We start from the raw sequence: 109342 nt of genomic DNA, 5'->3' as shown, positions 1-109342 counted from the left end.
AGGTTGAGCATCTCGACACCGAGCGCCTCGGCGTCGGTCCAGTGCTCCCGGCCCACGCCCTCCTTCGGAAGCGTCAGTCCGGCCATCGTGAGGACGGTGAGCCGGTCGTCACGGGTGTCGGAGTACGGGTCGGCGTCGGCTTCGGGGATGAGCAGCGACATGCGTTCGCGCAGCTCGTCGAGGAAGTCGGCCACCACGACGGCGTGTTCGTGGTGCTCACTGGAGTCGCGGCGCAGCGCGTCGATCACCTGGCCGGGGTCGGCGTCGTAGCGTCCCCCGACCCGGCGCACGGCGCGGAGCAGCACGATGCGTGTCTGTGGCATCCGCGCCACCTCGTACGGCAGCACACCGGTGAGCACGTCCAGCACGAGACGTCGCCGGGTCGCGCCCGCCAGCGCGCGTTCCCTTCGCCACGCCCGCTCGGGGTCGTCCTCGTCCATGAAGTGTTCGAGCTGTGGCTCGGCCACGACACGGTACGGGTTGAGGATGCCCGGCTGGGCGTTGAGCAGGTTGATCGGCCGCGCGTACGGCCGGATCTCCGGCAGCTCGCACAACGCCGACAACGGCCCCGACGGGTCGAGGATCGTCCAGTGGGCTCCCGCCCGCAGCGTCTTGTAGACGATGCCGCCACCGAGGAACGACTTGCCGCCACCGAGGCCCGCCACCATCGCCGTCAGGCCGGAGCCGTCTCGGACTTCCTGCGCCATCCACGGGTCCCACGCGACGGGCCTGCGGGTGGCCGTGCAGGTCTCGCCGAGCAGGATGCCGCGCCGGTCGCCCACCTCGGCCGTCGCGGTGGGCACGGCCGAGGCGGCCCACACCACCGAACCCCGGCGCAGATACGCGCCGGACGACAGCGGCTCACCCGGGATGAACTCCCGCGCCAGCGCGTACTGCGCCTCCGGATGCTCGATCGCGATCTTGGGTTTGTAGAGGTCGAGCAACTGCTGCGCGAGTCGCAGCGCGTCCCGCTCCGTGGGACCGGACACCGCGAGCCGCCACCACGACCGCACGCGCGTGGCCAGTGCCGTGAACCCCGACGTCATCTCGTCGTCGATCTCCAGCACCCGCGACGCCTGCCGGGCCAACGACTGCGGCGGCTCCAGGTCGTGCTCGTCGGTGTAGTGCTTGACCTGGGAGCGCACCTTGTTCATCTGCCGTTGCAGCTCGCCCGCGACCTCTTCCGGCCTACGCACGTAGATGCGCGCCGACCACTCCACCGCCGACGGCAGCCGGTCGGCGTGCTGCACCCACGGGTCGTCGACCTCGGGGATCGAAAGGCCGTGCATCTGGCCCACGGTGAGGACGGCGACGTGCCGCGCGACGCCCGCGTTGGAGCCGGTGCGGCCCCGCACCGTGACGGTGGGCGCGTACGGCTCGCAGTGGAAGTCCGCGGCGTCGGTGAAGCTCGCGAGGTCCTCCGGCTCCCACGCCGCCCCCGGCACGGCGGGCAGGTTCCTCGGCGCGGGCAGCCCCAGCGAGCACGAACGGTGCATCAACCAGGACATCTCCTCGGCCTGCACCGGACGCCCCTCGAGGCCCGGCGCGCCGATGACCTGGTCGAGGTGCTCCACCTCGGAGTCCAACGCGGCCAGCTCGGCGTCCACGGCCTCGGGCAGGATCTTGCGCAGCAACGGCGCGGCACGTTCCACCGCGCGGTCGACCACCCGACGGGTCTGGACCTGGACCCCCAGGTAGACCTCCTTCTCCGCCATCGACCGCCCCATCAACTGCTGCTGCTCGCCGACCAGGTAGTCGTCGAACGACAGGGCATCCGGCACGTCGGAGGGGCGGCCGTGGGCGTTGTGGACGTGCGCCTCGGCCCACATCCTGATGGGATACGGCCGGGTGGTGACACGAAGGTGCAGCCAGCGGCCCTGGAGCTCCGCGTACTGGCCGGCGATCGCGGCGATCAGGTCCCGTCGCTGCGAGTCCGACCGGAACGACCACCGCTGGGGCGCCAGCCGGTACCACGCGTACACCTCGTGCCCGGTGCGAAGCAGGTGCCCGTCGATCGAACGAGCGGCGATCGACGGTGTGTAGCTGGGAATGGACTGCTCGCCGGGCAGCCGCCTGCCCCGGCGGCCGCTTCCGGCCCTCTGCGCTGCTGCCGGGTACTGGGCTTTCCGGCTACTGCCGCGACCGAACAACGACTACCTCCCGACCGCCGCCGGGCGACGGCGCGCTCGTGCTGGGCTGTCTGGCGGGTACGGAGCGGGCGGCGGTGCCGCACCACGCCGGGCCCCGCCACGGCGCTTGGCTCGCGGTCTCGGCCGCTCGCGGTTCACTCTGAGCTTGCTCGCGCTCGCGGCACCGCCCGTCGGGGTCCGGCGTTCGCGGGGCGCGTGGAGTTCGCGCCACCACATCGTGAACACCGCGCCCAGCGGACGCTCGTGGCTGATCTTCGAGGTGATGATGCGGGTGAGGGCGATGGTGATGACCAGCGCCCACGCCGTGGAGAAGAAGTCGAAGCCGATACCGACCTGCCGCTCGACACCGAGCACGACGAGGAAAACCGGGATCCCCACGCCCCACGCGACGTAGCGCGCCCGCCACGGGAAGGTGGCCTTCGGCGGACCGAGCCAGACGGCGTCGACGCGGTAGATCTCGTCGTCAGTTCGAATGCGCACCGCGCGTGCCCTACGTCAGCTCGTGAACAGACTGGCCAGCCACTGGCCGACGTCGACGCCCAGCCCGCTGACCGCGAGGCCGACGATCGCCAGAGCGATGACCACACCCGCCAACCTGCGCATCACACCCGCGTTGTCGCCCTTGCCGCCACCGAGCCACAACAGCAGCAGCGCGACGGCGAGCAGCACGAGCGGGATGATGTTGTCCAGGATCCAGCCCTGGACGTTGTCCGTGTCGAGCTCGGCCTGCGCGAGTGTCGCAAGCGTCATCGTGGTCATCGCATGCTCCCGAGTGGCCGGGGTGTGTGGCGCGGCGCACGGGTGTGCGCAGCACCGGTTGTCCAGCACGTGCCGTGTTCACCCAACATCATGGCGTGATGATTGGTAGGGGTCAAAGGTCCACCCCTGTGCCGTGGCCCGTCCACTCGGCCTCCCTGCGTGATCCCACACACCGGGACGCGAGCGTCCCCCAGTCCACGGGCTCCGACGGCGTGGTTCACGCTCGACCCGTGCGGGTGTCCCCTCACGTGACAGCGTTCACTCGTACGCACCGACGCCCCCTCACAGTGTGTGCCAGAACTCCCTCGGTCAGTGACCGCTAAGACAGTGAACCATGCCCAGAGGAATCGGGGAACGGAGACCGGACAGTGGTCCTGACCTGTACCGGCGCAGGGCCTGCGAGTCGTCCGGACGAGGGACGGCACGGAGCGGCCCTGCCGGACAGCGGCCCCTGACCGGTGACGTGCCGTGACACCTCGCCCGCGGCGGGGTCCACAGCCGCACGACACCTGCTGTCGCGGCGCCTAGCGGTTCGCGAACAGCTCCCGTGGGATGCCGCCGGCCTTCAGCACCGTCCGCGCGAAGGGTTTGGCGAGCTCGGCGATGCGGCGCGCCGAGTCCTCACCGATCCGCCGGTACGGCGCGGAGGCGACCTCGTCGGTGCGCTCCTCCAGCCGCGTGCGCAGCGCCTCCCCCCGCGGTGTCAGCGCGCCGTCGGCGTCGAGGATCTCCCGTTCGCACAGCTGCTTCTCCGCGCTCACCCACTCCTCGTCGCTCCACCCGCGCAGCCGCTTGGCGACGTCGGCGCGGAAACCCTTCCCGGTGGCGGTGTGCGTGACGAGGGCTTCGAGGCCGGACAGTCCTTCGGCGACCAGGACGCCGATGTGCCCGTCCCCCCGGTGCTCCCGCAGCAGGCTCGCGCCGTGCCACAGCGTCGCCACGGGGCCGTCGGGCCATGGGAGATCGGCGTGGGCGGCGAACAGCGGGCGCCCCTCGGGTGTGCACGCCTCCGCGGCCTCGCGCACGAGCTCGGCGAGTTCGGCCAGCTCGGGGGCGTCCACCGCGTCGCCGAGGAGCCGGCGCAGGGCGGCCTCGGCGCCCGCGAAGCGCAGCTTCACGATCTCGGTGGGCTCCACGAGACTCCACGCCTTCGGGATGCAGCGCGCCACGAGACGGGGATTGAAGTTGTAGAACGTCGCGGCCACCACGCCCGCGCCCACGGGGCCCAGCGGCGCGGCCCGGCCCGCGAAGTAAGGCATGCGGCCGGACTCCAGACCCGCGTCGATGAAGGCCTGCTCCACCTCGGGTGCGAAGTAGACGAAGCTGTGCAGCGGCTCGAGCGCCCTGTGACAGCGCAGGGCGACTTCGGAGGCAACGGCGCGGTCCATGCGACTCACCCTAGTGTTCGAGCAGCCGCCTCGGGAAGGTCCGAACGCGCCGGTGCTGTCTTCGGGACCGGCAAGGCCACATGCTTTTCCGAATCGGGTGACCGGCCGGTCAGGCGCCGCTACCGTTCCGGAATGACCGACGACGCCGAACTTCCCGCCCACCGCCCACGCATGTCGGCCGACCGGATCGAGCGCATCCGTCGCTGGCACGAGAGGGCCTACCTCGGTGACTCCGCACGCGAGACGCAGCGGGTCACCTACTTCGGCCGCGACATCGTGGTCCCACCCGACGTCATGCCCCTCACTCCGGTGTCGGAACTGTTGGGCGGTGCCGTTCTCGACGAGGTCCGCGACACCGACCGCGTGCTCGACATGGGCACCGGCAGCGGCGTGAACGCAGTCCTCGCCGCGTCCACAGCCGAGGCGGTGCTGGCCGTGGACGTCAACCCGAAGGCGCTGGAGGCCGCGCGGGACAACGCGCGACGCAACGACGTCGCCGATCGGATCGAGATCCGTCACAGCGACGTCTTCAGCCACGTCCACGGCCGGTTCGACCTCATCGTGTTCGATCCGCCGTTTCGCTGGTTCCGGCCTCGCACGCTGTTCGAGACGGCGATCACCGACGAGAACTACGGAGCCATGACGAGATTCTTCCGGCAAGCGCGCGAACACCTGACCGACGACGGCCGCATGCTGGTCTTCTTCGGGACTTCGGGTGATCTGGACCACCTGACGTTCCTCACCGACGAGGCGGGCTTCGACCGCACCGTCGTCGCCGAGCGAAGCCTGACCAAGGACGGCTGGACGGTCGACTACGTCACCTTCCGCATGACACCGTGACGGTGCCGGCCGCGCCACGCGATCACGGGCCTCCACTCGAACCTTGCCGACGCCGGGGTGAGGGCTCGTCAGTCCCAGTAGTTGAAGAGCGCTTCGCCGAGGCAGGTGGGACGCCAGTACCTGACGTCCTCCGCCAGGACATCGGGCCAGGCCGCGGCATCGAACTGGGCGTCCAGTTCGGACCGGGTGAGCACCCGGAACCCCGGCAGCTCCGCCAGGACCGCCGACAGCTCGGGCCGATCGACGAACGTCAGTGGGCCTGATTCCGTGTGACGGTCGACGGCTCGCGGCTCCGCGACGGCCAGTATCGCCGAGTCACGCGTACACACCACGGCGACCGTGCGGTCGGGATAGGCGATGAGCCCCTGGTGGAAGTTCGGGGCCACGCCGGTGGCGAGGTGGAACCCGACGATCTCTCCACCGGTGCGACGGGCGACGGCGTAACAGGCACGTCGGAAGTCACGGACGTCCGGCATCCCGGGAGGCTATCCGGTTCTTCCGCGTCGCCGTTCGGGCGTTCGGAAACACCGCCCACCTCGAAACGGGGGTGGACGAGTTGGCATGTAAGCCGGATTCTGTCCACGCCCGCCTCGCGGCGGGCGATGGGCGACCATCCATCTGGGCCTGCCGTCGCCGACAGGCTCGAGCGACCTACCCGCAGGCATCGGACGGGCCGCCCTCGATCGCCTGCGCAGGAGCCTCGCGGCTCCCTCTTGGCCTTGCTCCGGGTGGGGTTTACCGAGCCGCCCCGGTCACCCGAGGCGCTGGTGGTCTCTTACACCACCGTTTCACCCTTACCCGACCGTTAAGGCCGGGCGGTCTGTTTTCTGTGGCACTGTCCCGCGGGTCACCCCGGGTTGCCGTTAGCAACCACCCTGCCCTGTGGAGTCCGGACTTTCCTCGACCGAGGGCATCACCCTCGACCGCGGCCGCCCTGCCAACTCGTCCACTCGGAAAAGGGTACTCCTGGAGCTCAGGTGAGATGGCAGGTGTCGTTGACCAGCCGTACCGACGCGTTGCCGTCCGGGTAGTGGTCGACGACGGACAACGACGCGAGGTCGAGGTGAAGGCGGTACAGCAGCGACGGGCCGACGTCGAGCGCGGCGCGGAGCAGCGACTTGATCGGCGTGACGTGACTGACGATCACCACCGTGGCACCGCCGTGGCGGGCCAGTACGTCGGTACACGCCCTGCGTACCCTGCGGTGCACCTCGTCGAAGCTCTCGCCGCCCGGCGGGCGCACGGACGCGTTGCGCAGCCACCTGCGGTGCAACTCCGGGTCTCGTTCCGCGGCCTCGCCGAACGTGAGGCCCTCCCACTCACCGAAGTCGGTCTCCCGCAGGTCGCGGTGGGTCTCCACGCGCACGCCGAGTGCGTCGGCCACCTTCTGCGCCGTCTGGGTCGCCCGGACCAGCGGTGACGACACCACGTGCACCGACTCGCCGAGGTCGTCCATCGCGGCGATGCGTTTGGCCGCCGCTTCGGCCTGCCGCGCACCGAGTTCGGTGAGGCTGACGTCACCGGCCCCCGAGTAGCGCCGGTCCACGGACATCGGCGTCTGGCCGTGGCGCAGCAGCAGCAGGCGGGTGGGCGCGCCTCGGGCTCCCGTCCAGCGCGTCGGCGACCGCTGCTCGGCGGACTCCTGGCGGTCCTCCCTCACCGGCTCGGCGGCCGGGGTGTCGGCGCGGGACCCGGAGCGTCCCTCGGCCTGGGCGGCCTGAGCGTCCATGGCCTCGTTGGCCAGCCGGTCGGCGTGCGCGTTCTTCGCCCTCGGTATCCAGGTGTAGGTGACGCGGTCGAACCGCTGCGCGAGCTCACGCACCCGCAGTGCCAGCGGCTGCAACATCGCGTTCTTGATCTTCCATCGGCCGCTCATCTGCTCCACGACGAGCTTCGAGTCCAGCCGTGTCTCCACTGTGGACGCACCGAGTTCCGCCGCGGCCTCAAGACCCGCGATCAGTCCGTTGTACTCGGCGACGTTGTTGGTGGTGACGCCGAGACCGGCCTGCCGTTCGGCGAGCACGTCCCCGGTGTCGGGATCGCGCACCACCGCGCCGTAGCCCGCCGGGCCGGGGTTGCCCCTCGACCCTCCGTCCGCCTCGACGACGACCCGCGGGATCACAGGCCCGACTCCAGCGTGCGCACCAGGATCGCGCCGCAGTTGTCGCACTGCACGACCTCGTCGTCGGGCGCCGCCTTGATCTCGGCGATGGCACTGCGGTCCAGTTCGAGCTGGCAGGCGCCGCACCGGCGGGCCTTCAACAGCGCGGCACCGATGCCCTTGTGGGCACGCACCCGCTCGTACAGGGCGACGAGGTTCTCCGGCAGCTTCGACAGCAGGCCCTCGCGGTCGGCCTCGCGCCGGGCCTGCGTGGTGTCGAGGTCGGCGAGCGCCTCGTCACGCCGTTTCCGCACGTCGACGAGCTCCTGCTCCGTCTTGTCCACCTCGGCCGCGGTGCGCTGGACGTCGGCGTCGACCGCCTCCTTGCGCTCCATGAGTTCGAGCTGGTCGTCCTCCAGCGCCGCCTGCCTGCGCGCGAGCGTCTCCAACTCGTGTTCCAGATCGGTGAGCTGCTTCGCGGACACCGAGCCCGACTCCATGAGCTTGCGGTCCCGGTCGGCCCGCGCCCGCACCGACTCGACCTCGCGCTCCTGCTTGCTCACCTCCCGTTCGAGATCGGAAGCGGCCGTCTGCACGGCCACCAGTGCGTCACGCCGCTCGCGCAGGCGCTTCTCCACGTCGGAGATCTCGGCCAGTTCGGGCAGGGTGCGGCGGCGATGAGCGACACGGGTCAGCTCGGCGTCGACCTTCGCCAGGTCGAGCAACTGACGCTGCACGGCGGGTTCTGCCTTCACTGCTGTACTCCGTTCGTCCTTGGTGCGGAATTCGCCCGGCGGACTCGCACCGCCCACGTCTGCGATCCTCCCACAGGGCGACGGCGAGGCCCTGGGACGCGCCGTGAGCGTCCGGACCCGCCGCGGTTGTGCGATCATCAAGGCGACGTACACGACGAGGAACCGGATGAGCACCCTGCAGACCCTCGACCGCGGCCTGCGCGCGCTGGACATCGTCTCGCGGAGCCCGGCGGGCATCTCCGTGGCCGAGCTGGCCGCCGAGCTGGGCGTGCACCGGGCCATCTGCTACCGGATCGTGGCCACGCTGGAGGCGCACTCGCTCGTGGCCCGCACGGACTCGGGCCGACTGCGGCTCGGGGTGGGTGCCGCCGTGCTCTCCTCGCGTTTCGAACCCCAGTTCCTGCACGGTGCCCGTCCGGTGCTGGCCGAGCTCGCCGACCGGACCCGTGCCACGGCGTTCGTCTCGGTGGCCGAGGGCGACGAGTGCGTGGTGCTGATGGTGGCCGAGCCGACCGACACGGTGCTGCGGGTGGGCTACCGGGTGGGCAGCAGGCACCCGCTGCACCGGGGTGCGTCCGGCATCGCCATCCTCGCGCTCCGCCCGCCGAGCGCCCGTGACTCCGAGGCGGTGCGGCAGGCCCGCCGCGACGGCTACAGCGTCACGAGAGGGCAGCTCGAACGCGGCGCCGTGGGCGTGTCGGCGGGCGTCCGGACCGCCGGCCACGCGCCGGAACGCAGTGTCGGCGTCGTCGCCATCGACGGGATGGACACCGACAAGGCCGCCGAGGCGGTACTCGACGCGGCCAGGCGTCTCGCCCAGCTCGTCACGTCCTGAACCCGTAGCGGCACTCCGGGCGATCAGGGCTGCCGGCCGGAACCCACGCGACGCCGTGCCCTTCCCCTGCCCTTCCCCTGCCCTTTCCCTGCCCTCCCCCCTGCCGTCGTGCCGCGCCGTGCGTATCGAGCGGGTCTCGACTCTTGACCGCCGCCGTGACCCTGCTTACTCTCTCCTCGTTCTCGCTAGACGAACAGTTCTGTTCGATATCAGTGAATTCCCAGTACAGAGGCGTATGGAGGGATGGCAGGCATGGCGATGGGTGGAGAATCGGGCGTCGAGACCGCACCCCGGTGCCCAGTCACCGGCGCGGACCAGTCACGGCTCGACCCCACGGGCTGTCCCGTCTCCCCGAACGCGGCCGCCTTCGACCCGTTCGCGGACCCGTACCAGCAGGACCCGCCGGGCTCGCTGAAGTGGTCACGCGACGGCGAACCGGTCTTCTACAGCCCCGTGCTCGGCTACTGGGTCGTCACGCGCTACGAGGACGTCAAGGCGGTCTTCCGGGACAACCGGACGTTCTCCCCCTCCATCGCGCTGGAGAAGATCACCCCGTTCTCCGACGAGGCCAACGCCGTGCTCGCCCGGCACGACTACGCGATGGGCCGCACGCTCGTCAACGAGGACGAGCCCGCGCACATGGAGCGCAGGCGGGTGCTGATGGAGCCGTTCACACCACAGCACCTCACGCAGCACGAACCCATGGTGCGCGCGCTGGTGCGTGAGCGCGTCGACGCGTTCGTCGACCGAGGCGAGGCGGACCTCGTCGACGAGCTGCTGTACGAGATCCCGCTCACCGTGGCACTGCACTTCCTCGGCGTGCCCGAGGAGGACATGGAGACCCTGCGTCGGTACTCGGTGGCACACACGCTGAACACGTGGGGCCGCCCGAAGCCGGAACAGCAGGTGGCCGTGGCGGAGTCCGTGGGCAAGTTCTGGCAGTACGCGGGCCAGGTGCTCGACAAGATGCGGCAGGACCCGTCGGGGCCGGGCTGGATGCAGTACGGCATCCGGTTGCAGCCGCAGATGCCGGACGTCATCACCGACTCCTACCTGCACTCGATGATGATGGCCGGCATCGTGGCCGCTCACGAGACCACGGCGATGGCCGCCTCCAACGCCTTCCGGGTGTTGCTGGAGAACCGGACGGTGTGGGAGGAGATCTGCGCCGACCAGAGCCTCATCCCCAACGCCGTCGAGGAGTGCCTGCGGTTCTCCGGTTCCGTGGTCGCGTGGCGGCGCATCGCCACGACCGACACCGAAATCGGCGGCGTACGCATCCCCGAGGGCGCCAAGCTGTTGATCGTCAACTCGTCGGCCAACCACGACGAGCGGCACTTCGACGACCCGGACTCCATCGACGTGCGCCGCGACAACGCCAGTGACCACCTGACCTTCGGTTACGGCTCCCACCAGTGTCTCGGCAAGAACCTCGCGAGGATGGAGATCCAGATCTTCCTGGAGGAACTCACCACGCGGCTGCCGCACCTGGAGCTCGTGCCCGGACAGGAGTTCACCTACCTGCCCAACACGTCGTTCCGGGGGCCCGAGCACGTGCTCGTGCGGTGGGATCCCACGCGCAACCCGGAGTACCGCGACCCCTCGCTGCTGCGACGACGGTTGAAGGTGCGGATCGGCGAGCCGTCGCGCAAGACGGTGGCCCGCACGATGACGGTGAAGCGGATCGAGCACGAGACCGAGGACATCGTGCGGATCACGCTCGCCGACGCCCACGGCCGCCCGCTGCCGAAGTGGTCGCCCGGGTCGCATGTGGATCTGGAGCTCGGGGAGTTCTCCCGCCAGTACTCGCTGTGCGGTGACGCGGACGACCGGCTCGGCTACGAGATCGCCGTGCTCCACGACCCGGACGGCCGGGGCGGTTCGCGCTACGTGCACGAGCGGCTGTCGGTGGGCGACACCGTGCGGGTACGCGGTCCGCGCAACCACTTCAAGCTCGTCCCCGACGCCCAGCGGTACGTTCTCGTCGCGGGCGGCATCGGCATCACCCCCATCCTCGCCATGGCCGACCACCTGAAGCGCGAGGGACGCGACTACGAGCTGCACTACTGCGCGCGGTCGCGCCGGGAGATGGCCCTGCTCGACCGCGTGGAACGCGATCACGGTGACCGGCTGGTGTCGCACTGCTCCGACGAGGGCACCCGCCTCGACGTCCCGGCGCTGTTCGCCGAACCCGTCGAGGGCACCCGGATCTACGCGTGCGGGCCGCAGCGGCTGCTCGACGCGCTCGCCGACGCGACGGCGCACTGGCCGCAGGACTCGCTGCGGGTCGAGCACTTCACCAGCGACCTGGGTGAACTCGACCCCAGCAAGGAGCACGCCTTCGACGTACGGCTGGCCGACTCGGGCATCACCGTGCGCGTCGGCGCCGACCAGACCGTGCTCGCCGCCCTGCGGGCCGCGGGCATCGACGTGCCCAGCGACTGCGAGGAAGGGCTGTGCGGCACGTGCGAGGTGGCCGTCGGCGACGGCGAGATCGACCACCGCGACAAGGTGCTCACCGCTGCCGAACGCGCGTGCCACAACAAGATGATGACCTGCTGCTCGCGAGCGTGCGGCGACTCTCTGACGCTCGCGCTCTGAGGAGGCCTCGCCCCTCTCCCCGATCTTCCGGAAGCCGCGACGGGGCGGCTTCCGGCCCTCACCGAAAGGAACCCCCATGGCATCAGCCGTCGACGCGGTGTCCGAGGGCGCCGGGAAGGACGAACGCGCCGCTCCAGCCGGTTTCAAGCGGGTGCTCACCGGAAGTATGGCCGGCTCCATCCTGGAGTGGTACGACTTCGCCATCTACGGTGTTCTGGCCGCCACCGTGCTCGGGCCGCTGTTCTTTCCCGGCGACGACGGCATCACCAAGCTGTTGCTCGCGCTCGCCACCCAGGGGCTCGGGTTCGTCGCCCGCCCGCTGGGCGGCATCGTCTTCGGCCACCTCGGTGACCGGTTCGGTCGCAAACCCATGCTGGTCGTGACGTTCCTGCTGTTGGGAGCGGCCACCGCCGCCATCGGCGTGCTCCCGACCTACCACGACATCGGTATCACCGCGACGGTGCTGCTCGTGCTGCTGCGGTTGGTGCAGGGCTTCGCGCTCGGTGGCGAGTTCGGCGGCGCCGTGCTGCTCGTCAGCGAGTACGGCCAACCCAAACGGCGTGGTTTCTGGGCTTCGTGGCCGCAGGCGGGCGCTCCGGCGGGCACCGTGCTGGCCACCGCGATGATCACCGTGCTCTCACTGACCACGAGCGACGCCGCGTTCGAGTCGTGGGGTTGGCGGGTGGCGTTCCTGTTCGCCCTGCCGCTGCTGATCATCGGCTTCTGGATCCGGCGCGGTGTCGAGGAGTCGCCGGTGTTCCGCGAGGCGCAGTCCCACGCCCTGGCTCCGGGCTCGGGACGGAAGAAGTCGAGCATCCTGCTCGCGCTCTCCCGCCCCCGGCAGGTGCTGCACGGGCTCGGCATGCGCCTCGGCGAGAACATCGCGTTCTACATCTACACGACGTTCGTCATCGCCTACGCGACCTCGTACTTCGGGTTCGACCGCGGTGACGTGACACTCGCGGTGACGTTCGCGTCGGTCTTCCAGTTCGTCGGCATGATCGGCGGAGGCGCGTGGTCGGACCGGGTCGGCCGGAAGACGGCGATGCTCGTGCCCACGGGCGTGCTCATCGCGTGGGCACCGATCTTCTTCTGGCTGGTGCACTTCGACAGCGTTCCGCTGTTGTGGGTCGGGGTGTGCGTGGGCGCGTTCTTCCACGGCATGCTCGCGGGTCCCGAGGCCGCGTGGATCACGGAGCTCTTCCCGACGCGCTACCGCTACGCGGGTTCGTCGCTGGTGTTCCAGGGCTCGTCGATCATCGCGGGAGCGCCCGCTCCGTTCATCGCCGTGTGGCTCATCGAGAACTTCGGCGTCGGCATGGTGATCGGCTACCTCGTGGTGACCATGGCGATCACGTTCGTGGCCGTGGCCACGAGCCGGGAGACGAAGGGCGTCGACCTGAGCGCGGTGGAGTGACACCGGGAAACGCACCAGAGCCCGCTCTTTCCGGATCAGGGAAGGCGGGCCCTGGTGCGTTTCGCGGTCAGCGACCGGGGTGGTTCGCCGGAACGATCCGGTTGCGGACCTCGCCGAAGGAGATCCGGCCGCCCGAGGCGCCCGGTGCCGTGGCGGTGAGGGCCACCTCGTCGCCGTCCTGCAGGAACGTGCGTTCCTCGCCGCCCACCCGGACCGGCTCCTTACCGCCCCAGGTCAGTTCGATGAACGCGCCGCGCTGGTCGCGTTCGGGCCCGGAGATCGTGCCCGACGCATACAGGTCACCGGTGCGCGTCGAAGCGCCGTTGACGGTGAGGTGCGCCAGCATCTGCGCGGGCGACCAGTACATCTCACGGTACGGCGGACGGCTCACGACCTCGCCGTTCCACTCCACCGCCAGCTCGATGTCCAGGCCCCACGGCGCGTTCTCGCGCAGGTACGGCAGCGGCGTCGGGTCCTGTGGCGGCGTGGCGACCCTGGCCTTCTGGAGCGCGAGCAGCGGCACCACCCACGGGGAGACCGACGTCGCGAAGCTCTTGCCGAGGAACGGCCCGAGCGGCACGTACTCCCACGACTGGATGTCGCGGGCCGACCAGTCGTTCACCAGCACCGCGCCGAACACCCGCTCGGCGAACTCCTCGATCGGGACAGGACTGCCCAGCTCGGAGCCGGTGCCCACGACGAACCCCAGCTCGGCCTCGATGTCGAGCCGCCTGCTCTCGCCGAACGTGGGCGCGGCCTCGTCGGGCGCCTTTCGCTGACCGCACGGGCGCACGACGTCGGTGCCCGACACCACCACCGTGCCGCCGCGACCGTGGTAGCCCACCGGCAGGTGCTTCCAGTTCGGCATGAGCGGCTCCGAGTCCGGCCGGAACAACCTGCCGAGGTTGGAGGCGTGGTGCTCGGAGGCGTAGAAGTCGACGTAGTCGCCGACCTCGAAGGGCAGGTGCAGCGTCACGTCCGCGACGGCGTGCACCGCCGCGTCCGGTACGTCGCCCGACACCAACTCGGTGACGCGCTCGCGCACCTCCACCCACCGCGCGTGTCCCTGGGCCATGAACGCGTTCAGCGCGGGCCGCGCGAACACCTCGTCATCGAGCGCCACGGCGAGATCCACCACGTGGTCGCCGACACGCACGCCGACCCTGCGCTCACCACCCGGCGTCGAGAACACGCCGTACGGCAGGTTGTCGAGCCCGAACAGCGAGTCGTCGGGGATGTCGATGGTCGTCATACTGTCCTTTCGTTCTCGGTCAGCGAGGGCGGCAGCAGGCCGAGGCCGATCAGGTCGTGGAGGGGGTCGGTGATGCTGCACGTCCCGAACGACCGGAACCGGGTTCGGGCGGCCTCCACTTCCGCGTCGTCGAGCGCGCGGACACGCTCGGCGACGGCCTCGCCGTCGGTGTCGGCCAGCACACCGGCCAGCTCTCCCGCGTCCGCGCCCTGCGCCGCCACGTGCGTGGCCAGCAGCAGGTTGAGGAACCCGTGCTGCTCGAAACCGGTGTCCGGGTCGGTGTTGCGGATCGCGTGGTGCAGACCCGCCGTCGCCTTGAACGGCACCCCGGCCGCCACCACGGCACTCACCGCCTCTGCCAGCTCGGTGACGTCCGGGTACAGCTCGGCCCTGACCCCGCCGGTGCGGAACTTCGCGAGGTAACGCGTGGCCGCCAGCGCCGTGATCAGTCCCGCCCGACGGGCGTCCCTCGGGACCTCCACGAACACCTCGACGGACTCCCCGACGGCCGCGCCGTCCAGCGAGGTCAGCAACTCGGTGGCCGCCATGCTCTCCGGGACCGCGACCTCCAGTGCCCGCAACCTCACCGGCAGGTCGGCGACACCGGCGAGGACGTCACGCACGCGGGCGGGCCCTTCGGGCAGCGTCACCACGAGTTCCACCGGGTCGCCGCCGACAGGCAGCAGCGGAGTGAGCTCGTCCAGCACCGACGCGGCCACCACCAGGGGGCCCACCAGTTCGCCGTAGGGCGCCGACGTGTGCCGCACGTGGGCCGGAACGGCCTCGGGCAGCGGGGCGAGCCCCGGGGGGAACATCGCAGCGTCGTCGCACAGCAGCCGCGCGAAGCGCGGGATCGGTGAGCGTTCCGTCCCCGCCGCCGACACGGCCGCCGTCACTTCGGCCCCCGTCCCGCCCACGTCCAGGCGTAGTTCGGGTCCTCGCACGCCAGGCCGCCCTCACCCAACTCCAGCGGGCGGAAGGTGTCGACCATGACGGCGAGTTCGTCGAAGAACTCCACGCCGATGCTGCGCTCGTACGCGCCCGGCTGCGGCCCGTGCGCGTATCCACCGGGGTGCACCGAGATCGAGCCCTGGCCGATGCCCGAGCCCTTGCGCGCCTCGTAGTCGCCACCGCAGTAGAACATGACCTCGTCGGAGTCCACGTTGGAGTGGTAGTACGGCACGGGAATGGACTGGGGGTGGTAGTCCACCTTGCGCGGCACGAAGTTGCACACCACGAAGTTGTGGCCCTCGAACACCTGGTGCACGGGCGGCGGCTGGTGCACCCGGCCGGTGATGGGCTCGAAGTCGTGGATGCTGAAGGTGTACGGGTAGAGGCAGCCGTCCCACCCGACCACGTCGAACGGGTGGTTCGGGTACACCAGGACCGTTCCCACGAGGCCGCGCGAGGTCCGGTGCTTCACCAGCACCTCGACGTCGGTGCCCTCGGCCTGCAGCGGTTCCGACGGCCCGTGCAGGTCGCGCTCGCAGTACGGGGCGTGCTCCAGGAACTGCCCGTAGCGCGACAGGTACCGCTTCGGCGGGGTGATGTGACTGTTGGACTCGATGGCGTAGGCCCGGAGCGGCTCGTCGCCCTGGGGAAGCCAGCGGTGCGTCGTGGCCATCGGCAGCACCACGTAGTCACCCTGCTTGGCGTGCAGCGCGCCGAAGACGGTCTCCACCACCGCCTCGCCCGACTCGACGTAGACCACCTCGTCGCCCGTGGCGTTGCGGTAGAGCGGCGAGTCGGCACCGGCCACCACATAGGACAGGCGCACGTCGGCGTTGCCCAGCACCAGCCTGCGGCCGGTGACGACGTCGGTGTTCTTCCACTCCGCGTCAGCGAAGAGGTCGTGGAGCCTGAGGTGCCGTGGCCGCAACGGATGGTTGGGCGTGGTGGTCTGGTCGGGCAGCTCCCACACGCGGGAGTCGACGATGGCAGACGGCAGGTGGCGGTGGTAGAGCAGCGAGGAGTCGGACGAGAAGCCTTCCTCCCCCATCAGCTCCTCGTAGTAGAGACCGCCGCTCTCCGTACGGTGCTGGGTATGCCGCTTCGGCGGGACATCGCCCACCCGGCGGTAGTACGCCATGGCTTGCCTCCTTGGAAGTCGACGCGCGGGCCACACCGTTTTCCGCTGACCCGCTTCGCCAAATAGTAAATGTCTTAACTAACTCGAAGCCAGCGTGACGCACACCACACACTACCCGTGGAGGGTCAGTTGCGGCCCCGGACGTCGAACTGGTGGCGATTGGTGATCAGCTTGTTGAGCAGCATGACCAGGATGCGCTGTTCCGTCTCGGTCAGCACGCTGGCCCACTCGTACTCACGTTCGTTGTGCACGCGGAAGACCTTCACCATCTCCGCGTGCCCCTGTTCGGTGAGCGACAGCCGAACCGAGCGGCCGTCGCGCGCGTCGGGACTGCGATCGAGCAGACCGTCCGCCACCAGCGTCTTCACCAGGTTCGACACGGCCGCCCTGCTCATCCCCGTCAACACGGCGGCTCGCTTCGGCTCCAACGGCCCCGCCAGCCACGTGACGAACAGCAGCCGGAACGCCGACCACGACAGGCCGTGCGGGCGGTGCACCGCCGCCTCCAGGTCGTAGGTGACGATGTTGGAGGCGCGGTTGAGCGTCAGCAGCACCTCGGTGGCCAACTGGTGCCGGAAGCCGTACTCGGTGGCGAGCCGCTCGTTGGCGAGTTCGACGAACGACCAGAAGTCGAGCTCACCCTCGGGCGGCGGCCCGCCCGCCTCCCGGCCCCGGTCATCGGTCATGTCCCACACTGTAGAGAGCCGGGAGCCCCGGGAAACCACCGAGACCCAAAACTAGTACACGGCTTGACTAGTTTCCGGCGCGCAGCGTCCACGGATCCGTGCACAGCGTCGAGACCCGGACCTCGACGTCACCGACCCGCCGGATCACCTCGGCGGCCTGCTCGCACCACGGCCACTCGCTGGCCCAGTGGGTCAGCCCGACGAGAGCGGGACCGCCCTGTTCGAGGTGCTCGCCCGCAGGGTGGTGTCGCAGATCGGCCGTGACGTAGGCGTCCACCCCGGCCGCCGTGGCCGCGGCGAGATAACTGTCCCCCGCACCTCCGGACACCGCGACGGTCCGCACGAGCCGTTCCGGATCCCCGGCCCCCAGCACCCCGGGCCGAGTCGCCGGCAGTGCCTCACCGACACGGCGCACGAACTCCGCGAACGGCACCGCCTCCGGCAGCTCGCCGACACGTCCGATACCCGTGGAGCCGGAATCGTCCCCATGGGGAGCGAGCGGTCGCGACACCCGCACGCCGATGCGTTCGGCGAGCGCGTCCGACACCCCCGGAACCGCCGAGTCGGCGTTGGTGTGAGCACAGAACAGCGCCACGTGCGACCGCACCATCCGGTGCACGAGCCGACCTTTGGCCGTGTCGGTGCCCACGCCGTGCACGCCGCGCAGCAGCAGCGGGTGGTGCGCCACGACCAACTGGGCACCCCACTCGACGGCCTCCTCCACGGTCGCCGTCACCGGGTCCACGCACACCAGGACGCGTTCCACCGGTTCGGCCGGATCACCGCACACCAGTCCCACGGCATCCCACGACTCGGCGAGTTCCCGGGGGTAGGCCGCGTCGAGAGCGGCGATCACGTCGGACACTGTCGAAGCCATGCCGTGATCCTCCCAAACGCGCTCAGCACCGCACGCCGCGCGCCCTCGACATGGTGTACAGGTGGTGGACCAGCGTGATCAGCACGTGCTTGGCCGAGTCCCGCCTGCGCGCGTCGCACTCCACGACCGGTACCGCGTCGCTGATGGACAGCGCCTCGCGCAGCTCACCGAGGTCGTGCAGCGACCCCGGGAAGTTGTTGCGAGCCACGACGAACGGCATGCCGTACTGCTCCAGGCGGTCGATGGCGTACCAGGAGTCCTCGATACGGCGCGTGTCCACGAGCACGACAGCGCCCAGGGTGCCGGTGAACAGGCGGTCCCACAGATACCAGAACCTTCGCTGTCCCGGCGCACCGAACAGGTACAGGACCACCTCGTCGGTGAGCGAGACCCTGCCGAAGTCGAACGCCACCGTGGTGCGCAGTTTCCCGGCCAGCCCGGCGGTGCTGTCGATACCTCGGCCCGCCTCGGTCATCGTCTCCTCCGTGGACAGGGGCCTGATCTCGCTGACCGAGCGCACCAGCGTGGTCTTGCCCGCCCCGAAGCCCCCGACGATGACGATCTTCACGCCGTCCGTCGCTGTGCTGCGCAGGGGTGTTCGGCCTTCGGGCCGGGTGGGGGCCACCTCACGTTCAGAGATTGCGGAGTCCGACAAGGACCTTCTCCAGGAATGCGGGGTCGGGAAGTTCGTCGACGGCACGGGGAGCGGTGGGGTGACGCGCCGCCACCGCGCCCGTGTCCAGCAGGTCGGTGAGCAGGATCTTCACGACACTGACCGGTAGCCCCAGCTCGGCGGCCACCTCGACCACCGCCGTGGGGCTGGCGCACAACAGCAGGATGCGCGCGTGCTCGGACTGCATACCGGGCTCGGGCTCGCACTCGCTCACGATGAGCGTGACGAGGTCGAGCTCGACCTCGCCGGCCCTGCTCCGGCCACAGGTGATCGTGTAGAGGCGGTCGGGCCGGTCGGGGGCGGCGTCGGTGTCCTCGGCGTCGGCGGTCATGCCGGCTGAGAAGTGCGACGGCGGTACCTGGGCGGGGCGGTGAGGAACGCGCCGATCTGCTCCACGAGCTCGTTCATCTTGTGTCCCACGAGCCCGACGTCGGCGTTCTCTCTCGCCACCATCGCCAGGTGCGCCCCCTCGCCCGCCTCCACCACGAACAACAGGCCCCCGTGGAACTCGGTCATCGACTGCCGTACTCCTCCCGACCCGTCACCGAACTCGGCGGACGCACTCTGCGCCAGCGCCTGCACCCCGGCGGCGATCGCGGCCAACTGGTCGGCCTGGTCGACACCGAGGTTCCGCGTGTGACACAGCTTCAACCCGTCGCGTGAGAGCACCAGGGCATGGCGGGCTCCCGGTGTCTGCTCCAGCAGGCTCTGCAAGAACCATTCGAGGCTCTGATCGGTGGTGCTCATGGTCCATATCCCTCAGTCGGCTGTGGTCGGTGGCGTGTTCGGCCGTACCGCGGCGCGGAACGCGCTGAACCGGGCGCCCGCGTCGGCGCGCGGCTTGGTCTCCGTACGGTGGCGTGTCCTCGGTGGCGGGGACACCGTGAGCGTCTGACCTCGGCGGCGCTTGGGCAGCCGGGTGGCCCGCGAGGCCGGCTGCACCTCCCGGTCGTCCACCGGGCGGCGGTTGCGCAGCGTGGGCACGTCCTCGGGGCACGGTGTGGTGATCAGGGTCGCCGGGATCCGCACCACGACGCTCACACCGCCCCGGGGAGATCGCCGGAACCGGACCCGCAGTTGGTGCTTCCGCGCCAGGCGACCGACGACCGCCAGCCCGAGCCGGGTTCCGGAGAGGGCGACGAGGTCGAGGGGTTCCGTGGCCGACACGGCCTGCTCGGCGCGTTCGAGCGCGTGCGGTTTCATGCCGAGTCCGGCGTCCTCCACGATCACCACGACCCCGGACGTCAGTTGCTCGACGTGCACGTGCACGTCCTCCGACGGCTTGGAGAACTTCGCCGCGTTGTCCATCAACTCGGCGAGCAGGTGCATGACGTCCTCGGCCGCGTAGCCGACGACGGCCGCCGTGCACGTCGAGTGCAACCGGACCCGCTGATAGGCGCTGATCCTGCCCATCGCCCCGCGCAGGACGCTCTCCATGACGATCGGCTTGGTCCAGCGCCTGCCCGTGCGGGCACCGGTCAGCACCGCGATGCTGTCGGCGAGCCTGCCCGCCTGGGACGTGCAGTGGTCGAGCTTGAGCAGGTCTCCCAGCACGTCCTCGTTGTGCCGGTACTCCATCTCGCGGAGGTCGGCCAGCATGCTGGTGGCCATGGCCTGCACTCGACCCGCCGCGTTGGCGCACGCGGCCATGGCCGCCTCGCGCTGCCGTTCACTGGCGTCGAGTTCTTTCGTGAACAACCGCACAATGCGGCCTGCTATTTCGTTCGAGTGATTCGGAATTTCAGCCTTTACGGTGTCAATGGACACCCCTTCGCGTAATCGGCGCGCGAGCAGGGGAAGGATTTCGTCAACCAGTAGGGTGAGCTCGGTTTCCATCGATTCGGTATGGCGGTGCACGTCCTGTAGTTGCGCGCAGTGCACTGCCGCCACGAACGTTGCCGCACACAGCAACGCCAGCGCCACACCGCCCACGAGGAAGATCGGAAGTCGTTGTGACGCAACGGTTTCAAGGGACGCCCACACCCAGAGGCCACCGGTCACGAAGACCGATGCGGCCAGCGCGAGCAGAGCCCGGCCGTTCGGTGAGTCCGGAGTGAGGGCGCGGAGCGCATGCGACGGGGAAATGGGAGCCCCCAAGTGTTCTAGGTGTGCTTGGCGTGCATTGACAAGAAGTCGACGACGGGAGGACACAATTTCCCGAATGCCGACGAGACCGGCAGCTTAGTCGAGCCGTTCACCATCTGCCACCGGACGCACTCCGTCCGGCTCCGATATTCCCCCAACGTGACCTTTCGATACCATTTCGACCCACCGAACGGGACGTCCGGAGCCGCGAGGGACACTGGGCACATGGCCGACCACAGCACCGGCTCCCCCGACGCGGGAGCGAGCTCGCCGACCAGCATCGTGTTCGTCTGCTCCGGCAACATCTGTCGCTCGCCGATGGCCGAGATCGTGTTCCGGCACCGCCTTGCCGAGCACGGCCTGTCCGACGCCGTGACCGTCCGTAGCGCGGGAACGGGCGGCTGGCATGTCGGCGAACCGGCCGACCCCCGTGCCAGGGCGATCCTGCGGGCCCGGGGCTACCCCGTCGACCACGTCGCGTGCCAGGTCGGCCCCGAGCACCTGGACGCCGATCTGCTGCTGGCCGCGGACAAGAGCCACCTGCGCGAGCTGCGCGTCCTGGTCGACGACCTCGACCGGGTGCGGCTGCTGCGCAGCTTCGATCCCACCGCGCCCGTCGACGCCGAGGTCCCCGATCCGTACTACGGAGGCGACGAGGGGTTCGCTGAGGTGCTGGGCATGATCGAACGAGCCGTGGACGGGCTCGTCGAGTGGGTACGCGAGCGGTGAACGGCCCCCGGCAGGCAGCCGAACGGCACACCGGCGTGCGGGCCACCGGCGACCGGCCGCTCTCGGGCGACAGTGCCGTCGTGAGCCTCGCGGACGGCCGTGACGTCGTCGTCAAGCGCGGGTCCGGGCCCGATGCCACGGTGGCGGAGGCCGCGGGGCTGCGGTGGCTCGGCGAGTCCGGCGACGTGCCGATCCCCACGGTGCACGGCGTGGACGACGACTGGCTGGTCATCGACCACGTTCCCGAGGGCAAGCCCCACGTGGGCGCCGCCGAGGCGTTCGGACGCGCCCTCGCCACCCTGCACGCGCGGTCGGCGCCCGCTTTCGGGTCCGCACCGCCCGACGGTCCCGCCGAGGCCTGGATCGGGCTCGCCCGCATGCGCAACGAGCCACACGACGACTGGCCCTCCTTCTACACCCGGTGCCGGGTGGAGCCGTACGTGCGCCAGGCAGTGGACCGAGGACTGTTCTCGACCTCCGAGGCGGCGGTGTTCGACACGGTGTGCACCCGTCTTCCCGAACTGGCCGGCACGCCCGAGCCGCCCTCGCGGCTGCACGGCGACGCCTGGAGCGGCAACGTCCACTGGGCCTCCGACGGGCGGGTGTGGCTGATCGACCCGGCCGCGCACGGCGGGCACCGGGAGACCGACCTGGCCATGCTCCGCCTGTTCGGAACGCCCCTGCTCGACCACGTACTGGGCGCGTACCGCGAGGCGGCCCAGGACCTCGGGTGCCCCCTCACTCCCGGCCACGAGCAGCGGGTACCCCTGCACCAGCTCTTCCCGCTGCTGGTACACACCGTGCTGTTCGGGGGCGGTTACGCACGTCAGGCGCTGACCGCCGCCCGTGCCGCGCTGGCCTGACACCGCACCCTCTCGGAGCCGAGGCGCAGAGGTCCGCATACCGTGGTGGACGTGCGCTGGAAATCGCTGCTCCAGCCGGGTTGGCTGGCGCTCACGCTCGTCGTGTTCGGGTTCGCTGTGACCTGCTACACGGTGCTCGCGCCGTGGCAGTTCGACCGCCACACCGAACGCCAGACACAGAACGACGCCGTGTCGACCTCGTTCTCGGAGCGACCGCGCCCGCTGGCGGAGGTGCTGCCCGAAGGCAGGCCCCCGGGCCCGGACACGGAGTGGCGCAGAGTCGTCGTCGAGGGCACCTACCTGCCCGAACACGAGATCATCGCGCGCCTGCGCACCGTCCAGGGCGAGCCGGCCTTCGAGGTCCTGACGCCGATGCGGACGACCTCCGGCCGGGTGGTGCTGGTCGACCGGGGATATCTGCGCCCGGACAACGGTGACGTTCCGCCCTACGCCGCGCCGCCCACCGGGGTGGTGCGCGTGGAAGCCCGCGTGCGCGCCGACGAGACCGACCCGCAACACCGCGACGCCTTCGCCGACGCCTCCACGCAGGGCAAGCTGCACACCTACGCCATCGACTCCCGCACCGTCGCGAGGGCCACGGGTCTCGACGTCTCACCCGGTTACGTGCAACTCACCGAGGGGCAACCGGGAGTGCTCGGCGCACTGCCGCTTCCCGTGCTGCAGGCGGGCCCCTACTTCTCGTACGCGCTGCAGTGGGTGGCCTTCGGCACGATGGCGATCCTCGGGTGGGGCTACTTCACGGTGCGGGAGCTGAAACCCGGCGGAGTGCTGTCCGAGGACCGCGCGGAGGGCACGCGCCGCAAGTCGGTGGCCGAGATGCTCGCCGAGGACGACGAGGACGGGGAAGCCAGGGAGCGCGTGGAGCGCGTAGAGAACACAGCCCGGGAGAGCGCGGTCGGTGGCGGCGGGGAGCCTGGGCCCGACGTCTCCCGGCACTGATCACCGTTTGCTGATACGGCAATGTTCTTTGCCTTCCCTCCCGGACCACGCGCATGGTCGACGTGGAGGTGGTCGTGATGACCGAGCAACTGAACGACAAGCAGGACGTGGTGGTGGTCGGCGGCGGTGCCGCCGGACTGAGCGGGGCGTTGATGCTGGCCCGCGCGAGACGGTCGGTGGTGGTCGTCGACGCCGGTGAACCACGCAACGCTCCCGCCGAGGCCGTGCACGGGTTGTTCGCCCGGGAGGGCACGAACCCCGCCGAACTGCTGGCTCGCGGCAGGGACGAGGTGCGGCGCTACGGCGGTCACGTGGTGAGCGGTGAGGTCGACTCGGTCGCCCGGGACGGCGCCGGGTTCACCGTGACGTTGGCCGAAGGCCGCAGTCTCCGGGCGAAGCGACTGCTGGTGACCACCGGGCTGGTCGACGAACTGCCCGCCGTGCCGGGACTGCGCTCACGCTGGGGCCGGGACGTCGTTCACTGCCCCTACTGCCACGGCTGGGAGGTCCGGGACCGGGCCATCGGCGTGCTGGCCTCCGGGCCCATGTCGGTGCACCAGGCGCTGCTCTTCCGGCAGTGGAGCGCCGACGTCGTGCTGTTCACTCATGACCGGCCCGCACCTTCTCCGGAGGAGCTCGAACAGCTGACCGCCCGCGGTGTCGGTGTGGTCGACGGCGAGGTCACCGCCCTGGAGGTGGTGGACGACCAGCTCACCGGGGTGCGGCTGGCCGACGGCACGGTGTACGCGCGCGAGGCGTTGGCGGTCGCTCCTCGGGCGAGGGCGCGCGGCGGTTTCCTGGCCGGTGTGGGGCTGTACCCGGTGGAGCACCCCGCGGGCGTCGGTGAGCACGTTCCCGCCGACCCCACGGGGCGGACCGACGTCCCCGGGGTGTGGGTCGCGGGCAACGTGACCGATCCGATGGCGCAGGTCGGTACCGCCGCGGCGGCGGGTGCGACGGCGGGTGCTCAGATCAACGCCGACCTGGTGGCCGAGGAGACGCGGCTGGCCGTCGCCGCCCTGCGCGACCCGTTCTCGGCTGCTTCCGAGGCCCGGCTGTGCGAACAGGTGATGGGCGGCCGGCGCCACGGACTCTGACGCGGCCGGTGCTCAGCGCGCGGTGCGGGAGCGTCGACGGCGGCGCAGGCTCGGCACCAGGGCGACGACGGCCGACGTCAACCCCGCGAGCCAGCCCACCACACGGGACAGCTCGACGGCGCGGGTGACGTGGCCCGCGTCGGGGTTGCGCCCGTCGCCGAGCACGGGCAGCTCCCGCACCCCGTCCGGGTACGCCGTGCGCCCACCGAGGCGGATCTCCAACGCGCCCGCGTAGGCGGCCACGACCCGCCCCGAGTTGGGGTTCGGGTGCAGCACGGTGTCCCGCCGCCACGCTCGCCACGCGGCGCGGGCCGACCCGCCGACCACGGGCGCTCCGGCGACGGTCAACACGGCGGTGAGACGGGTGGGCAGCAGGTTCGCCGCCGTGTCGAGGCAGGAGGAGGGCACACCGAAACGCCGGTGGCCCGGTTGTTCCGCCGCCACCCGCCGTGCCGTGCCGACGGCACGCGACGCCAGAAGTCCCGGCACCCCCGCGACCGCGCCCCAGAGCAGGGGCGCGACCACCGTGTCGGACGCGTTGTGGGCGACAGCCTCCACCGACGCCCGCGCCAACGAGACGGAGTCGAGGTCCTGCGTACAGCGCGAGTCCCAGTGCGCCAGGGTCTCGCGCGTGGCGCGGACGTCACCGGTCTCCAGGTGCCTCGCCAGCGCCGTACCGTCGGCGGCCAGGCGGGCTCCCCCGAGGACCGCCCAGGTACCGGCCGCGGTGGTCGCGGCACTCACGAGCGGGCGGTCGCGGCCGAGGCGCTCCACCGCCGTCCCGGTCAGCACGGCCGCTCCGGCCACCACGCCGACGTGCACGGCACCCGCCAGTGGATGATCCGCTGGTATCCGCCGCCGCACCGCCCGCGCGACGTGCGCGAGCGTGGCGTCCGCCCGCCCACGCACCGACTCGCCGACCATCGCGTCGGCCATGACGCCCAGCAGCAGTCCCACAGCCCGCGCCGCGCTCACTCGCCCTACCCCCGTGACTCTCGCGTGCCGCGAGACTATCGGCTGGCGGCCGTGCTTCCGTTTCCGGCCTCCGCCCACGCGCGCACCATCACGTGTGCGATGGACGTCTCCCCCGGCAGCAACAGCTCCGGATCGCCCTTGTCGAGGGCGGCACGCACCCGCTCCCTGGACACCCACCGGGCGGCCTCGATCTCACCGGGGGCGGGCGTGAGGTGGGCGGCGGCGTCGGCCCTCGCCGCGAAACCCATCATGATCGAGCGCGGGAACGGCCACGGCTGACTGCCGAGGTAGCGGACGTCGCGGACCTCGACCCCCACCTCCTCGCGGATCTCCCGCTCCACGCAGCGCTCCAGCGACTCGCCCGCCTCGACGAACCCGGCGAGCACCGAGTACCGGCCAGGTGGCCACGTCGGCTGGCGCGCCAGGAGCACGTGTTCACCGTTGACGCCGACGTCGTCGTGCACCAGGCAGATCACGGCCGGGTCCGTGCGCGGGTACTCCTCGCGCCCGCACTGCTCGCACGTGCTGGCCCAGCCGAACTGGTGCAGCGTCGTCCGCCCGCCGCAACGGGCGCAGTACCGGGCTCTGCGATGCCAGTTGCGCAGCGCCACGGCGGTGGTCAACAGGCCCGCGGCCGTGTCATCCAGCACCGCACCGTGCGCCCGCAGGTCCACCCACGCCTCGTCGCCGGTCACGGGGACCTCCATACCCGGTCCCCAGCCGCCACCGAGAACACCGAGACCATCGAGGCTGATGCGGCGTTGCTCGGGACCGGGGTCCGCGGACACCGCCCAGTAGTCGGTGTCCTCCCACCGCCCGAGGAAGACCGCGCCGGCGGGCAGGTCCTCGGCGACGTCGAGGGCAGGTGTCGTGGACAGCGGCACTCCACTGGACCGGGCGTCCGTGAGCTCGGTCTCGGGCACCGGGACGCGGCCCTGGCCGTCGACGCGGACGACCCGCGCCAACGGCCACCGGGCCCGCAGCCGCTCGGGATCGGTGCGCAGCGACTCCTGCCGATCCGCCGTCGAGCGGGACAACGCGGGAGAGGATGTCAGGCGGAACGGAGCGGGCTGGCTCAGGGAGCTCATCGAGCCGGAGCTACCTCACCGGCCACCTCGACCCCACCGAGCGCGGTCAGCTTCGGTGCGAGCACGTCGGCGTCACCGACCACGACCCCGGTGAAGCGCTGCGGCGCGAAGAACTCCAGCGCCGCCTCCGCCACCTGCTCGGTGGTGACCCCGGCCAGTCGCTGCGGGTGCTCCACGAGCCACTCCACGCCGAGGCCCACGGCGGTCAGCGCGGCCAACTGGCTCGCCAGTCCCGCCTGCGACGACGACGCGATCAGCAGCGTGCCCACGGCGTACTGCCGCACGGAGTCCACCTCGGCCTCCGTGGGAGGCACGAGCCCCAGCCTGCTCAGTTCGTAGCGGGTCTCCAGCAGCGCCGCCGCGGTCACCTCGCTCGCCGTGTCGGCCTCCACCTGCAGCGTGGCCTTCGGCCCGGTGAACTCGAACCCGGAGTGCGCGCCGTAGGTGTACCCCTTGTCCTCGCGGATGTTCTCCACGAGGCGCGACGAGAAGTACCCGCCGTAGGCGAGGTTGGCGAGCTGCAACGCGGGATAGCGCGGATCGGTCCTCGGCAGCGCCTGCGCCGACAGCCGGAGCTGCGACTGCACCGCACCGGGCCTGCCGACCAGGAGCAGGTCGCCGGGCGTGAGGTCCGGCAGCTCGGGCAGCTCACGCGCCCGGACGTCGCTCGACCAGTCCGCCAGCGCGCGCTGGACCTCCGCCACCGCGGTGTCCGGGTCCACGTCCCCGACCACGACGAGGGTGGACCCGCCGGGTAGCACCGACGCCGCGTGCAGCGACCGCACCCCCTCGGCGACCACGGCGGCGACGTCCTCGGCCATCGGCATCTCACGCGTGTAGGGGTGGTCGCCGTAACGCCTGCGCTGCAACGCCTCCCGCGCGATCACCCTGGGCTGGGTGCGCGCCACGGCGAGCCGTTCGGAGATCCGGGCCGCCTCCCTGCGCACCTCGGCGTCCATGTACGACGCTCCGGTGAGCACGTCGGCCAGCACGTCCAGCAGCTCGGGAAGCTTCTCGGCCAGCGCACTGCCCGAGACCCTGAGGTGCTCGGGGTCGACCACGGTGCCCAGGTCACCACCGATGAGCGCGAGGTCGGTGTCGATGCCGACGCGGTCACGGCGGCGCGTGCCGGTGAGCAGCGTCTCGGCCAGGACCTCCGCCGTGGCCGGATGCATCGGGTCGTCGCCCGCGAAGGGGATCGTCAGGCGCACCTCCACCATCGGCACGGTGGGTTTGCGCACGGCGAGCACGCGCAGCCCGTTGTCCAACACGGTGTCCACATGCGACAGTTCGGTGGCGCCCTTCTGCTCCCCCAGCGGCGGAAGCCGCCTCGGCCCCTCCTGGGTACGGCCGATCTCCTCGGCGGAGCGGTGGCTGGTCACGCTCACTGGGCACCTCCCTGTCCCGGTTCCACCTCGAGGACGGCACGCGAGTCGGGGCGCAGCGACTTCGCCGCCTCGGACACCTGCTCGGCCGTCACCGCCGCGATGCGCTCGGGCAGCTCGTACATCAGCCCCGCGTCACCGTGGAGCAACTCCAGCGAGCCGAGCGCGAGAGTGCGCGACACGAGCCGGTCGTGCTCGGAGTGCAGGCTCGCACTCCAGCGGGCCGTCACCTTGGCGAGTTCCTGCTCTCCCGGCGGCGTGGTGGAGAGCGCGTCGAGCTCGGCGTCCAGCGCGTCGAGCACCTGCTCGGTCGAGGTGTCCGGCGGGTGGATCGCCGTCACCGAGAACGTGTCCGGGTCCCTCGCCTCGAACGGGCCGAACAGCCCCGCTCCGGCGTTGACGTCGGTCACCAGTGGTTCGGCGTGCACGAGTCGCTGCTGTAACCGCGACGAGTCGCCGTCGGTGAGCACCCCCGCCAGCACGAGATGGGCGAGGTAGGCGTCGAGTTCACCCACCGGGTCCGGCATCCGGTAGCCCACGGCGAGAGCGGGCAGCGGCGCGTGTGGGTCGGCGTGCGTGCCCCGGAGCTCCCCGTTGGGGCGGGGCTCGGCGAACGACGGCCGCTGCGGCTTCGGACGGGCGGGCACGTCACCGAAGTGTTCGTCCACGAGGTCGCGGGTGCGGTCCACGTCGAGGTCACCTGCCACGGTGAGCACCGCGTTGGCCGGCGAGTAGTAGGTGTCGAAGAAGGCCGCGCAGTCGTCCAACGACGCCTGCTCCAGATCCGTGAAGTCACCGTAGCCGTTGTGGGCATTGGGGAAGGTCGAGTACAGCACCGGGGGCAGGAGGATCCACGGGAATCCGCCGTAGGGCCGGTTCAGCACGTTGAGGCGGATCTCCTCCTTCACCACGTCGATCTGGTTGGCCAGGTTCTCGCGGGTCAGCCTGGGCGCCCGCATGCGGTCGGCCTCCAGGAACAGCGCGCGTTCCAGCGCCGCCGACGGCAACACCTCGAAGTAGTCGGTGTAGTCCGGATGGGTGGAGCCGTTGAAGGTGCCCCCGCTGCTCTGCACGTAGCGGAAGTGAGCGAGCTTCTCGAGACTCTCGCTGCCCTGGAACATCAGGTGCTCGAAGAGGTGGGCGAAACCCGTGCGCCCTTCCGGTTCGGAGCGGAAGCCCACGTCGTAGTGCACGCTCACCCCGACGACCGGTGCCGTCGGATCGGGCGCGAGCACGACGCGCAGGCCGTTGTCGAGGGTGAACCTGTGTAGTTCGGAGACGGCCATGACCACACCCTACGGGTAATGTCGGTCTCGGGAGCAGCAGAGGAGCGATGAGACCGCTGACCGAGCAGACCATCCTCGTCACCGGGGCCACCGACGGTCTCGGTCGTCGTCTCGTAGCCGAGCTGACCGCCCGGGGCGCCCGCGTGATCGCCCACGGCCGTAACCCCGACAAGCTCCGCGCACTGCGGGAGGAGACGGGTGCCGAGATCGTCCGCGCCGACTTCGCCGTGCTGAGCCAGGTGGACCGGCTCGCGACCGAACTGCTCAGCCGGTACGAGCGCATCGACGTGCTGGTGAACAACGCCGGGGTGGGCACCGGCGCCGACCCCGCGCGGCGGGAGGAGAGCGCCGACGGCTACGAGTTGCGGTTCGCCGTGAACTACCTCGCCGCCTACCACCTCACCCGTCGGATCCTTCCCCTCCTGCGGGCCCCCGCCCGCATCGTCAACGTCGCCTCGGCCGGGCAGGAGGAGTTCGGTTTCACCGACCTCCAGCTTCGTCGCCGCTACAGCGGTGCGTCCGCGTACATGCGCAGCAAACTCGCGCTGGTGATGTTCACGATCGACCTCGCCGACCAGCTCAGGGGCAGCGGCGTCACCGTCAACGCGCTGCACCCCGCCACCTTCATGGACACGGCGATGGTGCGCGCGTCGGGTCGCACCCCGGTGAGCAGTGTGGACGACGGTGCGGCCGCGACGCTGCGGCTGGTACTCGACGCCGACCTCGCCGAGATCACGGGACGGTTCTTCAACGGCACCCGCGAGGCGGACCCGCACCCGCAGGCACACAGCAGGCGGGCGCGGGAACGCCTGCGACAGCTCAGCGACGAGCTGGTGGCCGACGCGCTGAGCTGAGCCGCAGGCCCGGTGGACCTCGGGACGGCGCGAGCACGGGCAGCCCCGGCCGGGTGACGGCGGCGAGCCGCTCGTCGTGGTGGAGCGTCAACAACGCTCCTCGCCACGTAGCTCGCGCAGTCCCTCGCCCAGCAGGTCTCTGCCGTCACCGCGGCGCGGAGGAGACCGGCGCCCCGATCCTGTGGCCTCAGTTTTCGGTTCGGTGGCTGTTTCGGCCACACCTCCTCGTGCGACTTCCGAGAACGTCGGTAACCGCAGAGACTCCCGAGGGAGCGCACGATGACCTCGACCCACCCACCCGAACCCACACTCGACACCGGCAAGGTGGAGGAGTTCGCGGGCAGGCTCTTCGAGCTGACCACCGGCGGGCTGCTCAGCCATCTCGTCGGCATCGGACACCGCACCGGTCTCTTCGACGCGCTGGCCGGAGCGTCGGCGACCTCGGCCGAACTCGCGCGCCGCGCGAACCTCGACGAGCGGTACGTGCGCGAGTGGCTCGGCGCGATGGCCACCGGCGGCATCGTCACCTACGACCCGGCCACCAAGGCGTTCACCCTCCCGCCCGAGCACGCCGTGTGCCTGCGCGGCTCCACGTCCACCAACCTCGCGCCGTTCACGCTCGCGGTCGCGCATCTGGGCGAGCATCTCGACGAGTTGATCGAGGCGTTCCGCCACGGCGGGGGCGTGCCCTACGAGCGCTTCCGGCCCCGCTTCACCGAGATCATGGACGGGATGAGCCGCGGGCTGTTCGACGACCAACTGGTCAGCGGCATCCTCCCGGTCGTGCCCGGCCTGCCGGAACAGCTCGGCGAGGGCGTGCGCGCGGCCGACATCGGGTGCGGCACCGGCCACTCGGTGAACCTCATGGCCGCCGCCTACCCCGCGTCGACGTTCGTCGGCTACGACCTCGCCCCCGACGCCCTCGCCCGAGGCAGGGCCGAGGCGGGTGAAGCGGGCCTGCCCAACGTCTCGTTCACCGAACTCGACGTCGTCGAGCTGCCCACCGAACCACCGTTCGACGTGGTGTTCGCCTTCGACACGATCCACGACCAGGCCGAACCCGCGCGGGTGCTGAGCAGGGTGCACGACGCACTGGCCCCCGGCGGGGTCTTCGTCATGATGGACACGAGGGCCGCCACCGACCTCGCGGACAACCTCGACAACCCGTTCGCACCGTTGCTGTACTCGGTGAGCACACTGCACTGCATGACGGTGTCGCTCGCCAGAGGCGGCGCGGGCCTCGGCACGGTGTGGGGCGAACAGCTCGCGCGCACCATGCTGGCCGACGCCGGATTCACCGACGTTGAGGTGTACGACGTTCCCGACGACCCGCTCGACGCCGTCTACGCCTGCCGCAGACCGTGAGGGGTCACGGGCCGCACCAGGCCGTGAGCAGCGTCCACACGGCGGCGTGCACCACCCGATGCCCGGCCTCCGTCAGGTGTGCCGCGTCGGGCAGGTAGAGCGCCTCGGCCTCCGGCGTACCACCCGCGGGCAGGTACTCGCCGAGGTCGAGCAACTCGGTGCCCTGGTCGGCCGCGACGGTCTCGACGACCGCCGTGTACGCCTCCCACGGATACACCGGGTCGGGCACGAGCCGCGCGCCCATCTCGGGTGGCACCAGCAGCAACACGGTGGTCCGCGGCGACGCGTGGTGGAGCTCGTCCACGAGGCTCCGGTAGTGCTCGGCGAAGTCCGTGGGCGGGAGGTCGGCCGCGAACTCGTTGGCTCCGAGGGCCACGATCACGAGCGCGGGCTGCACGTCGTGCACGGCCTCGGTCGCGCTCACGGTCTCCTCCCAACGGCCTCCCGGCCGGAAGTCGGCCGCCATGGCGCCGTTGTGCGCGAGCACGGTGGTGATCGTGCCCCACTCGTCGGAGGCCCGGCGTGTCACCGTCGACGTCCAGCCGGCCGCCGTCGGCGCGTAACTCCCACCGCCCGGATAGTCGGGCAGTCCGTAGCCCGTGCTGTGGGAGTCACCGAGGATCACGATCGACGACTGGTCGCCGCACCAGGTCGGGTCCGTGGACGCGGTCGTGGCTCTCGGGGTGACACACGCGGTCAACACCGACGTCAACAACATCACCAGCCCGGCCCCACGCGTACGGCGGGCCGTCCGCCGTACACCGCGTGACCGGCGCCCCACACGACCCACGGTGTCTCCTCGCCGCGACGAGCACGCCGGACACGGTGCACCGGCGACGTCACCGTCCTCGTCGTCGGTTCCGGCCCCCGCGTTTCACCCATCCGGGAAATCACCACCTGTGAGTGATGTCACCCTGACGTGAGAGGTGGCACCGGTCGTGATCGGGTCAGCCCATCCGGGCCGCTCTGGACAGCTCGTCGGCCAGGTTCTCCCTGCGCATGCGCTGGTCGATGTAGAGCAACGCCGTCACGGCCGCGGAGAACGGCACCGTGATGGTGCGCGCCACGGCACCCCCTGCCTCCTGGACCAACAGCTCCTGCGGCGTGTAACCACGCTCGAACGCCTGCGGATCGATCGCCAGGTTGAACGGCCACTGGATCAGGTACGACAGCACCCACGTGATCAGGACCGCGACCACGAGCACACCGAACACCCGCCACCACGCGCCCTGCACGAGGGCCACCGAACGGCGTAGCGCGTCCCCGACGCGACCACGTTCGAGCACGAGCGCCGGCGTCGCCAGGCTCAGCAGGGCGTACAGCCACACACCGGGCACGACGAACAGCGCGGAGCCCACCATGACCGCCAGCGTCACCACGAACGTCAGAACCAGCAGCGGCAGCAGCCGGGGCCGCAACTCCTCCCACGCTTGGCGCACCCCGATGGCGTGGCCGAGCACCGCCTTGCCCACCACGACCGTCAACAGGCCGGAGAGGAACGTCTGCGTCACCAGAGTGATCAACGCCAGCACACCGAACTGCGGCAGTGCGCTCTCGAGCTGCGCCACCGCCTGGTCGAGCTGCGCCTCGGGCGGCGCGTCCGCATCGATGACGGGGACGGGGCTCGTGGCGTCGAGCAGCCACAGGTCCGCGGCGTAGTAGACGACGGCGCTCACCAGCGCCACCACCGCGGCCGAACCGAACACCACACCCGCGTACCTGCGCAGAGTCGCGACGGCGCCTTCCAGGATCTCCCCCAGCAGCAGAGGGCGAAGCGGGACGACACCCGGACGCCGCTCGCCTGACGTGGACCAGCCTGTGGATTCGGACATACCTCCATCCTGACGGCTACCCCGGGCACCGGGTGCGGCCGGGTCCGCCGCCGAGGGATTCGGAAGGGGTGGCGGCTCGCTATGCTGGCGGCCGAGTTCCATCGACCGCGCGGGGACGACGAGATGACACAACCGCCACCGTGGCCAGGGTCCTCGGGCCACGGTCACGGCCCGCGACACGGCCAGGGCGCGCCCTTCGGCCACCACTTCCCCCCAGCACAGCCGGGGCCACCGCAGCGGCCGCCCCGGAAACCGGCCTGGCCGTACGTGCTCGCGTACGGCGGTGGCTCGATGCTGCTCGCGCTCGTCCTCGTGCTGGTGTACGTGGTCGCCACCGGCACCGGGTCCCGCGACACGCCCGTCGACTCGGCCGCGTCCTCACCCGCACCGACGCCGACGTTGGCCAGCAGCGGGGAGGTCACGCCGACCACCACGCGGAGCCCGGCGGACGTCTCCCTGTCGACGCCCCCGGCAGGCGGTGCGGCGACGACGGGGCAGGCGAGTCAACCCGCCAAGATCCTCAAGCTCGCCGACCACCCGATCCTCCAGGACCCGAACGCGGGCCTGGCCAACCGTGCCTGCCCCCTGCCCGGATGGCAGAGCACCCCGGAAGGGGCGAAGGCGTTCTTCACGGCCGCGCGGCAGTGCCTCGACGCGGCATGGGAACCGTTCCTGCGCGCGTACAACCTGCCGTTCACGCCGCCGAGACTGCACTTCCCGGCGGCGGCGAGTTTCGACACCCAGTGCGGCAAGATCAACGTCAGCATCTCCACGGCGGCGTACTACTGCGAGGGCGACCTGTACCTGCCCTTCGACGGGCTCCAGACCGAGCAGTACGGCAACGCGCCCGGCGTCTACCTCGCGTTGTTCGCGCACGAGTACGGCCACCACGTGCAGGAGCTGGCCGGGATCATGGACGCCGCGTGGGAACGCATCTACGCCGAGGGGCAGAACAGTCCCGCCGGGCAGGAGATGTCGCGGCGCAAGGAACTCCAGGCGCAGTGCTTCTCCGGGATGTTCCTGGGCGCCCACGTCGACCAGGGCGGCTCCATCACCCGCGCCATGTACGACGCCGCCTGGTACGACCAGGAGACCCGGGGCGACGACACGTCGGGCACCCACGACCACGGCAGCAACGCCAACTACGCGAAGTGGTGGCGCGCGGGCGCCTACGACAACCGCATCGTCGACTGCAACACCTTCGCGGCCCCCAGCGGGGACGTGGCCTGAACCGACTCGGCCACCCGCGCCACCCGCACCGTAGCCTCGGCCGGGTTCACGTCACCGCCAGGCTCGACCGCGGGCCTCGCGCCAGCAGATAGGCGTAGGTGCCGCCCGCCGCACAGGAGAGCATGAGCAGGCCGAGTCCGGTGGGCCTGCGCAGGTCGTCGACCCCCGGCGCGGTGGCGGCGAGAGCGACCGGCACCGGCCCCTGCGCCTCGGCGGGATCCTCGGCCAGCGCGATGCGCACCTGCTCGTCCTGGTCGTGGCCGCACCCGCTGAGCAGCCCCTCGTGGCTCTGGCCGCCCAGTCGGAACCGCACGGTCTCCTCGGCGTCGGGGTTCGTGCACTCCACGGGGTTCGTCACCGTCGCGTCGACGATCCTCCGGTCCGCTCCAGCAGTCCCCGCCCCGAACAGCGACGGTCCCGCCCACCACGCTCCGAGCAGGATCAGGATCCCGGTCACCGCGGCGACACCGAGCACCCGCGGGGTCAGTTGTGGCTTCCGGCGGCTTTCTGGGTTCGCTGGCTGCGGCACGGCTCAATGGTTCCAGAACATCCCGACCCTGCCCACAACGCGGTCCTCAGCATCTGAAACGGCAGCGGAGTACCGACGAGGCACCGTGTTCCCGGTGTCACGGCACGGTCTCCTCGCCCACCGACACCTTCTTCACGTACAGCAGCCGGTCGCCGGATTCGAGCGAGTCGGCCTCGGGAGCGTCCACGCGGTAGAGCGTGCCGTCACGTACGAGGCCGAGCACGATGTCGGGCAGGTGCCGCGGTGAGCCGCCCTCCTCGGACGGTTCCACGGGCCGTTCGGCGATCGCCAGGCCGGCCTCCGGGGTCAGCAGGTCCTCCACCATGTCCACCACACGCGGGGTCCTCGTGGCGATGCCCAGCAGGCGCCCCGCCGTCTCGCTCGACACCACGACCTGGTCGGCACCGGACTGCTTGAGCAGGTGCACGTTCTCCATCTCCCGCACCGACGCGAGGATGCGTGCCTTCGGGGCGAGTTCCCTGGCGCTGAGCGTCACGAGCACCGCCGTGTCGTCCCGGTTCGGAGCGACCACCACCGCACGTGCCCGCTGTACGCCCGCGACCCGCAGCACGTCCGAACGCGTGGCCGACCCGTGCACCGTGATCAGGCCCCGGGCGCTGGCGGCGTCGAGGGCGGTGCGGTCGGTGTCCACCACCACGATCTGACTCGGGTCGCTGTCCTCCTCCCCCAGCAACGCGTTCACCGCCGAGCGACCCTTCGTGCCGAAACCGATGACCACCACGTGGTCGCGCACCGTGCGCCTCCAATTCTGGATTCGGAGCGCCTGTCGCGAACGCTCCGTCAACACCTCCAGTGTCGTCCCGATCAACACGATCAGGAACAGCACCCGCAGTGGTGTGATCAGGACGATGTTCACCAGCCGGGCCGTCTCGCTCGCCGGGGTGATGTCACCGTAGCCGGTGGTGGACAGCGTCACGGTGGCGTAGTAGAAGCTGTCGAGCAGCGTGATGCCGTCGCCGTTGGCATCGCGGTATCCGTCGCGGTCGAGGTAGACCACGAACACCACGGCCACCAGGGCCACCAGCGCGAACAACACCCGGCGAGCGATCGCCCGCACCGGACTGACCACGTGGGCGGGCATGTTCACGATCCCGACCAGCGCGTGTCCCGGCCGGTCGGACAACCTCTCCTCGCGGAGGCCGACTTTCCACGGTCTCACCATGATCGCGCGGTGTCCGTTCCCTTCGTCATCTCGTTCCACCGTCCTGTTCCCGCATCGGCACCGTGCGCAACAATGCCCGCAGTCCCTCAGCGTCGGCGAGGTCCACGGGACTGATGGTGCGGTCCGCGCGCACGTAGTGGAACGCCGCCCGCACCTTGTGCAGAGGAGTACCCGACAGGCTCGCCCACGCCAGCCGGTACGCGGCGAGCTGCACCGCCAGCACCGGTATCCGGTCGGCGTCCGGCACCGCGCCGGTCTTCCAGTCCACGACGGTCCAGCCGCCGTCCGGGTCGGCGAACACGGCGTCCATCCGGCCCCGCACGGTGACACCGTCGATGACGGTGGAGAACGGCACCTCCACGTCGTGCGGGGTTCGTCGCGCCCACGAACTCCGTTCGAACGCCTCCTTCAGGGCTTCCAGGTCGGCGGAGTCACCGGAGTCACCGGAGTCACCGGAGTCACCGCCGGTCCCACCGCCGACGACGTCCGGATCCATCGCGCCGGGCAGGTCGTCGAGGTCGAACAGCTTGTCGCCCGCGAACCGGCGTTCGAGCCAACCGTGGAACTCCGTGCCTCGGCGGGCGTAGGCGTTCGGCGGGAACGGCAGTGGTCTGCGCAGCCTGCGCGCGAGATCCTCCGGTTGCCCGGCGAGGTCCACGAGCTGGCTCACCGACAGCTTGCCGGGCAGCTCGATGTCGGCCTGCGGCGCCCTGGTGCGGGCGCGCTCGGCCAGCAGCACGTCGGTGTCGCTCACCCAGCCGTCGGGGTCGTCGGTGGTGACCCCGTCGGCGCCCGCCTCGGCGGTGTCGGTGGTGTCGGTGGTGTCGGTGGTGTCGGGGACGTCCGGCGCTCCCAGTTCCTCCAGCGCTTCGAGAACGAGTCGCATCCCCTCGTCCACCGCCGCCCGGCGCCCACCGAGGGGGTCGACCGGCCACCGCAGTTCGCGCGACGCCTCCGACAGCGGGTTGTCACCCGGGTCCGCCTGCCAGTGCTCGATCACCCCGGCGTCGGTGTGTTCCCTGAGCTGCTCGGCGACCTCCAGCAGGAACATCGACGGCGCCTTCGGCTTCACCGCCGCGGGGTCGTTCCACCGGTGGCCCGAGACGAGCAGGCAGTGCTCGGAACGCGTCAACGCCACGTAGCACAGCCTGCGCTCCTCCTCGGCGTGCCGCTGCCTGAACCGCTCCTCGTGGTCGGCGAGAGCCTCCTGCACCTGCTTGCGGTCCTCGTCACCGCGCAGGGCGAGCGCCGGGAGGTCCTGCGCGTCACCCCGCAGCGCGGCGGGCAGTTCCGACACCGTCCGCAGCCACGACGCCGTCTTGCGCTCGTTCGGGAAGACGCCGTCGACCAGGTGCGGGACGGCGACGATGCGCCACTCGAGCCCCTTGGCCGCGTGCGCGGTGAGCACCTGCACGCGCTCGGGCGCGACCTCCACCTCGCCCGGTTCGAGACCGTCCTCGGCGCGGGTGGCCGTGGCGAGGTAGTCCACGAAGGACAGCAACGTGGCCGTCGGCGAACTCTCGGCGTAGTCGTGCACGACCTCGGCGAACGCGTCGAGGTGTGTCCTGCCCACCGCGCCGGGCCGGGCCAGCGCCTCCACGTCCAGCAGCATCGTGCGCTCGACGTCGGCCACCAGCTCGGGAAGCGGCTGGTCGAGCCTGCGGCGCAACGCCCCGAGTTCCTGACTCAACCTACGGATCCGCGCGTACCCCTCCGGCGAGTACCGGTCCGGCTCGCCGGGGTCGTCCAACGCGTCCACGAGCCCGGCCTGCTCGGACCGCTCGGCCACGACCGCGTCGTCGGCGGCCGACAGCTCGCCCGCCCTGCGCCACAGTGCGGCGAGGTCGGCGGCACCGAGCCGCCACCGCGCTCCCGTGAGCAGCCGCGCCGCCGCCGTCCCGGACAGCGGTTCGGCCAGCACGCGCAGCGTGGCCACGAGGTCGGCGACCTCCGGTTCGTCGAGCAGCCCGCCGAGCCCGACGACCTCCACCGGCAGCCCCTGCGCGCGCAGCGCGGCGGCCACGGGAGCCATGTCGGCCCGCCTGCGCACGAGAACGGCCGCGGTCGGCGCCACGCCGGTGGCCTCGCGTTCGGCGAACCAGCGCGTCGCGAGCTGCTCCGCAACCCACTCGCGCTCGCTCACCACGTCGGGCAGCAACGCCACGCGGATGTCGGCAGGACCCGCGCCGGGACGGGCTCGTAACTCGCTCACGCTCGGCCCTTCCCGCCGGAGCGGCTCGGCGACCGCGTTGGCGAGCGCGAGCACCTCGGGAGGGTTGCGGAAGCTCGTGAGCATCCCGTACTCACGGGCGGGCGGGAGCGCGCGCCCGCCGTCACTCCCGTCAGCACCGTCAGCGTCGGCGCGCGGGAAGTCCGTGGTGAACCGCGGCAGGTTGGCCGCGCTCGCCCCTCGCCAGCCGTAGATGGCCTGGAGCGGGTCGCCCACCGCCGTGACCGGCATCGGGTCGGGACCACCGAACAGCGACCGCAGCAGCACGCGCTGGGCGTGCCCGGTGTCCTGGTACTCGTCCAGCAGCACGGCGCCGTAGCGGGCGCGTTCGGCGGCGACGACGTCGGGCTGGGTCTCCGCCAGCCGGGCCGCGAGCGACATCTGGTCGGAGAAGTCCAGCGCGCCCTCGGCCCGCTTGCGCTGCTCGTACGCCTGCACCAGGGGCAGCAGTTGCAGCCGCAGGCGCTGCGCCGCGATCACCTTGACCAGCTCGTCCGGCAGCTTCGCGCGCTGCCGCTTGGCGCGGGGCGCGTTCTCCACCAGCGCGCAGAACCACTCCGTGTACTCACGAAGCCGCTCGGCCCGCACCAGGTGCTCGCCCAACTCGCCCGCGATCGCGAGCACTTCCTCGGTGATGCTCGACGGCACCTTGTCGGTGTCCAGGTCGGCGTCCCACGACGTCACGACCCGGTGGGCCAGCTGCCACGCTGCGGTCCCCGACAGGATGCGCGCGCCCGGCTGGACCGGCAGCCGGAGCCCGTGCTCGCCCAGCAACCGCCCCGCGTAGGCGTGGTAGGTCAGCACGGTCGGCTCACCCGAGGCGACCGCGAGCCTGCGCTGCCCGCTGGGGTCGACGTCGTCCAGCAGCCCCGAGCCGGCCAGGCGCCGCAGGCGAGCCCGCACGCGCTCCGCCAGCTGCCGGGCCGCCTTACGGGTGAAGGTCAGGCCCAGCACGCGGTCGGGGGTGACGAGGCCGTTGGCCACCAGCCACACCACACGCGCCGCCATCGTCTCCGTCTTGCCCGCGCCCGCACCCGCGACCACCAGTGCGGGCTCGGCCGGTGCGGCGATGACGGCGGCCTGCTCCGGGGTCGGCGAGTGCAGGCCGAGCGCCTCCGCGATGTCGGCGGGGGAGACGAACCGGGCCGGATACGCGGACGGCTCGGTCTCGCTCGTGCTCGTCACGCTCCCGTCACCTGCCTGCCCTCGGGACGCAGCGGACACGCGGGCCGCGCGGGGCACCGCGAGCAGTCCGCGTTCTCCCGCACCGGGTACGTCGGCCCGGCGGTGTCGGCCGCGGCCTTGCGCACGTCGGCGAGCCACCGGCGCGCGGCCTCGTCGTCCAGCGGCGGCTGCTCCCGCACGGTGGCCCCGGTCCTGCTGTCCGACTTGGCGACGTACAACAGCTTGGCACCGCCGGTGCTGCCCTCGTGTTCGGCGAACGCCCCGAGCAGGGTGGCGAGCTGGTAGACCGCGAGTTGCGGATGTTCGGCCGCCGTGGGCTTGCTCACCGCGGTCTTGCCCGTCTTCAGGTCGACGACCACCGGCCTGCCCTCGGCGTCGAGCTCCAGTCGGTCGACGCGCCCCGTCAACGCCACCTTCGGCCGCCCCTCCTCGGGGGGCAGCTCCACCCGCATGTCCTGCTCCACGGCGTGTTGGGTGAGCTCGGCCCGGCTCTGGTGGAGCCAGGCGAGGAAGTTGCGGACCATGGCCTCCACGCGAGCCCGTTCCTTGCGGGAGAACCACGGCGCACCGGCGTCCACCTTCTCCCACGCCGCGTCGAGTTCCTTCCACAGGGCCTGCTCGTCGACTCCCTCCGCGGCCGACTGCGCCAGGGCGTGCACCAGGGTGCCGGTGACGGCCGACAACTGGGCGGGATCGGTGCCGCCGTGCCGCTCCAGCAGCCAGCGGAGCGGGCACTTGACCAGGATGTCCACAACGGACGGTGAAACGCGGATGACCTCGTCCGGTGTCCGTAGTGGATTGTCGGTGGAAGGGCCCGCCACTCCGTACCACTGTGCCGGGTGTGCTCCGGGCACCCCGGCTCGCGCCAGGCGTGCGAGCTGCCGCGCGGCCAGTCCACGGCGGGCGGAGTCGGTGGCGGGATCGGTGACGGCCGCGCGCAGCTCTCCCACGAGTTCCGCGAGGGTCAGCCCCCGTTCCCTCTCCTCCGCACGCCCCCCGGTTCCGGCCTGCCCCACGTCCTCACCGCTGTCGGTCAGCTCCGACAGAAACCGCGACGGCTGCTCGTCGTCGCCCTGCACTGCGCTGACCAGCAGGGTTCGCCGAGCCCGGCTCACGGCCACGTAGAACAGGCGGCGTTCCTCGGCCAGGATCGGCGCGGTGGCGGACACGGCCGACACCGCATCACCGTCCACCCCGGACAGCAGATCGACGAGTCGTTCGACCCCCAGCAGCGAGCCCCGCAGGCGGAGGTCCGGCCACGTCCCCTCCTGGACGCCCGTCACCGCCACCACGGCCCACTCTCGACCCGCTGCCCCGTGGGCGGTGAGCAGAGAGACGCCCGTGCCCCTCTGGGCCACGGGCGCGAGGCTGTCCCCCACGATGTGCTGCGAGGACAGGTACTCGGCGAAACCGGCGACACTCGCCTTCGGAAGCCGTTCGACGTAGCGGTTCGCCGCGTCGAACAGCGCCACGACGGCATCGAGATCGCGGTCCGCCCGTGCTCCCAGAACCCCTCCCCGGCCCGCCTGTGCCACCAGCCGGTCCTGGAGGCCGCTCGCCTGCCAGACCCGCCACAGGACGTCGGTGACCCCGGCGCCCTCGCGGACGGCTTCCGACGCCGTGGCGAGCAGCCTTCCCACCCTGCGCACCGGCAGCGCCTCCGCGTCCGCCAACCCGGCCAGCACGTCGCCGTCCCGCAACGCCTCCACCAGCAGTTCGTCGCTCGACCGCTCACCGCCCGCCACCAGCTCCAACCTGCGCAGACCACGGCGCAGGCGGCGCAGCGCCAGCGGATCGGCGCCCCCCAGCGGCGAGGACAGCAGCATCTCCGCGAGCTCGGAGTCGAGCACCTGCGGCTCGGCCGCCACCCTCAGCACCGTCAGCAACGGACGGACGGCGGGCTGGCGCGCCAACGGCAGCTCCTCGACCGCCGCGGCCACGGGCACCCCTGCCGTCGCCAGCGCGCGTTGCAGCAGCGGAAGCGACTGCGACGCCGACCGCATGAGCACGGCCATCTCCGACCACGGCACCCCGTCCAGGAGGTGGGCGCGCCGGAGTTGGTCGGCCACCCACGCCGCCTCCGCGGTCGGGGTCGGCAACAGCCGGGTGCGGACCGTGCCGCCGGAGGTGCTCGGCGCGGGGTCCATGAAGCGATGCGCCGACGTGCCCGGCAGGGTCGCCGCGATGCGCGCGACCGTCTCGTGCACCACCGGCGCGAGCCGGTGCGAACGTCTCAGGACGACGGTGTGCTTCCCGTCGGGATCCGCGTCGGCGAGCAACCGCGGATCGGCTCCCCGGAACGAGAACACGGCCTGGTCGGGGTCCCCGGCCACCACGGCGTCGGACGCGGTGCCGGCCAGCAACCGCACCAGGCGGTACTGCAACGGGTCCAGGTGCTGGGCGTCGTCCACGAACAGGTGCCGTACCCGCCGCTGCTCCCTGGCCAGCAGGTCAGGATCGCCCTCGAGTTCCACGAGCGCGCTGGACACCAGTTCGGCCGCGTCGAGCGCGGGCGCGCCCGGCTCGCCCACCGCGTGACCTCCGACGCCCTGCAACAACGTCACCTGCTCGTACTGGCTCCAGAAGTGGCCCGCCGCCACCCATTCGGGCCTGCCCTGCCCGCGGCCCAGCGTGACGAGGTCCTCGGGCCCGAGGCCGCGTTCGGCGGCGCGCAGCAGCAGGTCGCGCAGTTCCTCGGCGAACCCCGGCACGGCCAGCGCGGGCCGCAGGGGTTCGGGCCAGTCCGGCGCCCCGCGTTCGAGGTCACCGGCGAGCAGTTCCCGCACCACCACGTCCTGTTCCGGGCCGGACAGCAGCCTGGGCGCGGGGACGCCGTCCCGAGCGGCCTGCGAGCGAAGGACCGCGAACGCGTAGGAGTGCACGGTGCGCACGAGCGGTTCGCGTACCGTGCGGGTCACGTCGCGGGCGTCGTGGTCCGAAGCGGTGAGCCGACGGGTGATGTCGGAGCGCACGGCTTCGGCCGCTTTCCGGGAGGCGGTGAGCACCAGCACGTTCTCCGGGTCGGCGCCCTCGGTGATCCGTGCGGCCACGGTGGCGGCGAGCAGCGTGGTCTTGCCCGTACCCGGCGCGCCCAACACTCGGACGAACCCGCGCGGCGCGGCGAGCAACCACTGGGCGCCGTCGTCCCACACCTGTGGTGAGGCCGGCCGCGCCGGGGTCCGTACCAATCGCGCTCGGAGTCCGTTCACGTCCTGATGGAACCATGCCGCCCCGTCGGATCCACGGAGCACACCTACCGTGTGTTGCGTGTGCTGCAGCCGCGGGTAATCCGGCCGTACGAGAACTGCGAACACGCGTGCGTAGGCTGCGGGCACGAGACGGTGTGTGCCGTGTCCGCAGGTTGCGCACGCGGGTTCGCACTTCTGGTACGGGGTGGGCGATGAACGAAGAGCTGCACGAACGGATCCGCGAGGTGGTCGCGTCCGTGCCGGAGGGCACCGTGGCGACCTACGGCGACGTGGCGGCGCTGGCGGGTGCGACCACACCACGGCTCGTCGGCCGGGTGCTCGCCGAGGACGGACACGACCTGCCCTGGCACCGGATACTTCGCGCGAACGGCACTCCGGCCCCCCACCTGGCGCGGGAGCAACTCGCGCGGTTACGGGCGGAGGGCGTCCTCGCGGACGGGCAGCGGGTCGATCTCCGGAGGTTTCGCTGGCGGCCGTCGTAGGTTAGCCTTGCCTAATGAGCATGGAGGCGACCCGGCCACGCCTGGCCTACCTGACCGCACACGTCCGCCACGTTCGCGCGCTCACCCCCCGGCTCGTGCGGGTCACGTTCACGGGCCCCGATCTCGCCCACGTCGTCGACGGGGCGCCCGACCAGTACGTCAAGGTGTTCTTCCCCGCCCCCGGCACCCGCAGCCCCCAACTCCCGCCGCCGCTGGACGACGACGCGATGTCCTGGTACCGCCGGTACCTCACGATGCCCGACGACGTGCGGCCCGCCATGCGTACCTACACCGTCCGCAACGCGCGGCCGCGAGCCGCCGAGCTGGACATCGAATTCCTCCTGCACGACGACGCCGGCCCCGGTTCGAGCTGGGCCGCCTCGGCTCGTCCCGGCGACGAGGTGGCACTGCTCGGGCCGCACGGGCTGTACGACGTGCCCACGGGAACGTCGTGGCAGCTCCTGGTGGGTGACGAGTCCGCCCTACCGGCCATCGCCGCGATCTGCGAGCGGCTGCCGGAGCAGACCAAGGCGGTCGTGTTCGTGGAGGTGGCCGACGCCACCGACGAGATCCCGTTGGCCGGACACGGCGACCACGTGGACGTGCGGTGGGTGCACCGGGGTGCCTCCCCCGTCGGCACCGCCGTGCTGGCCGCCGTCCGCGAGGCCACGCTGCCGCCGGGCGCTCCGTACGCGTGGATCTCCGGCGAGGCGGGGCTGGTCAAGCACGTCCGCCGCCACCTGGTGCGCGAGCGCGAGGTCGACAAGCGCCACGTCACCTTCACCGGTTACTGGCGGCTCGGCCGCAGCGAGGAGGACGCCGGACGCGAGCAGCTGCGCGCCCACGACCGCGGCGAGGTCCTCGCGGACTGAACGCGAGCCGCCGTGTGTACATTTGTGCTACATTCCCGTCATGGCAACAGTGGGCTTGCGCGAGCTGCGTCAACACGCATCGGAACTCGTGCGACGAGCCGAGGCGGGTGAAGAGATCATCGTGACGGTGTCCGGGCGGCCGAGCGTGCGCATCTCCCCGGTCGGCCCGCAGCGCTGGCGCCGCTTCGACGACATCTCGGACCTCTTCAAGGGCAGGCCTGACGTCGATCCCGACTGGAACGCGGACCGTGAACTGCTCGATCAGGACGTTCGTGATCCCTGGGCCGACAGGTGAAGGCCGTTCTCGACACCAGCGTCGTCATCGCCGACGACATCACCCCCCTCCCCGGAGAACTGGCCATCAGCGCTGCCACGATCGCCGAACTGCACTTCGGTGTCCTCGTCGCCCGTAACGAGACGGCCCGGGCTCATCGCCTACGGCGACTTTCCGCGCTGGAACGCCGCTTCGACCCGCTGCCGGTGGACGAGGCCGTGGCCGCCAGCTACGGCGAGCTGTCAGCGGCAGTGGCCCGGTCCGGACGGCAGCCACGCGCTCGCGTGATGGATCTGCTCATCGCCGCCACCGCGCACGCCCACGCCGCTCGCCTCTACACACGCAACGCCGGTGACCTCAAGGGCATCGAGCACCTCGTCGACGTCGTCGCGCTCTGAACCACGCGCTACCGGCCGAGCCGCGCGACCAGCAACTTCACCAACGCGCCGAGCCGGGAGCGTTCCGGCAGCACCACCGGCACCCCGCGCTCGACGAGCGGCGCGGCCGTCACCGGACCCACGCACGCGCAGAGCACCCGGCTCGCGAGTGCGTCGGCGAAGGCCGCCCGGTCGGGCCCGTCCTCCGCGAGCGCGAGGAGGTTCGCGGCGGCCGGGGCGCTGGTGAACGCCAGTGCGTCCACCGTTCCCGCCACGACCCGCCCGACGAGGTCCCGCGCGGGCGCGAGGTCGGCGGGCCGTTCCCAGCGGTACGGCTGCACCTCGATCACCTCCGCACCCCGGTCGCGTAGCGCGGCGACGTGGTCGGGCAGCGGAGCACCGTGCAGCTGCACCACCACCCGCCTGCCGCGCACGTCCTCGGTGCCGAGCCGGTCGAACAGCTCGTCGTTGGTCTCACCCGGCGCCGACCAGACCTCCGACAGGCCGCGTCGCCGCACGGCGCCGGTCGCCTTCGCACCCCTGGTGAACACCCGCGCCCGCGACAGCGAACGCAGCAGCGCCTCCGGAATCCCCCACTCGTCGGCAGCCTCCAGCCAGCCCCGGAACCCGGCGCCCGTCGTCACCACCACGATGTCCACATCGGACTCCGTGATCGCGTCGGTGGCCGTGCGCAGCCTCTCGTCGCCGGGTAGGGGCACGACGCGGATGGTGGGTGCGTGCACCACCGTGGCCCCGTGCCGTTCCAACGCGGCGACGAACTCGCTCGCCCTGCGCTCCGCGGTGATCCCCACGGTCACGCCCGTGAGCGCGCCTTCAGCCATAGAGCTCACCCATCCTCGTGACGGCTTCGGACACCCTGTGCCGTAGCTCCGGCGGCGCGAGCACCTCCAGTTCCGCACCGAACCGCAGCAACTGGCCGAGCGCGGGCGCGCCCGCCTCCACCGGCAACTCCACCGTCGACCACCCATCCGGGGCTGGCCGGGTGCCCGCGTCCCGCAGCGCGCGAGCGCCCACCGCCCCGAGGAAGAACGGTACGAGTTCCCGCCCCAACGGCGACAGACGCACCCGCGCCGTCTCCGGGTACAGCCGCCGCTCGAACCCTTCCGACCACGCCCGCCAGTATTCGGCGAGCTCGAAGTCGCCGGGCCGGTCGAACGTCTCACCGAGATCGGTGAGGGCGTCCACCCGGGACACCCGGTAGGTCCGCACGGAGCCGTCGCAGCGTGCGGCGAGGTACCACACCCCGGCCTTGAGCACGAGGCCGAGCGGGTCGAGTTCGCGGTCGACGGCACTGCCGTCCCATCGCCGGTAACGCACGCGCACCCGCCTGGCGTGCCATACGGCGTCGGCGACCCCGGCCAGCGCCGAGGCGCGTTCGATGTCCCGGTGCCAGCCGGGGACGTCCACGTGGAAGCGCTCGGCGAGTTCGCTCGCCCGGCGGCGAAGTTCCTCGGGCAGCGCGGCGTGCAGCTTGAGCTGCGCCGCGGCGAGCACCGTTCCGAGGCCCAGTTCCGTGGCGGCGACCGGCAGCCCGGCCAGCGCGAGGGCCTGCGCCTCCTCCTCCGAAAGCCCGGTGAGCCGGGTGCGGTAGCCGCCCAGGAGCTGGTACGCCCCCGTGCGGCCCCGGTCGGCGTAGACGGGCACACCCGCCGCCGACAGCGCCTCGACGTCGCGGTAGACGGTGCGCACCGACACCTCGAGCTCGTCGGCGAGTTCCCGCGCCGTCATCCGCCCGCGGTTCTGCAACAGCAACAGCACCGACAGCAACCTGCTCGCCCGCACGGTCTCCATTCTGCGCGAAAAACCTGACAGAAGGTGGCAGGTATGGGGTGAAGGGTCGGTGTCATGAGCACGAACACCTACACCATGACCAGTTGGGACGAACACGTCGTCGCGGGCACGGACACCGGCCCCCGCTACGCCCACGCACACGCCACCTTCACCTACCAGGGGGTGATCGAGGGGACCGCTTCGGTCGACTACCTCCTGTACTACGACGAGGCCACCGGGCACGGCGGGCAGCGGGCGCCCGGGTACGGGAGGATCGAGGGCAGCGTCGCGGGCCGTTCGGGAACGTTCGTCATCCGGCACGACGTCGCCTACTCCGACGACGGGATCTCGGACCGGTTCACCGTGGTGCCGGGCTCCGGCACGGGTGAGCTCACCGGCCTTTCGGGCAGCGGCACGGCGGCGTCGGCAAGCGAGACGGTGCCGTACACGTTCGACTACCACCTGCCCGAGCGGCGTGCGGAGAGTGCGAACACGCGTACGCGAACCGCGGACACGCCTTGATGAGTTCGGGGAGCCGTGATGCTCAGGATCGACCGGCAGCAGGCGATGGCGTACCGCGTCGCGGCGCACGGGCTGCACCGCCGGGACCGCGACCCCGCCGCGCTCGCGGTGCTCGACCTCGGTGTCCAGGACGACGCACGGCGCGACACCGCCGACCTGGCGGTGCTCGCACGGCTCGGTGACCACCCGCAACCGCCTCTGGCCGACGACGACCGCTTCGTTCTGGCGTGGTCGCATCGCGGCGCGCCGCACTACCACCGTGCGGCCGACTTCCGGTCGCTCGTCCCCGCGTTGCTGCCGTGGGACGAGGCCGACGCCGCGGCGCGGCTGAGCTGGCAGCGCCGTGACGTGGCGGCCGCCGGGATGCCCGCGGACGAGGCCGTCCGCACGGCCGCCGCCGCACTGCGGAAGGTCGTCAGGCGCACCATGACGAAGGGCGCCGCGAGCGAGGCCGTGACGAAGGCGATCCCGGAGGGACTGTCGCGGTGGTGCCGGGGCTGCCAGGCCACGCACATCCACGACCAGCTCATGCGGCTGGCCACACCGCTGGCGGGCGTCGCGCTGGAACCGGGTGCCTTCCCGGCCACCCTGGTGCCGCTGCGTCCCCGGCCCGGCCTTCCCGCCCGGCCGGACACGCACGCGGCGACCGCCGTGGTGAGTACGTACCTGCGGTTGCACGGTCCGGCGACCGCCACCGAAGCGGCCGGTTTCGTCGGCTCCACGAAGACGACGGTGTCGAAGACGATGTGGCCGGACGACCTCGTGGAGGTGTCGGTGGACGGCAGGCGCTGCGCGATACCCGCCGACGCGCTTCCGGTGCTGGAGAACCCGCCGGAACCGGACGTCGTGCGCCTGCTGCCGCCGAGGGACCCGCTGGTGCAGGCTCGCGACCGCGCGCTGCTCGTGCCGGACCCGGCGCACCGCAAGGAGGTCTGGAGGATCCTCGGCAACCCCGGCACGATCCTCGCCGACGGCGAGATCGCCGGGCTGTGGCGGTCGAGGAAGTCCGGCAGCCGGATGGAGCTGACGCTGACGGAGCTGCTGCCGCTGTCCGCGCGGGCCAGAGCAGCGGCGGAGGCCGAGGCCGACCGGCTGCGGGAGGCGCGCGGGCTCACCTCGCTGCGCCTGACGTGGGCGTGAGCGCCGGTTTCACGGGCCGGTGACCACTGCTTCATGACACGGTTCGGCTCCCGAGGTCACCGGGCCGGGCATCATCTACAGCAGCTCGGTGACCTCACCGGCCGCGCGGCGCAGGCCGTCGAGTGTCACCGCGCTGGAGCGGGGGTGCAGCGCGTGCCAGGCCAGCCGGAACAACACGGCCCGCAACAGCAGTTGCGACCACTCTGGCAGGTGCGACCAGTGCCGCAGCAGCGTTCCGTCGGCGCCGCCCCACGCCACGGCGTCCACCGCGGCCACCGCGGCGCCCCACTCGGCGGGCCGGAAATGCGGCACGAAGCCCACCAGGCCCGGTGGCTTGTCGCCGTCGAAGAGGAGGGTGCCGAACAGTTCGGCGTGCACGAGCTGGTCGGTGGCCCGCACCGGGCGCCGGGACGGCGCGAGGATCTCGAACAACCGCCCGCCCTTGGCTTCGTCCAGCTCGCGGCGTTCCTCGTCCCACGCCAGGCGCTCGGCGACGGCGAAGACGTCACGGCGGTCGCCGAGGAAGGGCGGCCGGGGGAACGAGACCGTCGCCTGGTGCAGTTTCACCGCTGCGATGACGGTCTCGTGGGGCCGGTGCTCGGGCACGCCCGGCAGGTGACGGCGGGCTCGCCAGCCACCGACCACCCAGCGTCCGTCACTCGCCCCGACGGGCCGTGCCACTCGCAGTTCGGGTACGTCCAGGGCGGCCAGCGTGCGGGACAGCCACGCACCCTGAGCGCGGTCGTGCACCGGTTCGAGAACCACGTCGCCGCAGCGCCACCCCGTGCCGCCGACCACCGGTTCGACATCGGCACCACCCAGCCCGAAGGCCCGGCGCGCGTGCTCCGGAGGGGGTCGGTGACTCACGCCGCGACGTTACCCCGCCGAACTGCGAACACGCGTGCACAAAGTGCGGACACGCCGGTGGGTGGTACCCCACACCGGCGTGTCCGCAGGCTACGTACGCGTGTTCGCGCCTCGCGTACGCGTGTTCGCAGTTGTCGTACCGGGCTGCCGTGAGCGAGCCGGCTCAGTACGTCGGCAGGCTCGGGTCCACCTGGCGCGCCCACGCGAGCACCCCGCCACCGAGGTGCGTGGCGTCGCGGAAGCCCGCCTTGTGCAGGGCCGCCAGCGCCTCCGCCGACCGGGCACCCGACTTGCAGTGCAACACGATGGGCTTGTCCTGCGGCAGCTCCGCCAGAGCCTCACCGGACAGGATGCGGTCCTTCGGGATCAGCTTCGCGCCCTTGATGTTGACGATCTCGTACTCGTGCGGCTCGCGGACGTCGATCAGCTCGAAGTTCTCCCCGGCGTCGAACTTCGCCTTCAGTTCCTCCGGGGTGATCGTGTGGCCGGACGCCGCCTGCTGCGCGTCGTCGGACACCACGCCGCAGAACGCCTCGTAGTCGATCAGCTCGGTGATCTTAGGCGTCTCCGGGTCCTTGCGGATCTTCACCTCGCGGTAGCGCATCTCCAGCGCGTCGTACGTGACGAGCCTGCCCAGCAGCGGCTCGCCGATGCCGGTGATGAGCTTGATCGCCTCGGTGACCATGACGGACCCGATCGACGCGCACAACACGCCCAGCACGCCACCCTCGGCGCACGACGGCACCATGCCGGGAGGCGGCGGCTCGGGGTAGAGGTCGCGGTAGTTCAGGCCCTTGCCGTTCGGCGCGTCCTCCCAGAACACGCTCACCTGGCCCTCGAACCGGAAGATCGAACCCCACACGTACGGCTTGCCCGCCAGCACGGCCGCGTCGTTGACGAGGTAGCGCGTGGCGAAGTTGTCCGTGCCGTCGAGGATCAGGTCGTACTGACTGAACAGCTCGACCGCGTTGTCCGTGGTCAGCTGCTCGGTGTGCGCGACGAAGTTCACGAACGGGTTGATCTCGGCCACGGACTCCTGCGCCGAGACGGCCTTCGGCTTGCCGACGTCCGACACGCCGTGGATGACCTGCCGCTGGAGGTTCGACTCGTCCACGACGTCGAAGTCGATCACGCCCAGGGTGCCCACCCCGGCCGCGGCGAGGTACAGCAGCGCGGGGCTGCCCAGCCCACCGGCACCGATGATCAGGACCTTGGCGTTCTTCAGCCGCTTCTGCCCGTCCATGCCGACGTCGGGGATGATGAGGTGCCGGCTGTAGCGCGCGACCTCTTCCTTGGTGAGTTCGGCGGCCGGCTCGACGAGCGGCGGAAGCGTGGTTTCCGGCGTTCCGCCCCCTGTACCAGACATCAGTCCTCCATCTCGCGCGTGTCGCGGTCTCTGACATCTATAACCGCACGAGAGGGCCGACTCTTCCCACGTCCACATGGTGGGCGGGCCACACCCGGGTCAGTCGCCCTTCGGCTGTGGCACGGGCCACGCGTTCGGCTGGCAGACCTTGCCGTCGGCGGGCACTGCGCCCCGGTCGCCGCCCGGCATGTCGTTGAGCTGGGCGACGTAGTCGTTGGCGACCCCGAAGGTCTGCTGCATCATCACGGGAGCGAGCGCACCGTCCTCGGCACAGCCGACGTGCCCGTTGTTCAGCGCGTGGCCGACCTCGTGGTTGATGACGTACTGCTGGTAGAGCGCCATGTTGCCGCTGAACGCCTTCGCTCCCCGCACCCAGCGGGACAGGTTGATGACGACCCGCTCGTGCGGACTGCCGATGTAGCACGACGATTCGAACGGGATCACGTCCCCGCACAGCTGCTTGGTGGTGTCGGGCGAGGTCAGGCTGACACGGAAGTCCGGCGCGGGGTGGGTGTCGTCGACGCGCTGCAGGGACACGTCTCCGGTGCCCGGCCAGCTCCTGCTGTCGGAGAGCGTGGCCTCGACGGTGGCGGCGAAGCTGTCGTCGCCTGCGAAGCTGCCCGGGTCGAGGCCGTCCTCGACCTCGACGGTGTAGGTGTACAGCCGCCCTGACTTCCCCGCCCGCTCACCGCTGTTCTCGTCGAGCGGCACGACGTGCCACGTGCCCTTCCCGGTCTTGTCGTAGTCGCCGCCCTCGGGCAGCTCCGCGGTGGGGATGTCGAGTTTGACCTGCTCGGCGGGAACCTCGGTGGCCACCGGATCGGACTGGGGCGCCCCGCCGTCGCCGCCGCCGCGAGCGCCGCCCGCGGCGGTGTCGGTGGTTCCCGGGTCCCGGGTGGTGTCGAACACGACCAGTGCGGTGACGACGAGCAGGATCGGCACCAGGTACACGCGCCAGCCGAAGGCCGCGGTGAACTTCTTGACCCCGGTTCGACGGGGACGCTCGGGAGGGGCGGTTCCGGCGGGCTGCCACGACGCGCGCAGCGGCTCCGCCGAACGTCGTTCACCGCCGGGTTCCGCCTCGTACTCCGCGTCGTCGTCCGCTTCCGGCCCGTCGGCCGGTCCACGGGCATCAGCAGGATCGTGACCGGCCGACGCGATGTCCCAGTCGCTTTTCCGTGCTCCTTCTGTTACCCGCTCCACGGCTTTCAGAGTGCCACACCCGAGCGCCCGGCTCCGCGCGTGGCTCGACACGTTCGGCCGAACCTGTCTCACCCGTCCGGGGGAGTCACCCCTCACCAGTTCCCGGTCTCGGCACTCTCCCACATGCCCAGCACCGCCTTGGCCACGGTCGTGGGTCGCTCCATCTGTGCCACATGCCCCGTTCGGGGGAGAATCAGCAGTCGAGCCCGGGGGACGAGCCGCGCCGTCCGGGGTGCCCTGCGCACGGAGATGACGCGGTCGTGGGTGCCCCAGACCACGAGGGTGGGCGCGCTGATCCGAGGCGCCACCGACCACAGCGACCCGGCTCCCCTGGTGAACCAGGTTCGGAAGATCTCCATGGTGCTGCGGGTCATCGCGCGTTCGGCCCACTCGTAGGAGACGCGAGCGCCGTGCTCCTCGATCAGTTCGTCGAAGCGGTGCGCGGGGAACGACGACGGGTCGGCGAAGCACAGGCGGATGACCTGCTCGGCCCGTTGCCTCGGGGTCAGCGCCGCGAGTTCGCGTCGCGCCCGCTTGCCGATCACCGGAAGGTACGCGAGCGCGAGGCGGGGGTCGGAGAGCCTGCGCGGGTCCGGGCGCAGGTCGGGCACCGCCGGGGAGATCAACGTCAACGTGCGCACGAGTTCCGGCCGGTGCGCGGCGACGAGCATGGAGATCGCCCCGCCCATCGAGTTGCCGATCAGGTGGACGGGTCCGTCGGTGTGCTCGGCCAGGTAGTCGCCCACCACACCGGCGTGTGCCGACAGGCTGAACGTGAATCCGTCCATCGGCTCGGACAACCCGAAGCCGGGCAGGTCGGGTGCGTGCCCGGAGGCGTGCGGCGCGAGCAGTCGGCCGAGGTCCGTCCAGTTCGTCGACGAGCCGCCGAGTCCGTGCACGTAGACGGCCGTGGCCGGGGCGGACCGGCCGTCGTCGTGGGTGCGCCGGACGTGCAGTGTGAGGTCCCCGACGCGCCGGGCCGCTCCCGGCCACGGCCCCGCGGTGACGTCGAGCTCCGGCAGCGGGGTCCTCGACAGCGGCACGTGGGTGAGAGGGGGGCGATGCCGCGAGGGTTCGGACGTCAACCTCTCGGGTGAACTGACGCGTGTTTCGGGCACCTTTACAGCATGCCTGACGCCCCCGGCGCTTGGCGTGCGGTACGTACCCACGAGTAGTGTGCGGTGGGAAAGCACGACTGGAGGCGGGGATGACGGACACAGGGCAGGCGCGGCAGGTTTCGGGCGAAACGGGCTCGGCACCGCTCGGACGCGGGGTACGGCTCCCCCGGACGGAACGCCGCGCGCAGCTGCTCGCGGCCGCTCAGGAGGTGTTCGCGGCCAACGGCTACCACGCGGCCGCCATGGACGACATCGCCGAGCGCGCCGGAGTCAGCAAGCCCGTGCTCTACCAGCATTTCCCCGGCAAGCTGGACCTCTACATCGCGCTGCTGGAGAGCCACGTCGACAACCTGGTGAGCACCGTGCAGCAGGCGCTCGCGTCCACGACGGACAACAAACAGCGCGTCCGCAACGCCGTGGGCGCCTTCTTCGACTTCGTCAACGGCGACGTGGGCGCGTTCCGCATGGTGTTCGAGTCGGACCTTCGTGGTGAGCCCGCGGTGCAGGAGGCCGTGGACCGGGCGACGTCGGCCAGCGTCGACGCCATCACGGAGACGATCACGGCCGACGCGGGCCTCGACGAGGAGAAGGCCCGCTTGCTCGCCGTCGGGCTCGTGGGCATGAGCCAGGTCAGCGCGCGGTTCTGGCTGGCCAACAGCTCGATGTCCCAGGACGAGGCCGTGGCGCTCACCTCGACGCTCGCGTGGCGCGGCATCGGCGCGGGTTTCCCGTTGTCCGGCCGCGACTGACCGGACGGGGACGTACGGGGAACGTACGGAAACGTTCAGCCCGCGGAGATCGGCACCGACGGCACTCTGCACAACGCCGAGATCTCCTGGGCCACCTCCCTCGCCCGCTCCTGCGGCAGCATGTGACCCGCCCCGGGACACAGCACGAGCCTGCTCGCCTCCAGCTCGTCGGCGATGGCCCGGGCGTGGCGGGTGGAACAGAGCCGGTCGGCCGTTCCCGCCATGACCACGCCCGGCGTGCGGCGCAGTACCGCCAACGCCGTCGTGCGGTCGTGCAGGGAGATCTCGTTCTGGAACGCTCCCACGCTCGCGGGGTGGGCCCGCAGGAGCTGGTCGGCCACCGACTCGACGTCGGCCCGTCTCGGCCTCCGGCCGAACACGAGCAGGCGGGCACCGAGTCTCGCGGCCGTGCGACCGAGCGGAAGCCGGTCGCGCCGGTACCGCACGAGTGCCGCCGCGAGCCTGCGCTCGATCCGGTGGGCGGCGGCCCCGGCCACGCCCGGCAGCCCGAGGGTGACCCGCCCCATGCCCGCGCAGGCGGTGGACACGAACGTCACGCCGTCGACACGGTCGCGTACGAGTTTCGGATGCCGGTCCGCCAACGCCATGATCGTCATGCCGCCCATCGAGTGTCCCGCGAGCACGAGCCTTCCCGTGGGCGCGAAGGCCTCGACCACGTCCGCGAGGTCGTCGGCGAGCCGGTCGATGGTCGCCGTCCCGGGCGCCGGCGGTGCCGACTCGCCGTGTCCGCGCAGGTCGTAGCGCACGCGCCGGACCTGTGGTGGGAGCAGGGCGTCCACCCGGTCCCAGGTCCGCCGGTCCTGCGTCCAGCCGTGCACGAGGACGACGGTGACCTCCGCGTCGGCGGGACCGCCGTACTCGACCACCAGCGACGTGCCGTCGGAGGTGGTGAAACGGCCCGTACTCATCGGGCGCCCAGCAGGAACGAGCGTCGCCACCACGGCATCCCCGGAGCGCCGACGAGCCCGACCTCGTCGAGGAAGCCCATGATCCGTTCTCCGCAGTAGCGGATCGTCTCCTGCCAGTTCGGGTTCGTCATGGCCGCGCGGTAGCCGTCTCCCGGACGGATGCCGACGGCGGTGTAGACGCGCGGGTTGACCAGGCTGCGGGTGATCTCGTGGGCCACCACGGCGATCAACCACTGCTGGTAGGCCTTCTCGGGGCCCCGCAGGCGGGCCATGCTGCGCTTGACCTCCTCCCGGGCGAACGTCACGTGCCGGGCCTCCTCCAGCACGTGGATGCGGTTGACCATGCGCACGAGCGGCTGGATGTCGGGGTCGTTCATCTGCTCGCGCTGCAACCGGTCGAGGATCTCCTCGGCCACCAGGATCGACCCGTACATCGCGGGCCCGTACGCGAGCACGTTCAACAACTTGCCGAGCCGCTTCCGCCAGGCGACCGGGCCGTAGTGCGGGCAACCGACGCGGGCGCTGAACCGCGCGAACATGGTGGAGTGGCGGCACTCGTCGGCGATCTCGGTGAGTGCGTACTGCGCGAAGCCGGTGGTGGGGTCGGCGTTGTAGACCTCCTTGAGCAGCATCTGCATGAGCAGCACCTCGAACCAGATCCCGTTCGTGGCGATGCTCGCGATCTCGTGCTTGCCGAGTTCGATGCGCTGCTCGGGCGTGAGGCGTTCCCACAGCTCGGTGCCGTAGAGGCTGGACCGGTGTTCGGGGAGGTAGCGCTTGCCCTCCACGAGAGGAGCGTCCCAGTCGATGTCGATCTCGGGGTCGTAGAACTTGCCGGCCGACGACTTCAGCAGCCGTTCGGCGGTCTTCTCGCGGCTCGACTCCCTCACCGCACGCGTCATCGCGGCCACCACCTTCCCCTTTTATGTAACCTCGGGTAACAGTTACTTCTGGTAGCATGGACAACATGGCCGACCGTGTCAACCGCTCCAGCAGGTCGGCGCGCGATTCCGGCGCGAGACCCACCGGCGACGCGCGCCGCGACCGCTGGCGCAAACACCGGATCGCCCGCCGGGCGGAGTTCGTGGAAGCCGCACTCAGGGCGCTCGACGAGCACGGCCCCGACGTGGGCATGGAGGACGTGGCCGCGGCCGCGGGCGTCACCAAACCCGTGCTCTACCGCCACTTCGACGACAAGGCCGACCTGTACCTGGCGCTCGGCCGCCGGGGCACGGAAATGCTGTTCGCGCGCCTCATCCCCGCGATCAACGCCGAACTCGCGCCGCTACCGCGCATCCGCATGGCGCTCGACGCGTTCTTCTCGGTGATCGAGGAACATCCGAACCTCTACCACCTGCTGGCCCGCAAGTCGTTCGGCGACCGGCCGGTGGACGCCGACGTGGTCGCCGAGGACAAGCAACTCATCGCCACCGCGCTGACCGCGCTGCTCGGCGACTACATGCGGATGCTCAACATGGATTCCGGCGCTGCCGAGCCCTGGGCCCACGGCATCGTCGGCATGGTCCAGAACACCGGCGAGTGGTGGCTGGAGAAGCGGACCATGAGCCGCGACAGCGTCGTGGAGTACCTGACGCAGATCATCTGGGCCGCCATCGACGGGTTGACCCGGCAGCACGGGATCGTGCTCGATCCGGACAAACCGCTGGACGCCAACAAGGTCGTCACGTTGAAACGCACCCCAGTGAGCCCCGAACAGACGGGAGAACCATCGTGAGCGGACACGACCACGACGAGGACGGCTACACGGGCGCGGCCACGCTCCGGCTCGGTGAGACCGAGCTCGCGGTGGAGGTCGAGCTGCGCGGCCACTTCCAGCCGATCGACGGCTACTACCGCTGGTACGGCCGGATCAAGGCCGATCAGCGGGTCTCCGAACTGGCGGACGGGAAGAAACAGAAGGTCGAGATCCGCACCCCCGAGGGCAGCGCCCACGGCGAGATCTCCGACCCGGATCCGTGGGACCGCTACCGGATCATGGGTGTGAGCAGGCCACCGTTCGCGGTGCCCACGTCACTGGCCGACCTGGCCCCGGCGGAGGGCTAGTCCGGCGGCTCGGTCACGGACTCGGCCAGGGGACACGTCCGAGCAAGCCGCTGGTCACTGGTCACCAACGTGACTCCGAGCTGGCTGGCCAGCTCGACGTAAAGAGCATCGGCCATCCGGACGTTCTCACGCCGGGACCAGGCGCCCGAGGTCAACTTGGGCAGCTCGTGCCGACGCACCGGCAGGTGAACCAGGGACGTGAGTGCGTGACTGACAGCGGTCGCGTCGAGCACACCGGCACGCTGTAGCCACGACAGTGCCGACAGGACCTCCGCGTCGACGTGGGCGGGCGCGTGCAGGATCGCGTGCCGGATACGGTCACGCGCGGCGCCGCCGACCGGGGTTCCGGCGAGGATGTCGACGAGGACGGAGGCGTCGACGACGATCTCACCGGTGGGGACCTCAGACATCGCCGTGGCGTTCCAGCTCGTCCCGGGCCGCGTCCAAGGCTGCCAGGACCTCCTCGTGTGCCACCTGGTGCCGCGGAGTCGGAAGGCTGTCCAGCCATCGGCTGGTCGCCCGCCGGTCCAACTCGGCGGCGATGGCGTTCTGAGTCAATGCCGAGACGTTCAACCGGGCGTCCTTCGCCCGCTGGGCGAGTTCGTCGGGCACGTACACGTTGAGGCGCGCCATACACACATGATACACACCGCGCCTGACCTGGAAAAACGTCGGCCACCCTCCGTAGCCACAAAAGCGGGGACGGAGGATGGCCGGACGTCTCAGAATCTCAGGAGCCGACGGCGAAACCGACCCGGCGCACGTCGGACGGCGCGATCTCGACGTAGGCGATGCGGTCGGCCGGGACGAGGAACTTACGACCCTTCTCGTCGGTGAGCCGGAACAGGCCGTCATCGGCACTCAGCGCGTCGGCGACCTGCTTCTCCACCTCTTCGGCCGAGGAGTTGCTGGCCACCACGAGCTCCCGCGGCGCGTCCTTGATGCCGATCTTGACCTCCACTGCGACCTCCGCCTAGTCGTGACCGTTCGTCACTCTCCAGCCTAGCCAAGACCGAGGGCCTGCATCCGTTTGGTGTGTTGCTGCTGGAGCTTGCGGAACAGCGCCGCGATACCCGAGAGGTCGCCGGTTCCGGCCACGATGAGCTCGGCGAGTCCGTCGCTCTCCGCCACGACGTACTGGGCCTGCGTCAACGCCTCCCCGAGCAGGCGGCGGCTCCAGAGGGCGAGCCGGTCGCGCACGGGTGTGTCGTTCTCGATGGCCGCCGCCACTTCTCGCTGGGCGAACGCGGAGTGGCCGGTGTCGGCCAGCACGGTGGTCACCAGCTCGCGGGTCTCGTCGTCGAGCACCTCGGCCAGCTCGCGGTACAGATCGGCGGCCAGGTTGTCCACGACGTACGCCTTGACCAGCGACTCCAGCCAGCTCCTCGGCGCGGTGGACTCCTGGAACGCGTCGATGTGCCGCATGAACGGGCGCATGGCCTCCTCGACGCCGACGCCGCGCTCGTCGAGGTAGCGCTCCAGCAACCCGTAGTGACCCATTTCGGCCGCCGCCATCGAGGCGAGCGCCGCCCTCCCCGCCAGGGTGGGTGCCGTGCGGGCGTCCTCGGCCAGCCGGTCGAACGCCGACAGCTCGCCGTACGCCAGCACGCCGAGCAGGTCGACGACGCCCGTCCCGATCTCCCGGGGGTCCTCGGTGGCCCCAGCCTTCGCGTCAGTCACGTGACAACCGTAGTTCAGGCCACAACGAGACCAACAACACGCCGTCGCGTCATGCGACACCCCGGAATCGGGAACTGGACAGGTTAGACTGTCGACTGGTAGTGAAGTTGGCCTCGTGTAGTGCACGACGTCGAGATGGCGAGTACGAGGCGCTCGACACGACAGTGCCGACCCGGCACCGGGTTTCCCACGCCGTCTTCCGTCGCACCACTTCACTACGTACTGACAGTGTGCGTGCACGCCTTTCGGCGGCATCCCACTCCGTTTCGTGTGACACATCGCGAAGCGAACGCGCTTTTCGCGTGGTGGTCGACAGGCCGCGAGTACCGGGCTGTGCGCGCTGGTATGAGAGAGGCGATTCGACATCGACCAGAACAACAACCACACGGCAGGCCCGCTGACGGGCACGGACGCGGGCAAACCGGACAACCCCACGTTCGCCGAGCTCGGCGTCCACACCGACATCGTCCGGGCGCTCGGGGACTCCGGTATCGAGCGCACCTTCGACATCCAGGCCCTGACCCTGCCGCTCGCGCTGCGCGGCGAGGACGTCATCGGGCAGGCGCGGACCGGGACGGGCAAGACGCTCGGGTTCGGTGTGCCGCTGCTGCAGCGGCTGACGCTTCCCGGTGACGGCACGCCGCAGGCGCTCGTGGTGGTGCCCACGCGCGAGCTGTGCGTGCAGGTCCACGAGGACCTCACGAAAGCGGGCAAGCACCTCGGCGTGCGCGTCGCCTCCATCTACGGGGGCCGCCCGTACGAGTCCCAGATCAAGTCCCTGCGCGACGGCGTCGACGTGGTCATCGGCACGCCCGGCAGGCTCCTCGACCTGGCCGAACAGCGCCACCTGGTGCTCGGCAAGGTGTCCACGCTCGTGCTCGACGAGGCCGACGAGATGCTCGACCTCGGCTTCCTGCCGGACATCGAGCGCGTTCTGCGGATGGTGCCCGACGAGCGCCAGACGATGCTGTTCTCGGCCACGATGCCGGGCCCGATCCTCACCCTCGCGAGGACCTTCCTCCACCAGCCGACCCACATCAGGGCCGAGGACAACGAGGCCGGCGCGGTCCACGAGCGCACCACGCAGTACGCCTACCGCTCGCACTCGCTGGACAAGCCCGAGCTGGTGGCGAAGGTGCTCCAGGCGGAGGACCGGGGCCTGACCATGATCTTCACGCGCACCAAGCGGACGGCGCAGAAGGTCGCCGACGACCTCGCCGAGCGTGGGTTCGCCGCCGCCGCCGTCCACGGCGACCTGGGCCAGGGCGCACGCGAGCAGGCACTGCGGGCGTTCCGGTCGGGCAAGGTGGACGTGCTGGTGGCCACCGACGTCGCCGCGCGAGGCATCGACGTCGACGACGTCACCCACGTCATCAACTACCAGACTCCCGAGGACGAGAAGACCTACGTGCACCGCATCGGCCGCACGGGCCGCGCGGGCAAGACCGGGGTGGCCATCACGCTCGTCGACTGGGACGAGATCCCGCGTTGGAAGCTGATCTCCGACGAGCTAGGCCTCGACATGCCGGAGCCGGTGGAGACCTACTCCACCTCCCCGCACCTGTTCGCCGACCTCGGGATCCCGGAGAACGCCACCGGCAGGTTGCCGCTGTCCAAGCGCACCCGCGCCGGGCTCGCCGCCGAGGCGGAGGAGGACTTCGGGGGCAAGCGGCGACGTCGTGCGGAAGCCCCTCGCCAGCGCAGGTCCCGCCAGCGCAGGCGCACCCGCAGCGGTCGCGAGGTCACTGCCACCGCCTCGCGGGCGGACGCCGACGAGCGGGCGGCCACCACGGCCGCCGACGAGACCCCCTCCGACAACACACGCCCGCGCAGGCGCCGCACTCGGGGAGGCGTCCCGCACACCCCGACCGCCGAGCATCCCGCGCCCGCCGACAAGGACGAGTCGGCACGCGGAGACAGCGGCGAGCGGCCCACCCGTCGCCGTCGCCGCAGGACGCGCGCCGAGGGAGTGGGCAGCGCCAACCCCGCCAACACCACCGAAACAGTGGCGGAGGCAGACTAGGGCGCGTGACCAGCGGACGGCCCAGCGAGGACTCCCCCGAGACGACGGCTCACCCGCCGGAAACCGAGGACGTGCTCTCGCGGACCGGCCCGGCTCCTTCCGACGGGGAACCCGCCGCTCATCACGGCACCGCAGGCGACACCGCCGACGCACCGGAGTCCCCGCCTGCGCCGCGGCGCTCGCCGTGGAACCGGCGCCGTGACCGGGTCCTGGCCGCGACACTCACGATCCTCTGCGTCGCCACGGGCGTGGTGGTCTGGTTGTTCAGCGACAGCCACGCCACCACGCAACGCACAGCCTCGGTCCCGCCGCCTCGCCTCGGTGTGCCTTCAGCCGTGCCCGGGGCCATGGCGGAACGGTGGAGCGCTGAGAGCGAGGCGACCCCGGTGCCGGTGGCTCAGGGCGGGTTCGTGATCACCGCCTCGGACGGCACCGTCGCGGGCCGCGACCCGCTCACGGGCGAGATCCGCTGGAGCTACAGCCGCGATCTCGAACTGTGCACCGTGGGCGCCGCGTGGTCGAAGGCGGTGGCCGTCTACCGCAAGGACACCGGATGCAGTGAGGTCACCCAGCTCGATCCCGCCACGGGCCGACGGACGGCCCAGCGCAACGGCGACGCCGAGGCACCCACGCGGCTGGTCGTGGACGACGGCCACGTGACCACCACGGGCACGAGGCTGCTCAACACCTGGCGCAGCGACCTCGTCAAGACGCTCGAGTACGGGCGGGTTCCCGCCCCGGTCAATCCCGGCCGCCAGCCGAGGCCGGAGTGCCGTTACTCGACGGTGGCCGCCGGTGGTGACAAGGTCGGGGTGATCGAACACTGCCCGGGCGAGACCGGCGCACGGCTCACCGTCCTGAAGGCCGCGGGCGACGAGGCCGACGAACCCGAGCAGGTGTTCAGCGCGCTGCTGCCCGAGATGTCCGCTCAGCTCGTGGCCGTGTCGGACGAGCGGGTGGCGGTGGCCCTGCCCGACCGGCGGCAGCTCTTCGTCTGGAACCACGACGGCAAACAGGTGGGCACCTACGATCTCGCCGTTCCGGCGTCCGACCTCGCCGCCGTTCCCGACTCCGGTGTGGTCCCGACCTTCGTGGGCCGCGAGCACGTGTACTGGTTCACCGGCTCCCGCACCGTCGCGCTCGCCCGCGACGAGCTGCGGCCCCGCTGGACGGTCGAAGGCACCCTCGGCGCGGGTACGGTTTTCGCGGGCGAGTACGTGGTGCCCATCGAAGGCGGGATCGCCGCGCTCGACGAACGCACCGGGGCGACGACCCGCACGGTGGCCGTGGACCGACACGGGTACGTGGGGCCGGTCGAGCTCGGGACGACGGGCCCGGTGCTGCTCGAACAACGTGGACGGACCCTGGTGGCGCTGAGGTGAGCCGGTGAGTGCGTCCTCCCAACTGAGCCCCCACGGGGGCGATCAGGTGGAACTTCGCGGCCCGCACGGCCCGGTGGCCGCGCTACGAGGCCCACTCCCGGACGACGCGGTCGCGACCGCGCTGCTCGTTCCCGGCTACACCGGCTCCAAGGAGGACTTCGCGCCGCTGCTGGACGGCATCGCCGAGGCGGGGATCCTCCCGGTGGCGATCGACCTTCCCGGACAGTTCGCCTCGCCCGGCCCCGCCGACGAGTCGGCCTACAGCCCGGGAGAACTGGGCAAGGTGGTGGCCGGCCTCGTGGTGGAGTTCGCCGCCGACGGCCCCGTCGTCCTGCTCGGGCACTCCTACGGCGGTCTCGTGGCCAGGGGAGCTGTTCTGACCGGTGCTCCGATCGCCGGACTGACCCTGCTGTGCAGTGGGCCCGCCGCCCTGCCGCCGGGACCCCGGTACCAGGCCATGGACGCCGGTGAGATCGTGCTGCGTGCGCGGGGCGTGGAAGCGGCGTACGCGGTCCGGGAGCGGCTGACCGCACGGCTGGGCACAGGACGCCCGCCGATTCCCGGCGGGCTGGCCGAGTTCCACCGCAGGCGTTTCGTGGCCACGACGGCGGCGTGCCTGCTGGGGATGGCCGACGGGCTGCGGCGGGAACCCGACCTCGTCGCGGAACTCGCGGCGGTACTCCGCGAGTCCGGGGTGCCGAGCCTCGTGGTCGCGGGTGAGCACGACGACGCGTGGAGCGTGCCGAGTCAGCAGGACATGGCGCGGCGGCTGGACGCCGAGTTCGTCGTCGTCCCCGACGCCGCACACTCGCCGAACACGGAGAACCCGACCGTACTGCTGAAGGAACTCCTCCCCCGCTGGCGCGGCTGGCTGGGCGTGGACTGACGTCCGGCCACCCGGTACGACGCGCTCGGCGGTGTCGGCAGGCGCGGACTCCGGACCGAACGCGCGGGCGGCCTCACGACCACCAGAACAGCCACAACATCGTGGGGGTGAGCACGGCGACGGCCCCACCCGCGACACCCGCGCGCACGCCGTCGCTGCGGTCCGCGACGTACTGCGCCCCACCGGCGAGCACGCCACCGACGAGATGCCCCACGAGGGTGTAGGCGCCGGGGCCCTCACCGCCACCCGCCCACGCCAGGAGCTGCGCGGCCAGCAGTACGAGGAAGACCACGCCCCAGCCCGCCGCGAAAGCTCCAGTGATCCCCCGCCATCCGGGGATCCTGGCTCGGGCCGGCTCCCGGGCAGGCGACGCCACCCTCAACTCCACCGTGTCCGGCTCAGCCATGTCACTCCGTCAATCGTCGTCACGTCGTCGGCGTCAGCAAGTCCCACGGACGAGCAGCGGGTGCCGCCTGCCGCCCCTCCGGACAGCTGGGACGAAACTCGCACCAGGCACAACGGGGTGCCGGTCGCGCAGGGAAAAGTCGGTCCGGATCGCCCCCTCGCGTGAGCCTATCGGCTGCGGCCCGGGAAGCCGTGGCGGTCTCCTCCGCCTCGCGTACGTGTTCCCCCAACGTGTCGGCGGTGTGTTCCGCAACGGCAACGGTCCCCGTGGGCAGGTGGTGCAACTCCACCCGCGAGCACGGCGCACGCAGGGTGCGGCCGGCCGCGACGGCGTAGAGAGCCAGTGCCCGTGACCGTCGCGCGTCGGCGTCCTCGGGCGTACGGCGGCCCGTCTTGTAGTCGACCACGACCAGCTCTGTGCCCCGGCGATCGATGCGGTCGGCCCGGCCCTCCACGATCAGTGACGGCGCGGCCGGGTCACTGCCGACCGTGGCGGACACCCACTGCTCCAGGCCCACCACGTCGGCGTCCGCGCCACCGGCCTCCACGTAGTCGGCGACCCACCGGCGGGCCGTCTCGGCGTACCGGGCCACCTGCACGGCGTCGGCGAACCCCGCGCTGCGCCAGTGCCTGCTCACCAACACCGAGGCCCGTTCGGGCGTTCGCTCGGCCACCGGGAGGCCGAAGAGTTCCCGCATCGCGTTGTGCACCACCGCGCCCACCGTGTTGTGCGCCCACGGCCCCGCCCGTGTCGGCGTCGGACGGTCGAGGTAGGTCATGCGGTACCGGCGCGGGCAGTCGTCGTAGAGCGACAACCTCGCGGGCGTCACCTTGATCAGCGGTTGCGGTTCGACGCCGAAGTCGAACCCGAGCTGTTCCATCTCATGCTCCCTCGACGAAGCCGCGGATCGAGTCGGCCACCAACTCGACGGCGATGGCGGCCAGCAGCAGACCCGCGACCTTGGCCAGCAGGGTGATCCCGCTTTCCCGGACGAGGCGGATCAACACACCCGAGTACCTCATGCACGCCCACAGAACCAGGTGCACGGCCACGATGGCCGCGCCCAGCGCCACGTAAGCGCCCACGTGCCCGTGCGCCTGGCGGACGAACACGATGGTCGCCGCGATCGCTCCCGGCCCCGCGAGCAACGGGGTACCCAGCGGCACGAGTGCGACGTTGACGTCCTCGGCGGCCTCCGCCTCCGGCGTGCCCTTGCCGGTGAGCAGGTCGAGCGCCACGAGCAACAGCAGCAGCCCGCCCGCACCCTGCAACGCGGGAATGCCGATACCCAGGTACGCCAGGATGAACTGGCCCGCGACGGCGAAAAGCGTGATCACCAACAGCGAGACGAGCACCGCCTGTCGCGCGGCCTTCGCCCTCGCGACGGGCGGCTTGCGACCGACCAGGCTCAGAAACACCGGCACCGTGCCGGGCGGATCCATGATCACCAGCAGGGTGATCGCCGCCTCCAGGAACAGGGTCGCGTCGAAGAACTCGCTCACGACGCCGTCACCGGAGTCCCGCCCGCTCTCGCCAGCAACGCCTCGAACTGGTCGGGGTCCGTGGTCTCCTGCCCGATGGCGATGGTCTTGTTGGTGCCGTGGTAGTCGCTGGAACCGGTCCGGACCAGTCCGAGGTCGTCGGCCAGCGCCCGCAGGCGGCGCCGGGTCGCCGCGTCGTGGTCGGGGTGATCCACCTCCACCCCGGTGAGCCCGCGTTCGGTCAGCGCGGCGATCGTGTCCTCCGACACCGTCGGGCCTCGCGACGTCGCGAAGGGATGCGCCAGCACCGTCACCCCGCCCGCGTCCTCGATCATGTCGATGGCCGTCTCCACCGGCGTGTCCGTCCTCGGCACGTAGTAACCCCGGCCTCCGCCGAGAAACCGCGCGAACGCCTCGTCCACGGTCTGAACCACTCCCGCCCGCATGAGTGCGCGCGCGAGGTGCGGCCTGCCCGCCGGGGCGTCGGGGGGCAGACCGCCCAGCACCTCGTCGGGATCGATCGGCAGGCCGTCAGCGGCCATCCGCTCGGCCATGACCCGCAGCCGTGTCCGTCGTTCCAGCCGCAGTCGGCGCTGTTCCGCCACCAGAGCAGGGGCCTCGGGGTCGAACAGGTACGCCAGGAGATGCACGCTCACCCTGCGCCCGTCGACGGCCACCGACTCGCACGACAGCTCCGCACCCGGCACCAGCCGGAGCCCACGCGGCAGCGCTCGCGCCGCCGCCTCCCACCCGGCGGTGGTGTCGTGATCGGTCAACGCGACGACGTCGAGACCGGCGTCCGCCGCGACGCGCACGAGCCCGTCGGGGCTGTCGGTGCCGTCCGAGACTGTGGAGTGAGTATGCAGGTCGATGCGCACGCCGACCATTGTCCAGCGTGCGGGCGCACCCCCTTGCCCACCCTCAGCCGATCACCTTCTTGCTGCGCCGCGCCGCACGCTGCGCCTTGATCATGGAGAACCGCTCGGCCTGCTTCTGCTTGTCGCCGAACACCAGCTCGGAGATCGTGTCGTAGAACTCCTCCGGCTTCGGCAGGTACTCGATGCGGTTCAGCGCCTGGATCTGACCCGCCGACTCCACGACCATCGTCCCGTACCCGAGGATGCGGCCGAGGAACGGCCGCTCGTAAGTCAGGTCGGTGACCTTGGTGATCGGCATCATCAGCACCTGCGTCGTCCAGACGCCGGTGGTCATGACGAACCGTTTGTCCGTGACCACCAGCCGTTCCACCCACCACTCGATCACCTGGTAGGCGTAGCGCAGCACGAGGAAGAGCGCAACGTACCAGAGGATGTTCTGCACCATCCACATCGCGGGCGGCAGGATGTACGACACCATCACGCACACGGCGATCAGGGCGACGGCCTCGAAGGTCTCCCAGGTGAGACAGGCCCAGTGCCGCCGGATCCTGATCACCCGGCGCTCGGTGTCGAGCAGATATTCGTCTGGATCGCGGGGCGCGAACATGGCCGGAGCCTATCGCCGGTCAGCTGAAGACGTTGCTGACGAAAGTGATCACGGCTTCGGCGGCGTCCCGCAGAGCGGTGATGATGTTGTCCACGAACCCCGCCGCCTCCCCTGGTCGGGCGATCACGAAGAAGAGGACCAACGCGATCCCAGCGAACGTCGCAAGCTTTTTCGCGTTCACAGCGATCAATCCCGTCTCTCGAAGTGCGGACCTGTGTGCGGCTTGGTGCCACTAAGTTTGTACCGCACTGCGCTCCGTTACGTCAGCAAAGTCCTGCACTTGGGTCAGCGCCCCGCGCGGTTCGCGATCTTTGACTACACTGCGTGAGTCCTTCGGGTGACACAGGACACGTTCCGAGAGGGGAGATCCCGGGTGGGCACCGAACGCTGTGTCGGCGGGATCGTGTTCGACGCCGACGGACGCCTGCTGCTCGTCCGCCGAGGCCACGCGCCCTCCGCGGGGCTGTGGTCGCTGCCGGGCGGCCGGGTGGAACCCGGCGAGACCGACGCCGAGGCGGTCGTCCGCGAACTGCGCGAGGAGACCGGACTCACCGTGCGTCCCTCCGGCCTTGTGGGCTCCGTCACCCGCGGCCGGTACGAGATCCACGACTACACGTGCGCCGTCGAGGGTGGGCGACTCCGTCCCGGGGACGACGCCGACGACGCCCGCTGGGTGAGCACCGCCGAGTTGAGCGCCCTGCAACGGGCGGGGCTGCTGGCCGAAAGGCTCGCCGAGGCTCTCCGGGCATGGGGCGTGAACCCCCGCTGCTGACCCGGCGCGTTCGGCTCAGGCCGCCAGCCACGTCATGCGCTGCCCGTGGGGCACGGCCACGGCCTTGATCTCGGCGTTCGCCCTTCCGTCCTCGAAGGACACGACCCCCAGCGTCGTCCGCCCCGTCCTGGCGTAGGAGAGCTCGTCGTGTCCCGGCAGCACGTGGCGCAGACCCGCCTCGTAGTTCTCCATCGCGACCCACCACAACGCACGCCGGGCGGAGAGGTCGCGCAACGCGGCCACGAAGTCGTCGCGCCGCGTCGCCGGCAGGTACGGCAGAGCGTGGCTCGTGAACACCACCAGCGGCAGCTCGTCCGGCACCCGCTCGGCCGCCCCGGTGAGGTCGTCCACCGCGTCCCCCACCACGAACTCCGGCCGGATGCGCCGCTGCGCGGCCGCCGCCGTGCGCAGCAACCGGATGCGGTCCGGCTGGTCGGCCCACACGCACGCCTCCAACCACGCCAGCTCCTCCTCGTCGGAGGCGTCCACGGGCGAGCGGTCCAGTCCGACCCTTGCCTTGACCGTCACCTTCCTGGGCAGCGCCGGAAACGCCGCGCCCTCTTCCACCGACAGCGCGCAGTGCAGGCCCACGGCCGCCTTCGCCGGACCCGCCGTGACCTGCTCCCCGCCCTCCCTCAGGTACCGGTACGAGAACGTGTCCATGCCCAGCAGCAACCCGGCGCTGCACCCGACCTCCAGCAGGCCGACGGCCCCACGGACCCGCTTCGCCACGGACGCCACGGCGGGGTACAGCACAGCCGCCCTGCGCACCTCGTTGGTCTGCGTGAACCGGGTGGCGACGAGTTCGCGCATCGCTTCGGCCCGCTCCAGCACGAACTCCCGGAACAACGCCCAGGTCCGCTCGTCCGGACCGTCGAGCCCGCCCAGTGACGGGTAGTAACGCGTCAGCGGGTGGACCGGGTCGGACTGGAGCAGCCGGTGTGCGGCCGCGAGCAACAACGTCGGGTGCGCGTCGTTGCCGGAGGCCGAGGTCAGAAGTACCGCCACGTCGTCGTCGGTGGCTGCCTTCGCGGCCAGGTGCGAGTACAGCGGCGAGTGCTCCGCCGCCTCGTACTCGGCGAACCGCCGCAGCCGCTCTCGAACCGTGTCCAGACTCGAAGCCATGTCCGTCCTCGGGGGTGTCCTACAAGACGTCCTCGCCGTCGCGTGAGCGACCGGGCATGGACTCGCCTCACCGTAGCCGGTGGAGGGCCCACCGCGCGGGTGATTGCGCAGTGTGCCACGCCCGCACCGGGTGTTCACCTACATCACACCGACCTGTACCGACGTGGCCTGCCCGGCAGGAGTACCCTCGGAAGACGGCGCGGTGATCGCACCGGCGGGATTCTCTCGCCGCCCGCGTCCGTCGAGTTCGACTCCGAGGAGGTGAGGACGCAGATGAGTAGTGGCGATAGTCCGCTCCCTAGTTCAGCCGGCGTTCCCACCTCCAGAGCCGATCACCGCCGTCGCGACAGTCGGTAACTCGCTTCCGCGTGGCGTGGCCCTGGGCGGGGCCGCTGGCATGTGCCTGTCGTCTTCAGTCCTCGACGTCACAGCCAGGAGACCGTCATGCCCGCAATTCGCTCCCTCGGCAACCTGCGCGGCCGGGGTAACGGCCGCGTCTCCCGCGACGGTCGCCGTCGCGACTCCCGGGAGATCCGGCCGTCGACGTACGTCGTCGACTGCGGTGTCTACATAGACGGCGTACGGCAACCCGGGGAGTGGTCCCACGTCGACGCCATCGCCGAGGTCCGCAAGCGGGGCGAGGGCTTCGTGTGGATCGGCCTGCACGAGCCCGACGAGGCGCAGATCCAGGGCATCGCCGACACGTTCGGACTGCACGAACTCGCCGTCGAGGACGCCGTGCACGCACACCAGCGACCCAAGCTGGAGCGCTACGACGACACGCTCTTCATGGTGTTCCGCACCGTCCGGTACGTGGAGCACGACTCCCCCACCACCGCCAACGAGATCGTCGAGTCCGGCGAGCTCATGGCGTTCCTCGGCTCCGACTTCATCATCACGGTGCGCCACGGCAACCACGCCGGACTCGCCCACCTGCGCAGGGAACTCGACGCCGACCCGGAACGCCTGGCGCCCGGCCCCGCCTCGGTGCTGCACGCCATCGCCGACCACGTCGTGGACCACTTCCTGAACGTCACCGAACGCATCGAGGACGACATCGACGAGATGGAGACCGAGGTGTTCGCCCCGCGCACACGCGTCACGTCCGAGCAGATCTACCTGTTCAAACGCGAAGTGCTCGAACTGCGCAGAGCCGTGCTGCCCCTCGCCGCCCCGCTGCGCAGGCTCGCGGAGGGCTACACGCGGCTGATCCCGGACGAGGTGCGGTCGTACTTCCGCAACGTGCACGACCACGTCACCACGGTGTCCGACCGCGTCGCGGCGTTCGACGAACTGCTGACCACGCTCGTCGACGCCACGCTCGGAAAGATCACCCTCCAGCTCAACTCGGACATGCGCAAGATCACCTCCTGGGCCGCGATCGTCGCCGTGCCCACGGCCATCGCCGGCATCTACGGGATGAACTTCGAGTACATGCCCGAAGTGCAGTCCCGCTACGGCTACCCGGCCGTCATCGCGGTCATCCTCGTCATCTGCCTCGTGCTCTACCGCGTGTTCCGCAAGAAGAAATGGCTCTGACACCGCCGTCGGAGCCCAGGTGTCCTCGCCGTTCTCCCCGTGCTCGACCGAAAGGAGTGAAGCCGTGCTCCGGATGCTCACCAACCTGAAGTTCTGGGCCCTCACGACCGCGCTGGTGTGGGTGGTCGTCGTCACCGTGATCATCGCGACGAACCCCGAGTTCGCCCGTGGCACGGGATAATGGGGGCATGTCCCCGCCGGGCGGTCACCACTTCGGCGGCGTCCTCCGGACCGACGCGCCGCCGCGGATACTCGCCGTCTCCGACGAGGTCGAGGAGGCACTGTGGACCGATCGCGTCACCGACCTCTCCGTCGACCTGATCCTCGCCGCGGGTGACCTCCCGTTCGACTACCTCGACTTCCTCGCGAGCGCGCTCGACCGGCCTCTGGTGTTCGTTCCCGGCAACCACGATCCCGACCTGAGCGGGTTCGGTTTCCGCAACGGGCTGCCCCTGCGGGCAGGGTTTCCGGCCCGCTGGCCCGGACCGCCCGGCGGCGTCAACGCCGACGGACGCGTCGTCGAGATCGCGGGTGTCCGCGTCGCGGGCCTCGGCGGATCGCCCTGCTACAACGGCGGTCCGAACCAGTGGACCGAATCCGAGCAGAGCCGCCGCGCCCGTCGGCTCGTGCGGCGGGCCCGGGGCGAACCCGTCGACGTGCTGCTGACCCACACCCCGCCACGCGGTGTCGGCGACGGCACGGACCCGCCGCACCAGGGCTTCGACTGCCTCAGGCACACCGTCCGGCGCCTACGACCACGGTGGCTGCTGCACGGCCATGTCCACCCGTACGGCAAGCGGCCGCCCGACCACCACCTCGACGGCACACGCGTACGCAACATCGTCGGCGCTCACGTGTTCCACATCGGCTCCCGCGCTGGAACGGAGGCACTGTGAAGAACCGCGACACAGGTTTTCCCCGCGTCGACGCCGAACACGACTTCCTCCGTGCGCGGCGCCGCCAGGTGCTGTCCCGGCTGTCCAACTGGCTGCGACGCGAACCCGACGACGTCAACATCACGTTGCCGTTCGACGAGGTGGTGGAGGCGCTCGGCAAGGAGAGCGAACGGCGGATAGGGCTGCGGGTGATCCGGCTCGACTCCATCGTGGGCAGCGTCGACCGCAGCCACGACTTCGACCGCCGGTTCCGGCCCACGTCCGCACGAGTACGGCAGCGGTGGGAACGGCTCGCCCTGGCGAGCAGACGCGGCGAGTACATCCCGCCCATCGATGTCTACCGCGTCGGCGACCTGCACTTCGTGATCGACGGGCACCACCGCGTGTCGGTGGCCTACGCGCTCGGGCTGACCTCGATCGAGGCCAACGTCATCCTGGTACGGACCAAACTGAACCCCGACGGCATCCGGTACCGGGGCGATCTCATCGTCAAGGGCTACCGCAGGCTGTTCCTGGAACGGGTACCGCTGCGCGGCGAAGCCCGCGCGGCCGTGGTGGTGACCGATCCCGAGGACTACGCGCAACTCGGTGAGCACGTCGAGGCCTGGGGTTTCCGGCTGATGCAGGACGAGGGAACGCTGCTCGACCGGGCCACCGTGGCGCAGCGCTGGTACGCCGAGGAGTACCAGCCGGTGGTACAGATGCTGCGCCAGGCCGAGTTGGTGGGCGACCGTACGGAGGCCGAGGCGTACCTCTGGGTCGCGGGCGAACGCTACCGCATGATCCGCACCCACCGCTGGGACGACGACGTCATCCAAGCCGTGCGCGCCCACCGCCCCTGACACCGTGTCCGCACTTCCCGCACCCGTCCACAACCCGCGGACACGGTGACACCGGGTGCGGACACCCGTCCCTAACTGCGGACACGCGTGCACAGACTGCGGACACGAGACACTTCGTCTCGGGTCGCAGCCTGTGCACGCGCGGTGAGTCAGCCGGCGTAGGTGAGGTTCTTGCCCGACGACGGGTCGAACAGGTGGAGTTTCTCCACGTCGAACCACACCTGGGCCTGGTCGCCCTCGCGGACCTCCGAGGCCGCCGACAGCCGTGCCACGATCGTGGACCCCGCTCCCGGCACGTCTGAGGCGCCCGCGTCCGCCGCGAGTTCCGCGAGCTCGGCGGTCTGCGCCAACTCCGCCTCCACCGTGAAGTAGGCGTACTTCTCGGAGCCCATCGACTCCAGCACGTCCACCGTGGCGCCGAAGGTGGCGCCGCCTCGCCGGTGTCCCTCCTCGACCAGCGCGGCGTCCTCGAAGCTCTCCGGACGCACACCCATGATCACCTCACGGGGCGCGCCCGCCTCCTCGGCCGACCGCCGCAGCCGGTCGGGCAGCTCGATGGTGCCCAGAGCGCTGTTCAGCGCCCCGTTCTCCAGCGTCGCAGGCACGAAGTTCATCGAGGGCGAGCCGATGAACCCGGCCACGAACAGGTTGGCGGGGTTGTCGTAGAGGAACTGCGGAGCACCGATCTGCTGCACCACACCGCCGCGCAACACCACCACCCGGTCACCGAGCGTCATGGCCTCGGTCTGGTCGTGGGTGACGTAGATGGTGGTGGTGCCGAGCTGCTTCTGCAGCTTCGACACCGACGTCCGCATCTGGCCCCGCAGCTTGGCGTCCAGGTTGGACAGCGGCTCGTCCATGAGGAACGCCTTGGGGTTGCGCACGATGGCACGTCCCATGGCGACCCGCTGCCGCTGACCACCGGACAGGTTCGACGGCTTACGGTCCAGGTGCTGCGTCAGGTCGAGAATGCGCGCGGCCTCCTCCACCTTCTGCCTCACCGTGGCGTCGTCCACCTTGGCCAGCCGCAGTGGGAAGGCCATGTTCTCCCGCACACTCATGTGCGGGTAGAGGGCGTACGACTGGAACACCATCGCGATGTCGCGGTCCTTGGGCGTCTTCTCGTTGGCGCGCTGACCGTCGATACGCAGCTCACCGGAGGTGATGTCCTCCAGCCCCGCGATCATGTTCAACGCCGTCGACTTCCCGCAGCCCGAGGGACCGACGAGGATCACGAACTCGCCGTCGTTGATGTGAATGTCCATTTCCGACACGGCGAGGGCTCCGTCGGGGAACCGCTTGGTCACCTTGTCGAGCACGATCTCAGCCATTGCCTAACCCTTCACCGCACCGGAGGTCAGCCCCGCGACGATGCGTCGCTGGAAGAACAACACGAACAGAATGATCGGAATGGTGATCACGACGGCCGCCGCCGAGATGGTCCCGGTCGGGTCCTCGAACTGCGAGGCACCCGTGAAGAACGACAACGCGGCGGGCACCGTCCGCGACGCCTCCGTGGACGTCAGCGAGATGGCGAACAGGAAGTCGTTCCAGCAGAAGATGAACACCAGAATCGCCGAGGTGAACACGCCCGGCGCGGCCAGCGGGGCGATGACCTTGCGGAACGCCTGCGCCGGGGTGGCGCCGTCCATCTTCGCCGCCTTCTCGAGCTCCCACGGGATCTCGCGGAAGAACGCCGACAGCGTGTAGATCGCCAACGGCAGCGCGAAAGTGATGTAGGGCAGGATCAGCCCCGGCCACGTGTCGAACAACCCGAGCTCACGCTCGATGTTGAACAGTGGCGTCACCAGTGAGATCTGCGGGAACATCGCGATCAGCAGCGACACCCCGATCAGCAGCTTCTTACCGGGGAAGTCGAGCCTCGCCACCGCGTAGGCCGCCATCATGCCGAGGATCACGGCGATCAGCGTCGCGATGATCGCGATACCGATCGAGTTGATGAGCGGCCGGATGAACTCGTCGGTCGCGAAGATCTCGCGGTAGTTGTCGAGCGTCCATTCGCGGGGAATGAAGTTGCCGTCCGCGAGCGTCTCCTTCGTCTTGAACGACAGGGAGACGATCCACAGCACCGGAACCAGCGCGTAGACCACCACGATGATGTCGATGAGCGCCCACCGTGCCTTCCGCGCGGTGGTGACCGTACCTATGGCCATCAGCGCTTCCCCTCCTGGTCACTGCCCGGCGCCGCCGTGCCGAACACCTTGACGAAGATGAACGCGATGATCGCCACCGCGATGAAGATCAACACAGCCATCGTGGAGCCGATGCCGAGGTTGAGCCCCTTCATCAGGTTGTTGTAGGTCTGCATCGACACCGACGAGGTGTCGTTGGCGCCGTTCGTCAACACGAAGATGTTGTCGAACACCCGGAACGCGTCGAGGGTGCGGAACAGCAGGGCCACGAGGATGGCCGGCTTCATCACCGGCAGCATCACCTTGGTGAACCGCTGCCACGCGTTCGCGCCGTCCATCGACGCCGCCTTCAGCAGGTCGTCCGGCACTAGCGCCAGACCTGCCATGAGCAGCAACGCCATGAACGGCGTGGTCTTCCACACCTCGGCGAGAATGATGATGCCGAGCGACGACCACTGTTCGGTCAGCGGCGCACCGTCGGGCGCGAGCGCGTTGGCGAGGTATCCCGTCTCGGGCGTCCAGGCGTAGAACCACGAGAACGCCGCCACGACCGTGACGATGCCGTACGGGATCAGGGTCACCGTGCGCACGAGACCGCGACCGACCAGGGTCCTGTGCATGATCAGTGCCAGTGCCATACCGAGTACGAACTCGATGGCCACCGACACCACGGTGATGAGCATGGTCACGCCGAACGCCGTCCACCAGTACGAGTTGGTGAGCACGGCGGCGTAGTTCTCGAACCAGACGAACTGGCGCTCGTCCGGGAACCGCAGGTCGTAGCGCTGCAGCGACAACCACACCGAATACGCGATCGGGTACCCGGTGACGGCCAGCATCACGATCGCCGCGGGAGCCACCAGCAGCAGCCCGAGCTTGCGCTCGGCCCGCTTGCCCTCGCTCATCGGGGCCTTGCCCCGCTTCGTCACCGGTTCGGCCCGCCGCGCGGGCGCGGCCTGGGTCGCCGGGGTTGCGGCCGTGTCACTCATGGGATCACGCCCTTCGAGCTGAGCGCCTCGTCGAGCTGGTCACGCAGCTGCTGTGCCTTGGACTGCGGATCGATCGCCGACGGCGGCGACAGGACCTTCGCCATGACGATGGACAGGTTCTGGTACGCCGGCGTCAGCGGGCGTACCGCGGCGTTCTTGAGCTGGTCCCGAATGGTGTCCTTCATCGGGTACTTCTGCTCCATGGTCGGGTTCGACTCGGCGTCGGCCGGCTTCGACGGGTCGAGCGGCGTCGGGTCGTTGTAGACCGACTCGACCGTGGGCGGCACACCGTCCATGAGCGCGGAGAACTTCTGGTGCTCGGGGCTGCGCAGGCACAGCGCCGCCTCGAACGCCTCCTCCTTGTGCTCCGACGACGAACTCACCGCGAGGTTGTAGCCGCCGATGGTGCTGCGTCCGGTGCCCGGCTCACCGACACCCGGGTAGGGCGCCCACTTGAAGTGCTGCAACTCGTCCGGCTTCTCGGAGGCGTAGGACGCGTAGACGAACGGCCAGTTGAGCTGGAACGCACCGCGCCCCTGCTGGAAGGCCAGCCGCACCTCGTCCTCCTGCTGGTTGGTCAGCGACGGGTCGGTGAGCCCGGTCGAGCTGACCTCCTTCAGGATCTCCAGCCCACGCACGGCGCCGGAGTCGATCACCACCGACTCGCCGTCCTCGGACAGGATGCGCCCGCCCGCCGACTCGACGATCGAGTTGTAGACGACCACGAGGCCTTCGTACTGCGCGCCGGTGAAGAGGATCTGGTGCGGCTTGCCCTGCTCACGCAGCTGCCGCGACATCTCCATCATCTCTTCCCACGTGCGCGGCGGCTCGGGAGTGATGCGGTCGTCGTACCAGAGCAGCTGCACGTTCGTGTTCTTCGGAGCGGCGTACAGCCGGCCGTCCCACATGGCCGTCTCGAGCGGTCCGGGGAGCACGTCCTGCTCGGCCTCGGCCTTGTGTTCGCCGGTCCACTCCTCGACCCAGCCCGCCTCCGCGAACTCGGGAACCCACGTGACGTCGAGTCCCAGGACGTCCATCGAGGTGTCACCGGCGGCGAGCCTGCGAACCATCTGTTCGCGCTGGCCGTCGGCGTCGCGAGGCAGCTTGTTGTAGACGATCTCGTAGCGGCCGCCTGCCTGCCTGTTGCAGTCGTCCACCACCTTCTGGAAGTTGTCTTCCGGGGCGTAGTAGACGTTGATCTGCATACCATCGCTCGACCCGCACGCGGCCAGCATCGAACCCGTCACCGCAGTGACACCGAGCATCGCTGCTATCCGACCGGGTGAACGCCGGAGCCGCCGCCGTGCAGCGACCTCCACCATGTGTCTCCTCCCCACCGCACGCTGGGCGGCTGAGGCGAGACCCACCCACCCCCACGTGCACGGTCATCGATGTCACAGGGTCAACACACCACCTGTGACCGGTGCCATAAATCTATGCCCACCGATGACAGCACGCAAGCACAGACAGTAACGACGGAGGGGCTAAATAGAAGACCTTGTTCCCTCAGCCGTGTGAACCCATGGCCAGACGTGCGAGCAGATCGCGACCCTTTTCGGCGGTTCGGGGCTGGCAGAGGACGTCGTAACGCCCTGCGACGAGCTGGCTCGCCGACGAGAAGTCGCGTCGACCGCGGGTGAACGCGTACCCCATCGCGGCCGAGGCCGCACCGAACACCACACCGGCGACCAGGCCGACCAGCAGCGGCACGTACGAGAATCCCTGTGCCGGGTTGAACAGGCTCAGCAACACGCCGATGAACACACCGAACCAGGCGCCCGACGCGGCACCGGTGCCCAGCACCTTCGCCCACGACAACCGACCGAGCACGCGCTCCACGAGCATCAGGTCGACCCCCACGATGGTGACGTCCTGAACCTCGAACTCCTTGTCCGCGAGGTAGTCGACAGCGCGCTGTGCCTCCTCGTAGGTGGCGTACGAGCCGATCGGCCAGCCTGACGGCGGCGTGGGAAGGCGCGGCGACCTCGGCGCCTGTCGACCCGACGAGAAGGGACCGGTCACGATCATCACCTGTGTTCTGCTCTGTTGCGCTGGCCGACCACACGGGGCGGGTGGTACCCATGATCTCACGCTTCGTGCACCCGTAAAACCGGTGAGCACGGAGACGGTTCACCGGGCTGTCGGCGGCGCGGTACCGAACACGAACGGCGACCCGGAGGTGCCCGGACGTTCGTGGCGCTCACCAACGCACGAAGCCGCGTTCGGAACTCTCGTTCGCCTCCGGTTCGCGGGGCGCGGGCGGGACCGGCTCCCCGGCCTTCGCCCCACGCTGCACCGCATCCCGCTTCGCGGACTCGTCGAGGAACCGCAACAACTCCACCGGGAACGGCAGCACCAGCGTCGAGTTCTTCTCGGCAGCCACCTCGACCACCGTCTCCAGCAGGCGCAACTGCAACGCCGCGGGTGTGTTCGCCATCCTCGCCGCCGCCTGTGACAGCTTCTCCGACGCCTGCAACTCGCCCTCGGCCGCGATCACCCGTCCCCGGCGCTCACGTTCGGCCTCCGCCTGCCGCGACATGGCCCGCTTCATGGACTCCGGCAGCGCCACGTCCTTGATCTCCACCCGGTCTATGTGGATGCCCCAGGTCGCGGCCGGACTGTCGATCATCAACTCGAGTCCCTCGTTGAGCCGTTCCCGGTGTGACAGCAGGTCGTCGAGGTTGCTCTCCCCGATCGTGCGCCGCAGGCTCGCCTGCGCCACCTGCAACATGGCGAACCGGTAGTTCTCCACCCCGACGATCGCCTGGACCGGATCGATCACCCGGAAGTACACGACGGCGTCCACGCGCACGGTGACGTTGTCACGTGTGATGCCGTCCTGCGCGGGCACCGGCAGCGTCACGACCTGCATGTTCACCTTGTGCATGCGATCGACACCCGGAACGATCAGAGCCAGCCCCGGTTCCCTCGGCAACCTGGACACCCGGCCGAACCGGAAGATCAGCCCGCGCTCGTACTGCCTGACGACGCGCACCGACGACGCCGCCAGCACGACCAGCGCGATGCCGATGACAACGCAGATGACGAGCAACGTTGCCATGATCGTCGCCCCGCTTTCCGCGAGGTCGCACCGCCTGGGCCGCACGCGCCCGGTGGCGCGGCCCCGATCACTGTCGGGATAGTGTGATCCATGTTACCCCCACCCCGTCCCCGCCGCGTGGACATAGCCGGTGAGCCTCGATTACCGACACGTAGCATGAGGGAGGAACGCAACTCATCAGCGACGAGAAGGTCGGTGCCGCAGCAGTGACCACCACGCAAGAGACTCCCGGCGTCGAGGACGTACGCGCCGCGCTGAACTCCGTCATCGACCCGGAGATCCGTAAGCCGATCACCGAGCTGGGAATGGTGAAGGACATCTCCGTCGGCGACGACGGAGATGTCACGGTCGCCGTCTACCTCACCGTGGCCGGCTGTCCGCTCAAGGACACCATCACGCGCGACACCACGGCCGCCGTGTCGAAACTCCCCGGGGTCCGGGACGTGCGCGTGGAGCTCGACGTGATGAGCGACGAGCAACGCACCGAGCTGCGCAAGAAGCTGCGCGGCGACGTCGAGGAACCGGTGATCCCGTTCGCGCAACCGGGCTCGCTGACCCGCGTGTACTGCGTGGCCTCCGGCAAGGGCGGGGTCGGCAAGTCGAGCGTCACCGTCAACCTGGCCGCCGCGATGGCGCGCAAGGGCTTGTCCGTCGGTGTGGTCGACGCCGACATCTACGGCCACTCGATCCCCCGGATGCTGGGCGCCAGCGACAAGCCCACCAAGGTCGAAAAGATGATCATGCCGCCTCAGGCGCACGGCGTGAAGGTCATCTCCATCGGCATGTTCACGCCCGGCAACACGCCCGTGGTCTGGCGCGGCCCCATGCTCCACCGGGCTCTGCAGCAGTTCCTCGCCGACGTGTTCTGGGGCGACCTCGACATCCTGCTGCTCGACCTGCCGCCGGGTACGGGCGACATCGCCATCTCGGTGGCGCAGCTCATCCCCAACGCGGAGATCCTCGTCGTCACGACACCGCAGCAGGCCGCCGCCGAGGTCGCCGAGCGCGCCGGTGCGATCGCGTTGCAGACCCGCCAGCGTGTCGCCGGTGTCATCGAGAACATGTCGTGGTTCGAGGCGCCGGACGGCTCCCGCATGGAGATCTTCGGCTCGGGCGGCGGCAAGGCCGTGGCCGAGTCGCTGTCCAAGTCCGTCGGTGCCGAGGTTCCGCTGCTGGGTCAGGTCCCGCTCGACCCGAAGCTGCGCGAGCAGGGTGACGCGGGCACGCCCATCGTGCTCGCCGAGCCGGACACTCCGGCGAGCCAGGTGCTCGCAGGCGCGGCGGAGAAGTTGTCCGTACGGGCCAGGGGCCTGGCGGGCATGATGCTGAACGTCACCCCGGCAGGACGCTGACGCCGTCTGGTCAGGTGGCGTCCGGGTCCACCGGGGGCTTCTCCCCCGGCTTGAGGGGCTCCACCTGCTGGGGCATGGTCGCCTGACCACCCACGTGCGGCGCGCCGTTGCCGTTCGCCGGCCCGGTGCCGTTGATGTTGTCGAGGCCCAGCGGGTCGGGGTCACCGTCGAACAGATGCTGCCGCACAGCGTGCTTCGGGTCGAAGTTGCGGAGGTTCCGCAGGTCCTCGATGGGCTTGCGGAACTCCTCGAAGTCCGTGCCCACCTCGTCGCGCAACTGCTGGCGGGCGCCCGTCGCGAAGTCCCTGACCTTGCGCACGCTCCGCCCGAGCCAGGCGGCGGCTTCCGGCAGCCGCTCCGGCCCGAGGATGAACAGGCCGGCGACGATCAGAACCAGGATTTCACCCCAGCCAATGTTGTCGAACACGCGACCAACCTCCGCCTCGAACCACGATGCGGTGAAAGCGTACCCCGTCAGTCTGAACCGAGGGTGACGTCGACGGTGAGCTGACGCCCGTCTCGGACCACCTGAACGGGCACGGACTGCCCGATGTCATGCTCGCGCACAGCCACGGTGAGCTCGGCGGCGTTGCGTACCCGGCGGTCGCCGACCTTCACGATGACGTCTCCCTCCGCGATCCCCGCCTTGGCGGCGGGACCGTTCGGGACGACGTTACGGACCTGGGCTCCCTGCGACGTGTTGGCCGCCACGGACGCGGCGTTGACTCCGATCGAGGCGTGCTTGACAGTGCCGTCGCGCACGAGCGCGTCGCTGATCTCGACGGCCTGGTTGACCGGGATCGCGAAACCGAGGCCGATGCTCCCGCCCTCGCCCGCGCTGCCCGCAGTGCGGATCATCGAGTTGATGCCCACGAGAGCGCCGGTGGAGTCGACGAGCGCACCGCCCGAGTTACCGGGGTTGATCGCCGCGTCCGTCTGGATGGCGTCATAGGTGACCGGCGGGTCTCCGTTCTCACCGGGCGCGGTGACCGGCCGGTTCAGTGCGCTCACGATGCCTTCGGTGACCGTGTTCTCCAGGCCGAACGGCGAGCCGATGGCCATCACCCTGTCGCCGGGCGCAAGGGCGTCGGAGTCGCCGATCTGGATCACGACGGGGTTCTCCACGTCGACCTTCAACACCGCGAGGTCGGTCCTCGGGTCCGTCCCCACGATCGCACCCTGCACCCTGGTGCCGTCGGTGAACACCACCGTGAGCTTCGCCTCGTCGGCGCGGGCGGCCTGCGACACCACGTGGTGGTTGGTGAGGATGTAGCCCTCCTGGTCGATGACGACACCGGAGCCCACACCGCCGGACTGGCCGACCTCGACCTCGATGGACACCACGGCCGGGGCCACCTTCTGCGCGATCGCGGCGACGGAACCGGCAGGGCGTTCCTTGGCAGCTTCGGCCTCGGCGATGTTCAGCTCTCCGGTCAGGGAGTCCCCGGCCGTCGCGACGGCCCACCCGACCGCACCACCCGCGGCGCCGACCAGCAGTGCGATGACGCTGAGCAGCGCCAGCGCCGTCGGCTTGACGCGTCGGCCGAACAACACCTCGGGCAGGCTGAGCAGCGGACCCGTCGGGCGCTCCACCGAGTCGTCGGCCCGGTCCGGTTCGCGCAGGGCCGGTTGGCCCAGGACAGCCGGTGAACCCGGATCACGCCACGGGTCGCTCTCACTCGCCCACAGCGGGTCGGCGTCCCCCGAACCGTCACCGGGACCGTGGCCGTCCGCTCGTTCGGCGGGGCGCTGCAGCACCACGCCCTCCTCGCCCGGCTGCCGCCCGAACGCCTCGGCCAGCGACGGCGGGGGCGGTGTCGACCGGGTCGACTGCGGGCGGGCGCCCGTGTCCGGTGAGTGCAGCAGGTCGAACGAGCCGCCCACACCCCGCGGCCTGCCGAACACCGCAGCCATCGCCGGGTCCACCGGCGGGCGCGCGATCGGGCGCGGTCGGAGCCGATGCTCCTGAGACCCGGACTCCTCCTGCTTCGGTGTGGCTGGTTCGCTCATTCTTCCCCGGTTGGACTGCGGTGATCACTGGGATCGCTCGGCGTGTGACCCTACGCCTAGCCTCCCACAGTGATGCTGCCCACGGGCCGGTGAAGTCAGCGTGGGGCACCCGCCGGCGCGACCACAGTGCTCGTGGTGGCCGGTGCGGCGCTCTCCGAGGTGGAGGCGCCGACGTTCACGGTGGTACTCGTCGCGCTCGTGGTGGTGGACGTGCCCGTGGTCGTCGGAGTGCTCTGCGCGCCTCCGGTGGCGTAGGCATTGCCGGCATTGCCGGCATTGCCGGCATTGCCGGCACTGTCGTGAGCACCGCCGCGAGCGCCGTCGTGAGTGCCCATCTTCGCCGCGGGCAGCACGTCCGTACGCGGCGTCGCGGTGGACTCCGGATCCGCCTCGATGGTGCGACCGTCGCCGGCGCTGGTGGTGGCGACCAGTGCGAGCGCGCTGAGCACCAGCCCCGAGACCACGACACCGGCTCCCTGTGTGGCCCGTCTGCGGACCGAGGACAGCCGGGGACCGTTGCCCAGCACGTTGGGCGACGTGCCGAGAGGCGCCGACGTACCGAGCGCACCCGGCGGGAGACCGTCGCACAGCCCCGCGACCTGGTTGGGACGCTGGACGGCCATCAACTGCCCGTCCACACCCACGGCGAGGTGGTCGGGCGGTTTCGGAAGGTCGACGGTGTGCGGTATCTCTCGCAGGCTCGCGAGAAAACCGGCCGAGATGGCGGGGGTCCGCGCCTGCCGCACCGCGGCACTGACGGACCGCTGCGCGGCGACCTCGGCGGAACACCGGGGACAGTGGGCGAGGTGCGCTGCGGCACGCTCCTGAGCGCCGAGCGACAGCTCCTGGTCCACGAACGCCACCACGGCGTCGGGAAGAAGATGCGACTCGGCCATCCCCCATCCCTTGCCAACCGTCATACCGTTGCCTCCTGTTTGAGCGCGCGGCGGCGCTCGAGGGAAGACTTCAGAGCCTGCCGGCCACGGTGGATCCGGCTGCGGACAGTGCCGAGCTTAACGCCGAGCGTCGCACCGATCTCCTCATAGGACAGGCCCTCCACGTCACAGAGCACCACGGCGGCCCGGAACTCCGGCGGGAGTTCGTCGAGCGCCGCCTGAAGGTCGGGGTCGAGATGGGTGTCCGAGTACACCTGTTCGGGGCTGGGGTCGTCCCCGACGATCCGATCGGTGTCCTCCGGCAGACCCTCCATGCGGACGCGGGCGCGTCGGCGGGCCATGTCGAGGAACAGGTTGGTCGTGATGCGGTGCAACCAGCCCTCGAACGTTCCCGGCTTGTACGACGCGAGCGAACGGAACACCCGGATGAACGTCTCCTGGGTGAGGTCCTCCGCATCGTGGGCGTTGCCCGTCAGCCGGTAAGCAAGCCGGTAGACACGATCGGCGTGTTGCCGGACGACCTCGTCCCAGGTCGGCGGTGTCCACGTGACCTCGTCCTCGACCGGAACCGGAGCGGTCTGCGTGCTGTCGTGTGGCAGCTGAGGCACCTCCATCGGCCCGTCCCCTTCACTACTCCACCCAACGTGGCGGGTACGACGGGAGTTCCCGTCCTTGGCACAACAGTGTTACCCGCTTTCCTGTGGTTGTAGTGAAGTCCGTCTGAGAGCATCCTGAGAAACCGTGTCCGCGACGGCCGCGCTCGACCGACCCGCGTTACCTGCGCTTACGTGGTTTTCACACGGGCCACCGCCCGCCACCGCATCGGGCACCGTGCGCGCACCGCCGCGATTCCGCCGAGACGAACGGCACCTTAGGTACCTGACTGGCCGTGCTGACCCACAGTGCCGCGCTAACCTCTGGCGCGTGAACTCCGAGACGCACATCACCGGTTGGGTTGATCTCGGCGAATTCATCGAGGCGTACCTCCCCGAGGACGACGTCCTCACCACGGCACGCCTCCGAGCGGAACAGCTCGGCTGCCCACCGGTGTCGTGCGCCACGGGGTCGACGCTCAGCTTCCTGGCCGCGTCGGTTCAGGCCAGGGCGGTGGTCGAGATCGGAACCGGCGCCGGTGTCAGCGGTCTGTACCTGTTACGGGGAATGACCCCGGACGGCGTGCTGACGTCGATCGACATCGAGCCGGAGTTCCACCGCAGCGCACGGCGCTCGTTCCTCGACGCGGGATACCCTCCGGGACGCACCCGGCTGATCATGGGGCGAGCTCTGGACGTGCTTTCCCGGCTCACCACCGGCGGCTACGACCTGGTGTTCGCCGACGCGGCGCGGGTGGAGTACCCGGGCTACTTCGACCTCGGCGTGCAACTGCTGCGGCCAGGGGGCGTGATCGCGTTCCACAACGTGCTGGCGGCGGGTCGGATCGCCGATCCGACGCGACGGGAACCGGAACTGCTGGCCCTGCGCGACGTGGCCCGCGCGGTGCGGGAGGACACGCGACTGATCCCCACCCTGCTGCCGATGGGCAACGGCCTGCTGGTGGCCGCGATGACCACGGTGGCTTCCTGACGGGAACGCGTGCGAGCGCATACCTCATCGTAACCCGCCTTCGAACATTTGTTCGAGCCCGATGGGGTGAATTCAGGACGCTTTCCGGGGCCGAGCCAGAATCACCGCGCCCATCGCCGCGCACCCGAGCCAGACCGCGACCACGCCGACGAGCCACCCCCATCCCGCCAGCCCGAAGACGACGCTGCCGACCGTGCCGCCGACACTGCTGCCCAGGTAGTACGCCAGCGTGTACAGGCCGGACGCCGAAGCCCGAGCCTGTGGGGGCGCCTCGGCGGCCGCCCAGCCGTTGGCGACGGCGTGCGCCGCGAAGAAGCCACCGGTGAAGACCACGAACCCCACGATCACGACGACCAGCGAATCCGCCACCGTGGCCACCGCACCGACGACCGTCAGGGCGAGCGCGGCGAGCAGGCAGCGCATCCTGCCGAACCGGGACACGAACCGACCCGCCGTGGCGGACGACACCGAGCCCATCGCGTAGCAGAGGAAGACGAGGGAGGCGACCGCCGGACTGAGACCGAGCGGCTCGCCGGTGAGCCGGAACCCCGCCGCGTTGTACAGCGCCACGAACGAGCCCATCGCCAGCAGCGCCACGCCGTACTGCGCCCACAGGACGGGCTTGCGCAGTCCCAGGGCGAAGCCCGACAGCACTGTGCGCAGCCGCGCCGCGGAGGGCCCGGCGCGCTCACGTCGCGGCGGCCGGGGCAACGTGGCGACGGTGAGCAGCGCACAGAGCAAACCGACACCGCCCACGACGGCGAGGGCACCGTGCCATCCCAGCCACTCGGTGACACCCCCGGCCGAGAGCCGGCCGAGCATCCCGCCGACCGTGTTCCCGGCGATCATCGCCCCGACCGCTCCGGCCACGCCCGCGGGGCCGAGCAGCTCGGCGAGATAGGCGGCGGCGACCCCGGGGAAGCCCGCGATCGCGACCCCCTGAAGCACGCGCAGCACGAGGAGGACCTCGTAGGAGGGCGCGAACGGCAGCAACAACCCCAGCACGGCGGAGGCCAGCACCGAGGCGATGATGACCGGTCGTTTGCCGACGAGCTCGGACACCACGGCGATGGGCAGCACGGCCGCCGCGAGTCCGCCCGTGCCCGCCGACACGGCGAGCGAGGCGGCGCCGGGGTCGAGCCCGAACTCGGCCGCCAACTGTGGCAGCAGCGGTTGCGGCGCGTACAGCAGGGAGAACGAGCAGATCCCCGCCGCGGCTACCGACACGGTGACGCGACGGCCGCTCACGGCCCCAACGGCCGGTTCCCGCACGGTGACGTCCACGTGTTCCAACGGTAAGCGAGGCTAAACAATACGTCCAATACGGTAATGACGCATCATTCATGCCATGGTGAATGAATCTGGCGGTAGTGTTCTCTCGGGTCTCACAGCGGAACTCGCCCCGGCGGCCGCGCTCCTGCGCGCGCTGAAGCACACCTCCAGCCTCACCAGGGCCGCGGCCGAACTAGGCGTTCCCCAACCCACCGCGAGTCGCCGTCTCGCCGCCCTCAGCGCCGCCGTCGGAGCGCCGCTCACCGTGCCCGCCGGACGCGGCATCCGCCTCACGCGAGTCGGCCACGTGCTCGCCGACGCGGCCGAGCAGGCCGTCGACATCCTCGATCACGGCGTGCGCCGGGTGAGGGAGGAGATCGACCCGGAGTCCGGTCACGTCGTGCTGGGCTTTCTGCACCTACTTGGCCGTTCCCTGGTGCCCGGCCTGCTCCGCGACTTCCGGGCAGACCACCCGCGCACCCGGTTCAGCCTCGTGCAGGGCTCCCGGCAGAGCATCGTCGACAGGATCACGTCCGGGGCCATCGACCTGGCTCTGGTCGCCCCGCCACCGGCCGAGGCGACGCTCGAGTCGGTGGTCCTCACCGAACAGGAGCTGTTCGTGGCCGTGCCCGACGACCACCGGCTCGCCTCCCGGGCGGACGTGCGGATGAGCGAACTCGCCGGCGAGGTGTTCGTGATGCTCGAACACGGCTACGGGTTGCGGCAGATCACCGACGACCTCTGCGCCGCCGCCGGGTTCACGCCCACGGTGGCGTTCGAGGGGCAGGAGTCGGACACCGTACGGGGACTCGTCGCGGCCGGCCTCGGGGTCGCGCTGCTCCCGGCGTTCGAACCGCGCCCGCCGTCAGGAGTCGTGGAGATCCCACTCGCTCCACGGGTGACCCGTGAGATCGGTCTGGCGTGGCCGTCGGATCGGCCGCTACCTCCCGCCGTGGCGACGTTCCGCGAGTTCGTCCGCCGCCGTGCGGGAGCGGACGGCGCTCAACGCCCTTTCGCGTAGGAGGCCGCGAACTCCACGAGCGTCCGCGCGGCGAACCCCGTACCTCCGGGCACCACCTCGGCGTAGGTGCCCTCCGCGCGGGCCGGACCAGCGATGTCGAGGTGCGCCCACGGCAACCCGGCCGTGAACTCACGCAGGAACAGCGCCGCGGTGATACCTCCGGGGCCGGGCGGGCACTGGCGGACGTCGGCGAGGTCGGCACGCACGGCGTCGGAGTACTCCTCCGACAACGGCATGCGCCACCACTGCTCCCCGACCTCGTCACCGGCCGCGCGGATGCGCTCGGCGAGCGCGTCGTCGGTGGCGAACAGGCCACCGGTGCGCAGGCCCAGCGCCACCTTCATCGCGCCCGTCAGCGTGGCCACGTCGACCACCACGTCGGGACGGTAGGTGGCGACCCCGTAGGCCAACGCGTCGGCGAGCACCATCCGACCCTCGGCGTCGGTGTTGTCGACCTGCGTGGTGAGACCCCCGTAGTGGCGCACCACGTCCCCCGGCCGGTAGGCGGAGCCGGAGACGGAGTTCTCGGCCGACGGCACGAGACCGGTGACCCTCACGTCGAGTTCCAGTGCGGCGATCGCGCGCAGAGCCGCGATGACCGCGCCCCCACCGGACATGTCGGTGCGCATGAGATGCATGCCGGCGGCGGGCTTCAACGACAACCCGCCGGTGTCGAACGTGATGCCCTTGCCGACGAGCAGCAGGTGGGTGGTCGCACCACGCGGTCGGTACGACAGCTCGACGAGCCTCGGCGGGTGGGCGGAGCCGCCCCCGGCGGCCAGGATGCCTCCGAACTTCCGCTCGGCCAGCCACTTCTCATCGCGAACGGTGACGGAAAGGCCGCGTACGTCCGTCGCCACCCGTTCGGCCGTGCTCGCGAGCCAGGCCGGGGACTTCACGTTGGACGGCGTGTTCGCCAGGTCGCGCGCCAGGCCCGTGGCGCGCGCGAGCTCACAGGCCCGGGACACGGCGGCCGCGTACTCCCCGACGACGGCCTCGGGCGCCAGCAACCGCACGGTCCTCACCCGTGCCGGGGAGTCCGACGCGGTCACGCGGTAGCCGTAGCCGCCGAGCAGGGCTCCGGTCGCGAAGGCGGCGTAGTCGCCGGCGCCGGCCGATTCAGGCAGCCGGACCTGCACGGTCAGCGGGGGACGACCACCCGAGTCGGCCTCGGCGTCGGCGTAGGAGTGTGCGGCCCGGACGAACGCGGCGCCCGCCGCACGGAAGTGCCGGGGATCGCCCTTGCCGACACCCACGATCCACCGTGGACCACCGGCGCCGGGCAGGAGCTGGACCTCGCCGTCCGCGCCGGTGAACCCCGTCTCGGCGGGAACATCGGAAGGCGGTGCTCCCTCGAGGACGAGCAACGCCTCGGGGGCTCCTCGCTTCGCGCGGTCGGCCACCTCCACATCGATCAACCGCGAGGGGACTGGCGGAAGCGGCGAACGCACCATGCGATCTCCAGGCACTACGAATCAGGCCAGGTCGACCGAGATCGACACCGGCTGCTTGTCAGGGCGAGAACTCAGCTTGTGGCCTGCTGAAGGGCAGCACCGAGGTCCTTGGCCTCCTCAGCCGTCAGTTCGACGACGAGACGTCCACCGCCCTCCAGTGGTACGCGCATCACGAGGCCCCGCCCCTCCTTGGTCACTTCGAGGGGACCATCTCCGGTCCGGGGCTTCATGGCCGCCATAGCGTGCTCCCTCCGTTACGAACCAGCGCGCCCGGTTTACGCTCGCCAAAGCAACCGGGTCGTGACCATTGTCCCCCATGAGGGGTCGGCCGCGAACGTGGACCGATCTTACCGGCGGCGGATCGTTGCTGGTATGCGCGCCGCGGGCCTGTCAAACTCGCCATCCGAGGACGACAACGGAGGATGCGGTGACCCCACACGAGAGCACGACAACGGCGACACACGCGGGCAGCGAAGCCGGCAACGGCGCGGACGACGTGCTGCTGGTGGCCGATGCCGACGGCGTGCGCACACTCACGCTGAACCGGCCCGAGGCGTACAACTCGCTCACCGTGGAGCTGAAGGAGCGCCTGCTCACGGCGCTGCGGGACGCGGCAGCGGACGACGACGTGCGAGCGGTCCTGCTGACCGGAGCGGGTAAGGCGTTCTGCGCGGGCCAGGACCTGAAGGAGCACGTCGGAATGCTCCGGTCGGGCGACGAGGCGCCGTTGCGGACGGTGGCCGAGCACTACAACCCCATCGTCACCACGATCGTCGACATGCCGAAGCCGGTGATCGCGGCGGTCAACGGCGCGGCGGCGGGTGCCGGCGCGGCCCTGGCCTACGCCTCCGACCTGCGCATCGCGGGCACGTCGGCGAGTTTCGCGATGGCGTTCGCGGGCGTGGGGCTCGGGCCCGACTCCGGCGCGTCGTGGACGCTCCAACGCCTCGTCGGGTACGGCAGGGCCGTCGAGTTGATGATGCTCGGTCGCAAGCTGGACAGCGCTGAGGCACTTCGGTCGGGGCTGGTCGGCGAGGTGGTGCCGGACGACGAGCTGGCCGCTCGCGCCCATGCCGTCGCCGCGACGCTCGCGGCGGGTCCGACCAGGGCCTACGCCAAGATCAAGAGCACGGTCGCCGCGGCCTCCGGCAGCACGCTCGCCGAGGCGCTGGCCGCCGAGAACGTGGCGCAGACCGAACTGGGCGGCACCTCGGACCACCGCGAGGCGGTGGAGGCCTTCGTGGAGAAACGCCGTCCGAAGTTCACCGGAAAGTAGGTCACCGAATGCGGTGAACCACGCGGTTCACACCGCGCGGAAACACCCCAGCACGTGGTCGTCGACCATGCCCGTCGCCTGCATCATGGCGTAGCACGTCGTCGGCCCGACGAACGCGAAGCCGCGTTTCTTCAGCGCCTTGGCCATCGCCACCGACTCGGGCGTCGTGGCGGGGACGTCGGACATCGTGGACGGCCTCGGCCGGGCGCCCGGCTCGGGGGCGAACGACCACAGCAACTCGCCGAGGGGCACGTCGAGCTCCGCGACGGCCCTCGCGTTGGCGATCGTCGCGAGTATCTTCGCCCGGTTACGCACGATGGAGGCGTCGGCGAGCAGCCGGGCGACGTCGTCGTCGGTGAAGGCGGCGACGCGGTCGGGAACGAAACCGGCGAAGGCGCGACGGAAGCCCTCCCGCTTGCGGAGGATGGTCAGCCACGAAAGGCCCGACTGGAACGCCTCCAGCGACAGCCGCTCGAAAAGCTCGACGTCGCCTCGCAGCGGCACGCCCCACTCCTCGTCGTGGTAGGCGGCGTAGTCGGGCGCGCTGTTGCCCCACGCGCACCGGGCCACGCCGTCGGCGCCGACCAGCTCGGGGTTCACCCGCCCACCTCGTAGGTCTCCGCGAACCTCGCGAACGTCCGCATGGAATGCCGCAGCGCCCCCGCGAACGCCGGCCTCACCAACAGCCATCCCAGCCTTCCCACCGGACCGAACGGCGGAGTGAAGTCCTCCGCCCACACGAACACGCACCGCGTCGGCCCCTTCGCGTGGACGTGGAAGGTGCCGGTGCCCCTCACGATCTTGCCGAGATGGCGGACGGTGCACCGCACCGGTGGTTCCCAGCTCGTGATCTCCATCGTGTCCGTGACCCCGACACCGCCGACACCGGTGAACGCCTCCAACCGCGAGCCGACGCTACGCCCGTTGCCCGACACCACCCGCACCGTCGTGCCCTTGATCCACTCACACTGCCGGTCCCAGTCGGTCAGGGCGAGCCACGTGGTCCCCGCGGGCGCGGGAACCTCCACCGACACCGCCAGGTCACTCACGGCGCACCTCACTGCCCGCGCGTTCGGCCTCCAGCTCCGCCACCCGGGCGCGCAGGAGATCGATCTCCGTACCGAGCCGGGACATCACCCAGTCGACCTCCGACATCTTGTACCCGCGCACCACGACCTGGAACCGCACGTCACCGATGTCGGCGCTCGTGATGTCGTCGGTGGGAAGGCGAGTCGGCGAACTCTCCGGAGCGAGCGGCGCCAACTCCTCCCCCCTACCGAACACGAGCGAGGCCAGCAGGAACACCACGGCCGCCACCAGCAGCATCACGAGGAGGTAGATCAGGGCGGTGGTCACACCACGATCGTGACACACCCGCCGGACCGGCGTGCGCTTCGGCGGCCACCCCGGAGCCGGCGGTGCCGACCGTGCGATCCTGAATGGCGATCGCCACCGGGAGGGACCGTGTTGCAACTGCTGATCCGAGGAGCGCTCGCTCCGTTGGCCCGGCTCGTCTACCGCCCCGAGGTCGAGGGCGTGGAGAACGTCCCGCTGTCCGGACCGGTGCTGCTGGCCCCCAACCACCGGTCGGCGATCGACACGGCCGTGCTCTCACTCACCTCACCCCGGCCGGTGCGTTTCCTCGGCAAGGCCGAGTACTTCTCGGGCCGGGGAGTGAAGGGCCGTGCCCTCGCCGCGTTCCTGTCCGCGCTCGGGTACGTGCCCGTGGAGCGCGGTAACGCGATGGCCGGGCTCGCCGCGCTGTCGGCGGCCCGTGAGGTGCTGGAGGCGGGCGAGACCTTCGCGATCTACCCGGAAGGCACCCGTTCGCTGGACGGCCGCCTGCACCGCGGGCACACCGGCGTCGGCAGCCTCGCCCTCGAAACGGGCGCCACGGTGGTGCCCGTGGCGCTGAGCGGCACAGAGCGGCTGTTGCCGGTGGGCAGGAAGATCCCGCGGTTCGCCAGGGTGCGTGTGCGCTTCGGCGAACCGCTCGACTTCTCCCGCTACGAGGGGTTGGGCTCCTCGCCCGCGATCCGGCGCGCGGTGACCGACGAGATCATGTACTCGATCATGGAGTTGTCCGGACTGGAGTACGTGGACCGCTACCACGAGCGTCCGCGATCCGACGCGGCCTGAGCGGGTGTGTCAGCCCGCCCACTTGTCGACGGGCGTGTACGTGTGCCGGGAGAACGCGTCGAGCAGTGCCTCGGCGTCGTCCGCGACGGTGACGAGAGCACGGCTGCTCTCACCGAGGAAGCCCTCGCCGACCATGTGGTCGAGGAACTCCGCCATCTTGGAGTAGTAGCCCCGGACGTCCAGCAGCCCGACGGGCTTGGCGTGCAGGCCCAGTTGAGCCCACGTCCAGACCTCGAACAGCTCCTCCAGCGTGCCGGCCCCACCGGGCAACGCCACGAAACCGTCCGACAGGCGCGCCATCGTGGCCTTGCGCTCGTGCATGTCCTCCACGACGTGGAGCTTCGTGAGGCCGTGGTGGGCGATCTCGGCCCGCATCAGGTGCTTCGGGATCACACCGATGACCTCGCCGCCCGCCTCCAGCACCGCGTCGGCCACGACCCCCATGAGCCCCACCTGGCCGCCGCCGTAGACGAGGCCGATGCCGCGCTCGGCGAGCAGTCTGCCCGTCGCGGCGGCTTCGGCGGCGTAGGAGGGGTCGCTGCCCGACGACGACCCGCAGAAGACGCAGATCCGCTCCACTAGTGCGTGTCCTCCCATGCCTTGTAGGCCTCCTGCACCACGCCGATGGCGTCGTCGATGTCGTCGGTGACGTGCAGCAGCGCCATGTCCCGCTCGTTGATCTTGCCTTCGGAGAGCACAGTGTCGCGCACCCACTCGTACAGCCCGCCCCAGTAGGCCGAGCCGAACAGCACGACGGGGAACTTCGTGACCTTCTTCGTCTGCACGAGCGTGAGCGCCTCGAACAGCTCGTCGAGCGTGCCGAACCCGCCCGGCAGGCAGATGAACGCCTGCGCGTACTTGACGAACATCGTCTTGCGCGTGAAGAAGTAGCGGAAGTTCACCCCGAGGTCGACCCACGGGTTGAGCCCCTGCTCGAAGGGCAGCTCGATGCCGAGTCCGATGGACAGCCCGCCCGCCTCGGACGCTCCCCGGTTCACGGCCTCCATCGCACCCGGACCGCCACCGGTGATGGCGGCGAACCCGGCACCCGCCAGAGCCGCGCCGATCTGCCTGCCGAGCTGGTACTCGGGATGGTCCCGAGGGGTGCGGGCGGAGCCGAACACCGTCACCGCGCGGGGCACCTCCGCCAGCGCGCCGAAGCCCTCGACGAACTCGGCCTGGATGCGCAGAACCCGCCACGGGTCCGTGTGCACCCAGTCGCTGGGACCGCGCGAGTCCAGCAGCCGCTGGTCGGTGGTGGAGTCCTCCGACTGCCTGCCCCTGCGCAGGACGACGGGCCCACGGTGTCGTTCCGGCGGCCGTTCGTCGCCGTTGTCTGTGTTGTTGCGCGTCACCTCGGTCACAGCGATCAGCGTAGGGTCAGCCGGCCAGAAACGTCCGCAGGACCTCGCCGACCCGGCGGATGTCGCGTGCCGGGACGTTCTCCTGCCGTGTGTGGGCGAGCGTGGGATCACCGGGCCCGAAGTTCACGGCCGGCATGCCGAGCGCGGCGAACCGAGCGACGTCGGTCCACCCGAGCTTGGCCGCAACGTCGCCACCCGCCGCGCTCACCAGCTCCGCCGTGGCCGGAGCCGACAGGCCGGGCAGCGCGCCGGGGGAACGGTCGACCACGGTGAGGTCGTAGCCGTCGAACACCTCCCGCACGTGCCGCTCCGCCTGCTCCGGCGTGACGTCGGGTGCGAAACGATGGTTCACGGCCAGCACCGCCTCGTCGGGCACGACGTTGCCCGCGACCCCACCGGAGACCCGCACCGCCTGGAGTCCCTCGCGGTAGGTGAGGCCGTCGATGTCGACCACCCGCGGCTCGTACTCCGCGAGCCTGCGCAGCGGCTCGGCCAGCGCGTGGATCGCGTTGGTGCCCATCCACGCCCGCGCGGTGTGCGCCCGCACCCCGGTGAGCCGGATCTCCGCGCGCAGCGTGCCCTGACAGCCCGCCTCGATCGCGGCGTTGGACGGCTCCCCCACCACGGCGAGGTCCCCGCGCAGCCACTCGGGCAGTTCCCGCTCGACGCGCCCTAGCCCGTTGCGGGCCGCCTCCACCTCCTCGCAGTCGTAGAAGACGAAGGTCACGTCGTACCGCGGCCGCGGCAGCGTGGCCGCGAGGTGCAGGAACACCGCGTCACCGCCCTTCATGTCGACGCTGCCGAGCCCGTGCAACACCTCGTCGTCGCCGGACCCGGTGCGCCGCGAGGGCAGGTTGTCGTTGACGGGCACCGTGTCGAGGTGTCCCGCGAACACGATCCGCCTCGACCGGCCCAGGTTCGTCCTGGCCAGCACCGCGTCACCGTTACGCACCACCTCCAGGTGCGGCGCCTGTGCTCGCAGGGCGGCTTCCACCGCGTCGGCGATGGCCGCCTCCGTTCCGGAGACGCTGGCGATGTCGACGAGGGACGCGGTCAGGTCGACGGGATCGGAACGCAGCTCGAGCGAGGGCATGCTGGCACCGTAGCCCCCGCTGCGTACGGTGGAGACGTGCGTACCCGTGCCTGTGTCGCCCTGCTCACCGCCGCAGCGTTCGTGTTGACCGGTTGTTCCCGGGAGGCCGGTCCGACGCCGAAGGGAGCACCGGATCCGGGTCCCGGCGCGCTCGCCGTGAAGGTGCGCGCGTTGCAGGCCGACGACTGCTACACCGTGCCCACGGAGGTGCGGGCGCCCTCGTGCGAGAAGTACGTCACGCAACTCGCGAACGTTCCGGGCAACGCCCGCAACTACGCGACGGGACATCCGAGGCTCGCCGAGGCCGCCGACACCCTCGACGCCACCGTGCGCGCCTACCGGCACAACAACTGCGCGAAGGGCGGCGACGCGGACCTCTGCGCCGCCACGCTCACCGACATGGCCACGGCACTGACGGACCTCCACACCGAGCTGTCCAGCCTGCCCGACGTGGCGACACAGCCGAGCTGAGCGCGGGTTACCGTAGCGGTCGTGAGCACCGTGAGCGCAGCTAACCCGAATCCCGAAACGACCGGCGCGACCGGTGTCGGCCTGGCGACCGTCACGAGTGACGGCACTGTGCTCGACACGTGGTTCCCGCAGCCGAAGCTCGCCGACGCGGGCACGCCGGGCACGTCAGGCACGTCCGTGGCAAGCGGTACCGAGCGACTGTCGAAGGAACAGGCCGCCGAGGCCCTCGGCGCGTCGGCCACCGCCCTGCTGGGCCCCGACGACGCGCGCGGGGTCGAGGTCGTGGCCGTGCGCACCACCATCGCGTCGCTGGCAGAGGCGCCCGCCGACGCCCACGACGTGTACCTGCGACTGCACCTGCTCTCCCACCGGCTGGTGCGCCCGCACGGCCAGAACCTCGACGGCATCTTCGGCCACCTGGCCAACGTCGTGTGGACCAACCACGGCCCGTGTCCGGTGGAGGGCTTCGAGGCCACGCGCATGCGACTGCGGTCGCGAGGACCCGTGACGGTGCACAGCATCGACAAGTTCCCCCGGATGGTGGACTACGTGCTGCCCAGCGGCGTCCGGATCGGCGACGCCGACCGCGTGCGGCTCGGCGCCCACCTCGCGAGCGGCACCACCGTCATGCACGAGGGCTTCGTGAACTTCAACGCGGGCACGCTCGGCGCGTCGATGGTGGAGGGCCGCATCTCGGCGGGCGTCGTGGTCGGCGACGGCACCGACATCGGCGGTGGCGCCTCGATCATGGGCACGCTGTCCGGCGGTGGCAAGGAAGTCATCTCGCTGGGCGAGCGCTGCCTCATCGGCGCCAACGGCGGCGTGGGCATCTCCCTCGGTGACGACTCCGTGGTCGAGGCGGGCCTGTACGTCACGGCGGGCACGAAGGTGGTCTTCCAGGGCCGCACCGTGAAGGCGCGCGAGCTGTCCGGTGTCTCCGGCGCGCTGTTCCGGCGCAACTCCGCCACCGGCGCGGTGGAGGTCGTCGAGCGCACCGGCGCGGGCGTGGAACTCAACGCCGCCCTGCACGCCAACGACTGAGACCGCGAAGGCTGCGACGAGGGCCGTGGGCCGCCATCGAAGTCCTCACGGCCCTCGTACAACCCGGGCACTCAGGCCGAGGTGCGGTGGCTCGCTTCCGAGTTCCCCTCCCACGGAGGGTTCGGGTGCGTCCCGAAGGACTCATTCGGTGAGCTTCGGGTGACCGGTACCCGCATACCGCAACCAGCCGGTGTGGTTCTCCTCGTCAAGGAGACACCGGACGCGCCCGCCTCCGGTGACCTCGATCTGCCACTGCGGTAGCTCCCGGCGGGCGTGCCTGCCGGTCGCGAGGTCGTACTTCAACCGGTGATGGCGCAGCGGTGGCAGCCCGGCCAGCTCACCCGGCGAGTGCCGCAGGAGATCCCGAACCTTCCGCAGGTTGCCCGGCGCCGCTGCCAGCGGTTCCTGCCAGCCACGCACGGCTTCACCGTTCGCGTACCGGATCTTCCATTCGTCGCCGCTCACCGGTTGAGCGACGTCGTCCCCACGTTTTGGGCTCATGCGCCGGCAGGAGGTTCGACAGGCTCGTCAGGCTCGTTGACGGCACCGACGTCGGAGCCGTCTCGCCGCAGCGCCGCCAGCAGTTCCGGATCGGCGTACACGGAAGCGGTGCTGCGCCATGCGGCCACGACATGGACGACGTGAGCCGGGTTGTCCAACGCCGCCGCGCCTCCGACAGCACTGTGGCCGGGCAGCGTCTCCGCCACCCGGCCACGGTCGGTGCTCGGTTCTCGTGCTACTCCGCCAGGCGCTCGGCGGCGGTGCGCACGCGCTCGTCGGTGGCGGTCAACGCCACCCGGACGTGCTCGCCACCTCTCGGCCCGTAGAACGTGCCCGGTGCGACGAGGATGCCGCGCTCCGCCAGCCAGGCCACCGTCTGGCCTGCGGGCTCGCCTCGCGTCGCCCACAGGTACAGCCCGGCCTCGGAGTGGTCGACGCGGAATCCCGCACGCTCCAGAGCGGGCCGCAGCACGTCACGGCGCGCGGCGTAGCGGGCCCGCTGCTCGCGGAGTGCCTCGTCGTCGGCCAGCGCCACGGTCATGGCCTCCTGCACCGGCCTCGGCACGATCATCCCGGCGTGTTTGCGCACGGCCAGCAGGTCGCGCACCAGCGCGGGGTCCCCGGTCACGAAACCGGCGCGGTATCCGGCGAGATTGGCCGACTTCGACAGCGAGTGCACCGCCAGGAGGCCGTCGAGGCTGCCGCCGTGCACGTCCGGATGGAGGATCGACACGGGATCGGCGTCCCACCCGAGCGCCAGGTAGCACTCGTCGGACACCACCACGGTGCCACGTTCCCGCGCCCACTCCACCACCTTGCGCAGGTGGGCGACCCCGAGGACCCTGCCGGTGGGGTTGGACGGCGAGTTCAGCCACAGCAGTGCGGGCCTCGCGGGGCCGAGCGCGGTGAGCCCGTCCGCCCGCGCGACGGTGGCGCCCGCGAGCAGAGCCCCCACCTCGTAGGTGGGATAGGCCAGCTCGGGGATCACCACCGTGTCGCCCGCGCCCACGCCGAGCAGCGTGGGCAGCCAGGCGACGAGCTCCTTCGACCCGATCGTGGGCAGTACCGCGTCCGGCTCGACACCGGTGACGCCGTGTCGCCGCCGCAACGCACCGACCGCCGCCTCACGCAGCGCGGCGGTGCCGTGCGTGGTGGGGTAACCCGGAACGTCCGACACCGACGCCAACGCGGCCCTGATGCTCTCCGGCACCGGGTCCACGGGCGTCCCCACCGACAGGTCGACGATCCCACCGGAGTGGGCGCGTGCCGTGGCGGCGTGCCCGGCCAGCGAGTCCCAGGGAAAATCGGGAAGCGCGGGCCCGCTCATTCGCCCTGCGGGGGCAGGTCCTTGATCCACTGCGGGTCGTGCGCGGTCTTGCCGACCTTCGCCGCCCCACCCGGCGAGCCGAGCTCGTCGAAGAAGTCGGCGTTGGCCTTGGTGTAGGCACCCCACTCGTCCGGAACGTCGTCCTCGTAGTAGATGGCCTCCACCGGGCAGACCGGCTCGCAGGCCCCGCAGTCGACGCACTCGTCGGGGTGGATGTAGAGCATCCGCTCGCCTTCGTAGATGCAGTCGACGGGGCACTCGTCGATGCATGCCTTGTCGAGCACGTCGACGCAGGGCTCGGCGATCACGTAGGTCACTGCGTTCTCCTGCTTGTGTCTTCGGTCTGGCCTTCTCGCCGGACAACTCCGCTGTTCCGCTTGCGCATCCTATGCCGACGCCACGATCGGGCCGTCGCCGTGTTACTGAGTGAACACCCACGCGAAATCCGCGTGTCCCGTGGGTGCTTCGCCGGTGGCAACTCCATTGTGACCGAGATCGCCGGAGTCGAGCAGGCCTGCGCGGAAGGCATGGCCTGCGCAGGTCGAGCACCGCCTGGGCCGGTGAACGCTCTCCGGGCGAGGCGACCGCGTGGTCGCCGTCGGGTCTTTCGACCGGCCTCCGTCGCAGGTCCCACGGCAGGCGTGTGAGTTCGCCCACTCCCCGGCGTCGCCCGGCCGGCCGTGCATCCGGGCCGTCGCGGTCGCGTTGTACGAACGGCACGGGTTCGTGGAACACCACCGTTACCGGCACCGGGTCGCGTGCGAGGATCGGGCACCGGAGGAACAACACGGACTGGAGAAGAGGCCGGCACAGTGAAGGTTGTGGTCGTCGTCGGCGGGGTGGGCGGAGCCCGGTTCCTGCTCGGTGTCAAAGCCGCGCTCGGCCTGCCCCCCGTCGGGGAGGGGGACCTCCCCCATCGGATCACCGCGCTCGTCAACACGGGCGACGACGTGTGGATGCACGGGCTGCGGGTCTGCCCTGATCTCGACACCTGCATGTACACGCTCGGTGGCGGGGTCGACCCCGAGCGCGGTTGGGGTCACGCCGACGAGACGTGGACCGTGAAGTCCGAGCTGGAGGCGTACGGCGCCGAACCCACCTGGTTCGCGCTCGGCGACAAGGACATCGCCACCCACCTCGTTCGCACCCGCATGATCCGCGCGGGTTACCCGCTTTCGGCCGTCACCGAGGCGCTGTGCGACCGCTGGCGTCCGGGAGTGCGCCTGCTGCCCATGAGTGACGACCGGGTGGAGACCCACGTCGTGGTGGACGACCCGGAGGAGGCCGGCAGCCGCAAGGCGCTGCACTTCCAGGAGTGGTGGGTGCGGTACCAGGCGAAGCTCCCCGCCCACAGCATCGTGCCCGTCGGCGCGGAGGAGGCCGAGCCCGCGCCCGGCGTCCTCGCCGCCATCGAGGAGGCCGACGCCGTGTTGTTCGCCCCGTCGAACCCGGTGGTGTCGATCGGCACGGTGCTGTCCGTGCCGGGCGTGCGCGAGGCGTTGCGCGCCACGGAGGCGGGCGTCGTGGGCGTCTCCCCCATCATCGGAGGGAAGCCGCTGCGGGGCATGGCCGACGCGTGCCTGTCCGCGATCGGCGTGGAGACGTCGGCCGAGGCGGTCGGCAGGCACTACGGGTCGCGGCAGACGTCCGAGGACGGGTTGCTCGACGGCTGGCTGGTCCACAAGGGCGAGTCGGTGGACGTGCCGGGAGTGGCGGTGCGCGCCGTGCCGTTGATCATGTCGGACGTCGAGGCGACGGCCGACATGGTGCGGGCCGCCCTCGACCTCGCTGGAGTGGACAGTGACTGAGCACGCCGCCGACCGCATCGAGATCCTGCCGGTGGAGGGGCTCCCGGAGTTCCGCCCCGGCGACGACCTGACGGGCGCCGTCGCCCGCCACGCGCCGTGGTTGCGCTCCGGCGACGTCGTGGTGGTGACCAGCAAGGTCGTGTCGAAGGTCGAGGGCAGGCTCGTGCGCGTGCCCGGCTCCCCCGAGGCGAAGGACGCCGAACGGCGCAAGCTCGTCGAGCAGGAGGCCGTTCGGGTGCTCGCCCGCATCGGTCGCACGGTGATCACCGAGAACACCCTCGGTGTCGTGCAGGCGGCCTCCGGCGTGGACGCATCCAATGTGGACCCCGGTGAGGTCGCGTTGTTGCCGAGCGATCCGGACGCGTCGGCACTGGCGTTGCGGAACGGCCTGCGCGAGCGGCTCGGGGTGGAGGTCGCCGTGGTGGTCACCGACACCATGGGCCGGGCGTGGCGGGTCGGGCAGACGGACGCCGCCATCGGCTCGTCGGGACTGCGGGTGCTGCGGTCGTACGCGGGCGAGACCGACCGGCAGGGCAACGAACTCGCCGTCACCGAGATCGCCGTGGCCGACGAGGTCGCCGCCGCCGCCGACCTGGTGAAGGGCAAGCTCAAGGCCGTGCCCGTGGCCGTGGTGCGCGGACTGACCGTCGGTGACGACGTTCCGGGGGCGGCCACCGCCCGCGATCTCGTGCGTCCGGCCGAGGAGGACCTCTTCCGCCTGGGCACCGCGGAGGCCATCGCCCAGGGACGCAGGGAAGCCGTGCTCGTGCGCCGGTCGGTGCGGGAGTTCACCGACGACCCCGTGGACCCGGCGGCGCTGCGCCGCGCCGTGGGTGCCGCGCTCACCGCGCCCGCACCCCACCACACCAGGCCCGTGCGGTTCGGCTGGCTGCGCACGCCGGCCGAGCGCGAGAAGCTGCTCGACGCCATGCGCGAGGCGTGGCGTGCCGATCTCGTAAGCGACGGGTTCACCGCGGACCAGATCGAGCGCAGGCTGCGCCGAGGCGAACTCCTCTACACCGCGCCCGAGGTCGTCGTGCCGTTCCTCGTGCCCGACGGCGCGCACACCTACCGCGACGACCGGCGCAACGACTGCGAGCGCACGATGTTCACGGTGGCCGGTGGCGCGGCTGTGCAGGCCCTGCTGGTGGCGCTGGCCGCCGAAGGGCTCGGCTCCTGCTGGATCGGATCGACGATCTTCGCCGCCGACGTGGTCCGACGCAGCCTCGACCTGGACGCACACTGGTACCCGCTCGGCGCGGTGGCGATCGGGCACCCGGCGACCCCGCTGTCGCCACGGCAACCGCGTGAGGACGACGAAGGGTTGGTGGAATGGTGAGCGCCCTGCACACCGAAGCGACGGCGACCCTGGAGGCGTGGAAACCCTCCGACGCCGCGCAGGAGTCGCTGCGCCAGAGCTACCTGGGGTTCCTGGCCGCGCGGGAGGACGCGTGCGACCGGTCGTGCGCGGCCGGGCACCTCACCGCCTCCACGGTGGTGCTCGACTCCACGGGTGAGCACGTGCTGCTGACCCTGCACCCGCGCGTGGGCCGCTGGCTCCAGCTCGGCGGGCACTGCGAACCCGAGGACACCTCACTGGCCGACGCGGCGCTACGGGAGGCCACGGAGGAGTCGGGCATCGCCGGGCTCTCGCTCGACCCCGAGCCCCTGCACCTCGACGTGCACCCGGTGACGTGTTCGCTCGGCGTGCCCACCCGGCACTTCGACGTGCGCTTCGTGGCCAGGGCGCCCGAGGGAGCGCGGCCGGTGGCCAGCGACGAGTCCGACGACCTACGGTGGTGGCCGGTCCACGAGCTGCCGCCGAGGACGGAGGACCTCACGGAACTCATCGCCGCGGCACTCGACAGGTGAGGTCGACATGATCGTGCGTCTGGAACCCGCGTCGAAGACACCGCCGTACGAGCAGGTGAAGGTGGAGATCGCGCGGCAGATCCGCGACGGCAGCCTTCCGGTGGGCACCAAGCTGCCCACCGTCCGGGCGCTGGCGGCCGAGCTCGGGATCGCGCCCAACACCATCGCCCGCGCCTACCGGGAGCTGGAGGAGGCCGGGCTGCTCGAAACCCGGGGCAGGGCAGGGACGTTCGTCGGCGCCTCGGGTGACGACACGAGGCAGCGGGCACGCGATGCGGCCTCGGCCTACGCCGAGCAGATCCGCGCGCTGGGCCTGCCCCGCGACGAGGCCCTCGCCATCGTCAGGGCGGCCCTGGAAGCCTGACGAGACATCCCGCGCCGGGTCAGGGCACCTGGAGGGTGGCGTCCCGGATGTCGGTGATCGCCATGTGACCCGGCGCGTGGCTGAGGGCGAAAGGTGGGCGCGAGCGCATCACAGCCGCCTGTGGTGTCACCCCGCAGGCCCAGAACACCGGCAACTCCCCGTCCCGAACGTCGACGGCGTCGCCGAAGTCGGGCTGCCCGAGGTCGGCGATGCCCAGCTCCGCCGGATCTCCGATGTGCACGGGCGCGCCGTGGACGTCGGGGAACCGCGAGGTCACCCGCACCGCCGTCGCCACGGCCGACGCGGGAAGCGGGCGCATCGACACCACCAGCGGCCCCGCCATACCGCCCGCCGGCCGGCACTCGCGATCGGTCACGTACATCGGCACGTTGCGTCCCTGTTCGATGTGCCGCACCGGCACTCCCGCCTCCAGCAGCGCGGACTCGAACGTGAAGCTGCAGCCGATGAGGAACGACACGAGGTCGTCGCGCCACAGCTCGGACACGTCGGTGCGTTCCTCGACGAACTCGCCGTCGCGGTAGACGCGGTAGGCGGGCAGGTCCGTCCGGAGGTCGCCCGCGAAGACCGACGTGCTCACGGCGCCGGGCTCGGTGACGTCGAGCACCGGGCACGGTTTGGGGTTGCGCTGAGCGAACAGAAGGACGTCGTACGCGTACTCCCGTGGCACGCTGACGAGGTTCGCCTGCGCCCATCCCGGGCACAGTCCCGCCGTGGGAACCCGCCATCCCGAACGGAACCGCTCGCGCGCCTGTTCCGGGGTCAGCTCCGCTGCCGTCTGCTCCGTCATGACCTCACCTCCACGAACCGCACCCGCATTCCCGGCCTCGCCTGTGCCGCCTTGTCGACGTCGGCGGACAGCACCACCGCGATCACGGGGTAACCACCGGTGACGGGGTGGTCGGCGAGGAACAGGGTGGGCCTGCCGGTCGGCGGCACCTGGAGCGCGCCGGGCACCATGCCCTCACTCGGCAGCTCCGCCTCCCGCACCCGGACCAACTCGGGGCCGTCGAGCCGCATGCCGATGCGGTTGCTGCGCGGCGTCACCTCGTAGGGCTGCCGCAGCAGCGTGGGCAGCGCGTCGTCGGCGAACCAGTCGGCGCGGGGGCCCCGAACGATCCGGAGGGTGAGCTCGTCGGCGGGCAGCGGGGGCACGGGAGCGAAGTCCACGGACGACGGCGGCAGGGTCGGCTTCCCGACCGGCAGCGTGTGCCCGGCCTCCAGCGGCGGCGGACCCAGACCGGAGAGCACGTCGGTGGACGCGGAACCGAGCACCGGTTCCACCGCGATCCCGCCCCGCACCGCCACGTAGCTGCGTAGCCCCCGCTCGGGGACGCCCAACCTCAGGCACTCGCCCGCACGCACGCGCAGCACGGCACCTGCCGCGCCGCCTCGCCCGCCGACGGTGACGGGGCACGGCGCGCCCGTGACGGCGACGGTCAGATCGCGGCGCGCGAGCGCGGCGAACCCACCGAGGGTCACCTCGACGGCCGCCGCGCCCTCGGGGTTGCCGACGAGCCGGTTCGCCAGCCGCAGCGCCGAGCGGTCGGCCGCTCCCGACGCGCCGACGCCGACACCGGCGAGCCCTGGCCTGCCGAGGTCCTGCACCGTGGCGAGCGGTCCGCTCTCCACGACCTCCAGTCCGACTTCCGCGCGCGCGTTCACGAGACCTCCACGAACCGCACGCGCACGCCCGGCCGCAGCAGCGCGGGCGGTTCGCGGTGGACGTCCCACAGTGTCGTCTCGGTGCGGCCGAGGAGTCGCCAGCCACCGGGCGACGATCGGGGGTACACGCCGCTGAACGGTCCGGCCACCGCCACCGCCCCCTCGGGCACGGCGGTGCGGGACTCCCCGCGACGGGGAACGTCGTGGGGCCACGCGTCGGCGGTCAGGTATCCGAAACCGGGGGCGAACCCGCCGAACGCGACGGTCCACGACGCGCCCGTGTGCGCGGCGACCACCTGCCGCGGTGTGAGTCCGAGGAGCTCGGCGACCTCGGCGAGGTCCTCGCCGTCGTAGGTCACCGGGATCTCGACGACTTCGGCCCCCGTGCGAGGTGTCTCCGTCGCGCTCACAGCACTCGCAGCACTCACAGCACTCACCGCGTTCGCGGCGTCTACGGCGTTTTCGATGGCAGCGCGGTCGGTCTCCCGGGGGTCGAACCGCACCAGCAGCGTGCGCGCGGCAGGCACGAGGTCCACCACCCCGGCGGGCGGGTCGGCGCGCAACGCCGCGTGCAGGCCCATGACCTGGGCGAGGTCGTCGAGCTCCACGAGCAGTCCCGTGTCGGCACACGGCAGCAGGCGCATCTCACCACCTCCCCGGCGATCGCTCGACAGTACAGAGTTGTTGAACAATCCTGCAAGGGGTTTGTGTGGTCGTCCTGGTACGCTGCGGGCGTCGAACGGAGGTCGCATGACTGCCACGGACCCGTGGGTGGACCTGCTCGCGGGCGATCGCGCACTGCTCGACCGGACCAGTACCGCCGAACGAGTCGCCGACGTCCTTCGGCAGCGGATCATCGAAGGGGCCCTGCCACCCGGCACCCGGCTGTCGGAGGAGAACGCCGGACGCGCGCTCTCCGTGTCGCGCAACACCCTCCGCGAGGCGTTCCGGCTGCTCGTGCACGAAAGGTTGCTCGTGCACGAGTTCCATCGGGGTGTGTTCGTGCGCGTGCTCGGTGCCGACGACGTCGCCGACCTGTACCGCGTGCGGCGGATGCTGGAAACCCGCGCCGTCCGGCTCGCGAACACCGCGGGCGAGGCCCGCCTCGCCGCCCTGGACGAGGCGGTGTCCGAGGGCGAACGCGCCCACGCCGAGCAGCGCTGGGTGGACGTCGGCACCGCCAACATGCGGTTCCACCAGGCGATCGGCGGCCTCGCGGACAGCCCGCGCGTGGACGAGCTGATGCGGCAGTTGCTCGCCGAGCTGCGGTTGGCCTTCCACGTCATGTCGCGGCCGCGCGAGTTCCACGAGCCCTACCTCGCCTTCAACCGCCAGATCACGACACTCGTCCTCGACGGCAGCCTCGCCGAGGCCGAGCGGGCGCTGGAGGACTACTTCGACAAGGCGGAGGCGCAGCTCGCCGACGCGTTCGCTCAGATGGCGCGGTAGTCCCGCACCGGCTGACGCGGGCCGAACCTCGGCCGCGCCTGGCCCGCCGCCTGCAGGTAGCGCACCGCCCGCTGCCGCTGCGGCGCGTACGGCTCCAGCACCTCCGCCATGCCGTCGTCGTCCAGGGGACGGCCCAGCAGCGCGTACCCGACGATCGACGGTGTGTGGAGATCGCCGAAGCTCACCGCGTCGGGATCACCCCATGCCCGCTGCGCGGTCTCCGCCGCCGTCCACACCCCGATGCCCGGAACCTTCCGCAGCAGCGCGCGACCGCGTTCACCGCGCAGGGCCGCCGCCTCCTCCAGCCGGTGCGCGACCCGCGCGGCGGCCACCAGGGTGGTGCGCCGCCGCAGGTCGACACCGGCCCGGTGCCACTGCCACTCGGTGAGGGACCGGATCGCAGCGGGGGTCGGAGGCACCCGCAGCCCTGACGGCGCGGGGCCCGGTGCCGGTTCACCGAACCAGCGGCACAGCTCCCGCCACGACCGGCGCGCCTCGTGGGTCGTCACCCTCTGCTCCAGCACGGCGGGCACGAGCACGTCCCACACCCGGCCGGTACGGGTCAGGCGCAGCAGCGGCAACCGTCGCCGGGCGCGGGCGACGGCGTCGTGGTGGGCGACGAAGCCGGTGTCGTCGTCGGCGGCCCCGAGCAGGTCGGGCACCCCGTCGAGGAGCGCCTCCGCGCCGGCACCCCACGCCCGCGCCTCCACTGTGCTGTCCCCGCACACGCGGAAGACGAGCGTGCCGGGCCCGTCGGCCGTGTTGGCGGTGAGCCACGTCCGCCCGCCGCCGTCGTGCCGCAGGCACACATCACCCCGACCGCGACGCAAGGGCGCGAGCACGCCCTCGACGTCGAGCGGGAAGGGCGGGCGCCAGCGGCGGGAGAGCTCAGGCATCGCTGGAGAACCGGATCGCGGAGTCGGCCAGTTCGACGTCCGGCCATACGCGGGCCCCGTCGAGCAACTCGCACTCGGCGCCCACCGAGGCCCGGTCGCCGAGCACCACGCCCCGCAGCACCGCGCCCTTGCCGACGCGGGCTCCCGCCCCGAGCACGGAGCGTTCCACCACGGCCCCCTCGGCGACCACCGCGCCGTCGAACAGCACCGACCCCCGGACGCGCGCGCCCGACGCCACGTACGCCCCTGCGCCCACGGTGGACCCGCCGGTCACCTCGGCTTCGTCGGCGACCACCGCGCCGTCGAGCAGCAGCCGTTCCCCAGCCGGGCCGGGCAGAGCGGCGGACGGGGCGAGGCCCGTGACGAGATCGGCCGAGCCCCGCACGAACGCCTCCGGGGTTCCGACATCGAGCCAGTACGAATCGTCCACGAACCCGTGCACGTGCCTGCCCCGCTCCAGCAGTCCGGGGAACGTCTCCCGCTCCACCGACACGGGGCGGCCCGCCGGGATCTCCTCGATCACCGAGCGGCGGAACACGTAGCAGCCCGCGTTGATCTGGTCGGTGGGCGGGTTCGGCGTCTTCTCCAAAAACGCGGTGACGCGGCCGTCGGCGTCGGTGGGCACGGAGCCGAACCGCGACGGGTCCTCGACCCGCTGCAGGTGCAGGGTGACGTCCGCCTCCGCCCTCCGGTGGGCGGCCACCAGTGCACCGAGGTCGGCCCCCGCGAGGATGTCGCCGTTGAACACCACCGCGTCGTCGCCCCGCAACCGGTCCGCGACGTTGCGGATGGCACCACCCGTGTCGAGCGGCTCGGACTCCACCACGTACTCGATGTCGAGACCGATCGCCGAACCGTCGCCGAAGTGCTGCTCGAACACCTCCGCGCGGTAGGACGTCCCGAGCACCACGTGCGTGATTCCCGCGGCGCGGACGCGCGAGAGCACATGCGACAGGAACGGAACCCCCGCGGTGGGCAGCATCGGCTTGGGTGCCGACAGGGTGAGCGGACGCAGCCGCGTCCCCTTGCCACCGACGAGGATCACGGCATCAGCACCCGACACGGACGTCATGTCGCGCAGACCCCTCCCATACCTACATCATCGACCTGACGACGAAGCACACCCAACCCTTCGACGGGCGGGCGTCAGAGGGCCTACCCTAGAGGCCGAAGGCGGCGGCCCCATGCAGAGAGGGCCATCGGTGAGGGTATGGGGGTGCGAGGACATGGATCCCCGCGACCGCGCGGACGCCGTGCTCGCCCGCGCAGGAGCACGCGAAGGCGTCGTGACGCCGGACAACATGACATCGCCGATGGACTCCGCGAACACACAGCAGATCCCGCGGTCGGTGGTGCGGCGCATCGACGCCGAGGAAGACCCGAACACCACCACGAAACTGCCGTCGTCGATGATCGAGGCCAACGACGTCGGCCGGGAGTCGCATCTTGCCGAGGCGATGCCGACGACACCGATGAAGGCACCGCTGTCGGACCAGCCGGACGTCACCCAGCCCGTGCAGATACCGCAGGCCGAGGGCGGCGCACGGGCCGACTCCCGCACCGGGGCGGGCAGCGACTCCGGCTCCCTCGACGGCGGCGGATTGGTGCCCACCACCAAGACGACGCAGAACCAGTCGTACGTCGCCCGCAGGCTCGAAGGGCTCTGACGAGCGCCCTTCCGACTCAGGCCCCGCGGGTCTCGAACTTCAACCGCACCGCGAGTCCCAGCTTGACGGCCGCGAGCACCGGCTTCCACACGAGCCCGATGTGCCGGTCGGAGAGGTAGCGGTACGCGCTGTCGTGGTGTGCCGCGAGCATGCGCTTCGACGCCTTGGCCGTGGACACCCCGCCGATGTGCATGACGCTCGCCGACGGCGCGTAGACGTTGAGCCATCCGGCCCGGCCGAGCCGGTCGCCGAGGTCGACGTCCTCGAAGTACATGAAGTAGCGGGAGTCGAAGCCCGCGACGGAGTCGAACGCCGACCTGCGCAGCAGCAGGCACGAACCGGAGAGCCAGCCGGCGGTGCGCTCGGTGGGGGCCGCCTTCTCCTGCCGGTACGAGCGGGTCCAGGGGTTGCCGGGCCAGATCTTGCCGAACACGGCGTGCCCGATGCCGCGGCCCAGTGACGGGAGCAGCCGCGCCGACGGGTACACCGACCCGTCCGGCTCACGGATCAGCGGACCGAACGCTCCTCCCCTCGGCCAGCGCTCGGCGACCTCCAGCAAAGCGTCCAGCGAGCCCGGGTCCCATTCGAGGTCGGGGTTCGCCACGACGATCCAGCCCACCTCGTCGCCGAGAGTGGCGACACCGGCGTTGACCCCACCGCCGTAGCCGAGGTTGCCGCCCGTGGGGACGAAGTGGACGCCCGCGCGCTCGGCCGCCGCCCTCTCGGGCACGCCGTCGACGGACCCGTTGTCGGCGAGCACCACCGAGACGTCGCGTTCGGTGGCCTTCTCCAGCGTGTCGAGGAAGCGGTCCAGGGTCTTGCCCGGCGAGTAGGTCACTGTCACCACGGCGACCGCGTCACCGTACTTCTTCGGCTCCGTCACGCCGTCATTGTGCACCGCGCGCCGCCACCGGGATTCCCACGCCCTCCGAAGCCGGGAGACCGGGAAGGACGCGCGGACATGGCATCGAGGCTTTCGCGCCGCCGGCCTCGCTCACCCGTCAACGTCGGCGAGCTCGTAGCCCGCCTCCTCGACCGCGGCGCGTACGTCCGAGGTGTCGAGTTCCGTGTCGCTGGTCACCGACACCCTGCCGTTCCCGACGTCCACCGTCACGGCGGTGACTCCGGCGATGCGCTCGATCTCCTCGGTGACGAAGGCCGCGCAGTGTCCGCAGACCATGCCGTCGACCGGGTAGTCGCTCTGGATCATGACGACGTGTCCTTCCCTTCGGGCGCACCGGACACCGGCTTCGGGCCTGCGCCAGCGGTGGCGGGAACGGTGCGGGTGAGCATGTGCGCTTCCCGCATCCGTCCGTCGGTGGCGAACCGACCGAAGAAGCAGACCTCGATCGCGAGGTCCTTACCGCGCTGCCGTACGTGCAGGGTGTAGCGGGCGGCTATCCGGTCGCCGCTCGCGACGGCCTCGTGTACGTCCATCCGGCTGCTCGGGCGGTTCTTGCGTACCGGGCGGGTGTGCGCGATGAGCTTGTCGCGGTCCATCCGGTGCCCGTCGGCGACCTGGACGACGTCAGGGGTGTGGTACCGGTCGAAGATCAGCGCCGGATCCTCGTCGCTCCGCAACAGCTCCTCGGTGAAGGAGGTGAAGAAGTCGGCGATGAACTGCTTCGGGCCGATGTCGGTGAGTGGGCGCATGAGGCTACCGCCAGTTGGCTCGCAATAACTTTGACACTCTGTAAGATATAACGAGCCGACAACTCTGACAAGGTGTAAGAAATGTCTTCGTCCCCGGCCCGCAACCGGCGCGCCGACGCCCGCCGCAGCAAGGCCGCCATCCTGGACGCCGCCGTCCGGATCCTCAACGCCCGGCCCGATGCCGGCCTGGAAACGATCGCCACCGCCGCGGGCGTGACACGCCAGACCGTCTACGCCCACTTCCCCTCCCGGGAACACCTGCTGCTGGCGACCGTCGACCGGATCACCGAGGAGGTGGTCGCCGCGATGGACGCCGCCGAACTCGACACCCGACCGGCCGCGGACGCCCTGCTACGCCTGCTCGACACGGGCAGGCAGGCAGCCCAGCGCTACTCCGCACTGCTACAGAAAGCCAGCGCGCTGCCGGTGAGCCCGCAGGCCGACCACGATCGGCACACGTCCGTCGCCGACCGGATCAGGCGGGTGATTCAACGCGGCCAGCGAACCGGGGAGTTCGACGCCCGGCTCCCACCCGACTGGCTGACCGCCGTCACCATCGGGCTCGCCCACACCGCGGCTGAGGAAGAGAACGCCGGTCGGATGTCCGACCAGGAGGCGGCGGACGCGCTTCGCACCAGTGCGCTCCGCATACTCGGTGCGACCACGGCAGAAGGTGACTCGGCCCGGCCTCGATGAGAACGCGTCGACGGCTCACACCCTCACGGCGTCGAGGCGGAGGACGCCGTGAGGGTCGATGTTCGACCACGACGTCCGACCACGACACACGACAACGGTGTCGGTCCGGTCGGACCCTCCTCGGGTCACTTCCGCCCCGACTCACGCCCTCCGACGCCGGTGGCGGTGCCACGCGCGCTCGTACGCCTCGCGGTGTGCCTCGGCGCTGACGGACCAGGAGAACTCCTTCGCCCTCCGCAGCGCGGCCTGCGCGAGCTCGGCACGCCGCGCCGGGTCGTCGAGCAACTCCCGCAGCGCCGCGGCGACGTCACCCGCGCCGACCCCGCAGTACGCCACCGCGTCACCCCCGACCTCGGGCAACGCCAGGCGCCGGGTGGTGAGCACGCACGCGCCCGAGGCCATCGCCTCCAGCACCGGCAGTCCGAATCCCTCGCCCAGACTCGGGTACGCCACCAGCTCGGCACCACCCAGGAACCCGGCGAGCGTGTCGAAGGGCAGGTATCCCGCCCGGATCACGCGCAACCGTAGCGGCGCGTCGGCCAGCGCGCTCTCGACCTGCGAGTCCCACCCGGGCTGTCCGGCCAGCACCAGCGCGGGAGGATCGGGCCGGTCGGCGACCGCGAGGGAGAAACCCCTGATCAACGCGGGCACGTTCTTGCGGGGTTCCAGAGCTCCGAGGAACGCGACGTACGGTGTCGTGCCGAGGCCCACCGCGTCGCGCGCGGCCTGGACCTCCTCCGGCGTCGGCGGGTGGAAGCGGTTGACGTCGACGCCGTGCCGGATCACGTGGAGTTCCGCGCCCCGGACGCGCGTGACCCGACGCAGCTCGTCAGCCGTGGCGAGGCTGGGCACCACGCACAACGACGCCCTGCGCAGCGCCGTCACGGTCCACGCCCGGAAGAAGCGCGCCTTCACCGACGAGTGCAGAACGGCGTCGGTGAAGAACGTGGCATCGTGCAGGGTCACGACGGACGCCGCGCGGCTGGCCAGCGGCATCGTGTAGTGCGGGGAGTGCACGACGTCGACCGCGAGTCTGTGGGCCAGCCCCGGCAGAGTGGTCTGCTCCCACGTGAGCCGCGCGGTGCGGGTGGCCGTGGACTGGGCGGTGTGCACGATGCGCGCCCGCGGCGCGAGCCGCGAGTACAACTGCGCGTCCCGTGCCTGGCAGACCACGGTCAGGCGGGCGCCGTTCTCGTCGAGCGCCGCGACGAGGGAATCGACGTACCGGCCCACTCCTCCACGGTCGGGAGGCACGGCCGTGGCGTCGATCAACACACGCGGTTCGGGCACCCGTGCAGCCTACGACCCGTCGGAGTGACGTTGGCCCGGATCCGGCAAACCGTTGCCCACGTTACGTGGCGTGACTGGCCCAGACCGCTTCCGCGGCCGAGGCCCACGTGAACTCGGCCGCCCTCCTCACACCGTCCTCGGCGAGGCGCGCGGCGAGGGCCCGGTCGGAGAGCACCCGCCG

At 70.9% G+C, this 109342-nt stretch carries 118 protein-coding genes and 1 other RNA gene (1 of these 119 only partly in view); 41 read left to right on the top strand and 78 right to left on the bottom strand.

What is annotated here, in order from left to right; genetic code table 11:
- The 4 genes from SACCYDRAFT_RS04135 to SACCYDRAFT_RS04120 all read right to left on the bottom strand — a co-directional run.
- On the bottom strand, positions 1–2150 hold the 5' portion of the coding sequence (locus SACCYDRAFT_RS04135; protein ID WP_005453871.1) for an ATP-binding protein. 763 nt of this gene lie to the left of the window's left edge; 2150 of the gene's 2913 nt are visible here — the first part of the coding sequence; the start codon lies at positions 2148–2150; its stop codon lies off the left edge, out of view.
- A gap of 3 nt (positions 2151–2153) precedes the next feature.
- Positions 2154–2630 carry a hypothetical protein gene (locus SACCYDRAFT_RS04130; RefSeq protein ID WP_005453870.1) on the bottom strand — a complete coding sequence of 159 codons (477 nt, stop codon included), beginning with the start codon at positions 2628–2630 and terminating at the stop codon, positions 2154–2156.
- Between the two features lie 15 nt (positions 2631–2645).
- Entirely contained in the window at positions 2646–2909 is a 264-nt protein-coding gene (locus SACCYDRAFT_RS04125) for a hypothetical protein (protein WP_005453869.1), read from the bottom strand.
- Between the two features lie 524 nt (positions 2910–3433).
- Positions 3434–4297, bottom strand: coding sequence for an SCO6745 family protein (locus tag SACCYDRAFT_RS04120; RefSeq protein ID WP_005453862.1), 864 nt, complete (start codon positions 4295–4297; stop codon positions 3434–3436).
- A gap of 132 nt (positions 4298–4429) precedes the next feature.
- Here SACCYDRAFT_RS04120 and SACCYDRAFT_RS04115 point away from each other — a divergent pair, with 132 nt between their 5' ends.
- Positions 4430–5137 (top strand): methyltransferase, encoded by a 708-nt coding sequence (locus SACCYDRAFT_RS04115; protein ID WP_005453860.1) that lies wholly within the window; start codon positions 4430–4432, stop codon positions 5135–5137.
- Positions 5138–5205: 68 nt separating this feature from the next.
- Here the strand turns inward: SACCYDRAFT_RS04115 and SACCYDRAFT_RS04110 are convergent, their stop codons facing one another.
- The 4 genes from SACCYDRAFT_RS04110 to SACCYDRAFT_RS04100 form a co-directional block, all read right to left on the bottom strand.
- On the bottom strand, positions 5206–5613 hold the full coding sequence (locus tag SACCYDRAFT_RS04110; RefSeq protein ID WP_005453858.1) for a hypothetical protein: 408 nt from the start codon (positions 5611–5613) through the stop codon (positions 5206–5208).
- Between the two features lie 72 nt (positions 5614–5685).
- Positions 5686–6082, bottom strand: an RNA gene (rnpB, locus tag SACCYDRAFT_RS25575) — RNase P RNA component class A.
- Between the two features lie 28 nt (positions 6083–6110).
- Positions 6111–7259, bottom strand: a complete 1149-nt coding sequence (locus tag SACCYDRAFT_RS04105; protein ID WP_005453857.1) for a bifunctional RNase H/acid phosphatase — start codon at positions 7257–7259, stop codon at positions 6111–6113.
- The gene (locus SACCYDRAFT_RS04100; protein ID WP_043536135.1) at positions 7256–7993 is read right to left on the bottom strand and encodes a zinc ribbon domain-containing protein; all 738 of its coding nucleotides are present in this window, start codon (positions 7991–7993) and stop codon (positions 7256–7258) included. Before SACCYDRAFT_RS04100 ends, SACCYDRAFT_RS04105 begins: the two co-directional genes overlap by 4 nt.
- A 166-nt stretch (positions 7994–8159) precedes the next feature.
- Here SACCYDRAFT_RS04100 and SACCYDRAFT_RS04095 point away from each other — a divergent pair, with 166 nt between their 5' ends.
- The 3 genes from SACCYDRAFT_RS04095 to SACCYDRAFT_RS04085 all read left to right on the top strand — a co-directional run bounded on the left by SACCYDRAFT_RS04095 (position 8160) and on the right by SACCYDRAFT_RS04085 (position 12846).
- Entirely contained in the window at positions 8160–8828 is a 669-nt protein-coding gene (locus tag SACCYDRAFT_RS04095; RefSeq protein ID WP_005453854.1) for an IclR family transcriptional regulator, read from the top strand.
- Between the two features lie 252 nt (positions 8829–9080).
- A complete protein-coding gene (locus tag SACCYDRAFT_RS04090; protein WP_005453852.1) occupies positions 9081–11429 on the top strand; it encodes a cytochrome P450/oxidoreductase in 2349 nt (782 codons plus the stop codon).
- A 76-nt stretch (positions 11430–11505) separates the two neighbouring features.
- On the top strand, positions 11506–12846 hold the full coding sequence (locus SACCYDRAFT_RS04085; RefSeq protein ID WP_005453850.1) for an MFS transporter: 1341 nt from the start codon (positions 11506–11508) through the stop codon (positions 12844–12846).
- 67 nt (positions 12847–12913) lie between these two features.
- On the opposite strand, the gene fahA is transcribed toward SACCYDRAFT_RS04085, so the two are convergent.
- The 9 genes from fahA to SACCYDRAFT_RS04040 form a co-directional block, all read right to left on the bottom strand.
- Positions 12914–14098: a fumarylacetoacetase gene (gene fahA, locus SACCYDRAFT_RS04080; RefSeq protein ID WP_005453849.1), complete on the bottom strand. Its 1185-nt coding sequence runs from the start codon at positions 14096–14098 to the stop codon at positions 12914–12916.
- The gene (locus tag SACCYDRAFT_RS04075; protein ID WP_005453848.1) at positions 14095–15042 is read right to left on the bottom strand and encodes a hypothetical protein; all 948 of its coding nucleotides are present in this window, start codon (positions 15040–15042) and stop codon (positions 14095–14097) included. The genes fahA and SACCYDRAFT_RS04075 overlap by 4 nt, the downstream gene beginning before the upstream one ends.
- Positions 14991–16187 (bottom strand): homogentisate 1,2-dioxygenase, encoded by a 1197-nt coding sequence (locus tag SACCYDRAFT_RS04070; protein WP_005453847.1) that lies wholly within the window; start codon positions 16185–16187, stop codon positions 14991–14993. The genes SACCYDRAFT_RS04075 and SACCYDRAFT_RS04070 overlap by 52 nt, the downstream gene beginning before the upstream one ends.
- 125 nt (positions 16188–16312) lie before the next feature.
- Positions 16313–16873, bottom strand: coding sequence for a MarR family winged helix-turn-helix transcriptional regulator (locus tag SACCYDRAFT_RS04065; RefSeq protein WP_005453846.1), 561 nt, complete (start codon positions 16871–16873; stop codon positions 16313–16315).
- Between the two features lie 67 nt (positions 16874–16940).
- Positions 16941–17750 (bottom strand): Nif3-like dinuclear metal center hexameric protein, encoded by an 810-nt coding sequence (locus SACCYDRAFT_RS04060; RefSeq protein ID WP_005453845.1) that lies wholly within the window; start codon positions 17748–17750, stop codon positions 16941–16943.
- A gap of 22 nt (positions 17751–17772) precedes the next feature.
- Entirely contained in the window at positions 17773–18375 is a 603-nt protein-coding gene (locus tag SACCYDRAFT_RS04055) for a GTP-binding protein (protein ID WP_043536133.1), read from the bottom strand.
- Between the two features lie 7 nt (positions 18376–18382).
- Complete coding sequence (locus tag SACCYDRAFT_RS04050; protein WP_005453843.1) at positions 18383–18754, bottom strand: DUF742 domain-containing protein; 372 nt, start codon at positions 18752–18754, stop codon at positions 18383–18385.
- The gene (locus SACCYDRAFT_RS04045; protein ID WP_005453842.1) at positions 18751–19170 is read right to left on the bottom strand and encodes a roadblock/LC7 domain-containing protein; all 420 of its coding nucleotides are present in this window, start codon (positions 19168–19170) and stop codon (positions 18751–18753) included. Before SACCYDRAFT_RS04045 ends, SACCYDRAFT_RS04050 begins: the two co-directional genes overlap by 4 nt.
- 12 nt (positions 19171–19182) lie before the next feature.
- Positions 19183–20520 carry an ATP-binding protein gene (locus tag SACCYDRAFT_RS04040; protein ID WP_005453839.1) on the bottom strand — a complete coding sequence of 446 codons (1338 nt, stop codon included), beginning with the start codon at positions 20518–20520 and terminating at the stop codon, positions 19183–19185.
- A gap of 213 nt (positions 20521–20733) precedes the next feature.
- On the opposite strand from SACCYDRAFT_RS04040, the gene SACCYDRAFT_RS04035 reads away from it, so the two are divergent.
- From SACCYDRAFT_RS04035 to SACCYDRAFT_RS04020, 4 genes are read left to right on the top strand one after another with little or no spacing between them, the layout of a single operon-like run.
- Positions 20734–21237, top strand: a complete 504-nt coding sequence (locus SACCYDRAFT_RS04035; protein WP_052309068.1) for a low molecular weight protein-tyrosine-phosphatase — start codon at positions 20734–20736, stop codon at positions 21235–21237.
- Positions 21219–22100 carry a fructosamine kinase family protein gene (locus tag SACCYDRAFT_RS04030; protein ID WP_157606463.1) on the top strand — a complete coding sequence of 294 codons (882 nt, stop codon included), beginning with the start codon at positions 21219–21221 and terminating at the stop codon, positions 22098–22100. Before SACCYDRAFT_RS04035 ends, SACCYDRAFT_RS04030 begins: the two co-directional genes overlap by 19 nt.
- Positions 22101–22151: 51 nt before the next feature.
- The gene (locus tag SACCYDRAFT_RS04025; protein WP_198284971.1) at positions 22152–23060 is read left to right on the top strand and encodes an SURF1 family cytochrome oxidase biogenesis protein; all 909 of its coding nucleotides are present in this window, start codon (positions 22152–22154) and stop codon (positions 23058–23060) included.
- A 53-nt stretch (positions 23061–23113) separates the two neighbouring features.
- A complete protein-coding gene (locus SACCYDRAFT_RS04020; protein WP_005453835.1) occupies positions 23114–24157 on the top strand; it encodes an NAD(P)/FAD-dependent oxidoreductase in 1044 nt (347 codons plus the stop codon).
- 12 nt (positions 24158–24169) lie between these two features.
- On the opposite strand, the gene SACCYDRAFT_RS04015 is transcribed toward SACCYDRAFT_RS04020, so the two are convergent.
- Genes SACCYDRAFT_RS04015 through SACCYDRAFT_RS04000 form a run of 4 tightly spaced genes read right to left on the bottom strand, consistent with a single transcriptional unit; the run spans position 24170 to position 28891 of the window.
- On the bottom strand, positions 24170–25132 hold the full coding sequence (locus tag SACCYDRAFT_RS04015; RefSeq protein ID WP_005453834.1) for a cobalamin biosynthesis protein CobD/CbiB: 963 nt from the start codon (positions 25130–25132) through the stop codon (positions 24170–24172).
- A 35-nt stretch (positions 25133–25167) separates the two neighbouring features.
- Positions 25168–26220 (bottom strand): NAD(+) diphosphatase, encoded by a 1053-nt coding sequence (gene nudC, locus SACCYDRAFT_RS04010; protein WP_005453832.1) that lies wholly within the window; start codon positions 26218–26220, stop codon positions 25168–25170.
- On the bottom strand, positions 26217–27608 hold the full coding sequence (locus tag SACCYDRAFT_RS04005; protein WP_005453831.1) for a M16 family metallopeptidase: 1392 nt from the start codon (positions 27606–27608) through the stop codon (positions 26217–26219). Before SACCYDRAFT_RS04005 ends, nudC begins: the two co-directional genes overlap by 4 nt.
- The gene (locus tag SACCYDRAFT_RS04000; RefSeq protein WP_005453830.1) at positions 27605–28891 is read right to left on the bottom strand and encodes a M16 family metallopeptidase; all 1287 of its coding nucleotides are present in this window, start codon (positions 28889–28891) and stop codon (positions 27605–27607) included. Before SACCYDRAFT_RS04000 ends, SACCYDRAFT_RS04005 begins: the two co-directional genes overlap by 4 nt.
- Positions 28892–28938: 47 nt before the next feature.
- On the opposite strand from SACCYDRAFT_RS04000, the gene SACCYDRAFT_RS03995 reads away from it, so the two are divergent.
- Both SACCYDRAFT_RS03995 and SACCYDRAFT_RS03990 read left to right on the top strand, forming a co-directional pair.
- Positions 28939–29745 carry an SDR family NAD(P)-dependent oxidoreductase gene (locus SACCYDRAFT_RS03995; RefSeq protein WP_005453829.1) on the top strand — a complete coding sequence of 269 codons (807 nt, stop codon included), beginning with the start codon at positions 28939–28941 and terminating at the stop codon, positions 29743–29745.
- Positions 29746–30024: 279 nt separating this feature from the next.
- Positions 30025–31110, top strand: a complete 1086-nt coding sequence (locus SACCYDRAFT_RS03990; RefSeq protein WP_005453828.1) for a class I SAM-dependent methyltransferase — start codon at positions 30025–30027, stop codon at positions 31108–31110.
- Positions 31111–31114: 4 nt separating this feature from the next.
- Here SACCYDRAFT_RS03990 and SACCYDRAFT_RS03985 read toward each other — a convergent pair whose 3' ends face one another.
- On the bottom strand, positions 31115–31900 hold the full coding sequence (locus SACCYDRAFT_RS03985) for an SGNH/GDSL hydrolase family protein (RefSeq protein ID WP_005453827.1): 786 nt from the start codon (positions 31898–31900) through the stop codon (positions 31115–31117).
- 157 nt (positions 31901–32057) lie between these two features.
- Complete coding sequence (locus SACCYDRAFT_RS03980) at positions 32058–32942, bottom strand: YciC family protein (protein WP_005453824.1); 885 nt, start codon at positions 32940–32942, stop codon at positions 32058–32060.
- A 123-nt stretch (positions 32943–33065) separates the two neighbouring features.
- Here SACCYDRAFT_RS03980 and SACCYDRAFT_RS03975 point away from each other — a divergent pair, with 123 nt between their 5' ends.
- The gene (locus SACCYDRAFT_RS03975; RefSeq protein ID WP_083844792.1) at positions 33066–34172 is read left to right on the top strand and encodes a neutral zinc metallopeptidase; all 1107 of its coding nucleotides are present in this window, start codon (positions 33066–33068) and stop codon (positions 34170–34172) included.
- A gap of 46 nt (positions 34173–34218) precedes the next feature.
- Here SACCYDRAFT_RS03975 and SACCYDRAFT_RS03970 read toward each other — a convergent pair whose 3' ends face one another.
- The 4 genes from SACCYDRAFT_RS03970 to SACCYDRAFT_RS03955 all read right to left on the bottom strand — a co-directional run bounded on the left by SACCYDRAFT_RS03970 (position 34219) and on the right by SACCYDRAFT_RS03955 (position 42508).
- Positions 34219–34647 carry a hypothetical protein gene (locus tag SACCYDRAFT_RS03970; protein WP_005453822.1) on the bottom strand — a complete coding sequence of 143 codons (429 nt, stop codon included), beginning with the start codon at positions 34645–34647 and terminating at the stop codon, positions 34219–34221.
- A gap of 151 nt (positions 34648–34798) precedes the next feature.
- Positions 34799–35884, bottom strand: a complete 1086-nt coding sequence (locus tag SACCYDRAFT_RS03965; RefSeq protein WP_005453821.1) for a potassium channel family protein — start codon at positions 35882–35884, stop codon at positions 34799–34801.
- Between the two features lie 25 nt (positions 35885–35909).
- A complete protein-coding gene (locus tag SACCYDRAFT_RS03960; protein WP_005453820.1) occupies positions 35910–39299 on the bottom strand; it encodes an ATP-dependent DNA helicase in 3390 nt (1129 codons plus the stop codon).
- A complete protein-coding gene (locus tag SACCYDRAFT_RS03955; protein WP_043537036.1) occupies positions 39296–42508 on the bottom strand; it encodes an ATP-dependent helicase in 3213 nt (1070 codons plus the stop codon). Before SACCYDRAFT_RS03955 ends, SACCYDRAFT_RS03960 begins: the two co-directional genes overlap by 4 nt.
- A gap of 191 nt (positions 42509–42699) precedes the next feature.
- Here SACCYDRAFT_RS03955 and SACCYDRAFT_RS03950 point away from each other — a divergent pair, with 191 nt between their 5' ends.
- From SACCYDRAFT_RS03950 to SACCYDRAFT_RS03935, 4 genes are read left to right on the top strand one after another with little or no spacing between them, the layout of a single operon-like run.
- Positions 42700–42990 carry an MGMT family protein gene (locus tag SACCYDRAFT_RS03950; protein ID WP_005453818.1) on the top strand — a complete coding sequence of 97 codons (291 nt, stop codon included), beginning with the start codon at positions 42700–42702 and terminating at the stop codon, positions 42988–42990.
- Positions 42991–43004: 14 nt separating this feature from the next.
- Positions 43005–43862, top strand: coding sequence for a siderophore-interacting protein (locus SACCYDRAFT_RS03945; protein WP_005453817.1), 858 nt, complete (start codon positions 43005–43007; stop codon positions 43860–43862).
- 40 nt (positions 43863–43902) lie between these two features.
- On the top strand, positions 43903–44157 hold the full coding sequence (locus SACCYDRAFT_RS03940; protein ID WP_005453816.1) for a type II toxin-antitoxin system Phd/YefM family antitoxin: 255 nt from the start codon (positions 43903–43905) through the stop codon (positions 44155–44157).
- Entirely contained in the window at positions 44154–44534 is a 381-nt protein-coding gene (locus tag SACCYDRAFT_RS03935) for a type II toxin-antitoxin system VapC family toxin (protein ID WP_005453815.1), read from the top strand. The genes SACCYDRAFT_RS03940 and SACCYDRAFT_RS03935 overlap by 4 nt, the downstream gene beginning before the upstream one ends.
- An 8-nt stretch (positions 44535–44542) precedes the next feature.
- Here SACCYDRAFT_RS03935 and SACCYDRAFT_RS03930 read toward each other — a convergent pair whose 3' ends face one another.
- Entirely contained in the window at positions 44543–45355 is an 813-nt protein-coding gene (locus SACCYDRAFT_RS03930) for a uroporphyrinogen-III synthase (RefSeq protein WP_005453814.1), read from the bottom strand.
- Complete coding sequence (locus SACCYDRAFT_RS03925) at positions 45348–46316, bottom strand: helix-turn-helix transcriptional regulator (RefSeq protein WP_456300054.1); 969 nt, start codon at positions 46314–46316, stop codon at positions 45348–45350. The genes SACCYDRAFT_RS03930 and SACCYDRAFT_RS03925 overlap by 8 nt, the downstream gene beginning before the upstream one ends.
- 63 nt (positions 46317–46379) lie before the next feature.
- Here SACCYDRAFT_RS03925 and SACCYDRAFT_RS03920 point away from each other — a divergent pair, with 63 nt between their 5' ends.
- Entirely contained in the window at positions 46380–46826 is a 447-nt protein-coding gene (locus SACCYDRAFT_RS03920) for a DUF3224 domain-containing protein (protein WP_005453811.1), read from the top strand.
- A gap of 18 nt (positions 46827–46844) precedes the next feature.
- On the top strand, positions 46845–47966 hold the full coding sequence (locus SACCYDRAFT_RS03915; RefSeq protein WP_005453810.1) for a DNA glycosylase AlkZ-like family protein: 1122 nt from the start codon (positions 46845–46847) through the stop codon (positions 47964–47966).
- Between the two features lie 75 nt (positions 47967–48041).
- Here SACCYDRAFT_RS03915 and SACCYDRAFT_RS03910 read toward each other — a convergent pair whose 3' ends face one another.
- The 4 genes from SACCYDRAFT_RS03910 to SACCYDRAFT_RS03895 all read right to left on the bottom strand — a co-directional run bounded on the left by SACCYDRAFT_RS03910 (position 48042) and on the right by SACCYDRAFT_RS03895 (position 52520).
- Positions 48042–48833, bottom strand: coding sequence for a TIGR02569 family protein (locus SACCYDRAFT_RS03910; RefSeq protein WP_005453809.1), 792 nt, complete (start codon positions 48831–48833; stop codon positions 48042–48044).
- 163 nt (positions 48834–48996) lie between these two features.
- On the bottom strand, positions 48997–50199 hold the full coding sequence (moeZ, locus tag SACCYDRAFT_RS03905; RefSeq protein ID WP_005453808.1) for an adenylyltransferase/sulfurtransferase MoeZ: 1203 nt from the start codon (positions 50197–50199) through the stop codon (positions 48997–48999).
- Positions 50200–50298: 99 nt separating this feature from the next.
- Positions 50299–51402 (bottom strand): DUF3152 domain-containing protein, encoded by a 1104-nt coding sequence (locus SACCYDRAFT_RS03900; protein ID WP_232283776.1) that lies wholly within the window; start codon positions 51400–51402, stop codon positions 50299–50301.
- Positions 51403–51494: 92 nt separating this feature from the next.
- Entirely contained in the window at positions 51495–52520 is a 1026-nt protein-coding gene (locus tag SACCYDRAFT_RS03895; RefSeq protein WP_043536127.1) for an alpha/beta fold hydrolase, read from the bottom strand.
- 89 nt (positions 52521–52609) lie between these two features.
- Here SACCYDRAFT_RS03895 and SACCYDRAFT_RS03890 point away from each other — a divergent pair, with 89 nt between their 5' ends.
- On the top strand, positions 52610–53269 hold the full coding sequence (locus SACCYDRAFT_RS03890) for a TetR/AcrR family transcriptional regulator (protein ID WP_005453804.1): 660 nt from the start codon (positions 52610–52612) through the stop codon (positions 53267–53269).
- Positions 53270–53304: 35 nt separating this feature from the next.
- On the opposite strand, the gene SACCYDRAFT_RS03885 is transcribed toward SACCYDRAFT_RS03890, so the two are convergent.
- Both SACCYDRAFT_RS03885 and SACCYDRAFT_RS03880 read right to left on the bottom strand, forming a co-directional pair.
- Complete coding sequence (locus SACCYDRAFT_RS03885) at positions 53305–54198, bottom strand: alpha/beta fold hydrolase (RefSeq protein WP_005453802.1); 894 nt, start codon at positions 54196–54198, stop codon at positions 53305–53307.
- Positions 54195–55100, bottom strand: a complete 906-nt coding sequence (locus SACCYDRAFT_RS03880; RefSeq protein ID WP_005453801.1) for an AurF N-oxygenase family protein — start codon at positions 55098–55100, stop codon at positions 54195–54197. Before SACCYDRAFT_RS03880 ends, SACCYDRAFT_RS03885 begins: the two co-directional genes overlap by 4 nt.
- A 56-nt stretch (positions 55101–55156) precedes the next feature.
- Here SACCYDRAFT_RS03880 and SACCYDRAFT_RS03875 point away from each other — a divergent pair, with 56 nt between their 5' ends.
- Both SACCYDRAFT_RS03875 and SACCYDRAFT_RS03870 read left to right on the top strand, forming a co-directional pair.
- Positions 55157–55933, top strand: a complete 777-nt coding sequence (locus SACCYDRAFT_RS03875; RefSeq protein ID WP_005453800.1) for a TetR/AcrR family transcriptional regulator — start codon at positions 55157–55159, stop codon at positions 55931–55933.
- The gene (locus SACCYDRAFT_RS03870; protein ID WP_005453799.1) at positions 55930–56262 is read left to right on the top strand and encodes a DUF4873 domain-containing protein; all 333 of its coding nucleotides are present in this window, start codon (positions 55930–55932) and stop codon (positions 56260–56262) included. Before SACCYDRAFT_RS03875 ends, SACCYDRAFT_RS03870 begins: the two co-directional genes overlap by 4 nt.
- Here SACCYDRAFT_RS03870 and SACCYDRAFT_RS03865 read toward each other — a convergent pair.
- The 4 genes from SACCYDRAFT_RS03865 to SACCYDRAFT_RS03850 all read right to left on the bottom strand — a co-directional run bounded on the left by SACCYDRAFT_RS03865 (position 56259) and on the right by SACCYDRAFT_RS03850 (position 57942).
- The gene (locus SACCYDRAFT_RS03865; protein ID WP_005453798.1) at positions 56259–56672 is read right to left on the bottom strand and encodes a type II toxin-antitoxin system VapC family toxin; all 414 of its coding nucleotides are present in this window, start codon (positions 56670–56672) and stop codon (positions 56259–56261) included. The genes SACCYDRAFT_RS03870 and SACCYDRAFT_RS03865 overlap by 4 nt on opposite strands.
- Positions 56665–56895 carry a type II toxin-antitoxin system CcdA family antitoxin gene (locus SACCYDRAFT_RS03860; RefSeq protein ID WP_005453797.1) on the bottom strand — a complete coding sequence of 77 codons (231 nt, stop codon included), beginning with the start codon at positions 56893–56895 and terminating at the stop codon, positions 56665–56667. Before SACCYDRAFT_RS03860 ends, SACCYDRAFT_RS03865 begins: the two co-directional genes overlap by 8 nt.
- 97 nt (positions 56896–56992) lie before the next feature.
- A complete protein-coding gene (locus tag SACCYDRAFT_RS03855) occupies positions 56993–57223 on the bottom strand; it encodes a DUF3107 domain-containing protein (protein ID WP_005453796.1) in 231 nt (76 codons plus the stop codon).
- A gap of 41 nt (positions 57224–57264) precedes the next feature.
- Positions 57265–57942 (bottom strand): ferritin-like fold-containing protein, encoded by a 678-nt coding sequence (locus tag SACCYDRAFT_RS03850; RefSeq protein WP_005453792.1) that lies wholly within the window; start codon positions 57940–57942, stop codon positions 57265–57267.
- Between the two features lie 364 nt (positions 57943–58306).
- Here SACCYDRAFT_RS03850 and SACCYDRAFT_RS03845 point away from each other — a divergent pair, with 364 nt between their 5' ends.
- The 3 genes from SACCYDRAFT_RS03845 to SACCYDRAFT_RS03835 are packed head-to-tail and all read left to right on the top strand — an operon-like array spanning position 58307 to position 62233.
- Positions 58307–59965 (top strand): DEAD/DEAH box helicase, encoded by a 1659-nt coding sequence (locus tag SACCYDRAFT_RS03845; protein ID WP_005453773.1) that lies wholly within the window; start codon positions 58307–58309, stop codon positions 59963–59965.
- Between the two features lie 5 nt (positions 59966–59970).
- Positions 59971–61347 (top strand): Rv3212 family protein, encoded by a 1377-nt coding sequence (locus SACCYDRAFT_RS03840; RefSeq protein ID WP_005453771.1) that lies wholly within the window; start codon positions 59971–59973, stop codon positions 61345–61347.
- 4 nt (positions 61348–61351) lie between these two features.
- Positions 61352–62233, top strand: coding sequence for an alpha/beta fold hydrolase (locus SACCYDRAFT_RS03835; protein ID WP_005453770.1), 882 nt, complete (start codon positions 61352–61354; stop codon positions 62231–62233).
- A 73-nt stretch (positions 62234–62306) separates the two neighbouring features.
- Here the strand turns inward: SACCYDRAFT_RS03835 and SACCYDRAFT_RS03830 are convergent, their stop codons facing one another.
- Genes SACCYDRAFT_RS03830 through SACCYDRAFT_RS26560 form a run of 6 tightly spaced genes read right to left on the bottom strand, consistent with a single transcriptional unit; the run spans position 62307 to position 65786 of the window.
- A complete protein-coding gene (locus tag SACCYDRAFT_RS03830; protein ID WP_005453768.1) occupies positions 62307–62639 on the bottom strand; it encodes a hypothetical protein in 333 nt (110 codons plus the stop codon).
- A gap of 19 nt (positions 62640–62658) precedes the next feature.
- The gene (locus SACCYDRAFT_RS03825) at positions 62659–63519 is read right to left on the bottom strand and encodes a RecB family exonuclease (RefSeq protein ID WP_005453766.1); all 861 of its coding nucleotides are present in this window, start codon (positions 63517–63519) and stop codon (positions 62659–62661) included.
- Between the two features lies 1 nt (position 63520).
- Positions 63521–64141 carry a MarC family protein gene (locus tag SACCYDRAFT_RS03820; protein WP_005453765.1) on the bottom strand — a complete coding sequence of 207 codons (621 nt, stop codon included), beginning with the start codon at positions 64139–64141 and terminating at the stop codon, positions 63521–63523.
- Positions 64138–65007, bottom strand: a complete 870-nt coding sequence (locus SACCYDRAFT_RS03815) for a PHP domain-containing protein (RefSeq protein ID WP_005453764.1) — start codon at positions 65005–65007, stop codon at positions 64138–64140. The genes SACCYDRAFT_RS03820 and SACCYDRAFT_RS03815 overlap by 4 nt, the downstream gene beginning before the upstream one ends.
- A gap of 34 nt (positions 65008–65041) precedes the next feature.
- Positions 65042–65605, bottom strand: coding sequence for a PH domain-containing protein (locus SACCYDRAFT_RS03810; RefSeq protein WP_005453763.1), 564 nt, complete (start codon positions 65603–65605; stop codon positions 65042–65044).
- A gap of 19 nt (positions 65606–65624) precedes the next feature.
- Positions 65625–65786 carry a hypothetical protein gene (locus SACCYDRAFT_RS26560; protein WP_005453762.1) on the bottom strand — a complete coding sequence of 54 codons (162 nt, stop codon included), beginning with the start codon at positions 65784–65786 and terminating at the stop codon, positions 65625–65627.
- A gap of 192 nt (positions 65787–65978) precedes the next feature.
- On the opposite strand from SACCYDRAFT_RS26560, the gene SACCYDRAFT_RS03805 reads away from it, so the two are divergent.
- A complete protein-coding gene (locus SACCYDRAFT_RS03805) occupies positions 65979–66377 on the top strand; it encodes an NUDIX hydrolase (protein WP_005453761.1) in 399 nt (132 codons plus the stop codon).
- Positions 66378–66392: 15 nt separating this feature from the next.
- Here the strand turns inward: SACCYDRAFT_RS03805 and SACCYDRAFT_RS03800 are convergent, their stop codons facing one another.
- Positions 66393–67502, bottom strand: a complete 1110-nt coding sequence (locus tag SACCYDRAFT_RS03800) for a DUF2332 domain-containing protein (RefSeq protein WP_005453760.1) — start codon at positions 67500–67502, stop codon at positions 66393–66395.
- Between the two features lie 444 nt (positions 67503–67946).
- Between SACCYDRAFT_RS03800 and corA the strand changes: the two genes are divergently transcribed.
- The 3 genes from corA to SACCYDRAFT_RS03785 all read left to right on the top strand — a co-directional run bounded on the left by corA (position 67947) and on the right by SACCYDRAFT_RS03785 (position 70779).
- Positions 67947–69041, top strand: coding sequence for a magnesium/cobalt transporter CorA (gene corA, locus SACCYDRAFT_RS03795; protein WP_005453759.1), 1095 nt, complete (start codon positions 67947–67949; stop codon positions 69039–69041).
- Between the two features lie 188 nt (positions 69042–69229).
- Positions 69230–69937, top strand: coding sequence for a metallophosphoesterase family protein (locus SACCYDRAFT_RS03790; RefSeq protein ID WP_005453757.1), 708 nt, complete (start codon positions 69230–69232; stop codon positions 69935–69937).
- Positions 69934–70779, top strand: a complete 846-nt coding sequence (locus tag SACCYDRAFT_RS03785) for a ParB N-terminal domain-containing protein (protein ID WP_005453756.1) — start codon at positions 69934–69936, stop codon at positions 70777–70779. Before SACCYDRAFT_RS03790 ends, SACCYDRAFT_RS03785 begins: the two co-directional genes overlap by 4 nt.
- 149 nt (positions 70780–70928) lie before the next feature.
- On the opposite strand, the gene SACCYDRAFT_RS03780 is transcribed toward SACCYDRAFT_RS03785, so the two are convergent.
- The 6 genes from SACCYDRAFT_RS03780 to SACCYDRAFT_RS03755 all read right to left on the bottom strand — a co-directional run bounded on the left by SACCYDRAFT_RS03780 (position 70929) and on the right by SACCYDRAFT_RS03755 (position 76982).
- Positions 70929–72110 (bottom strand): ABC transporter ATP-binding protein, encoded by a 1182-nt coding sequence (locus SACCYDRAFT_RS03780; protein ID WP_005453755.1) that lies wholly within the window; start codon positions 72108–72110, stop codon positions 70929–70931.
- Between the two features lie 3 nt (positions 72111–72113).
- Positions 72114–72953, bottom strand: a complete 840-nt coding sequence (locus SACCYDRAFT_RS03775; protein WP_005453753.1) for a carbohydrate ABC transporter permease — start codon at positions 72951–72953, stop codon at positions 72114–72116.
- Entirely contained in the window at positions 72953–73921 is a 969-nt protein-coding gene (locus SACCYDRAFT_RS03770) for a carbohydrate ABC transporter permease (RefSeq protein ID WP_005453752.1), read from the bottom strand. Before SACCYDRAFT_RS03770 ends, SACCYDRAFT_RS03775 begins: the two co-directional genes overlap by 1 nt.
- The gene (locus tag SACCYDRAFT_RS03765) at positions 73918–75243 is read right to left on the bottom strand and encodes an ABC transporter substrate-binding protein (protein ID WP_005453750.1); all 1326 of its coding nucleotides are present in this window, start codon (positions 75241–75243) and stop codon (positions 73918–73920) included. The genes SACCYDRAFT_RS03770 and SACCYDRAFT_RS03765 overlap by 4 nt, the downstream gene beginning before the upstream one ends.
- A gap of 184 nt (positions 75244–75427) precedes the next feature.
- Complete coding sequence (locus SACCYDRAFT_RS03760) at positions 75428–75949, bottom strand: general stress protein (protein WP_005453748.1); 522 nt, start codon at positions 75947–75949, stop codon at positions 75428–75430.
- A gap of 172 nt (positions 75950–76121) precedes the next feature.
- On the bottom strand, positions 76122–76982 hold the full coding sequence (locus tag SACCYDRAFT_RS03755; RefSeq protein ID WP_005453746.1) for a slipin family protein: 861 nt from the start codon (positions 76980–76982) through the stop codon (positions 76122–76124).
- A 206-nt stretch (positions 76983–77188) separates the two neighbouring features.
- Between SACCYDRAFT_RS03755 and SACCYDRAFT_RS03750 the strand changes: the two genes are divergently transcribed.
- The gene (locus tag SACCYDRAFT_RS03750; RefSeq protein ID WP_005453744.1) at positions 77189–78334 is read left to right on the top strand and encodes an Mrp/NBP35 family ATP-binding protein; all 1146 of its coding nucleotides are present in this window, start codon (positions 77189–77191) and stop codon (positions 78332–78334) included.
- 10 nt (positions 78335–78344) lie between these two features.
- On the opposite strand, the gene tatB is transcribed toward SACCYDRAFT_RS03750, so the two are convergent.
- The 4 genes from tatB to sigE all read right to left on the bottom strand — a co-directional run bounded on the left by tatB (position 78345) and on the right by sigE (position 81854).
- Positions 78345–78761 (bottom strand): Sec-independent protein translocase protein TatB, encoded by a 417-nt coding sequence (tatB, locus tag SACCYDRAFT_RS03745; protein WP_005453742.1) that lies wholly within the window; start codon positions 78759–78761, stop codon positions 78345–78347.
- A 47-nt stretch (positions 78762–78808) separates the two neighbouring features.
- Positions 78809–80344, bottom strand: coding sequence for a S1C family serine protease (locus SACCYDRAFT_RS03740; RefSeq protein WP_198284970.1), 1536 nt, complete (start codon positions 80342–80344; stop codon positions 78809–78811).
- 95 nt (positions 80345–80439) lie between these two features.
- On the bottom strand, positions 80440–81264 hold the full coding sequence (locus SACCYDRAFT_RS03735) for an anti-sigma factor family protein (protein WP_005453737.1): 825 nt from the start codon (positions 81262–81264) through the stop codon (positions 80440–80442).
- Complete coding sequence (gene sigE, locus SACCYDRAFT_RS03730; RefSeq protein ID WP_005453736.1) at positions 81261–81854, bottom strand: RNA polymerase sigma factor SigE; 594 nt, start codon at positions 81852–81854, stop codon at positions 81261–81263. The genes SACCYDRAFT_RS03735 and sigE overlap by 4 nt, the downstream gene beginning before the upstream one ends.
- A gap of 310 nt (positions 81855–82164) precedes the next feature.
- Here sigE and SACCYDRAFT_RS03725 point away from each other — a divergent pair, with 310 nt between their 5' ends.
- Positions 82165–82824 carry an O-methyltransferase gene (locus SACCYDRAFT_RS03725; RefSeq protein WP_005453735.1) on the top strand — a complete coding sequence of 220 codons (660 nt, stop codon included), beginning with the start codon at positions 82165–82167 and terminating at the stop codon, positions 82822–82824.
- Between the two features lie 72 nt (positions 82825–82896).
- Here the strand turns inward: SACCYDRAFT_RS03725 and SACCYDRAFT_RS03720 are convergent, their stop codons facing one another.
- On the bottom strand, positions 82897–84108 hold the full coding sequence (locus SACCYDRAFT_RS03720) for an MFS transporter (RefSeq protein WP_052309168.1): 1212 nt from the start codon (positions 84106–84108) through the stop codon (positions 82897–82899).
- Positions 84109–84172: 64 nt separating this feature from the next.
- On the opposite strand from SACCYDRAFT_RS03720, the gene SACCYDRAFT_RS03715 reads away from it, so the two are divergent.
- On the top strand, positions 84173–85117 hold the full coding sequence (locus tag SACCYDRAFT_RS03715) for a LysR family transcriptional regulator (RefSeq protein ID WP_005453733.1): 945 nt from the start codon (positions 84173–84175) through the stop codon (positions 85115–85117).
- Here SACCYDRAFT_RS03715 and SACCYDRAFT_RS03710 read toward each other — a convergent pair.
- The gene (locus tag SACCYDRAFT_RS03710; protein ID WP_005453732.1) at positions 85099–86571 is read right to left on the bottom strand and encodes a leucyl aminopeptidase family protein; all 1473 of its coding nucleotides are present in this window, start codon (positions 86569–86571) and stop codon (positions 85099–85101) included. The two genes, SACCYDRAFT_RS03715 and SACCYDRAFT_RS03710, sit on opposite strands and share 19 nt — an antisense overlap.
- Before the next feature lie 71 nt (positions 86572–86642).
- The gene (locus tag SACCYDRAFT_RS25655) at positions 86643–86810 is read right to left on the bottom strand and encodes a DUF3117 domain-containing protein (RefSeq protein WP_005453727.1); all 168 of its coding nucleotides are present in this window, start codon (positions 86808–86810) and stop codon (positions 86643–86645) included.
- 257 nt (positions 86811–87067) lie between these two features.
- On the opposite strand from SACCYDRAFT_RS25655, the gene SACCYDRAFT_RS03705 reads away from it, so the two are divergent.
- Positions 87068–87847 (top strand): enoyl-CoA hydratase-related protein, encoded by a 780-nt coding sequence (locus SACCYDRAFT_RS03705; RefSeq protein WP_232283828.1) that lies wholly within the window; start codon positions 87068–87070, stop codon positions 87845–87847.
- Positions 87848–87874: 27 nt separating this feature from the next.
- Here the strand turns inward: SACCYDRAFT_RS03705 and SACCYDRAFT_RS03700 are convergent, their stop codons facing one another.
- The 3 genes from SACCYDRAFT_RS03700 to SACCYDRAFT_RS03690 are packed head-to-tail and all read right to left on the bottom strand — an operon-like array spanning position 87875 to position 89203.
- A complete protein-coding gene (locus tag SACCYDRAFT_RS03700) occupies positions 87875–88447 on the bottom strand; it encodes a DNA-3-methyladenine glycosylase I (RefSeq protein WP_005453722.1) in 573 nt (190 codons plus the stop codon).
- Positions 88444–88896, bottom strand: a complete 453-nt coding sequence (locus tag SACCYDRAFT_RS03695) for an SRPBCC family protein (RefSeq protein WP_005453720.1) — start codon at positions 88894–88896, stop codon at positions 88444–88446. Before SACCYDRAFT_RS03695 ends, SACCYDRAFT_RS03700 begins: the two co-directional genes overlap by 4 nt.
- Complete coding sequence (locus SACCYDRAFT_RS03690) at positions 88889–89203, bottom strand: DivIVA domain-containing protein (RefSeq protein ID WP_005453718.1); 315 nt, start codon at positions 89201–89203, stop codon at positions 88889–88891. Before SACCYDRAFT_RS03690 ends, SACCYDRAFT_RS03695 begins: the two co-directional genes overlap by 8 nt.
- Positions 89204–89311: 108 nt before the next feature.
- On the opposite strand from SACCYDRAFT_RS03690, the gene SACCYDRAFT_RS03685 reads away from it, so the two are divergent.
- A complete protein-coding gene (locus SACCYDRAFT_RS03685; RefSeq protein WP_005453710.1) occupies positions 89312–89986 on the top strand; it encodes a lysophospholipid acyltransferase family protein in 675 nt (224 codons plus the stop codon).
- Positions 89987–89995: 9 nt separating this feature from the next.
- Here the strand turns inward: SACCYDRAFT_RS03685 and SACCYDRAFT_RS03680 are convergent, their stop codons facing one another.
- The 3 genes from SACCYDRAFT_RS03680 to dapE are packed head-to-tail and all read right to left on the bottom strand — an operon-like array spanning position 89996 to position 92443.
- Positions 89996–90583 carry an LOG family protein gene (locus tag SACCYDRAFT_RS03680; RefSeq protein WP_005453709.1) on the bottom strand — a complete coding sequence of 196 codons (588 nt, stop codon included), beginning with the start codon at positions 90581–90583 and terminating at the stop codon, positions 89996–89998.
- Positions 90565–91350 carry an LOG family protein gene (locus tag SACCYDRAFT_RS03675; protein WP_005453706.1) on the bottom strand — a complete coding sequence of 262 codons (786 nt, stop codon included), beginning with the start codon at positions 91348–91350 and terminating at the stop codon, positions 90565–90567. The genes SACCYDRAFT_RS03680 and SACCYDRAFT_RS03675 overlap by 19 nt, the downstream gene beginning before the upstream one ends.
- Positions 91351–91366: 16 nt before the next feature.
- On the bottom strand, positions 91367–92443 hold the full coding sequence (dapE, locus tag SACCYDRAFT_RS03670) for a succinyl-diaminopimelate desuccinylase (RefSeq protein ID WP_005453705.1): 1077 nt from the start codon (positions 92441–92443) through the stop codon (positions 91367–91369).
- Between the two features lie 36 nt (positions 92444–92479).
- Here dapE and SACCYDRAFT_RS03665 point away from each other — a divergent pair, with 36 nt between their 5' ends.
- Complete coding sequence (locus SACCYDRAFT_RS03665; RefSeq protein ID WP_005453703.1) at positions 92480–92914, top strand: hypothetical protein; 435 nt, start codon at positions 92480–92482, stop codon at positions 92912–92914.
- Between the two features lie 30 nt (positions 92915–92944).
- Entirely contained in the window at positions 92945–93955 is a 1011-nt protein-coding gene (gene dapD / locus SACCYDRAFT_RS03660; protein WP_043537027.1) for a 2,3,4,5-tetrahydropyridine-2,6-dicarboxylate N-succinyltransferase, read from the top strand.
- Between the two features lie 141 nt (positions 93956–94096).
- Here the strand turns inward: dapD and SACCYDRAFT_RS03655 are convergent, their stop codons facing one another.
- From SACCYDRAFT_RS03655 to fdxA, 4 genes are read right to left on the bottom strand one after another with little or no spacing between them, the layout of a single operon-like run.
- Positions 94097–94420 carry a hypothetical protein gene (locus SACCYDRAFT_RS03655; protein ID WP_232283775.1) on the bottom strand — a complete coding sequence of 108 codons (324 nt, stop codon included), beginning with the start codon at positions 94418–94420 and terminating at the stop codon, positions 94097–94099.
- A gap of 32 nt (positions 94421–94452) precedes the next feature.
- Complete coding sequence (locus tag SACCYDRAFT_RS03650; protein WP_043536117.1) at positions 94453–94662, bottom strand: hypothetical protein; 210 nt, start codon at positions 94660–94662, stop codon at positions 94453–94455.
- A 29-nt stretch (positions 94663–94691) separates the two neighbouring features.
- Complete coding sequence (gene dapC, locus SACCYDRAFT_RS03645) at positions 94692–95783, bottom strand: succinyldiaminopimelate transaminase (RefSeq protein ID WP_005453697.1); 1092 nt, start codon at positions 95781–95783, stop codon at positions 94692–94694.
- Complete coding sequence (gene fdxA, locus SACCYDRAFT_RS03640; RefSeq protein ID WP_005453696.1) at positions 95780–96100, bottom strand: ferredoxin; 321 nt, start codon at positions 96098–96100, stop codon at positions 95780–95782. The genes dapC and fdxA overlap by 4 nt, the downstream gene beginning before the upstream one ends.
- 495 nt (positions 96101–96595) lie before the next feature.
- Here fdxA and cofD point away from each other — a divergent pair, with 495 nt between their 5' ends.
- Genes cofD through SACCYDRAFT_RS03615 form a run of 4 tightly spaced genes read left to right on the top strand, consistent with a single transcriptional unit; the run spans position 96596 to position 99827 of the window.
- Positions 96596–97591, top strand: coding sequence for a 2-phospho-L-lactate transferase (cofD, locus tag SACCYDRAFT_RS03630; RefSeq protein ID WP_005453695.1), 996 nt, complete (start codon positions 96596–96598; stop codon positions 97589–97591).
- Entirely contained in the window at positions 97584–98930 is a 1347-nt protein-coding gene (locus SACCYDRAFT_RS03625) for a coenzyme F420-0:L-glutamate ligase (RefSeq protein ID WP_005453694.1), read from the top strand. The genes cofD and SACCYDRAFT_RS03625 overlap by 8 nt, the downstream gene beginning before the upstream one ends.
- Entirely contained in the window at positions 98924–99463 is a 540-nt protein-coding gene (locus SACCYDRAFT_RS03620) for an NUDIX hydrolase (RefSeq protein ID WP_005453693.1), read from the top strand. The genes SACCYDRAFT_RS03625 and SACCYDRAFT_RS03620 overlap by 7 nt, the downstream gene beginning before the upstream one ends.
- A gap of 7 nt (positions 99464–99470) precedes the next feature.
- Positions 99471–99827 (top strand): GntR family transcriptional regulator, encoded by a 357-nt coding sequence (locus tag SACCYDRAFT_RS03615; RefSeq protein ID WP_005453692.1) that lies wholly within the window; start codon positions 99471–99473, stop codon positions 99825–99827.
- 19 nt (positions 99828–99846) lie between these two features.
- On the opposite strand, the gene SACCYDRAFT_RS03610 is transcribed toward SACCYDRAFT_RS03615, so the two are convergent.
- Genes SACCYDRAFT_RS03610 through SACCYDRAFT_RS03600 form a run of 3 tightly spaced genes read right to left on the bottom strand, consistent with a single transcriptional unit; the run spans position 99847 to position 102154 of the window.
- Positions 99847–100635 carry a putative hydro-lyase gene (locus SACCYDRAFT_RS03610; protein WP_005453691.1) on the bottom strand — a complete coding sequence of 263 codons (789 nt, stop codon included), beginning with the start codon at positions 100633–100635 and terminating at the stop codon, positions 99847–99849.
- Positions 100632–101510, bottom strand: coding sequence for a 5-oxoprolinase subunit C family protein (locus tag SACCYDRAFT_RS03605; RefSeq protein ID WP_005453690.1), 879 nt, complete (start codon positions 101508–101510; stop codon positions 100632–100634). Before SACCYDRAFT_RS03605 ends, SACCYDRAFT_RS03610 begins: the two co-directional genes overlap by 4 nt.
- Positions 101507–102154: a 5-oxoprolinase subunit B family protein gene (locus tag SACCYDRAFT_RS03600; protein ID WP_005453688.1), complete on the bottom strand. Its 648-nt coding sequence runs from the start codon at positions 102152–102154 to the stop codon at positions 101507–101509. Before SACCYDRAFT_RS03600 ends, SACCYDRAFT_RS03605 begins: the two co-directional genes overlap by 4 nt.
- Positions 102155–102260: 106 nt before the next feature.
- Between SACCYDRAFT_RS03600 and SACCYDRAFT_RS03595 the strand changes: the two genes are divergently transcribed.
- The gene (locus SACCYDRAFT_RS03595; RefSeq protein ID WP_005453687.1) at positions 102261–102959 is read left to right on the top strand and encodes a GntR family transcriptional regulator; all 699 of its coding nucleotides are present in this window, start codon (positions 102261–102263) and stop codon (positions 102957–102959) included.
- Here the strand turns inward: SACCYDRAFT_RS03595 and SACCYDRAFT_RS03590 are convergent.
- Both SACCYDRAFT_RS03590 and manB read right to left on the bottom strand, forming a co-directional pair.
- Positions 102944–103855: a DNA-3-methyladenine glycosylase family protein gene (locus tag SACCYDRAFT_RS03590; RefSeq protein ID WP_005453680.1), complete on the bottom strand. Its 912-nt coding sequence runs from the start codon at positions 103853–103855 to the stop codon at positions 102944–102946. The two genes, SACCYDRAFT_RS03595 and SACCYDRAFT_RS03590, sit on opposite strands and share 16 nt — an antisense overlap.
- Positions 103848–104927: a mannose-1-phosphate guanylyltransferase gene (gene manB, locus SACCYDRAFT_RS03585; RefSeq protein ID WP_005453678.1), complete on the bottom strand. Its 1080-nt coding sequence runs from the start codon at positions 104925–104927 to the stop codon at positions 103848–103850. The genes SACCYDRAFT_RS03590 and manB overlap by 8 nt, the downstream gene beginning before the upstream one ends.
- A 154-nt stretch (positions 104928–105081) precedes the next feature.
- Between manB and SACCYDRAFT_RS03580 the strand changes: the two genes are divergently transcribed.
- Entirely contained in the window at positions 105082–105522 is a 441-nt protein-coding gene (locus tag SACCYDRAFT_RS03580) for a hypothetical protein (RefSeq protein WP_043536114.1), read from the top strand.
- 16 nt (positions 105523–105538) lie between these two features.
- Here the strand turns inward: SACCYDRAFT_RS03580 and SACCYDRAFT_RS03575 are convergent, their stop codons facing one another.
- The 3 genes from SACCYDRAFT_RS03575 to SACCYDRAFT_RS03565 all read right to left on the bottom strand — a co-directional run bounded on the left by SACCYDRAFT_RS03575 (position 105539) and on the right by SACCYDRAFT_RS03565 (position 107175).
- A complete protein-coding gene (locus tag SACCYDRAFT_RS03575) occupies positions 105539–106420 on the bottom strand; it encodes a glycosyltransferase family 2 protein (protein WP_005453674.1) in 882 nt (293 codons plus the stop codon).
- Between the two features lie 96 nt (positions 106421–106516).
- Positions 106517–106732: a heavy-metal-associated domain-containing protein gene (locus SACCYDRAFT_RS03570; protein ID WP_005453671.1), complete on the bottom strand. Its 216-nt coding sequence runs from the start codon at positions 106730–106732 to the stop codon at positions 106517–106519.
- On the bottom strand, positions 106729–107175 hold the full coding sequence (locus tag SACCYDRAFT_RS03565; RefSeq protein ID WP_005453669.1) for a nuclear transport factor 2 family protein: 447 nt from the start codon (positions 107173–107175) through the stop codon (positions 106729–106731). Before SACCYDRAFT_RS03565 ends, SACCYDRAFT_RS03570 begins: the two co-directional genes overlap by 4 nt.
- Before the next feature lie 81 nt (positions 107176–107256).
- Between SACCYDRAFT_RS03565 and SACCYDRAFT_RS03560 the strand changes: the two genes are divergently transcribed.
- Positions 107257–107871 (top strand): TetR/AcrR family transcriptional regulator, encoded by a 615-nt coding sequence (locus SACCYDRAFT_RS03560; RefSeq protein WP_005453667.1) that lies wholly within the window; start codon positions 107257–107259, stop codon positions 107869–107871.
- Between the two features lie 141 nt (positions 107872–108012).
- Here the strand turns inward: SACCYDRAFT_RS03560 and SACCYDRAFT_RS03555 are convergent, their stop codons facing one another.
- Positions 108013–109161, bottom strand: coding sequence for a glycosyltransferase family 4 protein (locus tag SACCYDRAFT_RS03555; protein WP_005453665.1), 1149 nt, complete (start codon positions 109159–109161; stop codon positions 108013–108015).
- Positions 109162–109342 lie beyond the last annotated feature (181 nt).

It is taken from the genome of Saccharomonospora cyanea NA-134 (assembly GCF_000244975.1).
Taxonomy (GTDB): Bacteria; Actinomycetota; Actinomycetes; order Mycobacteriales; family Pseudonocardiaceae; genus Saccharomonospora; species Saccharomonospora cyanea.
The sequence above is the reverse complement of the archived record's forward strand: the minus strand, read 5'-3'. Positions and strand labels throughout refer to the sequence as shown.

What these genes read in the sequence shown, in the direction of transcription:
- SACCYDRAFT_RS04125 (WP_005453869.1), bottom strand. Translation starts at nt 2,909, where the DNA reads ATGACCACGATGACGCTTGCGACACTCGCGCAGGCCGAGCTCGACACG.
- SACCYDRAFT_RS04120 (WP_005453862.1), bottom strand. Translation starts at nt 4,297, where the DNA reads ATGGACCGCGCCGTTGCCTCCGAAGTCGCCCTGCGCTGTCACAGGGCG.
- SACCYDRAFT_RS04115 (WP_005453860.1), top strand. Translation starts at nt 4,430, where the DNA reads ATGACCGACGACGCCGAACTTCCCGCCCACCGCCCACGCATGTCGGCC.
- SACCYDRAFT_RS04110 (WP_005453858.1), bottom strand. Translation starts at nt 5,613, where the DNA reads ATGCCGGACGTCCGTGACTTCCGACGTGCCTGTTACGCCGTCGCCCGT.
- SACCYDRAFT_RS04095 (WP_005453854.1), top strand. Translation starts at nt 8,160, where the DNA reads ATGAGCACCCTGCAGACCCTCGACCGCGGCCTGCGCGCGCTGGACATC.
- SACCYDRAFT_RS04090 (WP_005453852.1), top strand. Translation starts at nt 9,081, where the DNA reads ATGGCGATGGGTGGAGAATCGGGCGTCGAGACCGCACCCCGGTGCCCA.
- SACCYDRAFT_RS04085 (WP_005453850.1), top strand. Translation starts at nt 11,506, where the DNA reads ATGGCATCAGCCGTCGACGCGGTGTCCGAGGGCGCCGGGAAGGACGAA.
- fahA (WP_005453849.1), bottom strand. Translation starts at nt 14,098, where the DNA reads ATGACGACCATCGACATCCCCGACGACTCGCTGTTCGGGCTCGACAAC.
- SACCYDRAFT_RS04070 (WP_005453847.1), bottom strand. Translation starts at nt 16,187, where the DNA reads ATGGCGTACTACCGCCGGGTGGGCGATGTCCCGCCGAAGCGGCATACC.
- SACCYDRAFT_RS04065 (WP_005453846.1), bottom strand. Translation starts at nt 16,873, where the DNA reads ATGACCGATGACCGGGGCCGGGAGGCGGGCGGGCCGCCGCCCGAGGGT.
- SACCYDRAFT_RS04060 (WP_005453845.1), bottom strand. Translation starts at nt 17,750, where the DNA reads ATGGCTTCGACAGTGTCCGACGTGATCGCCGCTCTCGACGCGGCCTAC.
- SACCYDRAFT_RS04050 (WP_005453843.1), bottom strand. Translation starts at nt 18,754, where the DNA reads ATGACCGCCGACGCCGAGGACACCGACGCCGCCCCCGACCGGCCCGAC.
- SACCYDRAFT_RS04045 (WP_005453842.1), bottom strand. Translation starts at nt 19,170, where the DNA reads ATGAGCACCACCGATCAGAGCCTCGAATGGTTCTTGCAGAGCCTGCTG.
- SACCYDRAFT_RS04035 (WP_052309068.1), top strand. Translation starts at nt 20,734, where the DNA reads ATGGCCGACCACAGCACCGGCTCCCCCGACGCGGGAGCGAGCTCGCCG.
- SACCYDRAFT_RS04020 (WP_005453835.1), top strand. Translation starts at nt 23,114, where the DNA reads ATGGTCGACGTGGAGGTGGTCGTGATGACCGAGCAACTGAACGACAAG.
- nudC (WP_005453832.1), bottom strand. Translation starts at nt 26,220, where the DNA reads ATGAGCTCCCTGAGCCAGCCCGCTCCGTTCCGCCTGACATCCTCTCCC.
- SACCYDRAFT_RS04000 (WP_005453830.1), bottom strand. Translation starts at nt 28,891, where the DNA reads ATGGCCGTCTCCGAACTACACAGGTTCACCCTCGACAACGGCCTGCGC.
- SACCYDRAFT_RS03995 (WP_005453829.1), top strand. Translation starts at nt 28,939, where the DNA reads ATGAGACCGCTGACCGAGCAGACCATCCTCGTCACCGGGGCCACCGAC.
- SACCYDRAFT_RS03990 (WP_005453828.1), top strand. Translation starts at nt 30,025, where the DNA reads ATGACCTCGACCCACCCACCCGAACCCACACTCGACACCGGCAAGGTG.
- SACCYDRAFT_RS03980 (WP_005453824.1), bottom strand. Translation starts at nt 32,942, where the DNA reads ATGTCCGAATCCACAGGCTGGTCCACGTCAGGCGAGCGGCGTCCGGGT.
- SACCYDRAFT_RS03975 (WP_083844792.1), top strand. Translation starts at nt 33,066, where the DNA reads ATGACACAACCGCCACCGTGGCCAGGGTCCTCGGGCCACGGTCACGGC.
- SACCYDRAFT_RS03965 (WP_005453821.1), bottom strand. Translation starts at nt 35,884, where the DNA reads ATGGTGAGACCGTGGAAAGTCGGCCTCCGCGAGGAGAGGTTGTCCGAC.
- SACCYDRAFT_RS03950 (WP_005453818.1), top strand. Translation starts at nt 42,700, where the DNA reads ATGAACGAAGAGCTGCACGAACGGATCCGCGAGGTGGTCGCGTCCGTG.
- SACCYDRAFT_RS03945 (WP_005453817.1), top strand. Translation starts at nt 43,005, where the DNA reads ATGAGCATGGAGGCGACCCGGCCACGCCTGGCCTACCTGACCGCACAC.
- SACCYDRAFT_RS03940 (WP_005453816.1), top strand. Translation starts at nt 43,903, where the DNA reads ATGGCAACAGTGGGCTTGCGCGAGCTGCGTCAACACGCATCGGAACTC.
- SACCYDRAFT_RS03930 (WP_005453814.1), bottom strand. Translation starts at nt 45,355, where the DNA reads ATGGCTGAAGGCGCGCTCACGGGCGTGACCGTGGGGATCACCGCGGAG.
- SACCYDRAFT_RS03920 (WP_005453811.1), top strand. Translation starts at nt 46,380, where the DNA reads ATGAGCACGAACACCTACACCATGACCAGTTGGGACGAACACGTCGTC.
- SACCYDRAFT_RS03915 (WP_005453810.1), top strand. Translation starts at nt 46,845, where the DNA reads ATGCTCAGGATCGACCGGCAGCAGGCGATGGCGTACCGCGTCGCGGCG.
- moeZ (WP_005453808.1), bottom strand. Translation starts at nt 50,199, where the DNA reads ATGTCTGGTACAGGGGGCGGAACGCCGGAAACCACGCTTCCGCCGCTC.
- SACCYDRAFT_RS03890 (WP_005453804.1), top strand. Translation starts at nt 52,610, where the DNA reads ATGACGGACACAGGGCAGGCGCGGCAGGTTTCGGGCGAAACGGGCTCG.
- SACCYDRAFT_RS03885 (WP_005453802.1), bottom strand. Translation starts at nt 54,198, where the DNA reads ATGAGTACGGGCCGTTTCACCACCTCCGACGGCACGTCGCTGGTGGTC.
- SACCYDRAFT_RS03880 (WP_005453801.1), bottom strand. Translation starts at nt 55,100, where the DNA reads ATGACGCGTGCGGTGAGGGAGTCGAGCCGCGAGAAGACCGCCGAACGG.
- SACCYDRAFT_RS03875 (WP_005453800.1), top strand. Translation starts at nt 55,157, where the DNA reads ATGGACAACATGGCCGACCGTGTCAACCGCTCCAGCAGGTCGGCGCGC.
- SACCYDRAFT_RS03865 (WP_005453798.1), bottom strand. Translation starts at nt 56,672, where the DNA reads ATGTCTGAGGTCCCCACCGGTGAGATCGTCGTCGACGCCTCCGTCCTC.
- SACCYDRAFT_RS03860 (WP_005453797.1), bottom strand. Translation starts at nt 56,895, where the DNA reads ATGGCGCGCCTCAACGTGTACGTGCCCGACGAACTCGCCCAGCGGGCG.
- SACCYDRAFT_RS03830 (WP_005453768.1), bottom strand. Translation starts at nt 62,639, where the DNA reads ATGGCTGAGCCGGACACGGTGGAGTTGAGGGTGGCGTCGCCTGCCCGG.
- SACCYDRAFT_RS03825 (WP_005453766.1), bottom strand. Translation starts at nt 63,519, where the DNA reads ATGGAACAGCTCGGGTTCGACTTCGGCGTCGAACCGCAACCGCTGATC.
- SACCYDRAFT_RS03815 (WP_005453764.1), bottom strand. Translation starts at nt 65,007, where the DNA reads ATGGTCGGCGTGCGCATCGACCTGCATACTCACTCCACAGTCTCGGAC.
- SACCYDRAFT_RS03810 (WP_005453763.1), bottom strand. Translation starts at nt 65,605, where the DNA reads ATGTTCGCGCCCCGCGATCCAGACGAATATCTGCTCGACACCGAGCGC.
- SACCYDRAFT_RS03800 (WP_005453760.1), bottom strand. Translation starts at nt 67,502, where the DNA reads ATGGCTTCGAGTCTGGACACGGTTCGAGAGCGGCTGCGGCGGTTCGCC.
- corA (WP_005453759.1), top strand. Translation starts at nt 67,947, where the DNA reads ATGCCCGCAATTCGCTCCCTCGGCAACCTGCGCGGCCGGGGTAACGGC.
- SACCYDRAFT_RS03790 (WP_005453757.1), top strand. Translation starts at nt 69,230, where the DNA reads ATGTCCCCGCCGGGCGGTCACCACTTCGGCGGCGTCCTCCGGACCGAC.
- SACCYDRAFT_RS03780 (WP_005453755.1), bottom strand. Translation starts at nt 72,110, where the DNA reads ATGGCTGAGATCGTGCTCGACAAGGTGACCAAGCGGTTCCCCGACGGA.
- SACCYDRAFT_RS03775 (WP_005453753.1), bottom strand. Translation starts at nt 72,953, where the DNA reads ATGGCCATAGGTACGGTCACCACCGCGCGGAAGGCACGGTGGGCGCTC.
- SACCYDRAFT_RS03770 (WP_005453752.1), bottom strand. Translation starts at nt 73,921, where the DNA reads ATGAGTGACACGGCCGCAACCCCGGCGACCCAGGCCGCGCCCGCGCGG.
- SACCYDRAFT_RS03765 (WP_005453750.1), bottom strand. Translation starts at nt 75,243, where the DNA reads ATGGTGGAGGTCGCTGCACGGCGGCGGCTCCGGCGTTCACCCGGTCGG.
- SACCYDRAFT_RS03760 (WP_005453748.1), bottom strand. Translation starts at nt 75,949, where the DNA reads ATGATCGTGACCGGTCCCTTCTCGTCGGGTCGACAGGCGCCGAGGTCG.
- SACCYDRAFT_RS03755 (WP_005453746.1), bottom strand. Translation starts at nt 76,982, where the DNA reads ATGGCAACGTTGCTCGTCATCTGCGTTGTCATCGGCATCGCGCTGGTC.
- SACCYDRAFT_RS03740 (WP_198284970.1), bottom strand. Translation starts at nt 80,344, where the DNA reads ATGAGCGAACCAGCCACACCGAAGCAGGAGGAGTCCGGGTCTCAGGAG.
- SACCYDRAFT_RS03735 (WP_005453737.1), bottom strand. Translation starts at nt 81,264, where the DNA reads ATGACGGTTGGCAAGGGATGGGGGATGGCCGAGTCGCATCTTCTTCCC.
- sigE (WP_005453736.1), bottom strand. Translation starts at nt 81,854, where the DNA reads ATGGAGGTGCCTCAGCTGCCACACGACAGCACGCAGACCGCTCCGGTT.
- SACCYDRAFT_RS03715 (WP_005453733.1), top strand. Translation starts at nt 84,173, where the DNA reads ATGGTGAATGAATCTGGCGGTAGTGTTCTCTCGGGTCTCACAGCGGAA.
- SACCYDRAFT_RS03710 (WP_005453732.1), bottom strand. Translation starts at nt 86,571, where the DNA reads ATGGTGCGTTCGCCGCTTCCGCCAGTCCCCTCGCGGTTGATCGATGTG.
- SACCYDRAFT_RS25655 (WP_005453727.1), bottom strand. Translation starts at nt 86,810, where the DNA reads ATGGCGGCCATGAAGCCCCGGACCGGAGATGGTCCCCTCGAAGTGACC.
- SACCYDRAFT_RS03680 (WP_005453709.1), bottom strand. Translation starts at nt 90,583, where the DNA reads ATGGGAGGACACGCACTAGTGGAGCGGATCTGCGTCTTCTGCGGGTCG.
- dapE (WP_005453705.1), bottom strand. Translation starts at nt 92,443, where the DNA reads ATGCCCTCGCTCGAGCTGCGTTCCGATCCCGTCGACCTGACCGCGTCC.
- dapC (WP_005453697.1), bottom strand. Translation starts at nt 95,783, where the DNA reads ATGAGCGGGCCCGCGCTTCCCGATTTTCCCTGGGACTCGCTGGCCGGG.
- SACCYDRAFT_RS03620 (WP_005453693.1), top strand. Translation starts at nt 98,924, where the DNA reads ATGGTGAGCGCCCTGCACACCGAAGCGACGGCGACCCTGGAGGCGTGG.
- SACCYDRAFT_RS03615 (WP_005453692.1), top strand. Translation starts at nt 99,471, where the DNA reads ATGATCGTGCGTCTGGAACCCGCGTCGAAGACACCGCCGTACGAGCAG.
- SACCYDRAFT_RS03610 (WP_005453691.1), bottom strand. Translation starts at nt 100,635, where the DNA reads ATGACGGAGCAGACGGCAGCGGAGCTGACCCCGGAACAGGCGCGCGAG.
- SACCYDRAFT_RS03600 (WP_005453688.1), bottom strand. Translation starts at nt 102,154, where the DNA reads ATGCGCCTGCTGCCGTGTGCCGACACGGGACTGCTCGTGGAGCTCGAC.
- SACCYDRAFT_RS03595 (WP_005453687.1), top strand. Translation starts at nt 102,261, where the DNA reads ATGACTGCCACGGACCCGTGGGTGGACCTGCTCGCGGGCGATCGCGCA.
- SACCYDRAFT_RS03590 (WP_005453680.1), bottom strand. Translation starts at nt 103,855, where the DNA reads ATGCCTGAGCTCTCCCGCCGCTGGCGCCCGCCCTTCCCGCTCGACGTC.
- manB (WP_005453678.1), bottom strand. Translation starts at nt 104,927, where the DNA reads ATGACGTCCGTGTCGGGTGCTGATGCCGTGATCCTCGTCGGTGGCAAG.
- SACCYDRAFT_RS03580 (WP_043536114.1), top strand. Translation starts at nt 105,082, where the DNA reads ATGGATCCCCGCGACCGCGCGGACGCCGTGCTCGCCCGCGCAGGAGCA.
- SACCYDRAFT_RS03570 (WP_005453671.1), bottom strand. Translation starts at nt 106,732, where the DNA reads ATGATCCAGAGCGACTACCCGGTCGACGGCATGGTCTGCGGACACTGC.
- SACCYDRAFT_RS03565 (WP_005453669.1), bottom strand. Translation starts at nt 107,175, where the DNA reads ATGCGCCCACTCACCGACATCGGCCCGAAGCAGTTCATCGCCGACTTC.
- SACCYDRAFT_RS03560 (WP_005453667.1), top strand. Translation starts at nt 107,257, where the DNA reads ATGTCTTCGTCCCCGGCCCGCAACCGGCGCGCCGACGCCCGCCGCAGC.